At 31.1% G+C, this 115,343-nt stretch carries 118 protein-coding genes, 1 rRNA gene and 1 riboswitch (1 of these 120 running past the window's edge); of the genes, 100 read left to right on the top strand and 19 right to left on the bottom strand.

From position 1 onward, the window contains the following. Positions 1–399 carry the 5' end (the start) of an iron-containing alcohol dehydrogenase gene (locus JOC70_RS11220; protein WP_204598981.1) on the bottom strand. The gene continues 765 nt to the left of window position 1, outside the view, so 399 of the gene's 1,164 nt are visible here — the first part of the coding sequence; the start codon lies at positions 397–399; its stop codon lies beyond the left edge, outside the window. Between the two features lie 215 nt (positions 400–614). After that, positions 615–718, top strand: a riboswitch (guanidine-I (ykkC/yxkD leader). Positions 719–858: 140 nt separating this feature from the next. Between JOC70_RS11220 and sugE the strand changes: the two genes are divergently transcribed. The 16 genes from sugE (at position 859) to mreB (ending at position 17,502) form a co-directional block, all read left to right on the top strand. Beyond that, positions 859–1,179 (top strand): quaternary ammonium compound efflux SMR transporter SugE, encoded by a 321-nt coding sequence (gene sugE, locus JOC70_RS11215; RefSeq protein WP_204598980.1) that lies wholly within the window; start codon positions 859–861, stop codon positions 1,177–1,179. 123 nt (positions 1,180–1,302) lie between these two features. Further along, positions 1,303–1,956, top strand: a complete 654-nt coding sequence (locus JOC70_RS11210) for a hypothetical protein (protein ID WP_204598979.1) — start codon at positions 1,303–1,305, stop codon at positions 1,954–1,956. Between the two features lie 192 nt (positions 1,957–2,148). Further along, positions 2,149–2,853, top strand: a complete 705-nt coding sequence (locus JOC70_RS11205; RefSeq protein WP_204598978.1) for a response regulator transcription factor — start codon at positions 2,149–2,151, stop codon at positions 2,851–2,853. A 14-nt stretch (positions 2,854–2,867) separates the two neighbouring features. Beyond that, positions 2,868–4,400 carry a sensor histidine kinase gene (locus JOC70_RS11200; protein ID WP_204598977.1) on the top strand — a complete coding sequence of 511 codons (1,533 nt, stop codon included), beginning with the start codon at positions 2,868–2,870 and terminating at the stop codon, positions 4,398–4,400. A gap of 149 nt (positions 4,401–4,549) precedes the next feature. Continuing rightward, positions 4,550–6,310 carry a PAS domain-containing sensor histidine kinase gene (locus JOC70_RS11195; protein ID WP_204598976.1) on the top strand — a complete coding sequence of 587 codons (1,761 nt, stop codon included), beginning with the start codon at positions 4,550–4,552 and terminating at the stop codon, positions 6,308–6,310. 97 nt (positions 6,311–6,407) lie between these two features. Next, the gene (locus JOC70_RS11190; protein WP_204598975.1) at positions 6,408–7,760 is read left to right on the top strand and encodes an FAD-dependent oxidoreductase; all 1,353 of its coding nucleotides are present in this window, start codon (positions 6,408–6,410) and stop codon (positions 7,758–7,760) included. A gap of 330 nt (positions 7,761–8,090) precedes the next feature. Continuing rightward, positions 8,091–9,029 carry an ABC transporter substrate-binding protein gene (locus JOC70_RS11185; RefSeq protein ID WP_204598974.1) on the top strand — a complete coding sequence of 313 codons (939 nt, stop codon included), beginning with the start codon at positions 8,091–8,093 and terminating at the stop codon, positions 9,027–9,029. Between the two features lie 115 nt (positions 9,030–9,144). Beyond that, a complete protein-coding gene (locus tag JOC70_RS11180) occupies positions 9,145–10,140 on the top strand; it encodes a FecCD family ABC transporter permease (protein WP_204599220.1) in 996 nt (331 codons plus the stop codon). Then, positions 10,140–11,156: a FecCD family ABC transporter permease gene (locus JOC70_RS11175; protein WP_423880675.1), complete on the top strand. Its 1,017-nt coding sequence runs from the start codon at positions 10,140–10,142 to the stop codon at positions 11,154–11,156. Before JOC70_RS11180 ends, JOC70_RS11175 begins: the two co-directional genes overlap by 1 nt. A gap of 15 nt (positions 11,157–11,171) precedes the next feature. Further along, positions 11,172–11,954 (top strand): ABC transporter ATP-binding protein, encoded by a 783-nt coding sequence (locus JOC70_RS11170; RefSeq protein WP_204598973.1) that lies wholly within the window; start codon positions 11,172–11,174, stop codon positions 11,952–11,954. Positions 11,955–11,971: 17 nt separating this feature from the next. Further along, entirely contained in the window at positions 11,972–13,180 is a 1,209-nt protein-coding gene (locus JOC70_RS11165; protein WP_204598972.1) for an MFS transporter, read from the top strand. A 277-nt stretch (positions 13,181–13,457) separates the two neighbouring features. Further along, positions 13,458–14,516 carry a DUF5673 domain-containing protein gene (locus JOC70_RS11160; protein ID WP_204598971.1) on the top strand — a complete coding sequence of 353 codons (1,059 nt, stop codon included), beginning with the start codon at positions 13,458–13,460 and terminating at the stop codon, positions 14,514–14,516. A gap of 308 nt (positions 14,517–14,824) precedes the next feature. After that, a complete protein-coding gene (locus JOC70_RS11155; RefSeq protein ID WP_204598970.1) occupies positions 14,825–15,076 on the top strand; it encodes a DUF5673 domain-containing protein in 252 nt (83 codons plus the stop codon). 28 nt (positions 15,077–15,104) lie between these two features. Then, complete coding sequence (locus tag JOC70_RS11150) at positions 15,105–15,278, top strand: hypothetical protein (RefSeq protein WP_186429276.1); 174 nt, start codon at positions 15,105–15,107, stop codon at positions 15,276–15,278. A gap of 14 nt (positions 15,279–15,292) precedes the next feature. After that, the gene (locus tag JOC70_RS11145; protein WP_204598969.1) at positions 15,293–16,279 is read left to right on the top strand and encodes an anti sigma factor C-terminal domain-containing protein; all 987 of its coding nucleotides are present in this window, start codon (positions 15,293–15,295) and stop codon (positions 16,277–16,279) included. Between the two features lie 197 nt (positions 16,280–16,476). After that, positions 16,477–17,502, top strand: a complete 1,026-nt coding sequence (gene mreB, locus JOC70_RS11140) for a rod shape-determining protein (RefSeq protein ID WP_204598968.1) — start codon at positions 16,477–16,479, stop codon at positions 17,500–17,502. Positions 17,503–17,581: 79 nt separating this feature from the next. On the opposite strand, the gene JOC70_RS11135 is transcribed toward mreB, so the two are convergent. Continuing rightward, the gene (locus JOC70_RS11135; protein WP_204598967.1) at positions 17,582–17,962 is read right to left on the bottom strand and encodes a hypothetical protein; all 381 of its coding nucleotides are present in this window, start codon (positions 17,960–17,962) and stop codon (positions 17,582–17,584) included. 588 nt (positions 17,963–18,550) lie between these two features. Here JOC70_RS11135 and JOC70_RS11130 point away from each other — a divergent pair. The 6 genes from JOC70_RS11130 (at position 18,551) to JOC70_RS11105 (ending at position 22,521) form a co-directional block, all read left to right on the top strand. Next, positions 18,551–19,288 carry a hypothetical protein gene (locus tag JOC70_RS11130; protein ID WP_204598966.1) on the top strand — a complete coding sequence of 246 codons (738 nt, stop codon included), beginning with the start codon at positions 18,551–18,553 and terminating at the stop codon, positions 19,286–19,288. 122 nt (positions 19,289–19,410) lie between these two features. Further along, positions 19,411–20,013 carry a hypothetical protein gene (locus JOC70_RS11125; RefSeq protein ID WP_204598965.1) on the top strand — a complete coding sequence of 201 codons (603 nt, stop codon included), beginning with the start codon at positions 19,411–19,413 and terminating at the stop codon, positions 20,011–20,013. A 46-nt stretch (positions 20,014–20,059) separates the two neighbouring features. Further along, entirely contained in the window at positions 20,060–20,425 is a 366-nt protein-coding gene (locus tag JOC70_RS11120; RefSeq protein ID WP_204598964.1) for a GntR family transcriptional regulator, read from the top strand. Positions 20,426–20,442: 17 nt separating this feature from the next. Next, entirely contained in the window at positions 20,443–21,084 is a 642-nt protein-coding gene (locus tag JOC70_RS11115) for a hypothetical protein (protein WP_204598963.1), read from the top strand. Next, positions 21,084–21,962: an ATP-binding cassette domain-containing protein gene (locus tag JOC70_RS11110; protein WP_204598962.1), complete on the top strand. Its 879-nt coding sequence runs from the start codon at positions 21,084–21,086 to the stop codon at positions 21,960–21,962. Before JOC70_RS11115 ends, JOC70_RS11110 begins: the two co-directional genes overlap by 1 nt. Next, on the top strand, positions 21,955–22,521 hold the full coding sequence (locus JOC70_RS11105; RefSeq protein ID WP_204598961.1) for a hypothetical protein: 567 nt from the start codon (positions 21,955–21,957) through the stop codon (positions 22,519–22,521). Before JOC70_RS11110 ends, JOC70_RS11105 begins: the two co-directional genes overlap by 8 nt. Positions 22,522–22,632: 111 nt before the next feature. Here the strand turns inward: JOC70_RS11105 and JOC70_RS11100 are convergent, their stop codons facing one another. Beyond that, positions 22,633–22,878 carry an AbrB/MazE/SpoVT family DNA-binding domain-containing protein gene (locus JOC70_RS11100; protein WP_035309944.1) on the bottom strand — a complete coding sequence of 82 codons (246 nt, stop codon included), beginning with the start codon at positions 22,876–22,878 and terminating at the stop codon, positions 22,633–22,635. Between the two features lie 254 nt (positions 22,879–23,132). Between JOC70_RS11100 and JOC70_RS11095 the strand changes: the two genes are divergently transcribed. Continuing rightward, positions 23,133–26,060 (top strand): insulinase family protein, encoded by a 2,928-nt coding sequence (locus tag JOC70_RS11095; RefSeq protein WP_204598960.1) that lies wholly within the window; start codon positions 23,133–23,135, stop codon positions 26,058–26,060. Positions 26,061–26,192: 132 nt separating this feature from the next. Next, positions 26,193–27,116, top strand: a complete 924-nt coding sequence (locus JOC70_RS11090; protein WP_204598959.1) for an alpha/beta fold hydrolase — start codon at positions 26,193–26,195, stop codon at positions 27,114–27,116. A 272-nt stretch (positions 27,117–27,388) separates the two neighbouring features. Here the strand turns inward: JOC70_RS11090 and JOC70_RS11085 are convergent, their stop codons facing one another. Together JOC70_RS11085 and JOC70_RS11080 are read right to left on the bottom strand one after the other, a co-directional pair. Next, a complete protein-coding gene (locus tag JOC70_RS11085) occupies positions 27,389–28,273 on the bottom strand; it encodes a DUF2156 domain-containing protein (protein WP_204598958.1) in 885 nt (294 codons plus the stop codon). A gap of 264 nt (positions 28,274–28,537) precedes the next feature. Next, positions 28,538–29,419, bottom strand: coding sequence for a pentapeptide repeat-containing protein (locus JOC70_RS11080; RefSeq protein ID WP_204598957.1), 882 nt, complete (start codon positions 29,417–29,419; stop codon positions 28,538–28,540). A gap of 212 nt (positions 29,420–29,631) precedes the next feature. On the opposite strand from JOC70_RS11080, the gene JOC70_RS11075 reads away from it, so the two are divergent. From JOC70_RS11075 to JOC70_RS11045, 7 genes are all read left to right on the top strand, one after another. Then, entirely contained in the window at positions 29,632–29,934 is a 303-nt protein-coding gene (locus JOC70_RS11075) for a Dabb family protein (RefSeq protein ID WP_204598956.1), read from the top strand. 42 nt (positions 29,935–29,976) lie between these two features. Then, positions 29,977–30,708 carry an MBL fold metallo-hydrolase gene (locus JOC70_RS11070; RefSeq protein WP_204598955.1) on the top strand — a complete coding sequence of 244 codons (732 nt, stop codon included), beginning with the start codon at positions 29,977–29,979 and terminating at the stop codon, positions 30,706–30,708. A gap of 152 nt (positions 30,709–30,860) precedes the next feature. Continuing rightward, a complete protein-coding gene (locus JOC70_RS11065; protein WP_243429111.1) occupies positions 30,861–31,649 on the top strand; it encodes a GNAT family N-acetyltransferase in 789 nt (262 codons plus the stop codon). A gap of 70 nt (positions 31,650–31,719) precedes the next feature. Then, positions 31,720–32,322: a hypothetical protein gene (locus JOC70_RS11060; RefSeq protein ID WP_204598954.1), complete on the top strand. Its 603-nt coding sequence runs from the start codon at positions 31,720–31,722 to the stop codon at positions 32,320–32,322. A 307-nt stretch (positions 32,323–32,629) separates the two neighbouring features. Next, positions 32,630–33,805 carry an MFS transporter gene (locus JOC70_RS11055; protein ID WP_204598953.1) on the top strand — a complete coding sequence of 392 codons (1,176 nt, stop codon included), beginning with the start codon at positions 32,630–32,632 and terminating at the stop codon, positions 33,803–33,805. Beyond that, positions 33,805–34,446, top strand: a complete 642-nt coding sequence (locus tag JOC70_RS11050) for a lactate utilization protein (RefSeq protein WP_204598952.1) — start codon at positions 33,805–33,807, stop codon at positions 34,444–34,446. Before JOC70_RS11055 ends, JOC70_RS11050 begins: the two co-directional genes overlap by 1 nt. A gap of 110 nt (positions 34,447–34,556) precedes the next feature. After that, positions 34,557–35,432 carry an AraC family transcriptional regulator gene (locus tag JOC70_RS11045; RefSeq protein ID WP_204598951.1) on the top strand — a complete coding sequence of 292 codons (876 nt, stop codon included), beginning with the start codon at positions 34,557–34,559 and terminating at the stop codon, positions 35,430–35,432. A 143-nt stretch (positions 35,433–35,575) separates the two neighbouring features. Here JOC70_RS11045 and JOC70_RS11040 read toward each other — a convergent pair whose 3' ends face one another. Next, the gene (locus JOC70_RS11040; RefSeq protein WP_243429110.1) at positions 35,576–36,889 is read right to left on the bottom strand and encodes a M48 family metallopeptidase; all 1,314 of its coding nucleotides are present in this window, start codon (positions 36,887–36,889) and stop codon (positions 35,576–35,578) included. 130 nt (positions 36,890–37,019) lie between these two features. On the opposite strand from JOC70_RS11040, the gene JOC70_RS11035 reads away from it, so the two are divergent. Then, positions 37,020–38,864, top strand: coding sequence for an LTA synthase family protein (locus JOC70_RS11035; protein WP_243429109.1), 1,845 nt, complete (start codon positions 37,020–37,022; stop codon positions 38,862–38,864). A 12-nt stretch (positions 38,865–38,876) separates the two neighbouring features. Next, a complete protein-coding gene (locus JOC70_RS11030) occupies positions 38,877–39,311 on the top strand; it encodes a hypothetical protein (protein WP_204598950.1) in 435 nt (144 codons plus the stop codon). Positions 39,312–39,341: 30 nt separating this feature from the next. Here the strand turns inward: JOC70_RS11030 and JOC70_RS11025 are convergent, their stop codons facing one another. The 3 genes from JOC70_RS11025 to JOC70_RS11015 all read right to left on the bottom strand — a co-directional run bounded on the left by JOC70_RS11025 (position 39,342) and on the right by JOC70_RS11015 (position 42,136). Further along, on the bottom strand, positions 39,342–39,560 hold the full coding sequence (locus tag JOC70_RS11025) for a hypothetical protein (RefSeq protein ID WP_204598949.1): 219 nt from the start codon (positions 39,558–39,560) through the stop codon (positions 39,342–39,344). Between the two features lie 706 nt (positions 39,561–40,266). Further along, positions 40,267–40,950 (bottom strand): TraX family protein, encoded by a 684-nt coding sequence (locus tag JOC70_RS11020; RefSeq protein ID WP_204598948.1) that lies wholly within the window; start codon positions 40,948–40,950, stop codon positions 40,267–40,269. Positions 40,951–41,173: 223 nt separating this feature from the next. After that, positions 41,174–42,136 carry a DUF4349 domain-containing protein gene (locus JOC70_RS11015; RefSeq protein WP_204598947.1) on the bottom strand — a complete coding sequence of 321 codons (963 nt, stop codon included), beginning with the start codon at positions 42,134–42,136 and terminating at the stop codon, positions 41,174–41,176. A gap of 163 nt (positions 42,137–42,299) precedes the next feature. On the opposite strand from JOC70_RS11015, the gene JOC70_RS11010 reads away from it, so the two are divergent. From JOC70_RS11010 to JOC70_RS10995, 4 genes are all read left to right on the top strand, one after another. Then, on the top strand, positions 42,300–42,647 hold the full coding sequence (locus tag JOC70_RS11010) for a hypothetical protein (protein WP_204598946.1): 348 nt from the start codon (positions 42,300–42,302) through the stop codon (positions 42,645–42,647). Between the two features lie 133 nt (positions 42,648–42,780). Then, positions 42,781–44,022 (top strand): 4Fe-4S binding protein, encoded by a 1,242-nt coding sequence (locus JOC70_RS11005; RefSeq protein WP_204598945.1) that lies wholly within the window; start codon positions 42,781–42,783, stop codon positions 44,020–44,022. A gap of 21 nt (positions 44,023–44,043) precedes the next feature. Continuing rightward, positions 44,044–44,715, top strand: a complete 672-nt coding sequence (locus JOC70_RS11000; RefSeq protein WP_204598944.1) for a response regulator transcription factor — start codon at positions 44,044–44,046, stop codon at positions 44,713–44,715. Then, positions 44,712–46,058: a HAMP domain-containing sensor histidine kinase gene (locus JOC70_RS10995; RefSeq protein ID WP_204598943.1), complete on the top strand. Its 1,347-nt coding sequence runs from the start codon at positions 44,712–44,714 to the stop codon at positions 46,056–46,058. The genes JOC70_RS11000 and JOC70_RS10995 overlap by 4 nt, the downstream gene beginning before the upstream one ends. A 59-nt stretch (positions 46,059–46,117) precedes the next feature. On the opposite strand, the gene JOC70_RS10990 is transcribed toward JOC70_RS10995, so the two are convergent. Then, on the bottom strand, positions 46,118–47,101 hold the full coding sequence (locus JOC70_RS10990) for an MBL fold metallo-hydrolase (protein WP_204598942.1): 984 nt from the start codon (positions 47,099–47,101) through the stop codon (positions 46,118–46,120). A 300-nt stretch (positions 47,102–47,401) separates the two neighbouring features. Between JOC70_RS10990 and JOC70_RS10985 the strand changes: the two genes are divergently transcribed. The 13 genes from JOC70_RS10985 (at position 47,402) to JOC70_RS10925 (ending at position 60,487) form a co-directional block, all read left to right on the top strand. Then, positions 47,402–48,097, top strand: coding sequence for a FadR/GntR family transcriptional regulator (locus tag JOC70_RS10985; protein WP_204598941.1), 696 nt, complete (start codon positions 47,402–47,404; stop codon positions 48,095–48,097). A gap of 722 nt (positions 48,098–48,819) precedes the next feature. Further along, the gene (larA, locus tag JOC70_RS10980; RefSeq protein WP_204598940.1) at positions 48,820–50,094 is read left to right on the top strand and encodes a nickel-dependent lactate racemase; all 1,275 of its coding nucleotides are present in this window, start codon (positions 48,820–48,822) and stop codon (positions 50,092–50,094) included. A gap of 87 nt (positions 50,095–50,181) precedes the next feature. After that, on the top strand, positions 50,182–50,967 hold the full coding sequence (locus tag JOC70_RS10975; protein WP_204598939.1) for an electron transfer flavoprotein subunit beta/FixA family protein: 786 nt from the start codon (positions 50,182–50,184) through the stop codon (positions 50,965–50,967). A 103-nt stretch (positions 50,968–51,070) separates the two neighbouring features. Further along, a complete protein-coding gene (locus tag JOC70_RS10970) occupies positions 51,071–52,009 on the top strand; it encodes an electron transfer flavoprotein subunit alpha/FixB family protein (protein WP_204598938.1) in 939 nt (312 codons plus the stop codon). 157 nt (positions 52,010–52,166) lie between these two features. After that, on the top strand, positions 52,167–53,723 hold the full coding sequence (locus JOC70_RS10965) for an L-lactate permease (RefSeq protein WP_204598937.1): 1,557 nt from the start codon (positions 52,167–52,169) through the stop codon (positions 53,721–53,723). Between the two features lie 43 nt (positions 53,724–53,766). Beyond that, on the top strand, positions 53,767–55,200 hold the full coding sequence (locus JOC70_RS10960; RefSeq protein ID WP_204598936.1) for an FAD-binding oxidoreductase: 1,434 nt from the start codon (positions 53,767–53,769) through the stop codon (positions 55,198–55,200). Positions 55,201–55,254: 54 nt separating this feature from the next. Further along, positions 55,255–56,397 carry an acyl-CoA dehydrogenase gene (locus JOC70_RS10955; RefSeq protein WP_204598935.1) on the top strand — a complete coding sequence of 381 codons (1,143 nt, stop codon included), beginning with the start codon at positions 55,255–55,257 and terminating at the stop codon, positions 56,395–56,397. A 246-nt stretch (positions 56,398–56,643) separates the two neighbouring features. Further along, a complete protein-coding gene (locus JOC70_RS10950; RefSeq protein WP_207755292.1) occupies positions 56,644–57,282 on the top strand; it encodes a DUF3793 family protein in 639 nt (212 codons plus the stop codon). A 137-nt stretch (positions 57,283–57,419) separates the two neighbouring features. Next, a complete protein-coding gene (locus tag JOC70_RS10945) occupies positions 57,420–57,716 on the top strand; it encodes a DUF2325 domain-containing protein (RefSeq protein ID WP_204598934.1) in 297 nt (98 codons plus the stop codon). Next, positions 57,713–57,829, top strand: coding sequence for an iron dependent repressor, metal binding and dimerization domain protein (locus tag JOC70_RS10940; protein WP_204598933.1), 117 nt, complete (start codon positions 57,713–57,715; stop codon positions 57,827–57,829). The genes JOC70_RS10945 and JOC70_RS10940 overlap by 4 nt, the downstream gene beginning before the upstream one ends. Before the next feature lie 22 nt (positions 57,830–57,851). Then, positions 57,852–58,136: a FeoA family protein gene (locus JOC70_RS10935; RefSeq protein WP_341534885.1), complete on the top strand. Its 285-nt coding sequence runs from the start codon at positions 57,852–57,854 to the stop codon at positions 58,134–58,136. A 142-nt stretch (positions 58,137–58,278) separates the two neighbouring features. Further along, entirely contained in the window at positions 58,279–60,279 is a 2,001-nt protein-coding gene (gene feoB, locus JOC70_RS10930; protein WP_204598932.1) for a ferrous iron transporter B, read from the top strand. 55 nt (positions 60,280–60,334) lie between these two features. Continuing rightward, entirely contained in the window at positions 60,335–60,487 is a 153-nt protein-coding gene (locus JOC70_RS10925) for a FeoB-associated Cys-rich membrane protein (protein ID WP_204598931.1), read from the top strand. Between the two features lie 136 nt (positions 60,488–60,623). Here JOC70_RS10925 and JOC70_RS10920 read toward each other — a convergent pair whose 3' ends face one another. Continuing rightward, positions 60,624–61,511, bottom strand: a complete 888-nt coding sequence (locus JOC70_RS10920) for a LysR family transcriptional regulator (protein ID WP_204598930.1) — start codon at positions 61,509–61,511, stop codon at positions 60,624–60,626. Positions 61,512–61,762: 251 nt separating this feature from the next. On the opposite strand from JOC70_RS10920, the gene JOC70_RS10915 reads away from it, so the two are divergent. The 4 genes from JOC70_RS10915 (at position 61,763) to JOC70_RS10900 (ending at position 65,588) form a co-directional block, all read left to right on the top strand. After that, positions 61,763–62,722 (top strand): pyridoxal-phosphate dependent enzyme, encoded by a 960-nt coding sequence (locus JOC70_RS10915; RefSeq protein ID WP_204598929.1) that lies wholly within the window; start codon positions 61,763–61,765, stop codon positions 62,720–62,722. A gap of 25 nt (positions 62,723–62,747) precedes the next feature. Beyond that, positions 62,748–63,503 carry an aspartate dehydrogenase domain-containing protein gene (locus tag JOC70_RS10910; RefSeq protein ID WP_204598928.1) on the top strand — a complete coding sequence of 252 codons (756 nt, stop codon included), beginning with the start codon at positions 62,748–62,750 and terminating at the stop codon, positions 63,501–63,503. Positions 63,504–63,781: 278 nt separating this feature from the next. Then, entirely contained in the window at positions 63,782–64,039 is a 258-nt protein-coding gene (locus tag JOC70_RS10905; protein WP_204598927.1) for a (2Fe-2S) ferredoxin domain-containing protein, read from the top strand. Between the two features lie 43 nt (positions 64,040–64,082). Beyond that, the gene (locus JOC70_RS10900) at positions 64,083–65,588 is read left to right on the top strand and encodes a 4Fe-4S dicluster domain-containing protein (protein WP_204598926.1); all 1,506 of its coding nucleotides are present in this window, start codon (positions 64,083–64,085) and stop codon (positions 65,586–65,588) included. 119 nt (positions 65,589–65,707) lie between these two features. On the opposite strand, the gene JOC70_RS10895 is transcribed toward JOC70_RS10900, so the two are convergent. Further along, the gene (locus JOC70_RS10895) at positions 65,708–66,004 is read right to left on the bottom strand and encodes a L,D-transpeptidase (RefSeq protein ID WP_341534893.1); all 297 of its coding nucleotides are present in this window, start codon (positions 66,002–66,004) and stop codon (positions 65,708–65,710) included. Positions 66,005–66,160: 156 nt separating this feature from the next. On the opposite strand from JOC70_RS10895, the gene JOC70_RS10890 reads away from it, so the two are divergent. The 7 genes from JOC70_RS10890 to JOC70_RS10860 all read left to right on the top strand — a co-directional run bounded on the left by JOC70_RS10890 (position 66,161) and on the right by JOC70_RS10860 (position 69,503). Further along, entirely contained in the window at positions 66,161–66,661 is a 501-nt protein-coding gene (locus JOC70_RS10890; protein WP_204598925.1) for a DUF2947 family protein, read from the top strand. 152 nt (positions 66,662–66,813) lie between these two features. After that, on the top strand, positions 66,814–67,293 hold the full coding sequence (locus JOC70_RS10885; RefSeq protein ID WP_204598924.1) for a hypothetical protein: 480 nt from the start codon (positions 66,814–66,816) through the stop codon (positions 67,291–67,293). Positions 67,294–67,366: 73 nt separating this feature from the next. Then, complete coding sequence (locus tag JOC70_RS10880) at positions 67,367–67,612, top strand: hypothetical protein (RefSeq protein WP_204598923.1); 246 nt, start codon at positions 67,367–67,369, stop codon at positions 67,610–67,612. Positions 67,613–67,830: 218 nt separating this feature from the next. Further along, positions 67,831–68,232: a hypothetical protein gene (locus tag JOC70_RS10875; RefSeq protein WP_204598922.1), complete on the top strand. Its 402-nt coding sequence runs from the start codon at positions 67,831–67,833 to the stop codon at positions 68,230–68,232. 257 nt (positions 68,233–68,489) lie between these two features. Further along, positions 68,490–68,822 (top strand): hypothetical protein, encoded by a 333-nt coding sequence (locus JOC70_RS10870; RefSeq protein WP_204598921.1) that lies wholly within the window; start codon positions 68,490–68,492, stop codon positions 68,820–68,822. Positions 68,823–68,826: 4 nt separating this feature from the next. Further along, positions 68,827–69,126 (top strand): hypothetical protein, encoded by a 300-nt coding sequence (locus JOC70_RS10865; RefSeq protein WP_204598920.1) that lies wholly within the window; start codon positions 68,827–68,829, stop codon positions 69,124–69,126. A gap of 44 nt (positions 69,127–69,170) precedes the next feature. Further along, positions 69,171–69,503, top strand: a complete 333-nt coding sequence (locus JOC70_RS10860) for a hypothetical protein (RefSeq protein ID WP_204598919.1) — start codon at positions 69,171–69,173, stop codon at positions 69,501–69,503. 108 nt (positions 69,504–69,611) lie between these two features. On the opposite strand, the gene pdxR is transcribed toward JOC70_RS10860, so the two are convergent. Then, positions 69,612–71,015 (bottom strand): MocR-like pyridoxine biosynthesis transcription factor PdxR, encoded by a 1,404-nt coding sequence (gene pdxR / locus JOC70_RS10855; protein ID WP_204598918.1) that lies wholly within the window; start codon positions 71,013–71,015, stop codon positions 69,612–69,614. 170 nt (positions 71,016–71,185) lie between these two features. Here pdxR and JOC70_RS10850 point away from each other — a divergent pair, with 170 nt between their 5' ends. The 3 genes from JOC70_RS10850 (at position 71,186) to JOC70_RS10840 (ending at position 73,657) form a co-directional block, all read left to right on the top strand. Next, the gene (locus JOC70_RS10850) at positions 71,186–71,614 is read left to right on the top strand and encodes a DUF2000 domain-containing protein (RefSeq protein WP_204598917.1); all 429 of its coding nucleotides are present in this window, start codon (positions 71,186–71,188) and stop codon (positions 71,612–71,614) included. A 23-nt stretch (positions 71,615–71,637) separates the two neighbouring features. Beyond that, positions 71,638–72,951: an APC family permease gene (locus tag JOC70_RS10845; RefSeq protein WP_204598916.1), complete on the top strand. Its 1,314-nt coding sequence runs from the start codon at positions 71,638–71,640 to the stop codon at positions 72,949–72,951. 448 nt (positions 72,952–73,399) lie between these two features. Continuing rightward, on the top strand, positions 73,400–73,657 hold the full coding sequence (locus tag JOC70_RS10840) for a M48 family metalloprotease (RefSeq protein ID WP_204598915.1): 258 nt from the start codon (positions 73,400–73,402) through the stop codon (positions 73,655–73,657). Positions 73,658–73,679: 22 nt separating this feature from the next. Here JOC70_RS10840 and JOC70_RS10835 read toward each other — a convergent pair whose 3' ends face one another. Next, positions 73,680–74,078 carry a L,D-transpeptidase gene (locus JOC70_RS10835; RefSeq protein WP_204599212.1) on the bottom strand — a complete coding sequence of 133 codons (399 nt, stop codon included), beginning with the start codon at positions 74,076–74,078 and terminating at the stop codon, positions 73,680–73,682. 163 nt (positions 74,079–74,241) lie between these two features. On the opposite strand from JOC70_RS10835, the gene JOC70_RS10830 reads away from it, so the two are divergent. From JOC70_RS10830 to JOC70_RS10770, 13 genes are all read left to right on the top strand, one after another. Beyond that, complete coding sequence (locus tag JOC70_RS10830) at positions 74,242–74,559, top strand: hypothetical protein (RefSeq protein WP_204598914.1); 318 nt, start codon at positions 74,242–74,244, stop codon at positions 74,557–74,559. 150 nt (positions 74,560–74,709) lie between these two features. Further along, entirely contained in the window at positions 74,710–75,861 is a 1,152-nt protein-coding gene (locus tag JOC70_RS10825; protein WP_204598913.1) for an amidohydrolase, read from the top strand. A gap of 184 nt (positions 75,862–76,045) precedes the next feature. Further along, entirely contained in the window at positions 76,046–77,845 is a 1,800-nt protein-coding gene (locus JOC70_RS10820) for a MutS family DNA mismatch repair protein (protein WP_204598912.1), read from the top strand. A gap of 259 nt (positions 77,846–78,104) precedes the next feature. Continuing rightward, complete coding sequence (locus JOC70_RS10815; RefSeq protein ID WP_204598911.1) at positions 78,105–78,755, top strand: beta-eliminating lyase-related protein; 651 nt, start codon at positions 78,105–78,107, stop codon at positions 78,753–78,755. An 18-nt stretch (positions 78,756–78,773) separates the two neighbouring features. Further along, positions 78,774–80,372: an ATP-binding protein gene (locus JOC70_RS10810; RefSeq protein WP_204598910.1), complete on the top strand. Its 1,599-nt coding sequence runs from the start codon at positions 78,774–78,776 to the stop codon at positions 80,370–80,372. Then, the gene (locus JOC70_RS10805) at positions 80,365–81,060 is read left to right on the top strand and encodes a response regulator (protein ID WP_204598909.1); all 696 of its coding nucleotides are present in this window, start codon (positions 80,365–80,367) and stop codon (positions 81,058–81,060) included. The genes JOC70_RS10810 and JOC70_RS10805 overlap by 8 nt, the downstream gene beginning before the upstream one ends. 317 nt (positions 81,061–81,377) lie before the next feature. Continuing rightward, a complete protein-coding gene (locus tag JOC70_RS10800; RefSeq protein WP_204598908.1) occupies positions 81,378–82,553 on the top strand; it encodes an NAD(P)-dependent malic enzyme in 1,176 nt (391 codons plus the stop codon). A 23-nt stretch (positions 82,554–82,576) separates the two neighbouring features. After that, positions 82,577–83,836, top strand: coding sequence for a dicarboxylate/amino acid:cation symporter (locus JOC70_RS10795; RefSeq protein WP_243429108.1), 1,260 nt, complete (start codon positions 82,577–82,579; stop codon positions 83,834–83,836). A gap of 36 nt (positions 83,837–83,872) precedes the next feature. Beyond that, the gene (gene cuyB, locus JOC70_RS10790; RefSeq protein ID WP_204598907.1) at positions 83,873–84,574 is read left to right on the top strand and encodes a cysteate racemase; all 702 of its coding nucleotides are present in this window, start codon (positions 83,873–83,875) and stop codon (positions 84,572–84,574) included. Between the two features lie 26 nt (positions 84,575–84,600). Next, positions 84,601–86,013, top strand: a complete 1,413-nt coding sequence (locus JOC70_RS10785) for an aspartate ammonia-lyase (RefSeq protein ID WP_204598906.1) — start codon at positions 84,601–84,603, stop codon at positions 86,011–86,013. A 259-nt stretch (positions 86,014–86,272) separates the two neighbouring features. Next, complete coding sequence (locus JOC70_RS10780) at positions 86,273–87,511, top strand: dicarboxylate/amino acid:cation symporter (RefSeq protein ID WP_423880674.1); 1,239 nt, start codon at positions 86,273–86,275, stop codon at positions 87,509–87,511. Positions 87,512–87,560: 49 nt separating this feature from the next. After that, the gene (cuyB, locus tag JOC70_RS10775; protein WP_204598905.1) at positions 87,561–88,262 is read left to right on the top strand and encodes a cysteate racemase; all 702 of its coding nucleotides are present in this window, start codon (positions 87,561–87,563) and stop codon (positions 88,260–88,262) included. Between the two features lie 335 nt (positions 88,263–88,597). Beyond that, a complete protein-coding gene (locus tag JOC70_RS10770; protein ID WP_204598904.1) occupies positions 88,598–89,146 on the top strand; it encodes an NADH peroxidase in 549 nt (182 codons plus the stop codon). A gap of 98 nt (positions 89,147–89,244) precedes the next feature. Here the strand turns inward: JOC70_RS10770 and JOC70_RS10765 are convergent, their stop codons facing one another. The 3 genes from JOC70_RS10765 to JOC70_RS19525 form a co-directional block, all read right to left on the bottom strand. Further along, entirely contained in the window at positions 89,245–89,577 is a 333-nt protein-coding gene (locus JOC70_RS10765; protein WP_204598903.1) for a HesB-like protein, read from the bottom strand. A 28-nt stretch (positions 89,578–89,605) separates the two neighbouring features. Continuing rightward, positions 89,606–89,929, bottom strand: coding sequence for a DUF3784 domain-containing protein (locus JOC70_RS10760; RefSeq protein WP_204598902.1), 324 nt, complete (start codon positions 89,927–89,929; stop codon positions 89,606–89,608). Between the two features lie 186 nt (positions 89,930–90,115). After that, positions 90,116–90,448 carry a HesB-like protein gene (locus JOC70_RS19525; RefSeq protein WP_204598901.1) on the bottom strand — a complete coding sequence of 111 codons (333 nt, stop codon included), beginning with the start codon at positions 90,446–90,448 and terminating at the stop codon, positions 90,116–90,118. Between the two features lie 146 nt (positions 90,449–90,594). Here JOC70_RS19525 and JOC70_RS10750 point away from each other — a divergent pair, with 146 nt between their 5' ends. The 15 genes from JOC70_RS10750 (at position 90,595) to JOC70_RS10680 (ending at position 104,817) form a co-directional block, all read left to right on the top strand. Continuing rightward, positions 90,595–91,671, top strand: a complete 1,077-nt coding sequence (locus tag JOC70_RS10750; protein WP_204598900.1) for a hypothetical protein — start codon at positions 90,595–90,597, stop codon at positions 91,669–91,671. Between the two features lie 81 nt (positions 91,672–91,752). Next, entirely contained in the window at positions 91,753–92,556 is an 804-nt protein-coding gene (locus JOC70_RS10745; protein WP_204598899.1) for an inositol monophosphatase, read from the top strand. Between the two features lie 33 nt (positions 92,557–92,589). Then, positions 92,590–93,090 carry a GAF domain-containing protein gene (locus JOC70_RS10740; RefSeq protein ID WP_204598898.1) on the top strand — a complete coding sequence of 167 codons (501 nt, stop codon included), beginning with the start codon at positions 92,590–92,592 and terminating at the stop codon, positions 93,088–93,090. A 135-nt stretch (positions 93,091–93,225) separates the two neighbouring features. After that, positions 93,226–93,852, top strand: a complete 627-nt coding sequence (locus JOC70_RS10735; protein ID WP_204598897.1) for a hypothetical protein — start codon at positions 93,226–93,228, stop codon at positions 93,850–93,852. 380 nt (positions 93,853–94,232) lie between these two features. Continuing rightward, positions 94,233–95,972 carry a gamma-glutamyltransferase gene (gene ggt / locus JOC70_RS10730; RefSeq protein WP_243429107.1) on the top strand — a complete coding sequence of 580 codons (1,740 nt, stop codon included), beginning with the start codon at positions 94,233–94,235 and terminating at the stop codon, positions 95,970–95,972. Between the two features lie 39 nt (positions 95,973–96,011). After that, a complete protein-coding gene (locus tag JOC70_RS10725) occupies positions 96,012–96,641 on the top strand; it encodes a DUF6305 family protein (RefSeq protein WP_204598896.1) in 630 nt (209 codons plus the stop codon). Positions 96,642–96,690: 49 nt separating this feature from the next. Then, positions 96,691–97,965 (top strand): TRAP transporter large permease subunit, encoded by a 1,275-nt coding sequence (locus JOC70_RS10720; protein ID WP_204598895.1) that lies wholly within the window; start codon positions 96,691–96,693, stop codon positions 97,963–97,965. A 16-nt stretch (positions 97,966–97,981) separates the two neighbouring features. After that, on the top strand, positions 97,982–98,125 hold the full coding sequence (locus JOC70_RS10715) for a hypothetical protein (protein ID WP_204598894.1): 144 nt from the start codon (positions 97,982–97,984) through the stop codon (positions 98,123–98,125). 16 nt (positions 98,126–98,141) lie between these two features. Beyond that, positions 98,142–99,269 carry a succinylglutamate desuccinylase/aspartoacylase family protein gene (locus JOC70_RS10710; protein ID WP_204598893.1) on the top strand — a complete coding sequence of 376 codons (1,128 nt, stop codon included), beginning with the start codon at positions 98,142–98,144 and terminating at the stop codon, positions 99,267–99,269. 148 nt (positions 99,270–99,417) lie between these two features. After that, entirely contained in the window at positions 99,418–100,170 is a 753-nt protein-coding gene (locus JOC70_RS10705) for a M14 family metallopeptidase (RefSeq protein WP_204598892.1), read from the top strand. A 1-nt stretch (position 100,171) separates the two neighbouring features. After that, entirely contained in the window at positions 100,172–101,317 is a 1,146-nt protein-coding gene (gene pgsB / locus JOC70_RS10700; RefSeq protein WP_204598891.1) for a poly-gamma-glutamate synthase PgsB, read from the top strand. Continuing rightward, the gene (gene pgsC / locus JOC70_RS10695) at positions 101,298–101,744 is read left to right on the top strand and encodes a poly-gamma-glutamate biosynthesis protein PgsC (RefSeq protein WP_204598890.1); all 447 of its coding nucleotides are present in this window, start codon (positions 101,298–101,300) and stop codon (positions 101,742–101,744) included. The genes pgsB and pgsC overlap by 20 nt, the downstream gene beginning before the upstream one ends. Positions 101,745–101,746: 2 nt before the next feature. Beyond that, a complete protein-coding gene (gene pgsW / locus JOC70_RS10690; protein ID WP_204598889.1) occupies positions 101,747–102,820 on the top strand; it encodes a poly-gamma-glutamate system protein in 1,074 nt (357 codons plus the stop codon). Beyond that, positions 102,813–104,198: a sensor histidine kinase gene (locus tag JOC70_RS10685; RefSeq protein ID WP_204598888.1), complete on the top strand. Its 1,386-nt coding sequence runs from the start codon at positions 102,813–102,815 to the stop codon at positions 104,196–104,198. Before pgsW ends, JOC70_RS10685 begins: the two co-directional genes overlap by 8 nt. Then, positions 104,191–104,817: a response regulator gene (locus JOC70_RS10680; RefSeq protein ID WP_341534884.1), complete on the top strand. Its 627-nt coding sequence runs from the start codon at positions 104,191–104,193 to the stop codon at positions 104,815–104,817. The genes JOC70_RS10685 and JOC70_RS10680 overlap by 8 nt, the downstream gene beginning before the upstream one ends. Positions 104,818–104,923: 106 nt before the next feature. On the opposite strand, the gene JOC70_RS10675 is transcribed toward JOC70_RS10680, so the two are convergent. Next, positions 104,924–105,925, bottom strand: coding sequence for a YeiH family protein (locus JOC70_RS10675; protein ID WP_204598887.1), 1,002 nt, complete (start codon positions 105,923–105,925; stop codon positions 104,924–104,926). Positions 105,926–106,150: 225 nt separating this feature from the next. Between JOC70_RS10675 and JOC70_RS10670 the strand changes: the two genes are divergently transcribed. After that, positions 106,151–107,026, top strand: a complete 876-nt coding sequence (locus JOC70_RS10670; RefSeq protein ID WP_204598886.1) for a LysR family transcriptional regulator — start codon at positions 106,151–106,153, stop codon at positions 107,024–107,026. Positions 107,027–107,489: 463 nt separating this feature from the next. On the opposite strand, the gene JOC70_RS10665 is transcribed toward JOC70_RS10670, so the two are convergent. Continuing rightward, positions 107,490–108,422: a phosphate/phosphite/phosphonate ABC transporter substrate-binding protein gene (locus JOC70_RS10665; RefSeq protein WP_204598885.1), complete on the bottom strand. Its 933-nt coding sequence runs from the start codon at positions 108,420–108,422 to the stop codon at positions 107,490–107,492. A 271-nt stretch (positions 108,423–108,693) separates the two neighbouring features. Between JOC70_RS10665 and JOC70_RS10660 the strand changes: the two genes are divergently transcribed. The 7 genes from JOC70_RS10660 to JOC70_RS10630 all read left to right on the top strand — a co-directional run. Beyond that, complete coding sequence (locus JOC70_RS10660) at positions 108,694–109,857, top strand: iron-containing alcohol dehydrogenase (protein ID WP_204598884.1); 1,164 nt, start codon at positions 108,694–108,696, stop codon at positions 109,855–109,857. Positions 109,858–109,949: 92 nt separating this feature from the next. Then, positions 109,950–110,141 carry a 4-oxalocrotonate tautomerase DmpI gene (dmpI, locus tag JOC70_RS10655; RefSeq protein WP_204598883.1) on the top strand — a complete coding sequence of 64 codons (192 nt, stop codon included), beginning with the start codon at positions 109,950–109,952 and terminating at the stop codon, positions 110,139–110,141. Between the two features lie 120 nt (positions 110,142–110,261). Further along, positions 110,262–111,779, top strand: coding sequence for a hypothetical protein (locus JOC70_RS10650; RefSeq protein WP_204598882.1), 1,518 nt, complete (start codon positions 110,262–110,264; stop codon positions 111,777–111,779). A 245-nt stretch (positions 111,780–112,024) separates the two neighbouring features. Beyond that, complete coding sequence (locus tag JOC70_RS10645) at positions 112,025–112,195, top strand: zinc-ribbon domain-containing protein (protein ID WP_204598881.1); 171 nt, start codon at positions 112,025–112,027, stop codon at positions 112,193–112,195. A gap of 313 nt (positions 112,196–112,508) precedes the next feature. After that, on the top strand, positions 112,509–112,676 hold the full coding sequence (locus JOC70_RS10640; RefSeq protein ID WP_106063715.1) for a zinc-ribbon domain-containing protein: 168 nt from the start codon (positions 112,509–112,511) through the stop codon (positions 112,674–112,676). 236 nt (positions 112,677–112,912) lie between these two features. After that, on the top strand, positions 112,913–114,499 hold the full coding sequence (locus JOC70_RS10635) for a DEAD/DEAH box helicase (RefSeq protein ID WP_204598880.1): 1,587 nt from the start codon (positions 112,913–112,915) through the stop codon (positions 114,497–114,499). A 488-nt stretch (positions 114,500–114,987) separates the two neighbouring features. Then, positions 114,988–115,343 (top strand): 16S ribosomal RNA (locus JOC70_RS10630); the annotation flags it as partial.

Raw genomic sequence — 115,343 nt, 5'->3', positions numbered from 1 at the left:
AACAGAAATGGTAGATTTTACTGAGGCCTTTCCAGTATAAAAGTCCCATACATCTCCATCATAACATGCACCTATTCCAATAGCTTTGGCAGAATCAATTACACTTCCTCCGCCTACAGCTAAAATTAAGTCTATATTATTTTTATGACAAAGCTCTATGCCTGCACGTACTAAACTTAATCTGGGGTTAGGTTTAACTCCGCCAAGCTCAAATATTTCTACTCCAGCATCTTTCAAGGATTTAACTACTCTATCGTAAAGACCAGATTTTTTTATACTTCCACCACCATAGTGAAGTAAAATTCTGTTGCCATATTTTTTAGCTTCATTACCAACTTCATCTTCTGTATTTTTTCCAAAAATAATTTTTGTAGCATTTTGATAACTAAAATTAATCATATTATGCCTCCTTAACTATATTTTTTCATACATAGTTATTATATCACTTTTAGTGATACTCAAGTGACAAGTAGTAAGTAAAATTTAGATTGTTAAATAATCTATGTAAATCGTGTTTTTTCAATATTTAACTTGCCACTTGCCATGTGGGTGGCACTTAAATATTGACTATGTTAGGAAATTTTGTTATATTAAGATATATAAGTGCATACATTTTAAAAGTTTTATAGGGTTCCGCAGCTTTAAAGTAAAGTTGGTCTGGTCCGAGATAAAACGTACAGTCTAACTGTATACACGGAAGGATAAAAGCCTGGGAGGTATTTCAAATATCTACGTTGGCTTTTTTATTTTACTGATTTTTAAGAGTGCTAACAATGTATTTGAGAATAAAGATTTTATACTAACAAGCAAATTATTAAGTCACATTTAAGTATTAAGTATTAAAAAGGAGTGAAAGTTATGCAATGGATTTTATTGGTGATAGCAGGAGTTTTTGAAGTATGGTGGGCCATAGGATTAAAGTATTCACACGGATTTACAAAATTAGTACCAAGTTTATTTACAGCGGTTGGAATGGCAGCAAGCTTATATTTTTTATCATTAGCATTGAAAAACCTTCCATTAGGTACTGCATATGCAATTTGGACTGGAATTGGTACTGTTGGAACTGTAATTTTAGGAGTAATATTATTCAAAGAACCAATAGATATTACTAGATTAGTTTGTATTGGATTTATAGTAATTGGAATTGTTGGGCTAAAATTAGTATCACCTCATTAATTGAAATGCTTAAATACTTTTTTTATTTCATCAACTTCAGTGTTATAACAAAATACAATAAAGTTTATAATTATGATATACTTTTAAAGTAGTATAAAAGTTTACATGTGTAGGAGTGAAAAGATGAAGTTTAATAAAAAGTATTTTTTAGTTTTAGTTGTGGCAATTTTATTTTTTAGTGGCTGCAGCAAATTTTCTAATACTACTTTAAGAAAAGAAGTAGTTATAGATACTAAGCTTCAAGAAAGTTTGAATACATTTTTTACGTATTTTTCTGAAGCAAACATAAAGGATTTTAAGGAAAATGAATTGACAGAAGAAGAAATGATAAATTTCTCAGTGTATTATAACTTTATACATGCCTTTGATAAATTTACTGTTATTAAAGAAAGATGTTGTGCACTTATTGAATCAAAGTATGTAAAAGAAAGTGAAAGTTATTTCTTTGGTAAACAAGCTTCGAAGCATAAATCCACAAGCCAATATGAGCTTTTAGATAATAGGTACAAGGTGTTTTTAGCAAACAAAGGACAACTAACTATTTCAAAGACAGATAAACTATATGATTTAGGAAATGGAGAATATTTAGCTGAGTTAAGTATTTATAATGTTAATGGTTTTGAGGAAGACTTAAAGGGCATTTTTGAAGAACTTAAAAAAGGTGATAGTAAATTTATAAAAATTAAAGGTAAAAAAATAGCTAAGATAAAAAAGATAAATGAAAATGGAAATGAAAGATTCATTTTATTATCTTATGAAACTGAGCAGGCTAAATAAGCAGCATAATAAGAAAAACAAGAAGTGTCCTAAGATTCTTAGGATGCTTTTTATTTTTAAGAAACTGTTAAGATTTAAGAAGCTTTAATAATAAGATTTTTGTGTTAAGCTATAATTTGAGAATAATACTATATTAAATTAAATAAATGTATTAAAATAATATATGTTAAATTATTGAGGGAGAGATTAAATATGGAAAAGGAAGTTGTTCTGATAGTAGATGATGATATAGAAATAGCAAATCTTATAGCTATATATCTGCAAAATGAAGGATATGAAGTTATTAAAGCAGAAAATGGATTAAGAGCATTAGAAGTATTAAAAAGTACTAATGTTGATCTTATATTATTAGATATAATGATGCCTCAAATGGACGGAATACAAGCTTGTATGAAAATAAGAGAACAGAAGAATATGCCAATAATTATGCTATCTGCAAAAACTGAGGATATGGATAAGATATTGGGACTTACCGCAGGAGCAGATGATTATATAGGAAAGCCATTTAACCCATTAGAACTTATAGCTAGAGTAAAATCTCAGCTTAGAAGATATAAGAAGTTTAATGGTTCTATTTCTAGTGCAATTAGTGAAAATATTATAGAAATAGATGAACTTAGTATAAATACAGATACACATCAGGTTAAAGTTGGAGAAAGAGAAGTAAAGCTTACTCCAAGAGAATTTGGAATATTAGAGCTTTTGGCAAGAAATAAAGGAATAATCTTCAGTAATGAAAAAATATATGAAAGAGTATGGAAGGAAGAATTCTTTAAATCAGATAATACTGTTATGGTGCATATAAGAAAGCTTAGAGAAAAATTAGAGGATGATTCTAGAAATCCTAAATACATAAAAACTGTATGGGGTGTAGGATACAAAGTAGAAAATATATAATTTAGAGGTGAAATATGAAACGGTTATTTTATGGTTTAGTAAGACTTTTTACTGCACCCATTAGATTGATGTTAAGACCTTTAAAAAAACCTTATAGAAAAGTTGAAAGAAGAGTAAATCAAAACTTAAGATGGCAGCTTATAGTTGTATTTGCTATATGTTTTTTTGCTTCTGTGATGATGTTTTTCCTGGGAAATTCGTTTTTTCAAAAGCGAAGCTATTATACAGATATAGATTATTCAAGAAGTATACATGATATGCAAAATCAATCTTATTATATTGTGAGTGAGATTTATAATAAACAGATAAGCGCTAAGGATAAAGAAGATATAGAAAATATAATAAATAAGCATAATAGCAACAATACAAAAATACTTATATCTGACCTAAAAGGTAAAATACTTTATAAATCTTCCAATGCTGAAGAAAGTTACATAGACATATCTATGGCATTAAAAAATTCTATTAAGTTTAATCAATCTATGAATACTGAAGGCTATGAAAATTATAAAGGGGAGTTTATAGCTTTTTATCCACTGCAGTTTAAAGATGGAGAAGTATCTTATGTAATATTAAAAGGAGTACCTATTGGAGATATAACCCGTAAGGAAATAAATAGGCAAAATTCATTTATAGCCCTGCTTTGGGCAGTTATGTTTTTTATTGGATTATTTTTTATAATTACAGGAAAAAGAGTTCAGTATTTGCAAAGTATAGCCACAACTATAATGAGTATGTCTAAAGGAGATTTAAAGCAAAGGGTACCTTTAGTTGGAGAAGACGAATTAACGGTACTTGCACAAAATATAAATTTTATGGCTGAAGAGCTAAATAATAAAATTGAAGTAGAAAGAGAATTAGAGAAAACTAAAAGCGAACTTATTACTAATGTTTCTCATGATTTAAGAACACCTTTAACATCTATACTTGGATATTTAAATTTGATAAAGGATAAGAAATTTAGTGATGAAAATCAGCTAATGGAGTATTCGGGCATTGCGTATAATAAATCTGTTAAACTAAAAAAGTTAATAGATGAGCTCTTTGAATATACTAAATTATCTGGAGAAGGAGTAAAGTTAAATATATCTCTAATATCACTAAATGAATTATTAGAGCAGCTCTTAGAAGAATTTGTTCCAGTATTTGAAGAAAATAATTTAGTTATAATAAAAGATATAAAAAAAGAAAATATTGTTCTCTACGCGGATGGAGAAAAGATAGCAAGGGTTTTTGAAAATTTATTAGGCAATGCTATAAGATATAGCTATAAGCCAGGTGAAATAAAAGTAGGTTTATATGAAGAAGATGAGAAAGCAATTTTTTATATAAGTAATAGAGCAAACAATATTCCCAAAGATGAACTTAATAAGATTTTCGATAGATTCTATAGGGTGGAAAAGTCAAGATCGGAATCTACTGGAGGAAGTGGGCTAGGGCTTGCAATATGTAAAAATATTATAAGACTTCATAAAGGGTCTATATCTGCTAGCTCTGAAGGTGATAATATCACTTTTAAAGTATATTTAAATAATAAACCTGAATAATATAGCATAATAATCGGGAAATAAAGTAATAAACGTATATTTATGAAAAATAAGGTGAAATAGCCTTATTTTTTTGTTATAAAAATACACAATATTACGAACTTTTGGTATAATTTATTTGTAATACTTTTTAAGGGGGCAGAGAGGATATGAGAGATTATTTTGGGGAAAGTGATTTACAATGTAAAGGTATAGATAAAATAAATGAGCTGAAAAAGCAACTAATAGATAAGGAAAATGAAATTATATATTTAAGAGAAAAATTAAAAAATGAGATGCAAAAAAGAGAGCAGAGTGAAAATACTTTAAAAGAAATTAAAAATGCAGAGGAGATAATTTTAAGTTCCATTCCAGATTCAGTGTGCTACATAGATGCTTCAGGGAGATGGATATATGCTAATGATATAGCAGAAAAAAGTTTAGAATTAGGTAATAATTATAGGGGAAAGACAAATAAAGAACTTGGGGAAGTAAATAGCTTTTTAAAAGATACATACAATTATTTCGATCAGTGTCATAATCGAGCTTGGAAAAGTAGAAGTATTTTAAGAGAAGAAGACAGCATACCTCAAAGAGATGGTAGTGTTAAAATATTTGATACAGTAAAAGTACCTTTCTTTAATAAGGACAAAAGTGGAAATGGTATATTAATAATTGCCAGAGATATTACAACTCAAAAGGAAGCTGAGTTGAGGTTAAAACAAAGTGAAGAAAGATATAAAAGGCTTGTAGATGTTATGCCTGAAGCGATATATGTATTAGATGAAAATGGGAAGAATATATTTTCTAACAAGGCAGGGGCAAGACTTGCAGGGGTAGATAATCCAAAAGAGCTTATAGGCATGGATTATAGGAGATTTTTATCTAGGGATTATCATAAAATATCACAAGAGAAATTCAGTAAACTTATTAGTAATAAAATAAATAAAAGTATACGTCTTGAAAGAAAATTTGTGACAATAAATGGTGACTTAATAGATGTGGAGTGTAACTGTATTAAGTACAAGTTTGAAGATAAGGATGCTATTTTGATTGTAGTAAGAGATGTAACCGAAAAAAAGAAAAATGAAGAACTCAAAATAAGGGTAGAAGAAAAGACTAAACAATTAAATGAAATAGTAGAACATGATAAAGTTAAGACGGAGTTTTTCTCTAACATATCTCATGAATTGAAAACTCCTGTAAATGTTATATTTAGTGCCATTCAGATTGTTGAGATGATTTTAAGGGAGCATAAATGCAAGAATAAATGTATTACGGGAAAATATATTTATACTATGAAACAAAATTGTTATAGATTGACAAGATTAATAAATAATATATTGGATATAAGTAAGATAGATTCAGGATACTGTAAATTAACTATGGAAAATGTTGATATAGTAAACCTCATAGAAAGTATAACATTATCTGTAGTTGAATATGCAAAATCTAAAGAAATCTCAATAATATTTGATACTGATGTTGAGGAAAAAATAATGGCAGTGGATGTGGATAAAATTGAAAGAGTAATTCTTAATTTGCTTTCAAATGCAATTAAGTTTACAGGCAAAGAAGGAAATATATTAGTAAGTATAAAAAATGATGACAATCATATTATGGTTTCTGTAAAGGATGATGGTATAGGCATACCGGAGGAGAAGCAAAAAAGCATATTTGAAAGATTTATTCAAGTTGATAAATCACTTTCAAGAAATAATGAGGGAAGTGGTATAGGATTATCACTTGTAAAATCTTTAGTAGAAATGCATGGAGGAGATATTGGAGTTAAAAGTGACTTAGGAAAGGGCAGTGAGTTTAGCGTTAAAATTCCTGTAGTTGATATAGACAAAGAAGAATCAGAAATGAAATACAATGATGTTAATATTGAAAGGATTGGTATAGAGTTTTCAGATATATATTTTAACTAAGAATTTACATTTTTATTAATAAGAGTTTACAATTTTATTAAACTGCACATGATATATTATATATTATAGGGTTCACAATAGAAGGGAGAACGTTTATATGAGAATTTTAATAATAGGTGCAGTAGCAGGTGGAACCACAGCATCAACTCAAGCTAGGAGAAATGACAGCAAGGCAGAAATCATTATATATGAGAAGGATAAAGATATATCCTATTCAGGTTGTAGTTTACCTTACTATATAGGTGGTTTGGTAAAGGAAAGAAATCATATTGTTCCTAGGGATAGTGATCGATTTAAGCAGAAATATAATGTAGATGTAAAGACAAGACATGAAGTAACAGCTATAGATGCTGAAAGTAGAAATATAACAGTGAAGAATTTAGAAACTGGTGAAGAGTTTAAGGATAATTATGATGAGCTCGTTATAGCTACAGGGGCTAGCCCATTTGTTCCAGTAAAACAGTGGCTTCAGTATGAAAATGTGTTTACATTAAGAAATGTGATAAGTGCAGATGAAATTAAAGAATATATGTTAAAAAATAACACTAAAAAGGCACTGCTTGTGGGAGCTGGAGCTATAAATTTAGAGCTATGTGAGAACCTTCAGGAACAGGGAATAGAAGTAACAGTGCTAGAAGCTCAAAATCAAGTTATGGGACCATTAGATGAGGATATGGCTTTAAAACTTGAAGAGTATATAAAAGATAAGGGAGTTATTGTATACACAGGGGAAAGGCTTTCAAGTATAGAAGGAGAAAAAGTAGCTACTAAGGTAATAACGGATAGAAGAGAAATTGAAACTGATATAATTATACTAGGCATGGGAGTTAGACCAAATACGGATTTAGCACAAAAGGCTGGAGTAGAGATAGGAAAAACAAAAGCCATACATGTAAATGATAGAATGCAAACTAATATACCACACATATATGCAGCGGGGGATTGCATAGAAGTTTATTCACTTCCTCATGATGATTATGTATATAGATCATTAGGTTCGCTTGCGAATAAAACAGGTAGAATAGCAGGTAAAAATGCTACAGGAGAAGATATAGCCTTTAAAGGTATATTATCCACAGGTATATTTAAGGTATTTGATATGACCGTTGCATTAGTTGGAATGAATGAAAGAGAGGCTAAGGGATTAAATAAAAAGTTTAAATCCTACAGTTTTGAAATGCCAAGTAAACCTTTCTTTATGCCAGGAGCAGGAAAAATGCTTATAAAGGTGATAGTAGATGAAAATACAGATAAAATACTTGGAGTGCAAATTATTGGAGATGATGGAGTAGATAAAACCATAGACATATTTTCAACTTGCATGATGTTTGGTGCAAAATATAATAGAGATTTATCTAATTTGGACTTAGCCTATGCTCCTCCTTATTCTACGGCCCTAGGTAATGTTATTCAAGCAGGAATAATTATGGAAGGAAGCCTTGGAAAGTAACTAGTAATCAATGGACTAATGAATTTGAATCTAATCTCTAGAGGAATAAATTATACTCAATTTTTTAAAATATATAAGCTGAACTCTAAACTGCAATAAAGCAGTTTTTAGAGTTCAGTTTTTTTATTATAAAACTATAACCTAAAGTTAGCAAAAAAGTAGTTTGCTTTTCCATTATAAGGCTGTTGACATATTGATAAAGAGGATGTTACAATAAGTTTGCGAATATGAAAATCATTATCAATTGCGAAGAATAATTGATTTCAGTATATGTTTATTTGTTTTACATATTTAATTAAGCTAACAGATTTCAATAGGAGGCAACATACAATGAAAAAAAGAAGAATTTTAGGATTAATTGCAGCAACTATAGTTTCACTTAGTATTTTAGCAGGATGCGGAAATAAAAGTGAAGAGGTTAAAACACAAGATGGTGTAAAGAAAGTTAGTACGTTAAAGGGAGAAGTTAGTATACCAACTAATCCTAAACGTATAGTAGATATATCAGGAGCAAGTGAAGAATTATTGATTTTAGGACATACTCCAGTTGCTACTGCAAATTCCGATGCATATAAAACAAATGAATTTCCAAGTTATACAAAGGATAAAATGGGAGATGCAAAGATAGTTGGATATTATATGATGGATACAATGGATATTGAAGCTATATTAGAAGCAGATCCAGATTTAATAATAATGAGCCAAAGACAAGAAAAAATTTATGATCAATTAAAGGATGTAGCACCAGTTGTTATGATGAAAGACTATGTTAATGACTGGAGAACTAGGATGACGGACGTTGCTAAATTATTTGGTGAAGAAAGCGATGCTCAAAAGTGGTTTAATGAATATGACAAAAGGGCTCAAGAGATAGGAAAGGAAATTATTGAAAAGAACGGTAAGAAAAGCTACTTAACAGTACTTGCCAGCGGAGATCAATTTTTTATCTTTAAAGATTCGGGTATTGGTTCAATAATTTATGATGATATGAAGCTAGCAAAACCTTCTAATATACCGAATCAGGATGGAATAAGCTTACCAGTTGTCACTATGGAAGGATTATCAGGAATAGATGCTGACCACATAGTAGTTATAGCAACTGAGGCTGATAAAAAGAATTTAGAAAATAGTTCTGTATGGAAAAGTATGAGAGCAGTCAAAGAAGGAAATGTAACCATACTTGATAGTACTCCATATTTTGGTCAAGGATATTTACCAATGGGAAAAGAATTATTACTGGATTTAGTAAAAGAAGCAGTTATAAAGTAATTATTTAGGATGACTTGAGGCTTAAAAAGGCCTTTTGTCATCCTCTATTGTTTTGATAGATAGGAGGTTTAAAGTGCTAATGGATGAATTAAAATACACGGATGATAAAAAAAGTATGAGTAGGATTATTATAACTTCTGTAATAATTATTATTGGACTCATTATATTGTTTTTAGGCATAGGATTATCTATATCTTTAGGAGCTAAGGATATAAGTTTATATACAGTTTTTAATAGCATCTTTACAGGAAAAGAGGGAATAAACTCTCAAATTGTAAGAGATATAAGAATGCCTAGAGCAATTTCTGCAGCTTTTGTAGGAGCATTTTTAGCTATATCTGGTGCTATTATGCAGGGGATTACTAGAAATCCTATTGCAGAACCTTCAATAATGGGAATTACTCAAGGAGCTACATTTACTATATCTATAGCCTTTGCAATGCAAAAGGGAATAGATAGTGTAGGGTTAATGATTTTTGCCTTTATTGGGGCAAGTATTAGTGGACTGTTAGTATATTTTATAAGTTCTAGATCTATGAAAGGCGTAGATCCAGTAAAGCTTGTTTTAGCAGGGACAGCTCTAGGTACCTTATTAATATCTTTGGCAACAGCTATAGCAATGTATTTCAATTTATCACAACAATTAAGTTTTTGGATTTCTGGTGGATTAACTACTGCAAAGTGGCCAGGTGTGAAAATGTTGTTAATTGTAGGTATCCTCGGAGTAACTGCTGCGATGATTATGTCATCTAAGATAACTATTTTAAGTTTAGGAGAAGAGATAGCAATTGGACTTGGACAAAACACTAATGCAATAAGATTCATAAGCATTATAATTGTAATAATATTAAGTGGCAGCGCAGTATCGGTAGCAGGAAATATTGCCTTTGTAGGACTTATAGTGCCGCAAATAGTGAGAAGTTTAGTAGGGCCAGATTATAGATATATAATACCTTGTTCTCTTATAATAGGAGCTGTTTTACTAGTATATAGTGATATTGTAGCTAGAATGATAAATCAGCCTTATGAAACTCCTATTGGAGCGCTAACTGCATTAATTGGAGTACCATTCTTTATATATCTTGTTAGAAAGGAGGCTAGAGAACTGTAATGGAGATGATGAGTAAGAAGAAAAAGTTTATTTGGACAATAGGTATACTAGCCGCCTTAATATTTCTAACATTTATTATAAGCTTAAATCTGGGCTCCTTTTCTATAGAGCCCTTGGAAGTTGTGAAAACCTTATTTGGACAAGGAACTAAAAAACAAGAAATAGTACTTTTTAATATAAGACTTCCAAGAATAGTAATAGCAATTTTTGTAGCCACTGCTTTAGCTGTATCTGGTACCATTCTTCAAGGTATAACTAAAAATGACTTAGCTGACCCAGGAATACTTGGCATTAACTCTGGGGCAGCATTAGCTGTAGTTATATATATTTATTTTATGAACGGAAATGTTTATGACGGAGTTAGTAATTTCACTATATTTACCATGCCTATAGTAGCTTTATTTGGAGCAGCACTTGGAGCATTTTTAGTTTACTCTCTTGCTTGGAAAAAGGGTATAAATGCAACAAGATTGATTTTAATGGGCATAGGAATAAATGCAGCGTTTAACGCTTTGCTGATAGTATTTCAACTTAAATTTACTACCCAGGAATTTAATAGAGTAATGGTTTGGATTTCGGGAAGTATATGGGGAACTAACTGGGATTATGTTTTAGCAGTAATGCCCTGGATATTAATATTTATGAGTTTAACTATTTATAAGGCAAGATATTTAGATGTTTTAAACTTAGGAGATGAGCTATCTGTAGGACTAGGTGTACAAGTGGAAAAAGAAAGAAGATTATTGCTAATATTTACTGTAGCTTTAGCAGGGGTTGCTACTGCTGTTGCAGGAAGCATTTCCTTTTTAGGACTTGTTTCTCCTCATATAGCTAGAAAATTGGTTGGGCCTAAGCATAAAGTATTGATACCAACTGCAGCCTTGATTAGTACACTAATTTTAATGGTAGCGGATACTATTTCAAGGAATATGTTAGCACCTATAGAAATACCTGTTGGAATAGTGGTTTCAGTTATTGGAGTACCATATTTTATTTACTTAATGATAAAAGAGTAGTTAGGAGAGATTAAAATGAATAGTATAAGTACAAAAAACTTATCTATATCCTATGGAAATATAGACATTGTAAAAGATTTAAATCTAAATATACCTAAAGGAAAAATTACTACTATAATTGGTGCAAATGGATGTGGAAAATCCACCATATTAAAGACTATAGCGAGAATACTACAACCTAAAAGTGGAGCAATTTATGTGAATGGTAAGGATATACAAGGACAAAGCTCAAAGGAAATAGCAAAAGTAATGGCAGTTTTACCACAAACTCCACAGGCACCTAAGGGGTTAACTGTGGATGAATTAGTGGCCTATGGAAGATTTCCTCATCAAAGTGGTTTTGGAAAGCTACAAAAGGAAGATAGAGAAGTTATTGATTGGGCTTTAGAGGTTACAGGAATAAAGGAATATAAAAATAGACCCATAGAGGCTCTATCTGGAGGACAAAGACAAAGAGTTTGGATAGCAATGGCGCTGGCGCAAGAAACAGAAATACTTTTACTAGATGAACCTACAACATATTTAGATTTGGCTCATCAATTAGAAATATTAAAATTATTACAAGATTTGAATAAAAAGCAAAATAGAACAATTGTAATGGTTATTCATGAGCTAAATAATGCAGCAAGATTTGCAGATTACATGGTAGGTGTTAAAAAGGGAAGGATAGTTTGTCATGGAGCTGCAGAAGAAGTAATGACTAAAGAGAACTTAAAGGAAATATTTAATATAGATGCTGAAGTGGTGAAAGATCCTAGAGACAATAAGCCGGTATGCATTACCTATGATTTGATATAAATAGAGGAGTTGAATTAATGTTTTTTAAAAATAAATTTATACAGTCAATCATTTTATCAAGTGTTTTTTTGCAGCTAGGGGTATGGATTAGAAATTTTTCAGTTTTGCTATTTGTTATGGAACAAACTAATAGTAACTCCTCTTCAGTAGCTTTAGTTTCAACGGTAGAACTCCTTCCTATATTTTTGTTTTCTTTAGTTGGAGGTATTTATTCAGATAAGTGGTTGCCTAAAAAAACAATGATACGGGCTGATTTTTTGAGTGGGCTGTCAGTTTTTATTATTCTCATTGCTATTAGTCTTGGTGCATGGAAAGCGGTATATCTTATAGTATTTATATCTGCTAGTTTAGCACAGTTTTCACAGTCATCTAGAATGAGATTATTTAAGATGCATCTTAAGGAAGATCAAATGCAAATGGGAATGGCTGCATATCAAACCTTTATGGCAATACTTGCAATTATTGGCCCTGTAATAGGAACTTTTATTTATAATAAGTTTGGCATAAATATGGCAATTGCGGCAACAGGTATGTGCTTTGTTTTCTCTGCTGCTGTACTGACTTTAATTCCAAATGATAAAAAAATTCCTAGTGAGAAGGTTCAAGATAATTTTGGGATTCAACTTAAGGAAGGCTTGCAGTTTATAAGAAATGAGAAAGTTTTAACTTTACTTGGAGGGGTTTTCACGGCATTTGGATTTGCTGCAGGAGTAATTCAACCTCTTGGGGTTTTTATTGTTACAGAACGATTAGGATTGCCTAAGGAAAACTTCCAATGGCTTTTATCAATTAATGGAGCTGCAATGCTTCTTGGTGGTTCTTTTGTTATGATGTTAGCTAAAAAAGTTAGTCCTGAAAGACTATTATTTATGGGCCTTTTGATTAATGCTATAAATGTTATTGGTATTGCATTATCAACTAATTGGTACTTAACTTTAGCAATTCAGTTTATAAATGGGTTATTTACCCCTTGTATTCATATCGGTATAAATACTTTGATATTAAATACAGCAAAAGAAAAGTTTGTAGGTAGAGTTAATGGTGTTTTAACGCTTATGTCAATAGCAGCTATGGTTATTGCCACTAGTTTAGCTGGTTTGATAAAAGTTAAGCTTTCTCTAGTAACTATGTATGGTATATCTTCAGTATTTTTTGTTCTAGGGGTGTTAATAACTATACCTTTGTCACAGGTTATAATACTAAAGCAGCAAAAATTAGCAAGTTAAATCTTTGGTTTTACAGTGTAAAGAAGATATATATGTAAAAGAGCATCCTAGGGTTCTAGGATGCTCTTTTTGTGGTGCGTGCAGTATGGTCGACAGCTTGGTGGTGAAAGTCCGCTAAGTTTAATGAAAATAAATGTACTCAAATAATATAATTATGGTATATTTGTATAAATATTGGTAATAAGGTAGTAACTCATATATAATAATATGTGGATGTAGCTTACCTAGAATTATTAACAAAGTAACAAGTACTTTATACAAAAGGGGGAGAAACTTAATGGGTGTATATTTTTATATTATTCTAAATATAGCAATGAGTTATTGCTTATTACATAGATTGTATGAAAGGATTTATGCAGGGAAGTTTATTATTAAGACAAAGCGAAAAAAGATTCCGGTAATAAACACTATGACGGCGGTGGTAGTGGGGTATGCTGCAGCGAGGAGTTTTTTAGATTATTTTGCAGGTGGGGTCGGTGATATTTATGAAATCCTTCAGGGAGTTTTTTGGATACAGCTATGTATTTCCCAATTTTTAGGCAGATTATCATTGGGAATAGCTAAAGGCGGTATATATTCCGGTGATTCTACGGTTTCTTATTTCACTAAATGGAGCAAAGTTAAAAGCTATACATGGATATCTGATAATGTAATTGGATTTGAAACGCTCACAAGAAGAGGTAAAATTTTCAATACAGAATTAGAAGTAGACTCAGAACAAAAGAAAGAAGTAAATAGAGTATTAAAGCATAACTTAAATGAAATAGATAGAGAAGTCAATGAAAGAGGAAGTTTTAAGCTCAAAGTATTAATTACTTTAACTATTGCTGTGATGGTTGTAATGAATGCAAATTTAATTAAAATAAGTAAACCATATATGACTCAGAGAATAAAATTAAAAGAAGATGAAGCTATATCTATACTTAAAAAAACATGGAAACCTTTAGCGGAGCTTAATAAAGAAAAAATAAAGTCTAGAGGAGAGTTTGACAAGCTGTTTCAACAAACTATGACTAAACCAATGATAGATGAGTTATATGAAATACTTGTAGATGAAGATAAATCTAAGGATGGAGATATTAAATTTAAAGAAAAGTTACATATACCCAATGTATATGATACAAAGATGTCCATAGAAAAGTCATATATAAAGGCTCCAAGATATATAGAGGGAAATAATCAAGTTATTACAGAAGAACTTATAATTAAAGAATTGTTGGAGCCATATGAAGATGGCTCAACTAGTTTCACAAGAAAGAGTACTTTTATAAAGAATAATAATGATGAATGGATACTGGATAGCACAACTGGGGTGCAAAGTCTTGGATCACAATAAAGAAGAAAAATAAATAATAAATAAAAGCTTATGTTGAGTTACTAAATAGAAAGGAGTATTTGATTTTAATGTATTTTTGGAGTGTTTTAAATATAATGGCGAGCTATTTTTTATTAATTAGCTTATATCAAAGAATTTATGCAGGTAAATTTATTATTAAAACAAAACGAAAAAAGATTTCGTTATTTTATACTACAATGCTAGTATTAGCTAGTTGTTCGGTAATAATATCTTTTTTATATTATTTAGAAGGTAGATATAAAGATAATTATATTACATATAATTTGCAGGGGATTTTTTGGATACAGATGGGAATCACATATTTTTTAGGAAGATTATCCTTAGGGATAGCTAAAGGTGGTATATATTCAGATGTGAACTCTAAGTTTTCTCATTTTACTAAATGGGATAAAATTAAAAGTTATAAATGGATATCTGATAATGTAATTAGATTTGAAACCCTTATGGGAAAAGACAGCATTTCTAATATAGAATTAGAAGTAAATTCAGAGCAAAAGGAAGAAGTAGATAAGTTTTTAAAGGAGAAACTATTGAAATGATTAAAAACTAACCAAGGAGGTGCTTTGGGTGAATGTTATATTTTTCTACGGCTCTATGATTGCTGTGATTGTATTTGTTAACAGCATGGTATTTGTGTTAAAAAAGGTTAAAAATAATGAAGATACTTCTGGTGGCACAGTATTAATGTGTATTTCATTAATGTTTATTATGTATTCTATATTTTTATTTTGTGCAAAATAATAAGGAGAAATAAAATGAGATTTAAATATTCATCGAATAAGTACAAAAGTATTCATATTACTGTTATAGTGCTGATACTATTCTTTGCTTATTACACAGTTTCTTATGTAGTAAATAGTTTGTACTATAATCCATCTCAAAAATCGGTAGGTAAATATCATGAGGATTTATATTTTGATCTAAAGGTTTTTACTGAATTAAATTTACCCGGATATGCAGTGGTGGGTGTGGATTCAGAGAAGTTAGGATTTGGAAAATATAATATACATATTGAACAATTAAATTTGTTTAATCGTGAAAGAAAGTATATTGATTTTAAAATTAAAAGAGATGATAAATTTGGCAATTTTCAGGATATCCTTGGTAGTGATTATTTAGGATTTACAGAAATTAAGCAGCCCAATATTGACATATCAGTACGAAATAAGGAATTTATTAATCATATTAAGGAGTTAAATCCTGTTTCGTATGCTTCTGCATATATAGTATTAACAGAGGATTTAAATCTAAAAGAATTTGATGAATTAAGCAGAAAATATAATAACAAGGTAAGTTTTAAGTGGGTAGGAGTACGCACTGAGGATAAAGGTAAGCCAACTAATTATTTGTCTGGATTTAATCCTAATTTTAATGACGGATCTGTTAGTTCAGATAGTGCAGATAAAAATAAGTATCCATATTTACAACTGATAGATTGCATGACAGATGAAAAAAATATCAATAAATTTAATAATGGTTCAATGGTAGAAGCATACACTAAACATTTTACTTCACTGCTTAAATATATGAATGACAGAGAAAAGGCAGTTACTGCATTGGAGTTTAATAGTGTTAAGATAGACTACTATAAAAATGCTTTAAATTATGTTGAAAAGAATGGAATAAATATTTATGGATTTTTAGTTTATGGCGAAGCAAGAGAGTTATTAGAATTTATAAACTATGGGAAAATTAAAAGTATAGAAATTAATGGCGTTTTGCCTTCCAAATATAAAAAGTAATATTTTATTTATAATAAATAGTGGTGTACTAAAATAGAATTAGTACGCCTTGTTTTAGTGATGACTGTCTGAGCAGCCAGAATCCTAAATTTGTTTAAGTATATAAACTAGTAAAAGTAAAATACTAAAGAAGAATGTAAAATCAATTTTCCAGAACTAATTTTAAAATACATGTAATGGGCAGGAGTGGAAAATTAATGAGTTTTTTTAGTATAGAAAGAGATATGGCAATTGACATAGGTACAGCGACAAGTTTAGTATACATTAAAGACAAAGGCATTATTCTTAAAGAACCATCTATTGTTGCTATAGATAGAAGTAATAATAGTGTGGTAGCAGTAGGGGAAGAAGCTAGAAAGATGATAGGAAAAACACCTGGTAATATTGTAACTATCCATCCCCTTAGAGATGGAGTAATATCAGATTATGATATTACTGAAGTAATGCTGAAGAATTTTATAAAGAAGGTTTGGGGAATTAAAAAAAGGCCGGCCCCAAGGGTAGTGATTTCCGTTCCATGTAATGCAACTGGAGTTGAGAGAAGGGCAGTAAAGGATGCAGCGATAAATGGTGGTGCAAAAAAAGTTTATTTAATTGAAGAACCAATGGCAGCGGCTATAGGAGCTGGTTTGGATATCTCAAAGACAAGTGGAAATTTCATTATAGACATTGGTGCTGGAACAACCGACATTGCCGTCATTTCACTTGGAGGAATGGTATTAAGGGATTCTATAAAGGTTGCAGGAGATAAGTTTGATGAATTAATTATTGATTATATCCGGAAAAATCATAAGACAATAATCGGTGAAAAGACTGCAGAAGATATAAAAGTTAATATTGGTTCTGCATATAAGAAAGAAAAAGAAAGCAGTATAGAGATAAGTGGAGGAGATTTAATCAATGGAATTCCAAAGAAAATAATAGTATCTTCAGAAGAAATTAGAGAAGCACTAAAGGGAGCAGTGAATATCATAGTTGAGAGGATACATTCAGTCCTACAGGAAACCACACCAGAGCTTTTAGTAGATATATATGATAAAGGAATTATAATGACTGGCGGTGGAGCTTTACTGAATGGGCTAGATGTGGTTATTCAAGAGGCAACTAAGATACCTGTTTATATTGCAGAGAATGCAGTTTCATGTGTAGCTTTAGGTATGGGAAAAGTTTTAGATTATCTAGACAAGTTAGACATGACATATGGTGAGGATATTATACTATAATCGTGGGGAATAAAATTTATGGGTAACTTAATGATTCAATTCAAAAAGGTATGCTGATGAGATTAGCACACCTTAATTTTTAATGATGACATCCAGAGCACCCAGCACCCTTTGAACTGCAGCCTGAACATCCAGAGTCAGAGCCAGATTTACCAGAGCAGCCTGTGCTTTTTTTCAAAGGTATGGATTTAATCATAAAACCATTATTTCTATAAACTAATTGAACTTCTTTAACCTTTTCTGTTAAGGCCTTAGGATATATTATATTTAAATCTTCTATAGTGTCTTTCCTATCGTCATTAGATATGTTATTTAGGTCATCTAAATATATGCCTACCTTAGGATTACAGCAGCTAGATTCCATAGAAAATTTTACACAATCAAAGTTATCATCATTTTTTAATATATTTAAAATCTTATCATAAGCCTGTTCTGATATTTTTATCTTTAATTTATCCATAAAAATCACTCCTTTTAAGATAATGTTGAATTAGAAGTAGGGGATTTGTATTTAGGAAAGCTTCACTTTGCAAAAAACCTCTAATATTTCTTCCTTTTAAAACACCTAAGCCTTCTAAACTCGCTGTAGCTCAAACAGTAGAAGGCTCTATACGGTATTTTAAAGTCAGAAATAAAGAGGTTTTAGTGCTCGTTCAATGCTTTCTACAATACAAATCTTCTACTATATATTCAACATTAAAAATATCCGTTAAACCTGCTGAAGGAAGGAATTTCGCTTTGGCGAAAGTTCCACAAAAATTGTTATCTATTATTTGTTAACTATTATTTGCAATGTAACAAATACAATACTATTCTAACTCTTATACAATGTCAATTAGTATTAGCTAAAAATACTTAGCAATTAAGTGTTATCTATAGGAAAAGTAGGAAAATTGAGCAAGTAATCAAGAAAGCAATTCAGAATATTTTTGCAGGACAGAGCTATTAGAGTTATACTTAAGTTAGTTACATGAGTAACCAACCAACTAAGCGTAGACTTAAATTCGTAAAATTAGTGGAGAAGAATAAATTTTAGGAGGAAAGTTTTATGTATGGAGAAGTTTGGAATAACTATAAGAAGGGTTTCAAATTTTTATTGCCATTTATTTTAGTGAAGGTATTGTTTGAAAGTACTAGCCTTAATTTAGAATTTGACAAATATGACTTCTTTGGAAAAGGAGGAAACTTACTAAAAAATCTTTCAGTTTCCAAACAAATAATAATAAATGAGGCAATACCGATTTTATTTTATATATTTATAGGATCATTATTTTACTCATTTTCAATGGTGGTTATAAAAGCCTTAGTAAATAAAAAGGATATAAATTATAAGGAAAACTTTAAAGAAAGCCTGGGCTTTTATTTAAGATATTTGGGGTTAAATATAATTATTTCTGCTATATCAATAGGGCTAATTGTTTTAGGATTTTGGGGAATATTGATACCATTTATGGTTATTTTATTAATACTTTTTAACGTGTTATTAATTCCATGTGATGCGTATTTAATATATTACAATACAAGTGTAGGAGAAGCCTTAAAAAAAGGGACGGCATTGGGTAAAAAGCATTTTGGAGAATTATTATTATTAGGAATTACGGTAAGTATTATCCTAGCTATCATAGGAGGAGTAATGGCACTAGCAAATATAAGTCCTAAAATTAATCCAATAGGCTCTGTATTGATGAATTTTGCATCAGCAAGTATCGGGGGTTATTTATATATGTTCACCATGACTATTTGTAAAAAAGAAGAAAAAGTAGAAGAGAAAATAATAGAATGTTAATTGATTAAAGCTATGGGATGGGGAGTGAAGATTTGTAATTTCTATTATGAATTTTCACTCCCCATCCCGTTAAATATATATAGCAACAGTTTATTAGTAGATTATTGGGGGTAACTAAAATTATGAATAAGTTAATATACATGCTTAAAAGGGACTTAATACTGTATGTTATTATTTTTATTATGTTAAGTTCAAATGCATTAATAGCAGGATTAATGATAGCATTAATAGGAGTTTTATTGGGAAAAAGATATGACAAATTTAATATATTTTTATCATTTCAAACCTCTAGAAAAGAGTACTATGTAATTATAGTAATATATAATATTTTATCCTCAGCTATAGCATCAATAATATTATCTGTAATAAGAGTAAAGTCCAATAATTTATCACAAAATTATTTCAAATATGTATTTTTATTTTATTTTACACTAGTTTTAGTATTTTTAAGCACTAAATTATTTAATGAATTTTTTAAACATAGTGATTATGCGGCAGTAAGGTTTGGGGTCATAGTTATGTATTTAGCACTGTTTGTTTCTAGGTATTTTTTTCTTCTTTTCAATGATAATTTTATAAATTTTAATGAAGATTTATTTAGTTACCAAGAGTTTAAGCTAATGGATTATTATATAATGTCATTTTTAATAATAGGATTTAACTATATAACAAGTTATTTGGTTCATAAGAGTGTTGAAGTTAAAATTATAGGGGATGCAGAATAGTGAGTTATAAAATTGAAGTAACTAATTAACGAGGTGGTGAAAGGATTTGGTTATTAATCCCAATGATATAAAGCCTATATACATACAAATTGCAGAGGGAATAGAAGATGACATTTTAAGAGGAATTATAGAGGAAGAAACACAGGTAATGTCCACAACGGAGTTTGCTCAAGTTTATGGTATAAACCCAGCCACCACAAGAAAGGCAATGAACATATTAGTTAATAAAGATATTTTATATAAAAGGCGAGGGCTTGGAATGTTTGTAGCTCTTGGAGCAAGGAAGAAAATTAGATTGTGGAAAAGGCAGGAGTTTTTAGATAATAAATTAAAAAGTATTATAGAAGAGGGAAAAAGCATAGGTATTTCTATTGAAGATATAATAACTTGCTTAAATAAGTTTAAGACATAGGTTAAGGGGGAAGAAGGGTGATAAATAAGTTAGCATATATGGTTAAAAGAAACAGAGTATTTTATATGATATCATTTGTGGTAGTTATATTAGGAATTTTTCAAGGGAATTTAATCAAAAGGTTGCCAGGAATTTTTGACAGTATGTTGGTATTTATTTTTTTTCGTAAAATAGTAGAAAATAGAAGTGATAAAATAAATGTTTTTTTAGGATTTGGTATAACTAGAAAGGAATTTTATATTTTAACTATAATATATAACGTTGTAAATTCGATTTTATCATCAGTAGTAATAACTTTAACAAAGATGAAAATTGATAACATAGATAGAAGTTACTTTATTTATGTATTTTTATTATATTTAATGCTTGTCTTAGTGTTTTTTAGTATATTATCCTTTCATCAAATATTTCAGCATACTGACTATGAAGCAATAACTTGGATAACTGGGTTTATATATTTTGCTATATATTCTGGAATATATTCCGCAGGATTTAATACTAATAATTTTATAAGTTTTAATGAAAAATTAGTTTCTTATAATAATTTTACACTAAGGCAGTTTTATATAATGCTTATTATAACTATAGCCTTTAACTATATTACAAGTTATTTAGTCCATAAAGGCATTGAAATTAAAATTAAGGGGGAAGTAGAATAATGAACTATGCAGTTGAAATAACTAATTTAAAAAAGAGGTTTTGGAATAGAAATGTTTTTGAAGATTTAAACTTAAATATAGAGGAAAATAAAATATACTGTTTGGTAGGAAGAAATGGTGCTGGCAAAACTACTTTGTTAAGGTGTATTGCATCCCAATATGTAAAAACAGAGGGAAGCATAAAAGCCTTTAGAGAGGAGATATTTGAAAATAAGAATGCCTTAAGTAAAATATATCTTTGTCAAGAAAATGGATTTTCAGGGGACATGACAGGAAGAGAAATATTCAGTGCGGCTAAGACATTTTTAAAATATTGGGATGAAGAATTTAAGGAAAGGCTTTTAGGTAAATTTAATGTAGAACTAGGGAAAAAGTATGGAGATCTTTCTAAAGGTATGAAAGCTTGTTTGAATATAATAGTAGCACTGGCAAGCAGAGCACCTATAACTATATTTGATGAAGCCTATGCGGGGCTGGATCCTTTTAACAGAGAGATATTTTATGAAGAACTTTTAAGGGACTATGAAGAAAATCCAAGGACAATAATTTTTTCAACTCACTATATAGAGGAAATAGAAAGCCTATTTGAGGGAATTATATTTATGGACAAAGGAAAGATTATATTAAATGAAGATAGAGATACAATTGATGAAAGAGCATTTTATATTACTGGAAAAGAAGAAGAGTTAAATGATATTTTAATAAAGTTAAATGTGGTGTCCAAAGAAAAAATAGCCTCTTTTATAAGGGCAGGTATATATGATGATATAAGCTACGAAGAAAAAATACAGCTTCAAAGCAAAGGGCTTACCTTAGAAAAAATGCCTCTTCAAAAATTATTTGTAAATCTATTGAAGGAAGGTGTAAGGAGTGAATGACTTTAAGGAAAAGTTAGGGCTTGTAATAGACACCTCAATTGGCATCATCATGTTAGTAGGTTCAGTAATGAGTATTTTGTTTATTGCTTTGGACATAAAAAAAGCATCCGTAAACGTATATTTATATGTATTCTTACCAGTAATACTGTTTGAATTATATTATAAAAGATATAGATATGTAATGAACTTTTCAATAACAAGGGAGGAATATTTTCAAATTGGTCAAATTTTAAATTTGATTTTTTCGGTAATAATATGGATTATATACTTACTTGTAGCCTTTATGTTAAATGCAAATATAGAAGTTTTAACTAAGCTTTCCGTGCTCTTTAAAATTATATTTTTTGCAAGTTTAAGCAATATAGTAAGTCTCTTAATGGTGAATAGTCGTTTGGTTACATTTTTAGCCTATGGATGTGCATTTGCAACACCTTATATTTCTAAGTATATATATATTGATATATCATCTGTATATAAAAATACTGCTTTCATATTATTTCCAATTATATTTGGCATATTTGGTAAATATATAATTAGAAGTATAGATTTTAAGCTGTAAGAAGTGAAATAAAAGGCAAACTTAACTATAAATTACAAGTGGAATTTCGTCAGTTTTTTTCGACAATAAATATTAAATGGAAATAAAAAAATAAGCCATTTAGGCTTATTTTTATTTATCAGATTTTAATTCTTCAAGACAAGCTTGGCAGATGTTTTTACCTTTGTAGTTTATAACATCCTTAGCATTTCCACAGAATATACAAGATGGGCTATACTTCTTAAGTATTATCTGCTCTCCATCAACGAAGATTTCTAAAGAATCTTTGATTTCTATATCTAATGTTCTCCTAAGCTCTATAGGAATAACAATTCTTCCTAATTCATCAACTCTTCTAACTATACCAGTAGATTTCATAACACGGTTCCTCCTAAAACAATATTCGACTTTTATTAATTAAATAATAACAGTAATAACATAAATAGTCAATAGATTTTTACAAGTTTAAATAACATTAATAAAATTACTTATGCTTTTGTATAGAACTGAGAATAACGCAGTTGTTTTAATATTGTTAGTAAATTTCAATTTTTAATTTATAGAACATAATTTTTGTGGCATAATAATTAGTATGAAGTAATATTTGGTAATTTTTATTAAGGAGGAAAGTTATGAATTTAGAATTAAATAAAGAATACAATGGATTTAGACTTTTAGAAAAAAATCGTGTAAAAGAATTAAACTCAGATGCTTTTATATTTGAACACCTAAAAACTGGAGCAAAGCTTTTAAAACTTGTAAATGACGAAGATAATAGGGTGTTTTCAATATCCTTTAGAACTCCTCCAGAAAACAGTACTGGAGTTGCACATATACTTGAGCACTCTGTGCTTTGTGGTTCAAGAAAGTTTCCAGTTAAGGAACCTTTTGTAGAACTTATAAAGGGATCCTTAAATACATTTTTAAATGCAATGACCTTTGCAGATAAGACTATGTACCCTGTAGCTAGTAGAAATGAAAAAGATTTCTTCAATCTTATGGATGTATACCTAGATGCAGTACTTTATCCAAATATATATAAATACCCAGAAATATTTATGCAGGAAGGTTGGCATTACGAGCTTAAAGATAAAAATGATTCATTAACTTATAAAGGTGTAGTTTACAATGAGATGAAAGGTGCTTTCTCATCACCAGAATCAGTGCTTATGAGAAAGATATCTCAATCTCTTTTCCCAGATACTACTTATGGAGTGGAATCAGGAGGAGATCCTGAATTTATTCCAGATTTATCTTATGAAGAATTTATAGATTTTCATAAAAAATATTATCATCCTTCAAACAGCTATATATATTTATATGGTAATGGAGACACGTTAAAAGAGTTAGCTTTTATTAATGATAATTATTTAAAAGAATTTGATAAAATAGAAATTCGCTCTGAAATTAAAGAGCAAAAGCCTTTTAAATCCATGCAGGAAATGAAAGTGGAGTATCCTATATCCGTAAATGAAAAAGAAGAAGATAAATCTTATATGAGTCTGAATTTCGTGGTAGGAAAAGTGGTAGATAAGGAATTGTACTTAGCCTTTGATATTTTAGAGCATCTTTTATTAGATACTCCTGCAGCACCGCTCAAAAAGGCTCTTATAGATGCTAATTTAGGTAAGGATGTATTTGGAGTATTTGACAGCAGTATACTTCAGCCGAGCTTTAGCATTGTAGTCAAGAATTCTAGTGAAAGTCAAAAAGAAAGATTTAAAGAAGTGGTATTCAACACTTTAAGAGAGTTAGTTAACAATGGTATAAATAAAAAGCTTATAGAGTCTTCCATAAATATTAAAGAATTTAGACTTAGAGAAGCAGAGTATCATGGATATCCTAGGGGCCTTGTATATGGAATAAAGGCCATGGACAGTTGGCTTTATGATGAAGACCCATTAATGCATTTAGCTTATGAACCTCAATTAAATAAAGTAAAAGAAGCATTAACTACCAATTATTTTGAAAAGATTATAGAAAAATATATATTAAACAACTCTCATAGTTCTATTTTAATATTAAATCCTAAAAAGGGCATGGCAGAAAGTGTAGAAGAGGAAATAAAAAGAGAGCTTAAGGAATATAAAGAAAGACTAAGTGAAAGTGAATTAAATAAAATAATAGAGCAAACTAATAGATTAGAGAAAAGACAAACTTCAGAGGATAATCAAGAGGACTTAGAAAAGTTACCACTACTATCCATAAAAGATATAAATAAGAATTCGGAAAGGCTTCCATTATTAGAAGAAACTTACAAGGATATTAAAGTTCTGAAACATTCTTTATTTACTAATAGGATAGCATATATCAATTTTTATTTTAATAGTAAGGCAGTTAAACAAGAACTTATACCTTATATAGGAATTTTATGTGCAGTACTTGGAAAGGTAGGTACAGAAAATTATAGCTATGAAGACTTATCAAATGAAGTAAATATACACACTGGAGGAATAAGTTATGGTTCAATACCTTATTATGATAATAATAATATAGATAACTTTATTCCTATGCTTAAAGTTAGATCTAAGGCTCTTGTAAGTAAGCTTCCTGAATTATTTAATCTATTAAAGGAACAAATAGTAACTAGTAAATTTGATGACTATAAGAGACTTAAAGAAATTATACAGGAATATAAATCCAGGGTGGAAATGTCCTTATTTGATGCAGGACATATGGTAGCAGCAGGTAGAGTAGCTTCTTATTTTTCTCAAAGTGCAGCTTACTCAGAGTCTATTTCTGGACTTAATTTCTATCATTTTGTAGTTGACTTAGATAATAACTTTGAGAGCAAAAAAGAAGAAATAGTAAGCACTTTAAAGGAAATAAGTAAATTAGTATTTAATAAAAATAATCTTTTAATAAGTGTAACTCTAGAGGAAGAGGATTATGATAAGTTTACTGAAAGCTTACCAGTATTATATGATTCACTAAATGATGAAAAAGTTAATTACAATGAATATAAATTTGAAGTTGCTGCTAAAAATGAAGGGCTTATGACTTCAGGAAAAGTTCAATATAATTCTAAGGGATTTAACTTTAGAAAACTTGGATATGAGTATACAGGAGTACTTCAAGTGTTAAAGACTATAACAAGCTTTGATTATCTATGGAATAGAGTAAGAGTTCAAGGTGGAGCTTATGGATGCTTTGGAGGCTTCAATAGAAATGGAAATATGTACTTTACATCCTATAGAGATCCTAATCTTAAAAACACATTAGATGTTTATGATAATGTGGTAAATTACGTAAAGAATTTTGAAGCAGACGAAAGAGAAATGACAAAATATATAATAGGAACCATAAGTAACTTAGATAATCCACTTAGTGCATCCATGAAAGCTGATAAAGCTGTAGCTAATTACTTAAGCAAGGTCACTTTTGAAGATGTTCAAAAGGAAAGAGATGAAATATTAAGTGCATCTGTAGATAAAATAAAAGGTTTATCAAATTTACTTGGAGATTGCATGGAAAAGAACTATATATGTGTATTTGGAAGCGAAGAAAAAATAAAAGAAAATAAAGAAATGTTTAATAAAACAATAAATGTGTTTGAGTAAGCTAAAAAGGGAAGTTTGTATAAGCAAACTTCCCTATTATTATTCAGGGAAAAATTTCCTGAATATTCATAAATTTATTTTTTCAATTGTGGTAAAATTATAGTATAAGTCATAGTTATTAGAGGTGGGTAAATGAGGAGTATTGAATTTAATATTAAAGATGTTGATGGCGTAGAAATTCATGTATACAAATGGAAAACGGAAGGTACTCCAAAAGCTGTAGTGCAAATTGCCCATGGAATGGGAGAATACTCAGCGAGATATGAATACTTTGCACAAAAGCTCATAGAAAACGGTTATGCAGTTTATATAAATGATCACAGAGGCCATGGCAAAACAGCAAAAAATAAAGAAGACTTGGGATATGTGGGAGATACAGATGGCTTCAATTGGATGATAAAAGACATGTATGAGGTAACTTTAATTGCAAAAAAGGATTACAAGAATGTACCAATATTTCTTCTAGGACATAGCATGGGTTCCTTTTTAACGCAAAAATATATAGCCCTTTATGGAAAAGAACTTAATGGAGCTTTACTTTCAGGGACAAACGGAAAGCAAGGACAAAAATTAAAAATGGGTATGGCTCTTGCAAAACTTGAAGTATCTATGAAAGGGCCGCGAAATAAGGGAAAAAGCTTAAATAATTTAATATTTAAGGGATATAACTCAAAGTTTGAACCAGAAAGAACATTCTTTGATTGGCTCACTTCTGATAAAGGTGAAGTGGATAAATATATAAGGGATGAATACTGTGGGCATGCCTTTACATCATCATTTTTTTATTATTTCTTTAAAGGTCTTGATGAACTAAGCAAGCCCCATATCTTGAATAATATTACAAGGGAGCTTCCTATATATATTTTTTCAGGTTCTGAAGATCCTGTAGGAGAAGAAGGAAAGGGCGTAACAAATTTATATAATACCTATAAAAGAATAGGAATGAAAGATGTAACTTGCAAAATTTATCAAGGTGGAAGACATGAAATGTTAAATGAAGTAAATAAAAATGAAGTAATAAGTGATATAATAACATGGATGGATAATAGAATTTAGAATTAAGACACTAGAAGCTAAAATATATAGAAATTCAGTTTAGCTTGATTTTTCATAGCAGTAAGGTAATGAAATGTAAATAATGTTGGTTTATATTATGTGTCATTAGGGCAATTGTTAGAGTTTATTAATAAAATAAGTGGCAAAGACCTTAGAACTTATGAATTGTCTGAGCAACAACGCGGGTTTTCATAAGTTCTTAGTATTTGACACTTGTAAATTTAGAAACTCTTAACTTGTTTATTAGGAACAAATATAAAAATCAACATTATTTACTTCACAATGTATTTCATTACAAGTTCCACAGGATTATATGAAAGCTTAGCCTTTCTAAGACCTTCTATACCTAAATCCTGTTCTCTATTTACATAGGTTACACTTGGCAAGTATTCTTCAAGAAAGTGTCTATTTACAAAGGCATATAATCCACGCACATCAGCATCTGCTTTTTCTATATGAATTATTGCTGTATTTTCGTTAACTACTTCGCCTATGGTAAAGGCAGAAATTTTATCATCCACGTATACTGCCATTCCTACAAAATTTATTTTGGCTATGTTTTTAAGAAGATCTTTTATTCCAAAGAGTTCATAAAGAACATATCCTTTGCAGTCATTTTTATTACACCATTCTCTTCCAGCCATTAAACAGTCATCTACTATATCTTCTGTAATAGGTACTGCTTTATAGTTATATTTTTTTACAAAGGCATTGTAATGATTTTTTTTCGCATGATACTTTTTGCCAGATAATTTAACTAAATCTTCTCTTAAATATATATAATCTGCACCATCTCTATCTTCCAGGATTTCCAAAGAATCTCCATATACTTCTTTTAAATCATTTATAAAATTTAATTCAGCATCTTTAAATAGATAATCCATATTATTTTCTTTTTTATATTCTATAAGTGTATCAACTATTTCTTTGAGATCTTTCATCTTATAACCCAATGGTTGCATAAAGTGAGATGAATGGTTGAAGTCCACTTTTTTTATAATAAGAACATCATTTATTATACTGTAATGTATTTCGCACCCTTTTCTCCATAAAAACAAACTTAAAAATGAATATTCACAAGTAGAAAAATTATAAGGTTTTATATATTTTTCAAATAAATCTTTGTCGTCTAAAGTTAATGGTTTGAATTCTAGCATCATAACACTCCTTGTTAACAATTATGTACTATTTTTATATACTTTATATTTATTCATTATTATATGTTAGTGTTTCCATAATGAATACAAAAAATAATAAATGTTAATATGTAATTAATAATCATTATTTATACACATATTAAGTATAGTATAGCTTTAAGAAAAGATAAAGTCAAACTTTCTGAATTGTACAGAATAAAAAATACCGCATATCCATTTTAAACAATGCGGTATATAGAACTCTTTATTTTATTAGAGAGCAAATCATTTTGACCAGTGTGAAGGTCTACTAAGTGACATAGGTAGCTTTGTTTCAGAATCTCCCTTTGCTGCGTTAATTTGTCCCTGAGTTAGAAAGATACTATTAGTAAGGTTAGCTCCCCTAAGATCAGAATCTCTTAAATCAGCACCAATAAGATCAGTGCCGCTCAAATCCATTCCTCTAAGGTTAGCAGCAATAAGATATGTTCCACTTAAGTTTTCACCTCTCAGATTGATTTTAGTGAGATCTTTTCCAATAAAATCTCGTCCTCGGCTAAGAGTTTTTTGGTGCTTTGAAGAAGTCTTCTGACCACCATGGAATTTGTTTCGTACAAGTTCACTGGTTTGCTTAAGCAGAGCATTAACTTTAAAGCGGTGCGATGTAATATCAAGCTCTAAGAGAGAGTCAGCACTTAAAAGAGTAAGTTTTTCGGTCTCAATTAGCATGGAGTTAAGATTGTCTTGGATATTGCGGACTGGCTCTAGCCTAAGTGCTTCTGTCAGATACCAAAGCATTTCATGAATTTGGTGCATAATTAGGAAAACCTCATACATTTGCTGTGCAGTTTCGGGATCTTCTCTCCAATCATGTCCATTATATGTGACTTGAGCAACCTTTTGTCCCGCTCCAAAACAGTCATAGGCAATACAACCTTTAAGTCCTAATTTTCTGAGGTCTTTATGGACTTTACAGCGAAAGTCTGATTGCAGATTGATGCAAGGAGTACCAGCATCTTTATTCGCAGGGAATCCTTCTGAAGCTGAAAAGTACAGTGCAACACAGCAGAAACCAAAGCAGTTGTCACAATCAGCTCGAAGATTACTGTGACTTATATTAGAAAAAGATAACTTTTGATCTTTTTTATTTTCAAAGGGATAGTTCATAGTTATTTACCTCACATAAAATAATAGAAAAAATTTCAATTTGATTTTACCATAGATACTATGATTATTCAATTTTCAAGGGGGGGTATATTTCAGCTAATTACAATTACATTTTTATTACTTAGGATATTTAAACAAAGAAAGGATTTTTGAAACTTTTAGAGAAGAATAAAGTTAGTGACTAGTATATGAATTAAGAAGGAGAAGAAGTAATGATTAAACATATTGTAATGTGGAAACTAAGAGAGTTTGCTGAGGGTAAAGAAAAACAAGAAAATGCTAAGATAATTAAAACAGGTTTAGAAAATTTACAAGATAAAATTAATGAACTTAAATTTATAGAGGTCGGCATAAATGTTAATAGCTCATCTCAAGCATATGATGTTGTTTTATACTCACAGTTTGAAAATATGGAAGATTTAGATATATATCAAAATCATCCCGAGCATATAAAAGTTGCAGAATTTGTTAAGAAAGTTGTAAATGAAAGAGTAGTAGTAGATTACGAAGTTTAAGAAGTATTAGATAGATACTTATACTTCACAGAGGAGAAATTTATGGATAATATAGTTATTTTAAAGATTAATTTTAATTTTGGATATGGTGAAAATACAATTTATCCTGTGATACTTCAAGATGAAAATGAAATGATTTTAGTAGATTGTGGATATGCTGATTTTTTACCAATGTTAGAAGAGGCAGCTTGTAAAAGACATGTAGATTTTTCTAGATTAACAAAAGTAATTGTAACTCACCATGACCACGATCATATGGGGAGTTTAGCTGAAATAAAGCAAAAGTATCCTAATGTTCAAGTTGTTGCAAGTGAAAAGGATGCTCCTTATGTGTCTGGGAGATTAAAGTCATTACGACTTGAGCAGGCTGAACAAACTCAATCTATGTTGCCACCAGAGCAACAAGAAGCGGGAAAGGCATTTCAAAATATTTTAAGAACAGTTGAAAATGTAGAAGTAGATATGACTGTAAAAAATGGAGACTACTTTACTTGGTGTGGAGGAATTGAAATTCTTGAAACGCCAGGGCATATGCCAGGACATATTTCTATTTATTTAAAAAAGTTTAAGGTTTTAATTAGCGGAGATGCTTTAGCAATAGAAAATGGCAATCTTGAAATTGCAGCACCACAATTTACACTAGATATGACAGAAGCAAAGAAATCAGTTTCAAAACTGATTAAGTACGATATACAAAAGATAATCTGCTACCATGGTGGAGAGTATCAGGGGAACATATCAAATGCTTTGGGAAATATAGAAAATATATTTTAGATGATTATAAAAATAAAATCTAGCTAAGTAAATTAGTTGGATTTTATTTTTGACAAGTGATAACTAAAATTAGAATAGTTTAATATGACATACAGTTGGCATATTTGTAGTGTTATTATAAAGTTACTATAAAATGAAGGGAGTTTTTCTATATGAAGGATTTAAAGGATCCGATGGAGATTATAACTTTAAATGAGGAAAATATCGGTAACGAACATATTTGCTGTGCTATATCAGATAAAAAATGCCTCGAAGGATACCTCAAGAAGAAGGAATGGCTGAAGCAGCAATTTACAAAAGGGTATGTATTTAAGAAATTTAATGTTAAGCATAAGGTTTTTATTGAATACTGTCCTTCTGAAATCGCTTGGATACCAATTACTGCATCAAATTACATGATAATTAACTGCTTTTGGGTTGCGGGGCAATATGCAGGAAAAGGTTACGGAAGAAGGCTTTTAGAGGAATGCGTAAAAGACTCTGAGGGTAAGGATGGGATTGTAGTTCTTACCAGCAATAAAAAGAAACCATATATGTCAGATAAAAAGTTTTTTTTAAGTCATGGATTTGAAGTTTGTGATACAGCTCCACCATACTTTGAACTATTGGTTTATAAAAACAATCCTAATGCTGAAAATCCTATTTTTAATAAGTGTGCAAAAGAAAATATATGCAGCAATAAAAGTGGGTTAACAGTATATTATTCAAATCTTTGTCCTTTTACTGAGTACTACACCAATACAGTAATAAAGGAATTAGCAAAGAGAGAAGGTATTCCATTAGATATTATTAAAATTGATAATAGAGAACAGATAGAGCATCTTCCATCAGCCTTTAGTATTTACAGCGTATTTTATAATGGTAAGTTCATTACCCATGAAATTTTAAGTGAAACAAAACTTAATAAAATTATAGACAGCATAAAAAGGGGGATATATTAATTAATGGTAATTTGTTGTAAATTACTTACATCATGTGCAAAAAAGAGTGTGCAGAATGGGGCGGTATTTAGTGAATGTGGATACTTATATTATTGGAAATATAATAATCAGTTGTCTTTTAATATTAAACTTGTATCATGAAATTTATGAAGGTGGATTTATTATTAAAAGAAAGGAAAATTTTTTCTTAATAGTATATATTATAGGATTAGCATTATGGAGTTATACAGCAGTAACAAGTTTAATAGATTATCTGCGAGGTAAGAACATTGATGCTCAAGAGATTTTGCAAATCACTATGCAAATACAGACATGTATTTTATGGATTCTAATATTGCCAATACTGGGAAAAACTCAAAATGATATATATTCGGGTGATTCAGGACTTTCTTATTTCACTAAATCAAAAAGAATTAAAAATTATTCATGGATATCTGACAATATAGTTCAATTTGAAATTTTTACAAGAAAAAATAGCATTATTACCACAGAATTAGAAGTAAACCTAGAGAAAAGAGAAGAAGTAGATGAATTTTTAAAGAAAAATATAAAAAAGATAGATGAAATGACCAATAAAAAAAGGATTTTTAAGTTAAGAATAGTAATTCTAGTAATTGCTATTATAATGGCTATGGGACATATAAGTTTAATTAAGGCAATAAGCCATATATGACAAAAGAAATAAAGTTAGAAGAAGATGAAGCTATAGCTATACTTAAAAAAACATGGAAACCTTTAATAGAAATTCAAAAAGGAAATATAAAATCTCCAAAAGTATAAAGAGTTAAGTAAAGAAGGTAATGTAGTAGGAGAGCTTATAATTGAAGAATCAGGTAAGTTGGATGAATGTGGACCTTTATTTCATTTCAAAAGAACTAGTACTTTTATAAAAAAGGACGATGGCAATTGGATATTGGATAGAATAAGTGGTTTACAAGGTATTGGATGATAATAAGGTTGAATAAAAAAGGGGAATATTTATGGGTTACAATGTTAAAGTAAATGATAATTTGAAAAGGTCTGTTATGCTTGGTTCATTTGCATTTGGTATTATTTCATTTATTTTGCCTATATACAGTAAGAGGATTGGAGGAACTGCAATAACTATTGGAGGCTTATTTTCCATATTCAGTATTGTGACTTTAATATTAAGGCCATTGATAGGAAAAGGAATAGACAGATATGGAAGAAAGAATTTTTTTACTGCTTCATTTTTATTTTATGCAATTTCTATGGGTTTGTATTCTTACTCAACTAATATTATCATGCTATATGTTAGTAGATTTATTCAAGCTGTAGGCTCTTCATTTATGTGGATTTCTGCTTATTCCATAGCAGTGGATATTGCTGATAATGAAAAAAGAGGAAGTGCAATTGGTCAAATAGATGGTGCCCATGCAAAGGGAGCATTATATGGTAGTATAATAGGTTTTAGTGTAATAAGCAATTTTACTCTTATAAGCGGATGGAGCTTTTTATTTAAAGGATATGCAGTATTATCCATAATAGCAGGATATATTGTATACAAATACATTCCTGAAACGAGAACAGTAAACAATGAAAAAAATATAGGGCATAAAGTTACATTAAATAGTGACTTTTTTAAGCTGCTAATTATAACTTTTATAAGTTCGATGTCATCTTCTATGATAACTCCACTTCTTATGGTTTATCTTCAAGATAAATTTACCACAGACATCGGGATATTAGCAACTGCATTTATTCCAGCTGCTCTTATATATGCTTTTTTACCATCAAAACTAGGTGAGTTTAGTGACAAAGTCGGCAGAATAATTCCCATGATTATAGGATTAACTGGTGCAGGCATAGTTTCTTTTGGATTTACAAATCTTTCAAGTATTAAAGTATTAATTGTACTTTGGATGTTAGAATCAATAGGAATGGTTATGGCTTCACCAGCTCAAGAAGCTTTAGTTGCAGACATAGCTGGAGAAGATACTCTTGGATCTATTTATGGTATATACTTATTAGTAACAAGTTTGGGAGCAGCTATTGGCCCCTTATTTGGAGGATGGGTATATGAATCTTTTGGACATGCAACTCCATTTTATATAAATGGAAGTATATTATTAATTGATGCTGTTTTAGTAATGCTACTGTTTAAAAATTATAAAATAGGAGGAAATAAACTATAATGGATAACAATATTTCATGGTATGTAGAAAAACAAGTTGATAGGACAATAGATAATTTAAGAAAGCATAATATGGGGGGATACTTTGTTAAGAATCAAATAGAGCTGATAGAGCTTTTAAACGAACTTATAGCTGAAAACTCTGTGGTAGGTGTTGGTGATTCTATGACACTATTTGAAACAGGAGTTATAGATTTTCTTCGTAAAGGAAATTATAAATTTTTAGATAAATATAAAGAAAATATAACAAGTGAAGAAAAGAAGCAAATTTATATACAGAATTTCTCTTCGGATACTTTTATGTGTAGTACAAATGCTTTAACTGAAAATGGAGAACTTTACAATATTGATGGTAATGGAAGTAGAGTTGCGCCAATGATTTATGGTCCTAAACAGGTTGTTTTAGTAGCTGGAATAAATAAAATTGTTAAGGACTTAGAAGAAGCAGAAAAAAGAGTTAGAAATTATTCAGCTCCAATTGACGCAAAAAGATTAAATAAAAATACTCCATGTACTACTTTGGGATACTGTGTAGACTGCAAAAGTCCTAATAGAATATGTAACGATTTTTCAATTATCACAGGACAATTTGTTAAAGATAGGATAAAGGTAATTATTGTAGGAAAAGAGTTAGGTTATTAGTTGTTATTATATACAATTTAAAGTTAATCAACCCTACATAACTGTGCATGAAATGTCGGATAGATATATTTAATTTCTGATATTCTATTGATGAAAGGGAGGTCATGAAAATGGATTTGCTCAAACAAATGAATGAAGCATTAAACTATATTGAGGAGAATCTTACTGAAGAAATTGATTTTAAAGAAGTGGCAAGGCTGGCTGTGTGCTCAGAATATCATTTTAAAAGAATGTTTTCTTTCCTTGCAGGTATTACACTTTCGGAATATATTCGCCGCAGACGACTGACTCTTGCAGCATTTGAACTTAGTAATAATACCATGAGAGTAATCGATATTGCAGTTAAATATGGATACAGCTCAGCAGATTCTTTTACTAGAGCTTTTCAAGGTTTACATGGAATAACACCATCGGAAGCCAGAAATAATGGTCAATCATTAAAGGCTTATCCACGAATGACCTTTCAATTAACAATTAAGGGAGGAAATGAAATGAAGTATAGAATTGAAGAAAAAGAGGCATTTTCCATAGTTGGTATTACAAAAAGAGTTCCTATAATTTTTAATGGAGTTAATCCAGATATTGCAGCTATGTGGGAAAGTCTAAATGGTGAAATAATAAGTGAGCTTAAGAGCCTTTCTAATGTGGAGCCTTTTGGAATAATTAGTGCGTCAGTGAATTTTTCTGAAGATCGAATGGAGGAAAAAGGAGAGCTTGATCATTATATAGGTGTAGCAACAAATAAAGATTGCCCAGGCAATTTAGCTAAACTTGACGTTTCTGCATCAACATGGGCAGTATTTGAAGCAGTTGGACCATTCCCTGAGACTCTTCAAAATATATGGGGACGCATTTATTCCGAATGGTTTCCATCTTCAAACTATGAAATAGCAGAAGGGCCAGAAATCTTGTGGAATGAACAAAAGGATGTAACTTCACCAACTTTTAAAAGTGAAATATGGATACCCGTTAGAAAAGGAAAATAATTAATTTTACTTTTAGATACTAGATGAGAGGTGTTAGATATTAGGATTATATGAAACTTTCCCTCGTAAGGTTTCATATAATCATAGTACCTAGCACCTTTAGTCTACTATATTAAGAGAATTTATCGATTACAGATTAGTGACTACTCTTTATTAAAGTATTTATCATATTTTAGTGGTTCATCTTTTTTCCAAGGTGCATAGTCCTTAGCAAATTCCACCCTTTCTAGATAAGGTGGATGAGAATAGTACCATACTTCAAATAGCTTTCCAGGATAGGGGAGAGCTAGGCTTCCTTCATGAAGTTTTATGGTAGATGTTATAGTAGCTTCTGTATTTTGAGTAAGCTCCAATTCAAATCTATCAGCTTCAATTTCCATGCGTCTAGAAACGGTATTTATTACTGGGTTACTTAAAAACATATAAAAGTTTAAAACAAGTAATATTAAAGGCAGTGCAGCAATATCAGATATCATATTGAATCCAAATTTACCTTTAGAAAGTTTAATTATATAAAGCACACTTTTATTGGTTAAGTAAAGTACAAATACAATCAAAACTCCTCCAAGAATTATGGATTTCCACACATGCCCCATTACATAGTGGCCCATTTCATGAGCAAGCACTCCTAGGGTTTCTTCATCAGTTAAATTATTTATAGTAGTATCCCATAAGACTATTCTCTTAGATTTTGAAACACCGGTCATGTAAGCATTCATTTCTTTTGTATCTACACTTTTATTTACCTGATATACATTAGTTCCTTCTAAATTTGCCTTCTTTAATTGAACTTCTATTTTTTGTTTTAGATTTTTATCTTTAATATCTTCGTATTTATTAAATATAGGATCTATACAGAAAGGAGAGACAAAGGTCATAAAAAATATAATGGGAATAGATAAAAATCCCATGTAAAGCCACCAGAGCTTTTCTTTTTTTCGTATAACATAATAAGGGAACCATATAAACAATGCTCCAGTTATAGAAGACAATAAAACACTTTTTAGAGAATCTGTAAGCCATTTTACTAAAGTTTGATTTGATAGTCCAAAATTATGAGGTTGAATAAAACTGCTATAAAATTCCAAAGGCAGCGTTAAAAGAAAGTTTATAAGTGTAAATATAACAAAATATACTGCAGATATTATAAAAAATCTGCGGGTTCTTCTCTCTATAAAATTTCTTATACCCTTTGAAAGTCCAGTTACTAAGAAAAATATTGGAATTAAAAAGGTAAGTATAAAGCTTATAGTCCATATGTTTAAATTAGATTTTTTATATTCTATTGCTTTATCGCTTACTTCAGGAAGATTAATATCTTTACTATTTACAGAAACGCTATAGGTTACCCCTTTTAAGCTTTCTAAATTTCTATGCTCTGTATAGCGGGCTAATACTATAAATAGTAAAAGAAAGATCACTGCAAATATTATTGGTTTATATGAGCATTTTTTCAAAAAAACACCTTCTTTTGACAAATTTATATTTGAAAACAGGTACATGAAAAGGTTATAATTATAAAGGTTTAACATAAATATAACAAAATTTAAAGTAAAGATTAATATATTATTTAAGGAGTGATATCATTTGCTGTTAACTAAAGAAAAAACCCATCCCCGCATCATAAGTATCATAGAATATTTTAAATATGATTCGTTATTTTATTTAACAACCATATTTATTTTTATAAAGTCCATACTTTTTTTAGGTGTTATAGCTCATGATAATGTGTCTGGAATAAATATGTTTAAGGCATTTTTTGCACCACCTCCACTTGCAGCATACCTTGCTTTTATAATGATTTTTTTAAGTATTGCATATTTGTTTAGTGGAAGAATTCATGGCTGGGTACTTTTTTTAGTTAATGTGGCTATTACTATATTATTACTATCAGACCTGTGGTATTACAGAGGTTTTGGAAACTTTATTTCTCCATACATTTTTCAGCAAACATCTAACTTGGACAACTTAACGGATTCTATACTTTCTATGGCAAGACCCATAGATATAATATTTTGGATAGATATATTATATATGCCATATATGCTTACTAAAAATAAGATAGCATATAAATATTATAAAAGAAATATAATGTCATTTTTATGGATATTACTTATAAGTATAATATCAATATATTATATCCATTATAATATAGATGTAAAAAAGACAGGAAAAGATGGACAGTACTTTTTTTATACTTGCTGGGCTCCTAATCAAACTATGTCCAACTTATCACCTATAGGATATCATATATATGATGGATATAATTACTATAATGAAGTGAAAAAGCCTTTTACTCTAAGTGATAAAGAAAATGATAAAATAAAGGCTTGGTATAAAGATAATAAAGAAAACCTGCCTGATAATGAGTATAAGGGGATTTTTAAAGGTAAAAACGTTATATTTTTGCAAGTTGAGTCTTTAGAAAACTTTGTGATTGGTAAAAAAATTAATGGGCAGGAAGTAACTCCTAATTTAAATAAAATTTTAAATAGCAGTTATTATTTTTCAAATTTTCATGAGCAGGTATATAATGGTACAAGTGTAGATTCAGACCTTCTTTCCAATACTTCAATGCATCCCGTAAGAAAAGGAGCTACGTTTTTTAGATTTCCACAAAATACTTATAATTCCTTTCCAAAGCTTTTAAAAGAGGAAGGATATTATACTCAAGCGATACATCCAGATAAGGCTTCCTTTTGGAACTGGAAAAATGGATTAACTGCTGTTGGATTTGACAATTGTATAGATTCTTCGTATTTTAATGTAGATGAAACTATAGGACTAGGGATGAGCGATGGGAGCTTCCTAAAGCAAACTATACCACTTATAAAGAATGCTAAAAAGCCATTTTATACATTTATGGTAACACTCTCAAGCCATGCACCTTTTGATATTGAATCAAAGTATAGGGAGCTTAAAATTGATAAAGCCCTTGATGAAACAAAACTTGGAGGATACTTCCAAAGCATACACTATACAGATAAGCATATAGGAATTTTCATGGATAACTTAAAAAAAGAGGGGCTTTTAGAGGATACAGTTGTTGTTATATATGGAGATCACGGCGGAATTCATAAGTACTATGAAAGTGAACTTAAGGATATAAAACCTCAAGAAGACTGGTGGATGAAAAACAACTGGGAAATTCCTCTTATCATATACAATAAGGATATAAGTTATAAGGAATTTACAGTAAATGGCGGACAAATAGACACTATGCCAACTGTAGCTTATATGATGGGAATAGATAAGTCAAAATTTGAAAACACTGCAATGGGAAGAATACTTGTAAATACAAAGAAAGATTTTACAGTGCTTTCAGACAGAACATATATAGGAGATAAGAGTAATAAAAGTCAAGTAGAACATAGTATACTAAGTATAGATATTTCAGATATGATGATTAGAAGTAATTACTTTAATAAATAGGGGGATATGAATATGGAAGAAAAGTTATGGGAAAAGCTTGAGGCTTTAGAAAAGAGTGATAAAACTTTAAAAGAAGTACTTCCACAGGGCTCTGAGAACATGATAAAGGTTTATATTTTCAATAATCGTGAAAATATAATAAGATTTTTAAAGGGTATAGTAAATAACCCTAATTTCAAGAAAAAGATATCAGAGGAAATAGTAAAGTTTACATCAAATATGAATCCAATGATGGCAAAGTTTATAAATGTGGATAGTATGCAAACTAAAGTTGTTGAAGGAATAAATGGGTATCTTCAAGATGAGAACAATGTATATAAGATAGTGGAACTTATAAATGAAGGAATAGATAAGTTTAAAGATAAAAGAGCAGCGGAAGTACTTATGTATATTCCTTATGAAGGGAAGAAAGAACTTGTAAGATGGGTATGTAAAATAGTAAAATAAATAAAAAATAAAGCCTTGAAAATCAAGGCTTTATTTTTGTTTTGGCAGTCTTATATTTTCCAGTAAATTTTCCTCATGGTCATATACTTCAATAATGTTCTTTTCTTCATAAAACTTAGCTACCTTAAAGCTTCTATGAAATGCGTCATCCATAGATTGATAAAACACAATATTATTTTCATCTTCTTTTTCTACATGACCTATTGAATAACCAAAAGCACTTATCATCATTTTATGTTCTTGTTTCATTTTAAAGCTCCCCCTTAAATGGCATGTTTATTTAAAATATAAATTTAATTGTAAATTCTATAGAATTTTTAATAGATAAATTATATTAACTTTTTTATGCTTTTTCAAGACATATTACAACAGATTAATATGAAATTAGAACAAATATTTTATTTTATAATAATAATTTTAGTATTAAATAATAAGAAAATGAAGAAAATCAAAGAAAATGGACAGGCAATAGGGGATAACAGGGTATAAAGGTAATTGACAAAATAGTCAGAAAATTATAAAATATAATCAGACACCAAACAAAAACTAAAACATAAAAATCTAAAGATAGGAGATGATTCCACCAAAACAATTAACTTTATTTAGACCTATTATAAAAAGTTTCAAAGAAATCTTTAAGAGTGATAGGTAGGTGATGGTGGTATTAAAGGCTCCAATTCCTTTAAATGATTCTCTTAAACCAGTAAATGAAAACTAAATTAGGAGTTTAATAAAAGATTTAAATTTTAATAGATATAAGGGTTCAGCACAAATAGATGGTTCTAGCTGAACAACCTAATCTAAAGCAGTATTATTTAAGGAAAATCTTAAGAAAGGAATGATAAAATTTCAAATAGCTATTGATGGGTGTGGTCAGGAATTGGAAGCTGAAAAATAACCGGTTTGTATATAGTAAGAGAGTATACAAATCGGCTATTTTTTTATGCAAAAATAATTAGAAAAATGTTATCTTCATAAAATATATAACTAATAAATGTACTGGATAAAAAGCATAAAAGGCATATTTGTATTTTTTGAACCCTTGTTTTTCATTATAGTATTTTATTATTATTAGAGAAAATAATGAAAACGCTTGAATTATTCCGCCTAACTCAAAAGAAGCCCCTCTAAGTATTACTGAAATGATATAAAGTGATATTAAAGCTATATTTAAAATTGCTTGAGATTTAATGAGTTTTTTGAAATCTTGGCTATAATAATAAAATAAAAATATAGTGGCAATACCATAAGCAAAATAATCAGTATTAAGTATTGTAGCAATAATGCTTGGAAGTATTATACTTAATTGTTTACCACGTTCATTTTGTTCCTTTTCATATTTTGAATAGAAATAAATTGCCATTAATCCAAGAAGTAAGGTGAAAAATATATTTAAACTTTGAGCTTTAAGTGCAAGATTAAATGGAACTTGAGATATAAGAGCAAAAATACCAAGTCTTTTCATATACCTTATAGGGTCGCTAGTATGTTTATAGCCTAAAGCAATCATCCAAGCAAATAGAGGGAAGGCTAGTCTACCAATTATCCTTAAAAATATATACTGTGGAAATAAAGCAGCTCCTATGTGGTCTATCAGCATGCACAAGCACGCAAGTAATTTAATTGTAAAATTAGACATAGTAATTCTCCTCACATGATTTATAGAAATTTATAAAATAAAAAATAGTTTATTGATTCTTAATAATTTCATAACTACTAGTTAATAATTATTATCTATAATTAATTACATAAATATAACTAACAAAATAGTTCTAGCTTAAAGAACCTCCCCCTTTTAATATACACAAAGGTGCTTAAAAAAGCACCTTATTTTTTATCAAAATAAGATGCTGTACAGGCAGCTATTTGTCATCTTTATTCTTTTTGAATGGATTTTTAATTAAGAATTTATTAGTACTTTTTTTGGAAAGGTATTTTATTATGAGAACTATAGGAATTATAATTATAAGATATGGTATAAAAGCAATTACTCCTATAATTGAACTCTTTAGTATTTGAATTACATTATTTATAGAATTTATAAATTTATATTTAATTTTTTCGCCTAAAGCACTTCCGGCATTTCCAAGAGAAAGTACATCAACTTCCTGTAAGTTTACATCCACGGTTGAATAATCTATAAGGTTATCAAGTCTCTTTAGTGTTCCGGTGAGATTTTCAATTTCATAGCGAACGGTTGCAAGTTCTTTTTCTATTTCAAGTACATCCTTTAAAGTCCCTGATTTTTTTAATAGTTCCAAAAGTCGTTCCTCTTGAAGTTTAAGTGATTTTAATCTAGCCTCTGTATCAAAATACTGAGAGGTTACATCTTCACCGCTTATGCTGGTGGTTACAACATTTCCTATAACAGAGGAGCCATCCATAAAGGAGTTAAAGTGCTTAGTTGGGATTCTTAAAGAAAAATTAGCATGTCGCATTTGAGAGTTATTTATAGTTTCTACTCTATTTCCAGATATAGTTAAATTTTCAATATATCCACCTAAAATCTTTACCTTTTCATTAAGAGCAGCTATAGATTTTTGAAATTCCTTTGTTTGAATTTCTAAATATCCTCTTTGTATTAATTTTCTTTGAGATAACTTAGATGCATCAATATTTTCTGGAGTGGTGGCAGCTTTAGACTCCTGTTTTATTTTTGAATTCTGACCGCTGGCTATATCAGCCTTAACATTCATTTGGCTATGATTCTGAGCTATTTGGGTTCCGGATGTGGATGCCTCTTTTTTTGATCCGCAGGCATTAAAGGAAAGCATGGAAAAAATTATAGTTAACAAAACTAAAAAGAAGGATATTTTCTTTTTCAATAATATTCACTCCCTATAATATTAGTTAAGAATAGGTTTATTTACTAATATATACGAGTAAACTAAAAATATAGTCCAGGGAAATTTTAATGCTGAATTAGAAGTATGGAATTCGCATCTTAGGAAGGTGTTCAGTTCACTAAAATATTGGGGGTGTTTAAAGTTGGCTGCTTATTCAAATAGAAGACGGGACCATATTCATTTTATAAAGCAATACAATATGGAAACTTGTGAGTATACTGGTACTCGTATAGTTATATTTATAAAACCTAAGTATAAATCTATACATGATATAGGTGATTTCCAAAAGCATCCTTATAAAAGTCCTAAATCTAAAAATCATAATAAATCTTTATGGAAAGTAATCCATTGTGATATAGGAGAATTAATAAAAAAGGAAATGATAAATGTCAGTGAAGATAATAAGTATATTATGAGACACGTATTATATGAAAACCCTAAAGGAAATATAAAAGAGTATATAAGAGATTTAATAAGTGAAGAAACTTAATTAGCTATGGGAATTTATTTCACACTATTTTCACATGATTTTCCCACCACTATGATGTATATTGATTTTCAACAAAGTAGGATAATAATCTTAAATTTAAAATATACATTTGAAAGGGATGAACAAGATAAATATGAAAAAGAAAATGGTGGGAAAAATGCGATATGTTGTGCAAGCTTTTGCTATTGTCCTTACAGCTATTGGCGTTTTCAGAGGATATCCCGTAGCTAAAGCACTTTTGTTAGGCGTTACTTTTATTATGGGTCCTGTCTTTTGCGGCTGGATCTGCCCTTTTGGTACATTACAAGACTTCTTTGGAATGCTAGGAGATAAACTAGGAATAAAAAAATGTACAGTTTCTGAAAGTCTAAATAAAGTTTTAGTATGCTCACGATATGTGTTGTTGATTATTACTATATTTATTAGTGCTGATTTTATTTTTAACTTATTAAGTATAGATCCTCGCAGTAACCTGTCAGTGGTTCTTACAGGAAATAGTTTGACGGTAATAGGATGGATTGTCATTGGAATATTTATTGGAATATCCTTGTTTTTTAAGAGACCATTTTGTAATTATCTATGTATTGAAGGTGCAAAATATGGTGTTTTTAGCATGTTGAGGCCTGTGGCTATAATTAGGGATAAAAATTTATGTATTAATTGTAATAAATGCAACAAAGTATGTCCTATGAACATAAATGTATCTTCGTATGGACAAGTAAGATCTTTGCAGTGTGTTAACTGCATGGAATGTGTTACAGAATGTCCTGTTAGTAACGCATTAACTGTAAGTATAATACCGGTTAAGGGCAAAAAGAGGAAAATAGTCCTTCCCTTAATTATTGCTAGTGCCTTGTCAGTATTTGCATTTATTGTATATAATAATATTAATTATGACAGTTTAAACATAGGTGTATTATCTAGTAATTTAAGTGATAGATCAACGGTTATTACTGGAGAGAGTACAGTGGAATATGGGGATGCTGTTGGCATAGCTGACGGAATTTATACAGGAACTGGGAAAGGGTTTAGGGGAGAGATGACTACCGAAGTCACTGTACAAAGTGAACAAATTACCAAGATTGAAGTTACTGAAACAGTAGATGATGCCAAATGGTTTGATAGGGCATATAGTACTGTAGCTTCTGAGATTATTTCTTCCCAGACGGCAGATGTGGATTCAGTATCTGGAGCGACTTACTCTTCAATGGGAATAAAAGAAGCTGTTGCCAATGCTTTAATAAATGCAGGTGGAAAGAATGTAGAAGCTATTGTCAATGACTTGCCAGAAGGTGGCCGTTCCCGTGGCGAAAGGCCTGAAGGTGGTCGTTATCATGATAAAAGACCTGACGGAGACCAGTTTAATAGATACTAATATTATTAAGGACGTGAAGGTATGAAAAGGATTTATTTAGTGGAAGATGAAAAGTCACTGAGTCAATTGCTAAGTGCATATTTAATAGAAGCTGGTTATTCAGTGGTTGTTTTCGACAATGGTTTAAAAGCTAAATCTAGAATCAATGAGGAACCAGATCTTTGGATATTAGATATAATGCTTCCAGGTATGGACGGTTACAGTTTAATAAAGGAAATAAAAAGATCTACACCAGATGTACCCGTTATTTTTACATCTGCTAGAAATGCAGAACTTGACAGGGTAGTTGGTCTGGAAATGGGCAGTGATGATTATCTACCTAAACCTTTTCTACCGAGAGAATTAGTTATTCGCGTCAATAGAATTTTAGAACGAAAAAATTCAGCAGTTGCTGAAAATAACTGCTATATTTTAGGACCATATATCTTTGAGCCTTCAAAACGTTCAATTTCTGTAGAAGATGGAATGGTTACACTATCTAACAAAGAATACGATCTTCTTGAGTTTCTTATTAAGTATATTAATCAAGCTGTTAGTCGTAATGATATGATTGATGCAGTTTGGGGGATGGATTATTTCGGTTCAGATAGAGTAGTTGATGATACTATTCGAAGGCTGCGAAAGAAGATGCCTAAACTTTCAATTGAACCAATTTATGGATACGGATATATGTTGAAAGGAGAAGATTTATGATTACATCAAAGAGAAAAATTCATTCTATGAATTCACGAATTTGGCGTATGGTCATAGGAATTCTTCTTCTTTTCCTCACTTCAATTACTATCATAAATTCTGTTATTCTTAAGAAATCAAAGGAAGATTTTCTTTTTAATCAATTGAAAGAAGCCGCACAAGATAAAAAGAGATTTCAAAGAAGTGATAAAGAAATCACCTATATAAATCATTTTTTAATTACAAAATCCAGAGATGATTATGGTATTTTAGCAGATCCTAAGACAGCGAGTCGTTATATGGATAAGGGCAATCGAAGTCATATATTAGAAGCCATTAGTAAAAAAGTCATTGAAGAAAAGATAAACGGATCTTATAGCCTTGGTAAGATTACTTTGGGGAACCAACGGCACTATTATTATGCAGAGTATGGTGATGATTCAGAGGGTATCATGGTATTCATTGCTTCAACTGAAGTTGAGCCGTTAATATCTTTATCATTTATCATTGCTTTTATGATTACTTTAATCATAAGTTTTATAGTGACAAAAATTATATCTAATAAGATTGTAAAACCGATTTATGATTTAGAAACTTTTGCTGACGATATTGCAAATCATAAATGGGATGTAACTCCTCCTATCTCGGACACAGCTGAAATACAGGAATTATCAGATTCCTTAGATCATATGAGAGAAGTACTGAAAACAAGAGATGATAGGGAACGAGAGTTTCTTCAATCAAGTTCGCATAGTTTGAAAACACCTGTTATGGTGATTAAAGGGTATTCACAAGCGATGATTGATGGTCTTTTAGTAGACTCACCTGAATCTCCTGCTGAGGTTATACGAAGAGAAGCTGAGAATCTTGAACGCCGTGTCAGTCAATTGCTTAAACTTTATACATATGCTCATGCATTAGAAAATGAAGGTAAACAAGATTCTATTCGTATTGACCGACTACTGAATAGCCTTATTCGTAGATTTCAAATAATTAAACCTAATCTCCGATGGGATGTGAATATAACCCCTGTGGAGGTTGCGGGAAATTCAGAAGCTCTATTAACAGCATTTGAAAATATTATAGAAAACCAGATTCGTTATGCAAAATCTGTTATAAGTATTAGCATAAAAAAGGAGACTATGTATTCTATATCATCAATTGTCATTAAGATTGCAAACGATGGACCACATTTTAATCAAGAAGATCCTATGTGCCTTTTCCATAGATATAAAAAAGATGAATCCGGCCAGTGGGGACTGGGACTTGCAATTGTAAAGCAAATCATAGAAGCCCATAATGGCAATGTAATTGCAGATAATACTGAGGAAGGTGTGGAATTTGTAGTGACGTTACAGGAGTAACCCAGCAGTTTTAAGGAACTGCCGGGTTATTTAAATTTCAAGTTAAATCCCCTTAATTTTTATTCTTTTATTGAGTAGTAAAGAACACCATCTTCTTCTTCCATAGTTACTTCTCCTAAAGCTCTAAGATGTTCCAAATGGGCATGGGCCTCTCCAGCTGCAAACCATTTTTGTGACTTTGGAAAGTCATCCCAGTTTTTACTCTTAATATCCCAATGTAGTTGCTTAGTTACTGTTCTCACGGTAGATCTTCCAGATTTTCTTAAGGCTTCTCTTGCTTCGTCTAGTCTTCTAGCATGATGGGCATAAAGCTCTTCGATTCGTCTGCGGTGATCGTCTACTAAAAAACGGTGGGAAGAAAACAAATAATCAATATCCATATTACAAACATGATCTAAACTTTTTAAATAAGTTCCTAGTATATCGCCATATTGGAAACCCCAAAACGTAATATTTGGAGTTATTTTTCCTAGTATATGATCCCCACAAAATAGTATCTTGTGTTCTTTTTCATAAAGACCTACTATACCTGGTGTATGACCTTTTAAATCTATAATTTCAAAATTATATTCTCCAATTTGAATATATTCACCTGGAATTGCAGAAATGAAATTTATATAAGAAGTTGGGCGAAATTTAAATCCCGGATGATCTTCGATATCTAGCGTGTCTTCTTGTAATCCTTGCCAAACTCCCTGTTGAATTGTATCCTGCCACATTGAGTCTGATTTTTCTACACTATTATTTAATAAATCACCATCCATCTTACTTGCATATATAGTTAAACCCATTTCTTCTAAATAAGTAGCTAACCCTGTATGATCTGAATGTAGGTGAGTCAGAAAAAGAATAGTGTTTTCTGGTTTCAAATTTAATTCTTTAAAAATTTTCATTATATCTTCTTTTGTATCCTCACGGTTAAAGCCTGTATCAATAATCATAGATTTTTCTTGACCTTTAATAATATAAAAATTTAAGTGTTTTAAGGGATTATTTGGCAATGGGAGTTCTTCCAAATAAATATTTTTGTATACTTCTCTCATAGGCTAGATCACCCCTCCTGAAATTCCATATTTTAGCAATATGATAGTATATTATTTATACAAAGTCAACTATTTCATCTACTGATAAAACAGGAAAAAGAAGATTTAGGAAGGGTTTTTCGAAGGATTGGTACAAAATATGTATATTGTTATAATTTTTGGAATTATCTGGCTAACATTCCGGAAGGCTCTAAGAAAAGATGATAAGACTTGCAGAACCAAATAATTATTGCCCTCTTGAATTCTATAATGTATCATTATGATTGTGAGTTAAATACAATACTTAAGGAGTTTGATTGAATGTCTTCATCAATAAAAAATACAAAAGTTTATGAGCAAGTAATAGATCAAATTAAAGATATGATAATAAATGGTACTCTTAAAGCTGGAGATAAATTACTTTCAGAAAGAGAGCTTGCAGAGCAACTGCAGGTAAGTAGAACATCTATTAGAGAAGCTTTGAAAGCACTTCAAATTATAGGATTAGTTCAATGTAAACAGGGTGGGGGAAATTATATCAGTGAAGACCTTGAAAATGGTTTATTTGAACCTCTATCAATAATGTTCATGCTTAAAGATAGTAATCCTGAGGAAATTATTGAGGTAAGAAGAGTTATAGAGGTGCAGACTGCAGCTATAGCTGCACAAAAGATAACGGATAAGGAACTTGAAGACCTTGAAATACTTATAAAAGCCTTTAAAAATTCAAAAGATGAAAATGATAACGTAAAAATTGATAAAAGGTTCCATTATGAAATAGCTAAGGCCTCCAAGAATTTTATAATAGTAAATATATTAAATGCAATATCCTCATTAATAGATTCCTTTATTAAGGATGCTAGAAAAAAGATAATAGTAGATGAAGGAAATATGGAAGTTCTTGCAGACCAGCATGAGGATATTTATATAGCACTAAAAAATCGTAATCCTAAAAAGGCGTCTGAGGCTATGAAAAAACATTTAGAATTTGCCAATAAATATATTATGATGAAGTGATTTAGTTAAAATACTAGTTAGTTTAAAAGAATAAACTAACTAGTATTTTTGTTTCTAGATATAAATATATTAATAAACATTAGATGAAACTTCATATGAAATAGAACATAATATACAAAATATTGTTAATTAAATAACAATATTATAGAGTTGAGGTTAATAAAGATAAAAATTTTAATTTTTTTATTTTTATGGAAATTATTGAAAAGGTTACAACATAGAGGTTTATTAATAATTCGTATTTTTCGAAATATTGTTAATTGAATAACTATACTAGGAATAATAGTAAAAAAGTGGTATGATTTAATTAATGCAGATTGGTCTTACCAGTTTGCCTAACAGAGAGATAGAATGAATAATTATAAGCTATTTTCACTGCCTTAATATCAGTAATTTGGCAGATCTTTTCTATATACGTGTTAAAGATGTCTGGACATAAGACAACGCCAATTATCTTTGTGATAACGTTTTTATTGCATGGAAATGCTAGTTTCAGATGTCTTTAAGTCAAGTCCTGAGTGTGTACCAAATACATTAAGGACTATAGTTCTTGTTATAATGGCAACAGTATTTACCTATAATTTATCCCTACATACAAAGAATATAAATGTAATTAAAGCATGATGACTGGTATTACCAAAGATAAAAGAATATTGGTTCTTATTCTAGCTTGGAGATTCGGCGGATTTCTTAAAAAATTATATGTTATGGAGGAAATTTAAATGGGAAAAATTAAAATACCATATCATAAACAAATGCTTGAAATTGAAATAGAAGATAAAAATTTACTTGGAATATTAGAGTCAAAAGCAGAAAATTATAAAACAAAAGAAACTCAAGAAGAACTTGTTGAAATGGCTTTAGACAACCCTATAGGGAGTGAAAAATTAGAAGATTTAGTTAAAGATAAAAAGAATATGATTATTATAAGCAGTGATCATACTAGACCAGTGCCAAGCAAAGTTACGATGCCAATATTACTTAGAAGAATAAGAAAAGCAAATCCTGATATAGACATAACTATACTTATTGCTACAGGATTTCATAGAGCAACTACTCACGAAGAACTTGTAAACAAGTTTGGAGAAGAAATAGTAAAAAATGAAAAGATCATAGTTCACGATGCTTTTGATGACAGTGCTATGGTTAAGCTTGGAATTCTTCCATCAGGTGGAGAACTTATAATAAATAAGCTAGCTTGCGAAACAGAATTATTAATTGCAGAAGGATTTATAGAAGCTCACTTCTTTGCTGGCTTCTCTGGGGGAAGAAAGAGTATACTTCCAGGTATTGCATCAGCAACAACAGTTATGGCCAATCACTGCAGCGAGTTCATAGGAAGTTCTAGTGCAAGAACTGGAATACTTGAAGGTAATCCTATACACAGAGACATGCTTTATGCATCTGAAAAAGCAAATCTTGCTTTTATATTAAATGTTGTTATAGATAGTGAAAAAAAAGTACTAAAAGCATTTGCAGGGCATAGGGAAAAAGCTCATGAAAAAGGCTGTGAATTTGTAACAGAACTTTCAAAGGTTGATAAAATTCCGGCAGATATAGCAATTTCAACAAATGGTGGATATCCACTTGACCAAAATATTTATCAGTCAGTTAAAGGAATGACAGCAGCAGAGGCAACTTGTAAGGAAGGCGGAGTTATCATCATGGTTTCAGCTTGCAATGATGGACATGGTGGACAATCTTTTTATGATAATTTAGCACAGGCTAAATCTCCAAGAGAACTTTTAGATAGAGTAGCTAAGGTTCCAAGAAACGAAACTGTTCCAGATCAGTGGGAATTCCAAATACTTGCTAGAATGTTAGATAAATATACAGTAATAATGGTTACTGATATGTGCGATCCAGATATGATAAAAAGTATGCACATGCAGCATGCATCTACATTTGAAGAAGCTCTTAAGAAAGCTTATGAAATTAAAGGAAAGGATGCTAAAGTAGTGGTAATTCCTGATGGAGTATCAGTTATAGTTAGATAAATATAGTTAACGATAAAAATAAAATTTTTTAAAATAGTTCTATCAAAAAAAGTTTAATAATGCAAAAGTGTAAAGGAGAGGTAAGGTATGAATATTCTGATATGTGTAAAACAAGTTCCAGATGATTCTGTTGAAATCCGTTTGGATAATAAGACAGAAAAGCCAAATTTAAATGGAGTTAGTTTGGTAGCAAATGCATTTGATACCTATGCATTAGAGTTAGCAGTTCGCTTTATGGAAGCTCATAGAGGAAATGTTAGTGTATTAACTGTTGGAGCAGAGGATTCTTTAAATACATTAAAAAATTGTCTTTCTGTAGGAGCTAAAGAAGCATTCTTTGTAAAAGATGATTTATATAAAGACTTAGATGCCCTTGGAACAGCTGAAGTTCTAGCGGATGCTATTCATAAAATTCAAAAAGATAAAGATAAAGAGTTTGATTTAATTCTTTGTGGAAAGGAATCTACAGATGAAATTACTGGCCAAGTAGGGCCAATGCTTGCTGAGAAATTGGGAACAGGCTTTGTCAGCAGTGCAATTGAAGTTAATTTAAAAGATAATGGCGTGGAAGTTCATCAGGAAACTGATGAAGGATATAATGTAGTTTCTATACAATCTCCTGCTGTAGTAACAGTAAGTAAACCAGATTATGATCCGCGTTATCCTACTATTAAAACTAAGATGGCAAGCCGTAAGGCAGTAATTCCAACTTATTCAGCATCAGAAATTGGAGAGGTAAAACAAGGAAAAGTACGCTTAATTGAATATGCTGCACCTCCTAAAAAAGAGGCTGGTATCAAGATTCAAGAGAAAGATGCTGTTTTGGCAGTAAGTGCTGCTATAGAGCAAATGAAAAAAGATAAGGCAATTTAAGCAGAGAGCCCAAATCTGTGATTCGGTGACAGTCGCTTACTCAGCGAGTACTCCTCAGACAAGAGGAAGAGGAGTTTCATTATTAAAGGAGGGAAACGAAATTATGAAAACGTTATTGTATATTGAAACAGATGGAGAAAAAGTATTAGGCGGAAGTCTTGAATTGATTAGTGCAGTACAAGCATTAGATTCAGAAGGAGTAGCTCTTGTAGTAGGTAATAGAACTGCAGCAGATACAGTAGCTGATTTAGGGATTCCAGTTATTTTTGCAGATAATGCTACAGACTATGATAGTTTAACAGAAGTATTATCACAAGTTGTTAAGGAAGAAAATCCAGATACTGTTTTACTTGCAAATACAGCACTATCTAAAGATATTGCACCACGTATTGCAGGACGTATGTCCTTAGGGTGTGTAAGTGACGTAATAGGAATGAATAAAACTGATGATAAGGTTATATATACTAGACCAGCTTATGGTGGTACAGTTTTAGAACATATTGAAGTAGAAGGTACAGCTGTAGTGACAGTTAGAAATGGAAGTTTTTCAAAGCCAGAAGCTAGTTCAAATGCAGGTGTTACAGAGAAAAAAATAGAAATTCCAGAGAGCAGCATTAAGGCGAAAATTATAGACACAGTAAAAGAAATTTCTGAATCTGTTAATTTAGAGGAAGCACAAGTTATTGTTTCTGGTGGACGTGGAATGGGAAATGCAGAAAACTTCAAACTTGTTAAAGAATTAGCATCTATACTTGATGGTGTAGTAGGTGCAACAAGACCAGTAATTGAAGAAGGATGGGTTTCTCGTGCACACCAAGTTGGACAATCAGGAAAGATTGTAGCACCAAAACTTTATATTGCATGTGGTATTTCTGGAGCAACACAACATACATCTGGAATGACAGGCTCTAATTATATTATAGCAATTAATAAAGATGAAGACGCTCCAATTTTTGAAATAGCTGATGTAGCTATTGTTGGAAATGTAACTGAAGTTCTTCCGGTTATGATTGAAGAAATGAAGAAAGTAAAAGAAAAATAAATCAATAGAAGCGGCATAGGACAAAAGAGCATTGAAAACAACATATGTAAAAAGTGACATTTAAGTGACAACCCAAAAATTATATAGACAGAATATGGTGCTAGAGTCAATTAATAAAAAGGCATTACTATATAAAAATTGAATGAGGGGATAAAAAATGTTGTTTTTAAATTTTTTAATAGCCATAATACCAATTGTTTGGCTGATAGTTGCATTAAGTAAATTGAAAATGCCAGGTTATAAAGCTTGCCTTATTACACTTGCCATTACAGTAGTTTTAGCTGTTGGCTTTTGGAAATTCAATGCAGTTTATGCTGCATCAGCTATATTGGAGGGAACACTAAACGCCTTGTGGCCAATTTGTTTAGTTATTGTTGCAGCTTTGTTTGCGTATAATTTGACTTTACGTACAGGTGCAATGGAATCTATAAAACAAATGTTGGCTGGAGTCTCTACTGACAAAAGAGTTTTAGTATTAATTATTGGATGGGGATTTGGAAATTTTATGGAAGGAATGGCTGGGTTTGGTACAGCCGTTGCTATTCCAGCATCAATGCTTGCTGGTATTGGATTAAATCCAATTTCAGCAGTTCTAGCATGTTTGGTTGCTAATAGTACACCAACTGCATTTGGATCAGTAGGAATACCTTTGGTAACGCTTTCAGCAATAACCGGAATTGAATCCGGTACATTAGCAGCAAATACAGCAATAATTCAAGCAATTCTCTGTTTTATCAGCCCATTTATTATGGTATACATTGTAGGTGGTGGAATAAAGGCATTAAAGGGAGCATTTCTTATTACATTAATTTCTGCAATATCATTTGTACTACCTTGGTACATTACAGCAACAGTAGTTGGAGCAGAACTTCCAAATATAGTAGGTTCTATTTGTTGTATGGTATGTACAGTTATTGCAGCAAAAGTCCTTAATAAAAATCCTCAAGTTGAAGCAGAGTGTTGTGCTGCGGCAATTGAAGTTAATGGTAAAAAGGAAGAAACAGCTTTATCACTTGGCAAGGGGTTACAGGCATGGTGTTCGTTTATTCTAATATTCATAATGCTACTTGCTACATCAACTCTATGTCCACCAATTAACCATTTTATTGCAAAATACAAAACTGTTATGGTTGTATATGCTGGACAGGGTGGAAATAAATTAAGCTTTAGTTGGATCAATACACCAGGTGTTATTATTTTTGTTGCTGCAATTATTGGAGGCTTTGTTCAAGGTGCAAAAATATCAACCATGTTAGAAGTATTGAGGGATACATTAAAGGGAAACTGGAAAACAATAGTTACAATTTGTGCGGTTATGTCAGTAGCAAAGATAATGGGCTATAGCGGAATGATTTCAGATATGGCAAGTTTTCTAGTTGTAGCTACTGGAGGAGCATATCCATTGATTTCCCCATTAATTGGATCCATTGGAGGATTTGTTACAGGCTCAGGTACATCAACAAGTGTTTTATTTGGAGGCTTACAAGTAGAAACAGCAAAAAATCTTGGACTTCCTGCGGCATGGATGGCATCAGCCAATGCTCTTGGAGGGGGTATTGGAAAGATGATTTGTCCTCAAAGTATTGCAATTGGTGCAAGTGCAATTAATAAGTCAGGTTCAGAAAGTAAAATACTCGGAAGTATGTTTAAATACTATATATTTTACGTAGTTGTTGGTGGCATCATATGTTTTTTAGGAACATTATTTTTATAAGAATATTATAGGGTAAGAATAAAATTGGAAAGGAATGATTATTATGGTTAAGTATAACGAGTTGACAGAAGAAATAATCTCAAAATTACAGGAGGCAGCTCCAGGACATATTTTAACAGGTGATGATATCAATGAAGATTATTCTCATGATGAAATGCCTATTTACGGAAAAATGGCTCCACAAGTTGTATTAATGGCCAACTCTACAGAGGAAGTTGCTGCAGTAGTAAAAATATGTAATGAAAATAAGATACCAGTAACCCCAAGAGGAGCAGGAACAGGACTTGCAGGAGGAGCAGTTCCACTACTCGGAGGAGTTTTAATTGATCTTACAAAGATGAATAAAATAATCTCTTATGATTTGGAAAATTTTGTAGTTCATGTTCAATCTGGTGTTTTGTTAAATGATCTTGCAGAGGATTGTTTAAAACAAGGATTATTATACGCCCCAGATCCAGGTGAAAAGTTTGCATGCCTCGGGGGAAATGTTTCAACAAATGCAGGAGGAATGAGGGCTGTTAAATATGGGGCAACACGTGATTATGTACGTGCAATGACAGTTGTTCTTCCAACAGGAGAAATTACTAAGTTTGGAGCTACAGTATCAAAAACAAGTTCAGGTTATAGTCTTTTAAATTTAATGATCGGTTCTGAAGGTACTCTTGGAATTATTACAGAACTTACTTTGAAGGTTATGCCAGCACCAAAGGTAGTTACTAGTTTAATTATTCCTTTTGAAAATTTACATGATTGTGTTTCTACTGTTCCTAAATTTAAAATGGAACAAATGAATCCACAAGCAATTGAATTTATGGAAAGAGAGATTGTTCTTTCTAGTGAAAGATATGTTGGAAAGAGTGTATTTCCACAAGTAATTGATGGAGTAACTGCAAATGCTTATTTACTTGTTACTTTAGATGCAGACAACGAAGATGAATTAAATAATCTTATTGAGCAGGCTAGTGAAATAGTATTAGAGGCAGGAGCAATAGATGTTCTTGTAGCTGATACACCTGCAAAGATAAAAGATGCATGGGCAGCTCGTTCTAGCTTCTTAGAAGCAATTATGGCAGAAACAAAATTATTAGATGAATGTGATGTTGTAGTTCCAGTAAATAAAATTGCTTCTTATGTTGAATTTGTAAATAAAACTGGTGACGAATGTGGACTTACTATTAAGAGTTTTGGACATGCAGGAGATGGAAACCTTCACATATATCAATGCAGTAATGATTTAGAAGAAGAGGAGTTTAAGTCAAGAGTTCATAAATTCTTCAAGATTATTTACGAAGAGGCAACAAAATATGGTGGCCTTGTTTCAGGTGAACATGGAATTGGCAGTGGAAAGATGAGCTATTTAGCAGATAGTGTTGGAGAAGTAAATATGGAATTAATGAAAGGTATTAAAAAAGTCTTTGACCCGAACTGTATTATGAATCCAGGTAAAGTATGCTGTCCATTGGATGTTAACAATTAATAAAATACAATTGAAATTTATATACACATATAAAAAGAAAGGTAGGAAATTAATATGAATTTTAAACTAGATGAAAATCATGAACAATTACAAGAAATGTATCGCGAATTTGCTGAAAATGAGGTAAAACCACTTGCAAAGGAAATTGATGAAAACATGCGTTTTCCAGAAGAAACTATACCCAAAATGGCTGAGATGGGCTTGCTTGGAATTCCATTTCCTGAAGAATACGGCGGAGCTGGAATGGATACATTAAGTTATATACAATGTGTGGAAGAATTATCTAAGTGTTGTGCAACAACTGGGGTTATTGTTTCAGCACATACAAGTCTTTGTGCAACACCAATTTACACATATGGTACAGAAGAACAAAAGGAGAAATATTTAAAGCCACTTGCTTCTGGTGAAAAATTAGGTGCATTTGGATTAACAGAACCTTCTGCTGGAACTGATGCTTCTATGCAAAAGACAACAGCAGTACTAGAAGGAGACCACTATGTATTAAATGGTAGCAAGATCTTTATTACTAATGCAGGATATGCAGACACATATATTATTTTAGCTATGACAGACAAGAGTAAGGGAACAAAGGGTATTTCAGCATTTATCGTTGAAAAGGACTATCCAGGATTCTCTGTCGGAAGTCATGAAATAAAGATGGGAATCAGAGGATCTTCTACATGTGAATTATTCTTTGATAATTGCATAGTTCCAAAGGAAAATCTTTTAGGAGAAGAAGGCAAAGGATTTAAAATTGCAATGGCAACTCTTGATGGAGGTCGTATTGGTATTGCTGCACAAGCTCTTGGTATTGCAGAAGGTGCAATAGAAGAAACTATAAAATATGTTAATGAACGTGTTCAATTTGGACGTTCTATTGGAAAATTTCAAAATACACAATTTGAACTTGCTCAAATGCGTGCAAATACAGAAGCCGCAAAGCTTTTAGTATATCAAGCGGCATGTGCAAAGGATGATCATGAAAATTATACACATTTAGCTGCTATGGCAAAGTTAGTTGCCTCTAGAAATGCCAGCGATGTAACAAGACGTTGTTTACAGTTATTTGGTGGCTATGGATTCTCAAGTGATTATCCAATTGAAAGAATGATGCGTGATGCAAAAATAACAGAAATTTATGAAGGAACATCAGAAGTTCAAATGATGGTTATTTCAGGATGGATGGGCGTTAAATAATTAAAAGGTTCATGGCAATATATGCATACTATATTGCCATGAACCTTTTTTTATGATTTTCATGGATTGGGTTTAAGGTTAAGCTAAATTAGCGAATAATCTTATTAAATTTCTTGATTTATAAAAAGAATGGATAAAAACACTTGTAAATTTAAAAAAAACGGCTATAATAAATATAAGATGAAAATGATAATCGTTATCAACTGATGTGGGATATAATAAAGATTTTTACAAGGAGACATTAACATGGAGAAAATTATAAGTAAGAATGAATTAAATAGCTATATAAGCATTGTAAATAAATACAGCAATATAGAGTACTTGTTATCAAAAATACTCTTTAGTGCTGCCCCAACACTAGCAGGAGAAAAAGTATCATCTTTGATTACTTTCAGTAATGATAATCGTAATATATATAACCTTTGGCAGAAAAATAAGGAACAAATAAAAGATATGCTAAATGTTAAGTTTTTTGAATTGAAAAAGAGTGAGGACCACATTGTTGTGTTATTTTACAATGAAGAGAAATTAGAAAATGCTATAAGAGAAAAAAGAAACATTGAGTTTTTAAATAGATTTGGATATAGCAAAGAAATGAACTTGAAAGAATGTTTGGTTATTTTAAGCAAGCGATTTGAAAATATATGTCCTCATGAAATAGGAATTTTTTTAGGATATCCTGTAGATGATGTAATTGTTTTTACTGATTGTCCAAATGAAAAGTGTAAAATGATTGGGTATTGGAAAGTTTATCATGATATTGAGGTAGCAAAGAAGATTTTTACAAAATATGATCAAATAAAATATAGTATTATTAAAATGATTATAGATGGAGTTAAGCCAAGGAAAGTATTAGATAATATTAGCTTTAATCCTGTGTGCTAAAATTAAATAAATTTAAAATGATATTATATCTAATCAATCTAAAGGTATAAAGATAGGTTTACATATTCGTTGATAATGATAATTAATATCAATGAATATGCAAATTTTATATTAATTAAAGAGGAGACAGGGATTGTATGAGTATTTTGGTTGTAGGAGGAGACAAATTAGGAAGCATTACGCATAAGTTATCTGAAAATGGATTTTCAGATATACAACATATAAGTGGAAGAAAATATGGAGATAGAAAATTAAAAATAAGCTGTAAAACAGACTTAGTATTGGTTTTAATTGATTTTGTAGATCATGCAATGATGAATATTATAAAAAAAGAGTCTAAGAAATATGGAATAAAAATAACATTTTCAAAACGTTCATGGATTCATATGGAAAGTAATATCAAGAATAGTATTAAAGAGATATCAGTGAGTTGACAGCAGGGGAAGTAGATGAAAATGCATGTAGAATGGAGCATATAATAACTGATGGTATGCTAAAAGCTATTAAAGCCTATCTACATAAAAACAATATAAATATTGATAGGTAATACAAACTTTGGAGGTATATGTATGGAAAATATTATAGGTAACAAATCTATGTCTAGAACTTTAAACAAAACAGAAAGATTGGGTGGTCCAGTGATGAATCTAGCACAGGGAAGGATTAATACAGAATATACTATAAAAAATATTGATACTAATGATGAAGAAATTAAAGACTTTTTATTTACATTAGGCTGTTACGAAGGAGAATCAATAACTCTTATATCTATACTTGCAGACAATTATGTTATTACAGTAAAGGATGCAAGATATAGTATTGATAAAGATTTGGCTGAAGCTATTATTATATAGCCTTTTATTTGGCCGAAAGTTAACCTTGGTTAACTTTTACATATGATTGAATTTATTGTAGGAGTTTTTTGCTCGCAAAAAGTTAGCTGAGGCTAACAAATATAAAATGAGGAGGTAAATATACATGAATATGGAGGGAAACATGAAAGTAGCACTAACGGGAAATCCTAATAGTGGAAAAACAACACTATTTAATGCAATAACAGGAGGAATTGAACATGTAGGTAACTGGGCAGGTGTAACCGTTGAGAAAAAAGAAGGGGATATTAAGAAAAATCTTAATAAGACAAATGTCCAAATTACAGCTGTAGATCTTCCAGGGGCATATTCAATGTCTCCGTTCACATCTGAGGAAAGTATTACAAGTAGTTTTGTTAGAAATGAAAATCCAGATGTTATTATTAATATCGTTGATGCAACTAACTTAAGTAGAAGCTTATTTTTCACAACTCAACTTCTTGAATTAGGGATACCAGTTGTTGTTGCCTTAAATAAAAGTGATTTGAATAAGAAGAAAAAGACAACTATAGATGTGGATATGTTATCTAAAGCATTAGGTTGCCCTGTTGTTGAAACGGTATCAACAAAAGGAAGCAACAATGGTTTAGAAAAGCTTATAGCTACAGTAGTAGGGGTAAAGGGTAAGGTTCAAACTACACCATTTGATGGTAAAGGTATAAATATGGCGGATAGAAGCTCAGTTGAAGCTTCTGATAAAAAACGATATGAGTTTGTTAAAGGAATTGTTTCAAAGGTGGAGGCTAAGCAAACAAGTAGTAATAGTCAAACCAAACAGGATGCTGCCGATAGAATTTTAGCACATAAATGGTTGGGGATTCCTATTTTTGCAGTGATTATGTGGGCGGTTTTTTCAATATCACAAACCCATGTAGGACCATTTTTAGCAGATGCTTTAGTTGGCTGGATTGATTTATTCTATGTTTGGGCAGAAGGGGCACTTGGCGAAGGTGTATCACCTGTACTTTCTTCAATTTTATTAGATGGCATTATTGGTGGAGTTGGAGCCGTTGTTGGTTTCTTACCTCTTATCATGGTATTATTTTTCTTATTAGCATTACTTGAAGATTGTGGTTATATGGCTCGTGTTGCTGTTGTTATGGATCGTTTCTTCAAGAAAGTGGGTTTATCAGGGAAGTCAATTATACCTATGATTATTGGTACAGGATGCGGTATTCCAGGTGTTATGGCAACAAGAACAATTAAAAATGAAAGACAAAGAAGAACAACTGCAATGTTAACAACATTTATGCCATGTGGAGCCAAGCTACCTGTTATCGCATTATTTGCCGGTGTGTTCTTTAATGATGCAGCATGGGTAGGAACTACTATGTACTTCACAGGTATTGCAATCATCATTGTGGGAGCCCTAATAGTAGTAAGAATAACCGGTGAGAAACATGCAAGATCATTCTTTATTATGGAATTACCGGAATATAAATTCCCAAGTATTAAAAGAGCTGCTTTAGAGATGTTTTCAAGAGGTAAAGCTTATATTGTTAAGGCTAGTACAATCATACTTCTTTCTAATGTAGTAGTACAAATCATGCAAACATTCGACTGGCAATTCCAAGTTGTTGCTGAAGGTGCAGAAAATACAAGTATTTTAGCAAGTATCGCATCACCATTTGCTGTTTTATTAATACCTTTAGGTTTTGGTGCGTGGCAATTGGCAGCTGCGGCAATCAGTGGCTTTATCGCCAAGGAGAATGTGGTTGGTACATTAGCAGTTGTATACGGAATAACAAACTTTATTGATGCTGAAGAATTTGCTCTAATAGGTGATGGAGCAAGTGTTGCAAGTGTTATGGGATTAAGCTCTGTAGTAGCGTTAGCCTACTTAATGTTTAACTTGTTCACACCACCATGTTTTGCTGCCATTGGCGCCATGAATTCTGAGTTGGAGAGTAAAAAGTGGTTATGGGGTGCTATTGGGTTCCAATTTGGTATGGGTTACGTTGTGGCATTTATTACTTATCAAGTAGGTATGGTGATCACAACAGGTTCAGTGGGTACTGGATTCATACCAGGCTTAATTGTTGTAACCGCATTAATTAGTTGTGTTGTATATCTTGTGAGAAAAGGCGATAAAAGAGCTGAACAAAAGCTAGCTTTAAGTGCTTAGGATGCGTAACAATTGATACTTGTTACGTGTAAAGAAAGGAATACAGGAGGGAATTATGGCAAATATAATTGTAATTCTAGTTATATTAGCAATAGTATGTGCTTCAATCTCAAAGATTGTTAGTGAAAAGAAAAAAGGAGTCAAATGTATTGGCTGTCCACATAGTGGAACAAGTAAAAGTAATTGTGGTTGTAACACTCACAAGTAGCATAACAATTGAACACAATAAATGAAAAATCCGAGTTTACTCGGATTTTTTACGCACATAGGTATTTGGATTGGAAATATGCTTAATCCCATCCATCTAACCCCAAAAGGTCCACCAGGATTTACATCTTTATTTATTATTTATTATTTATTTGTTCTTTTATATAAACTTGTAAACTCCGGTTAAATTTTTGTATTGTTAAATCCCTATCAGAACGTGGCTTTTTATGTATTATAGAATAACAACAACGCTCTGGAGGTGGCTCTGATAAGCGTGATAAATAACAACCGTCTGGAAGTAATGCGCATGCCACAGACTCTGGTAGAATTGTCCAATCTTCCTCTTCATTTAGAAACTCTACTGTAAGCTGTGCTAAATTTACTCGTAACTTTGCAAATCCAGGCTTCCACCAATAATCATGCCAATGATTATAATCTTGGCCGAAAAATTGAAATATTTCATTATTTGATTTCAATTCAGAAGGATGCACTATTTCAGAAAAAGAATTTTTGCTTCCTTTTCTCATTACGACAAAATCTTCTTTAAATACTAAATTAGAATTTAATTCTGGATAAGGTGCTTTTCCATTAGTTAATCCTATATCTACTTCTCTATTAACTACCATCTCATAAGTAGGTATGGAGTCAAGTAGAATGATTTCTAACTTCAAATTAGGATTTTTTCGTGATAATTGCCTAAAAAAATCTCTTAATATATAGGAAGCTAAACTATCAGGAACGGCTATAGATAAATGTTCAATTAAATTATTTTCTTCTAGTGAATTTACTTCAATAGAAAGAGCTAACATTTGTTCAGCTATTGTTAAAAAGCGTTCACCAGATGGTGTCAATTGAACAGTATCATGTCCTTTTCCTCGGAAAAGTAATTTGACGTTTAATTCTTTTTCCAACATAGAAAGTCTTCTACTAACTGTAGATTGAGTTAAAAACAAAGCACGTGCGGCTGTACTAATATTACGATAATTGTTTATTTCCAAAAATATTTTAATATCTTTAATATCCATAGTAATAACTCCGTTTTTGCTGTTTTATTCAATTTAAATGCAACTATTATAATATGCATTTATTGCATATTATAATGTAAAAATCGTCATTTTACAAATATTTATTGTAATGATAGTATTTAACTATAGCTTATCCGATGTCTACCCACCCTAAGACTCCCATCCTTTTAAGGTAGGAGTAAGGGCGGCGGCGACCCTGGATAACGGTTTCTAAGTTATATAAAATATTTTAATTTTAGGAGGTTAAAATCGTGGTTACAATCGAATCAATTTATGAGGCTCAAAAACGTATTGCTCGATATATTAATAAGACGCCTCTTCTTCGTTTGAATAATTTAGATGAATATTTAGGGTGTCAAGTATATGCTAAAATGGAATCGTTTCAAAAGACCAATTCTTTTAAAGTCAGAGGTGCCCTTAATGCTTCAATGACCTTGTCAGAAGAAGCATTGAAAAAAGGAATTATAACAGCTTCATCAGGAAATCATGGAAAAGCTATAGCGTATGCGGCTAAACAATTAGGTACTAAGGCTTATGTTGTAGTTCCAGAAACTGCACCTAAAATCAAAGTTGAGGGAATTCAATCCTATGGAGCGGAAGTTATTTTTAGTGTTCCTTCAGAAAGATTTAATGTAGCTAAAAAATTAAGTGAAGAAAATAATTTGAGCTTTATTTCACCATTTGATAATAATGAGGTCATTGCGGGACAAGGTACTGCAGGTTTAGAAATATTGGAACAACTGCCAGATGTAGATTGTATAATTTCTCCAATTGGTGGAGGTGGATTAATTGGTGGATTATCTACAGCAGTTAAAGAAACTAATTCGCAAGTAAAAATCATTGGAGCTGAACCTACATTAGTTGCTCGGTATACTAACAGTTTCGTAGTAGGCCATCCAACTGCTTTGCCTCCAGAATCAAAGTCAGTAGCTGATGGATTACAAACATTAAAACCTGGTGAACTTAATTATCCCATTGTAGACAAATATGTTGATAAAATTGTTACAGTAGATGAAGAAAATATTCTTAAAGCAACTAAGTTATTTTTAACTAAGGGGAAATTATTAGCTGAAATTTCTTCATGTATCACCTTAGGTGCCATCTTACAAGGAGCTGTTAAATTTAATTCAAATGACAAAGTAGTTTTGTTTATTTCAGGTGGTAATATTGGAATGGATCAATTTAGTAAATTTGAAGGTATGAGCATATAAACAATAAAAAGGAGATGGATGAACTATGAAAAAAGTAGGATTTATTGGTTACGGAACTATTGGTAAGCAAATAGTAAAACAAGTGCAGGAGGAAGGAAATTACAGTATAGAATTTGTTGTTATAGGTGATGATAAAGAAAAAGATGGACAAGAATTGCCTTATGTGAAAGAAATTACTTCAGATTTATTTGAAAAAGTAGATTTGGTAGTAGAAGTTGCTCATGCAGATATTATTGAAAAATATGGAGAGGAAATTTTAAGCAGTGCTGATTTACTTGCATTTTCAACTACAGCATTTTCAAACGAAGAGTTATATCAAAGGATTTTAGAAAGTTCTAAAAAATACAGAACAAAAGTTTATATCCCTCATGGTGCAATCTTGGGATTAGATGGATTGTTTGATGGAAGAATGGTTATAGATAGTGTTACTATTACTACTACTAAAAGTCCTAAAAGCCTTGGAAGACAGGATGCAGAAAGAACTGTTGTTTATGAAGGTTCCACAAAAGAAATATGTAAATTATATCCACGAAATGTTAACGTACATGCTGCAATTGCTATGGCAGGACTTGGGTTTGATAAGACAAAATCAGTTTTGATTTCAGATCCATCAGTATCCACTAATGCTCATGTTATTTTGATTAAAGGACAAGGAATTGAATTTGAATTAAAAATAACAAGTATATCTCTAGGTGGTGTAACTGGCGCATATACTCCTATTTCAGCTTTTGGTAGTTTACAAAGAGCTGCAAGTAATCAGAAAGATTTTATATTCGTATAGATACTATATGCAGATAATATCAGTATTCTTGATGCCATATTTAGGAAGATTTAATGATAAATAATTAATTTAAAATCGCAGGCTGCAGGTGAATTATGTTCATTTGCAGCCTTTTTATATCCTATGATGGGACCAGATAAGAAAAAACTATATACATTTATTAAACAAACTTTTTAAATTAAATCTTCTTTTTTTATTCCCTTGGTAGAAAGTAGTAGAAAAATATGCTTTAATATTAAATATAAATGATAAAATACGAATGAATTTGGAGGGATATTATGAATGTGAAAGTTTGTGTAGGTTCAAACTGTACGCTGCTTGGAGCGATGGGTATTTTAGATCAAATTGAAGACTTAAAGGACATTATTAATGAAGATTTAGATAACTATAATGTTGAAGAATTGGAAGTTGAAGTAGTCAAGTGTTTAGGATTTTGCAAAGGAACTAATAAAAAAATATCACCCGTAGTAGTTATAGATGATGAGCCAATATTTAATGCTACCAGTCAGATTGTAATGGAAAAAAATTATCAATAAGGTAAGACGGAAATAAAAGAAAACTACGGAGGAAAAATTTATTATGAAAGAAAGCTATGTTAATCTGATTAATATTAGGAGAAAGGTATTTTCCACCATTGCGAAAATGGCATACGATGGTTCTGATTTAAGCGAATTAGAGAAAGCATCTTTTGAAATTTTACCTAATGAGGTAGGTATATATAGAGATAGTATATTTAGAGAAAGAGCAATAGTGGACGAGCGACTAAGACTAACAATGGGTTTAGATGCAAGAAAACCAACTGAATATCACCGTGTTACTGATGGGATTTCTGAAGTAGATGTGGATAAAACTCAATTTATTGAGCCTTTGGTAAATGTTATTACCCATGCATGTGAAGCATGTCCGACTAAAGCCTTTTATGTAACAGACAATTGTCGAAAGTGCTTGGCTCATCCATGTACTAATGTATGTCCGACAAATGCAGTTTCTATAGGAAAGAACAGAGCAATTATTGATCAGGACAAATGTATTAAATGTGGTAGATGTAAGGAAACTTGCCCATATAGTGCAATTGTAAAATATGAAAGGCCTTGTGCCGCTGCATGTGGTGTTAATGCAATAGATAGTGATTATTTAGGAAGAGCTCAGATAAACAGAGACCGATGCGTATCCTGTGGAAGATGCATTACTCATTGTCCTTATGGAGCCATTGCAGATAAGTCTCAAATATATCAGCTAATCAAATCACTAAAGACTAATACTCATATGTATGCCATAATAGCTCCCTCATTTTTGGGACAGTTTGGACCATTAGCTTCTCCGGTTCAAATATTTGAGGGTATAAAACAGCTTGGCTTTAGAGATGTGGTAGAGGTAAGCTTGGGAGCTGATATTACTACTCTTCACGAAGCAAAAGAATTTCTTGAAAAAGTACCGAATGATATTCCTTATATGGGAACAAGTTGTTGCAATTCTTGGACTTTAATGGTTAAAAAGCTATTTCCCGATCAATACGAATATATATCTGACTCTGCTTCTCCGATGGTTGAGACTGCAAAGTATATTAAGAAAATTGACCCAGATGCAAACATAACATTTATAGGACCTTGTATTTCCAAGAAGTTAGAAGCATTAAGAGAAGATGTTAAGGACTACGTACATTTTGTAATAACCTTTGAGGAACTTATGGGTATGTTTGTTGCTAAGGGAATAGAATTATCAGAAATAGAAGTGTCTAAAGAAATACAAGATGCTTCAACATTAGGTCGAGGATATGCTATAGCAGGGGGAGTAGCTGAAGCAGTAAAAAACACTGCTTTGATTATTGATCCTTCAAGGGAAATTAATATAGAAGGTGTATCAACTTTACATGAATGTGTAAAGCTTATGAAGATAGCAAAATCTGGGAAAAAGAATGGATATTTGCTTGAAGGTATGGCATGTCCTGGTGGTTGTATTGCTGGACCGGGAACAATAGCATCAATGAATAGAGTTAAAAAGGCAGTAATAAATTTTAAAAATGAGTCTGAATATAAAACTCCATTTGATAATGATATTATTGATAAAAAATTAAGAAATAAATAAAATGTCATAGTTTAAGAACTTGCCTATAAATATATAAATAAAATATAAGGTTCATATTAATGTAGCTTAGTATACATTAATATGAACCTTATATTTTATTATAACATCAGATTAAAAGACTACTGATTAATAATTTGTACAGGTGTTCCAATAGGAACTGTATTAGCAAGTTCCCAAACATCTTTATTGTGCATTCTTATACATCCATTAGATACTCTTGTTCCAATAGATGCTGGATTATTTGTTCCATGTATTCCGTATCCTGGTTTATTTAAACCTAGCCATCTAACTCCAAAAGGTCCGCCAGAATTAACAGCTCTATTTATTATCTTAAAGCTTCCTAATGGAGTGGACGTAGACGGTTTACCGAGTGACTCGATACCTGGGTAAATATAACTTTGGAATAAAATGCTTATAGTATTTAAAAGAAGTCCTTTGTATAATTGTAATATATTACATAATGATATTTGGGAGTTTCAAGGTGTAAATATGAATATCATAATTTTATAAATTGCATTGTTAAACTGCAAACAAGAAATACATAAGAAATTTTTATTTTATGAGGTAACAACATGAAAAAGAATAAGTGTGATATATATGGTAGTAAATATGAACGTATGGATAGTTTTAGATATAATTGGTGGTTTTATGATGAGAGTATCAGAGTTCGTGATGAGGAAATAACAATGATAAAGCCACTAACCGAAATATATAGTAAATTATTATGGGAAAAATACATTAATACAGAAAAACGTCATGTAATGTTACTTGGAAAGAATGAATTACATCCACTACAAAGAATAGAATATAACTGGCAGGATGATTGGAATATAAATGAGTATAAAAATATGAGAAAGTGTTTGAGATATGTTTTGTCTTATAAAGATGAGGATGTAATATTTATACTCTATATGAAGGAAATATCGATAGAAACCACTTGGAGTATTTTCTTAAAGCATTGGATAAACTTTCTCTTTGAAGATGAGGGAGTAATTGTTGTCAATGAAAGAAATGAAAATATCATAGTATTTAGAAATGGAGCTTTATTTGTAGGAAAAAGGGATGAAATATAAATTACATTAAATTCCTTTGATTATATTTACAAGAAATGGACTATAGTATTCTTATATTAAGTCTGAATAGTATTATATTTGACACAACCGAAATTTATTTTGTATATAGATTTAAGTTGTGTGTATAAATTTCTTGAAGGAGATATTTAAAGATGGGAGTATATAATCTTGAGAAATGGGCATGGACTACAGATGACTTTGAGCAAATGATTTGGCATGATTGTAAAATCCATGCAATTGCATTTGATGAATTTAATTTCAAACTTTTATTTGATATTGATTATATATTTAAATGGGTTGGTCCAGATGAAAATGGTTATTATAGATTTTGGATTTCACCAGCGACACTAATTTTTGAAAATGTATATGATATAGATATTAATTTAAGTTATGGATTAGGAACAATTATAGAAGATATTGTAAGAACTAATCCAAGTAAGCCTCGTAACAACAATTATATAAAGAAGAACATCGAATGGGAATGGATTATTGAAACTACAAACGGTCAAATTAGCTTTAAGTCTATTGGATACACTCAGCATATAAGAAAAGCTCCAGAATATAAAAAAAATCAAGAGATTCAGTTTGAGGAGCGTGGTGGCTATTCATTTAAAGTTGAAAACACTAAATAATTTTGGTCAAAATTTTCTTATACCATGAACAATTGTAAGGTATTGTCAAATAATAATTTAGGGGATGAGATACATGGATAATGAAAAATTCATTGGATATATTGGAGACTATAGAATACATGATAGTAAAATAAAAGCAATTGAGTCAGACAAAGCTAATATTCAAGTATCTTTAATAAGTGAGGATAGAGAGAGTATTATAATAAAGTTTGTAGAAGTAAAATCAGTCAAGTCTAATAGTCCAGAAGGTATGATAATCTATTCAATAAGTGAGATGAAAGAGCAACTACCATTCCGTAAATTTGTATTCGTAAATTGAAATGAGGAAGATGATTCTTCGCTTGAAATAGTTGCACAGGATTATATAATCCAATAAATAGATTCAGTGTTAAGACGTAATATTCTTATATTGTATCACAACAGTATATTTAGATGAACTAAAGAAACTGGTTTAAGTTTTCATTAATAAGATGTAAAATTACTAACTTAACTTGGTATCCACATAATTTTATCAGTAATTTTGAAAGGAATTTTGCTATGAAAGACAATTTTGCTGTAAATAAGAAGATAAGGCTATCGATATATTCATTACCCCAAATTATTTATGTGAAATACAGCATTTTAGCATGGTTTTTAATTGTTTTAATTAATGGACTTTCCATCTCTTTTATCTATTTATTATGGAATGCAAGAGATATAATTCCCGAAGAATTGCTGAGTTTTCTAATATTTCTAGTCTTTATTATATTGACTATCTATGTAGATACGGATGTTCTACATGCAATAATGAAGAAACAGTTTATTGAGATTTCAGATAAATCTATTAGAGTTAAAAAGCTTACGAGCGATAGGTCATTTGATTGGTCTGAAATAAAGTCAATAGAAGAAATGTATAGTATAAAATTTCACATCTTAATTGGTGTTAAACTCAAGAAATGAGATAATGATAAGACATCCTTACTAAAAAGAAATATTACTATAAATTTCAACAAATTTGCTAATATCGAAATTGAAGAGTTTTTTGAAGTTATTTACAGAAAGAAAAGCAGTAATTTTAGAATAAGATTTTAAATAGCAATCTGGCTATGTGTACTAATTGAGTGTAAGGTAGCAATGAATAATATTTTTAAGTGGTGATATAACGGTAAATTATTATGAACCAACTATAAGATTTTATAAATTTGGAGAGTGTTAAAATGAAATTTAAAGTTAATCCATATATAGGAGCAGAACCAATTCTACTTGGTATGACAAGTGAGGAGATTGAAAATGTAATGGGGATTAAAGCAATAAAATTCAAGAAGTCCCCATTTAGTGAAATGCTCACTGATGATTTTCAGTGTTTTCACGTATACTATAAATCTAATGGAGAGTGTGAAGCAATAGAGTTTTTTCAACCTGCTGATTTAGTTTTTAATGAAAATTACTTAATTGGAGAACCATATCAAGAGGTTGAAAATTTGTTTAAGTCAATCGACAATACAATTGAAATAAACGATTGTGGTTTTATATCATATAAATTTGGATAAGGAAATGGTGATTATAGCCTGTATTAAATGCGGTTATTTAAAGGAACGAATACTTCTATATAATAAAGAACACTTGGATCTATGGCTACAAGTTTCATGTTGCGGACATATTTTATGGGCTTTAAATGAAGAGCATTTAGATTACTTGGATGGTTTTGTAAAGGCGACATTAAGAGAAAAAGTTAAGGATGATTTAGGATGGCATAATCAAAGTATTGTAAGTAGGCTTCCTAAATGGATTCAGGACTCAAAAAATAGTGAGGAAGTTTTAAATGGTATTTCAAAATTAAGAAAAATGTTATGATGAATAATATTTGCACATTATAAATTAAATAGGGAGATAATTCTATGCAATGCTTTTGTAAAGAACAAAGTTATGATTTAGTGGTTGAGGCAGATTTTGTTGTAGATCCAATTTGGTGCGGAAAATGTGGCTGTAATCTTAATTTAGAGGAAATTCCTCTGACTGAAAAATTAAAAGACGAATTGATGAGTTGGGTACAAGCGTATTCTAAATCAGTGATTGATGAACCAGGGTATATTTATGAAGTAACACATCAGCATAATAAAAATGGTATAAAATTGGCAGAGAAGGTACAAAGCGAACTTGGTGCTAAATATACAATCTCTTTTCTATTGCTAAAACATATGCTGTCTTATGTGTTGAAACGCCTCTATTAACCTCAAAAACGAACCCATTAGTACTTTTTTTAAAGCATTTATGCTTTAAAGATTAATAAACTAATGCAATACACTTTATCTAAGAAGGTAGTATTGTAAGTGAACATACTATTTCTTATTTAGAGCCATACTTAGCCTTTTAATTCCTTCCTTAATTTCTTCATGTGTCAAATTTCCGTATCCCATAATAATTTTATTTAGATGTATACTTTTTTTAATTGTATGAAGCTCAACTGGATAAACTCGGACTCCGTGCTTTAGTATTTTATTCATCACTTCATCAGAAAACTTAATAGCTATAAACTCTCCAATCAAATGCAGACCAGTGGCATCGCCAAGGATATTGATACTATCTTTAAAATAGAGTTCCAGACATTTTATAAGAGTTTCTCTACGTTTTTGATATATCTTTTTCATTTTTCTGATATGTCGTTCTAAGTGTCCTTCCTCAATAAAACGAGCAAGAGTAAGTTGCTCAAGTGATGGAGTATGCAAATCAGTAAACCACTTAAGATTTCTGCAGCGTTCTATAAGTTGGAAAGGAAGTATTAAATATCCAAGGCGAAGTGCAGGTGATAAATTCTTGCTAAATGTGCCAATATAAATAGCTTTACTTGGATCTAAACCCTGTAGGGAACTAATTGGAGTTCCATTATAGCGGAATTCGCTATCATAGTCATCCTCAACAATATAACATCCTGAGGTTCGTGCAAGCTGAATCAGTTGGAGACGTCGTTGTACAGGTAATATACCTCCAAGTGGAAACTGATGGGATGGAGTTACGAAAACAAAACTTGGTTTCTTGTACTTTGAAATTAACTCTGTCTTCATTCCGTATGCATCTACTGGTATAGGACATAAAGAAGCACCTGCTGAAGAAAATATTGTTTGAATTTCATGGGTCACTGGATCCTCAATAATGACTTCATCACCTGGTGAAATTAGAAGTTTAGCTACAAGAGATAAAGCCTGCGTTGCTCCAGATGTAATAACTAACTGCTCCGGCTTACAGCGAACCCCTCTTGTTTTCAATAAATAATTACATAAAGCCTGTCTTAATTCCAAACGCCCCTCAGGATTGCCATATCCAAATGCAGAGGAAGTGCTTTCGTTATAAACAGATTGAGATAATTTTCCCCATATTTTCTTAGGGAACAAATGTAAATCTGGTATACCTGAACGGAAATCAATTATATCACTTTCAGTGTTCTTAGATTCTGCATCATCAATAAGAGATAGTGGAGGCTCAATTGATGCTTGCTCCCACAAAAGTCCCTCGGTAACGAAAGTGCCGGATCCTTGACGGCTTTCTATATATCCTTCAGCATATAACTGCTCATACGCCTCTAAGATAACATTTCTTGAAACCTTTAATTCTGAAGCTAATTCACGAGTGGCGGGAAGACGCTCTCCTGCTTTTATCTCACCGCTTAATATTCCTGTGCGAACTTGTTCATAAATTTGTCTTATTAAAGGTATATCAGATGATTTGTCGATATTTATCCATAGCATAAAATAAGTTCCTCCTTAGAATTGGTACCATGAAAATAAGCTGTCATTGGCACTACATCAAACCACTTTATGGTGATATTATACAATAAACGAGTTCAGTATAACAACTCATAAATAGTGAACATTGTTTTACTACAAATTGTTTTAAAAGATGGAGGATGTAAAGTGCTATGGAAAACAAAGAACAAGTAACAAAATGTGTAATGGTTATAAATTCAGAGCTGCCACTTGGATTAATTGCTAATACTGCAGCGGTATTAGCCCTTACCTTAGGCAAAAGAATAGAAGGTATTATTGGTCCGGATGTGCTTGATGGTTCAGGTAATTACCATATTGGAATTACGACCACCCCTATTCCAATTTTAAAAAGCGATAGTGAAGGCATTAATGTGCTGAGGGATAAAGTAGCTACAAAAGATTTTTTCGATCTATTGGTGGTAGATTTTTCAAATGCTGCTCAAACTACAACAACATATGAAGTATATACAGAGAAAATATCAAAATTAACAACTAATGACTTAGAATACTTGGGAGTAGCTATTTATGGTGATAGAAAAAAAGTCAATAAATTAACTGGAAGTATGCCGCTATTAAGATAATATTCTAGAAGGGATTGATAGAGATGAATTTAAATAGAAATCTTGGTTTTAAGGAAGCAACAGCTCTGGGCATAGGTGCTATGGTAGGTGCTGGTATTTTTGTCCTCAGTGGTGTAGCAGCAGGGAAGGCAGGGCCAGCTGTGATAATTTCATTTATTTTAGCCGCCATACTTGAGATTCTTTTGGGTTTATGCTATGCGGAACTAGCATCAAAATATCCCAAAGCAGGCGGATCCTATGAATATGTAAGAGAAACAATGGGACCCTTAATAGGTACATTAATAGGATGGGCTTATTGGGGTGCATGGCTAGCGGCAAGTAGTTTTGTTTCTAAAGGATTTGGAAGCTATTTGAACTTGCTAACTGGTGCACCACCAACCCTGAGTGCCATAATACTTCTACTTATATTGGGTATTATTAATGTATTAGGAGTTAAGTTCAGTGGGGTTATTCAAGTAGCTATAGTAATTGTTGAAATTGCTCTATTATTAAGCTTCTTTGCTTTAGGTTGGTCGCATGTAGATTCTACATTATACACTCCTTTTGCACCTAACGGAATAAAAGGGATATTATCAGCAGCACTAGTTGGCTTCTTATCAATGGTTGGTTGGGACGGCATTGTAGCAGCAGGTGAGGAGATTAAAGATCCTAAACGTACAATCCCTTTAGCTATTTTTTCCTCAATAGGAATTGTTTTATTACTTTATTTAGGTATGCTTTATATATCTACTGGAGTGGTTTCGTGGAAAGAACTTGGAGCTTCACCAGTACCTGTAGCTCTATCTAGTAAACAATTTTTAGGGGATTTTGGACCTGCTTTAGTTAATATTGTTATTGTAATTACTTTACCTGCAACAGCAAATGCGTTTATACTCTCAATTTCAAGAACTGCTTTTGCCATGGGACGTAATAGATTGCTACCTGAAAAAGTTGCTTTTATCCATCCGCGTTTTCAAACTCCTATATGGGCAATTGCATTAGGTGTAGGTATACAGATCTTGTTTACATTATTTAGCTCTATTAATATAGCAGTATCTGCAACTGGATTTTTGTACCTGATTACTTTTATATTCACAATGATTGCCTTTTTTATATCTAGGCGTAAAGCATCTATGATGGAAATAAAAGAGCATTTCCAGGCTCCGTTCTATCCATTAACTCCAATTTTAGCTTTAGGAATCTGCATCGCTTTATTAATACCAATAGGAAGCTCGGGCTTAATTACAGGAACCATATGGTTACTGATAGGAATTGCATTATACTTTATTCGGTATAATGCAATTAAACAACCTAAGCAGCTATCTAAAATTACCAACTGGAATACTAAAAAATTATAGAAGTATATGTAGAGTGTTATAATGGCATATAAATATTCACCTGTATAGTTTTATTCATAATTTACCGCTTCTTCCTTCAACTTAATATAGAATTTAATTTAATATGTTGATATTCTTACTTTGATATAATGTAAATATGTTGATATTCTTACTTTGATATAATGTAAATTTTTTAGAAGGGAGTATTTTATGCCTATCACTTTAGTAATGAGATAGTTGATTCATAAAGATGAAAAGAAATATTTTACTCTAGCTTTAATAGGCAGTATCATTGGTTATGGATTTTTATTATTTTCTATTGTAGGATTTATTTTTATCTTATTTTTTGCAGGACTCTCATGGTTTCTTCATGGGTTAATGATGGCTCAACTCAGGAGTAAAGGGGGGGCGATTAAGCTGCAATCAATTTCCAGAGGTTTTTGAAAAAGTAAGAGAACTATGTAAGGCTATGAAAATACAAAAGATTTACGATGTTCATGTTGTTGAATCTGGTGGAATATTAAATATCATTGCCCATGAATTGGCCCATATTAAGCGTAATCATATAATTAAGCAAACGTTGATTTTACCAGCTATGTGGATTCCTTTTCTTGGAGAAACTTATTCTAAATCCTGCGAATATACTTGTGACAGAATGGCTGCTAATTATAGCCTTGACGATTTAATAATCAAAGAAACAGGAATTAGGAATAAGGTACTAGGGTAAACACCTAGCACCTAATAAAAGACTACTGATTAATAATTTGTACTGGTGTTCCAATAGGAACTGTATTGGCAAGTTCCAAAACGTCTTTATTGTGCATTCTTATACATCCATTAGATACTCTTGTTCCAATAGATGCTGGATTATTTGTTCCATGTATTCCATACCCTGGTTTATTTAAACCTAGCCATCTAACTCCAAAAGGTCCACCGGGATTAACAGCTCTATTTATTATCTTAAAGTTTCCTAAAGGAGTAGGGGTAGAGGGTTTACCAACCGCTACAGGATATGTCTTAACTACATTATTACCAGAGTATAAAGTTAAGGTGAGGTTTTTAGTATTAATTACAATTCTATAGTTTCCTTGCCTATAGTTTGATTGAGTTCTAAAATTATAACTTTCCTTTGAAAATTGACTACCCATAATGTAAGGGCAAATAAACATAAAGTAACCTCCAATAAATACTACATAAGTATTATATTCATGATCATAGAAATAAGTTAATAAATATTAACATACAATATATGGAAATAATGTAAATAATATTATATAATATTTATAAAAGTTAAAGTTGTGGGGTGATATTATGAAAAACATTGTTAAGGATATAGGTATTGGAAGTATATCTATATTTTTATTTATATTGTCTATAGGTTTTTCTATAAGTTTTAAGGGGGCTCCCGCAGTTGGTGACTTGGTTTTACAGTCAATAGGATTAAAAGCTTGGTCCCATGAAAATGGAGGACTTCATTATACTATACTTTATTCACTAGGCATGCTTTATTTATCTTGGCTTATAGGAAACAGCTTTCCCAATCATTTATGGGCTTCCATAGGCAGAAAACTATCTATAGCTTTAAGTCTATGTATAACTGCATTAATACTTGTATCCACCTCAATATGATATACTAACTAAAGTACCTTTGTTTGAAATAAGCTGATTCAGTGATGTATAATAGCCATATGATACTTTACTATTTAGTTTAAAGTTTGCTTACATAATGCATTTGCAACTCATTTAATATTATTATTGTAGGAAATTAGGGGGGTAAAAATGTTAATTAAAAATGGAAAGATAATTACTATGACAGGAAAAGTCTATGAAAGTGGATGTATACTAATAAAAGATGGTAAGATAATAGAGATATTAGAACATATAGAAGAAAAGGACGAAAAGGTTATAGATGCAAAAGGAGGATGGGTCATTCCTGGTATAATTGATGCTCACTGTCATGTTGGAATATTTGAGGAAGGAATTGCGTTTGAGGGAGCAGATGGTAATGAAATGACAGATCCAATAACTCCACATCTTAGAGCAGTAGATGCAATAAACCCTATGGATAGTGCTTTTGAGGATGCGAGAAGCTCTGGAATAACTACAGTTATGACAGGGCCTGGAAGTGCAAATGTAATAGGTGGACAGTTTGTAGTTATGAAAACTTATGGAGTTTGTATCGATGATATGGTTATAAAAGATTCAGCAGCTATGAAAATAGCCTTTGGTGAAAATCCTAAAAGAGTATATCATGGCAAAGGAAAGACTCCTTCCACAAGAATGGCTACAGCGGGACTTTTAAGAGAAACTTTGGTTAAGACTAAAAATTATATGGAAAAAAAGAACTCTGCAAAGATTAAAGGAGACAGCTTTGAGGTAGATCTTAAGATGGAAGCATTAATACCTGTACTTCAAAAGAAGATACCTCTTAAAGCACATGCTCATAGAGCAGATGACATATTAACTGCAATAAGAATAGCAAAGGAATTTGATGTAAATTTAACTTTAGAACACTGCACTGAGGGAGAATTTATAGCTAAATATATAAATAAAGCTAATGTACCTGCAGTAGTAGGGCCAACTTTGACCTCTAAAACAAAGGTAGAAACTAGAAATAAGTCCTTTAAAACTCCAGGAGTTTTACATAAGGAAGGGGTAAAAATAGCTATAATGACGGATCATCCTGTAATACCTATTCAATATTTACCTTTATGTGCGGGACTTGCAGCTAAAGAAGGACTTGGAATAGATGAAGCACTAAAAGCTATCACAATAAATGCAGCTGAAATAGCAGGAGTAGATGATAAAGTTGGAAGTATAGAGATAGGAAAAGATGCGGATATAGCTATCTTTGATGGCAATCCTTTGGAAGTATTTACAAACACGCTTTATACTATAATAAATGGAGAAGTTGTGTTTCAAAAATACTGATAAGCTTTTGTTAGATACTCATCAATAATTAATTGTTTAACTTGGGACGTATTTGATATTAAAATCCAGGTGCATTTTTCTAGTCCATAGTCACTAATCCTTAGCTAGACGTTAGTGACTATCACTTTAAATAAAATCAAAGTAAACCTAAAGCTTGATGGTAAATAGAAAAGGAGACTTAGTAATGGCTTCCTATGAAAAAAGAAAATCAAAGTATGAAACTTTACTTATAAAGCAAAGGCAACTTGCAAACTTTATAAGTACTTTAAGAATTATTATATTTGTAGCGGGATTATTTTTTACAATGTATCTTTACTACAAACTTAGAAGTGAATACATATCTACTATTGTATTTTTAGCTTCAGTTGTAGCGTTTGGAATATTAGTATACTGGCATGATAAGGTTATAACTTACAAGAATACTTTAGAGAATATATACATATTAAATGACAAGGGAACGAAAAGAATAAGTGATAAATGGAGAGATTTTGAGGATAAGGGAGATGAATTTATAGATACAGAGCATCCTTATACCTATGATCTAGACATATTTGGTAAGAGTTCATTGTTTCAAAAGATAAACGAGACTAATACTTTTTTAGGAAGAAAGAGATTAGCAGCGGTGCTTTCTGGACTTAACTTTTCAACGAAGGAATTATATAAAAGGCAGGAAGCTATTAAGGAATTAAGTAAGAAAATTGGATTTAGAGAAAGATTTATAAGTGAAGCTATGATAAATAAAGGAGAATATAAAGACCCAGAAGGACTCTTTAAATGGGGAAAGGAAAAAATGCCAATATATGAAAGTATGGCTATGTTCCTAGGTACAAGGATAATCTCACTAATTTCAATAGCTCTTATAATAATATTTTTTATGGGAATAGTTCCTTATAGAGTGCCGCTTACAGCATTATTAATTGAAGGAATATTACTCTTACCTGGCGGAGGTAAAAGAGGTGGGGCATTAGGTACTGTATTTAAATATAAAAAAAATATAAGAAATTATTACAATTTAATAGCTCTTTTAGAAAAACAAAGTTTTAAATCGTCATATTTAAAAGAACTGCAAGAAAAATTAAAAAGTGGTAGCAATACAGCAATAAAAGGAATAGACGAATTTTATAAAATTTCTAGCCTTACAGGGGATAGAGCTAACATGATGTATATGCCTATAAATATAATCTTCCTATTAGATTATTATATAATATTCCGTCTTGAAAGGTGGAAATCTAAATCAGGAGAAAAGCTTCAGGATTGGCTTGAAGCAATTGCAGAGTTTGAGGCTTTAATGAGTTTAGCTGTACTTTGCTATGAAAATGAAACTTGGACTATGCCAGAGTTTAAGGAGGAAGGACTTTTATTTGAAGGCAAAAATATAGCACACCCTCTTTTAAGTAATAACAGGATTTCAAATGATGTGAAAATAAATGATAAAAATAAAATTCTCTTAATAACGGGATCTAATATGTCAGGAAAAAGTACTTTCTTAAGAACTGTAGGTATAAATACGGTACTGGCTTATACAGGAGCACCCATTTGTGGTGAAAGGCTTACATTAAGCCCAATGAAAATATATACTTGTATGAGAATAAGTGATAATTTAGAAAAGAATATATCATCCTTTTATGGAGAATTGCTAAGAATAAATACTATAGTAAAGGCAGTAGAGAAAAGGGAACCTATACTCTTTTTGTTAGATGAAATATTTAAAGGTACCAACTCATTAGATAGGCATACTGGGGCTAAAATTCTTATAAATAAAATGAGTAAAGAAAATGTAATAGGTCTTGTATCAACTCATGATTTAGAGTTAGGAGATTTAGAAAAGAGCAATAGAGTTGTGAAGAACTATAATTTCAGAGAGTACTATAGTGAAGGTAAAATACATTTTGACTATAAACTAAGAGAAGGAATATCCAAAACAAGAAATGCAATCTATCTTATGAAACTTGCAGGTATAGATTCAGAAGAAGAGACATTATAGCACATATTTTTAGTATGTGCTTATTTTTATTGATAAAATTAAGAGGAGCTGGTTTATATAAAATCAAGGATAGAATATGCATGATTTTCGCTACATATAATTAATACATAAAAGTTTTAAATGGCTAAAATATTCTTTTGTAATAAGTTATATAAGGCAGTAAATTTTGAAGGAATTTTGAGGGGAATATTGAATTAGTACTATGGAATAATATTTCAATGATTTAAAATATACTGATTATAAATTGGGGGAATAATTTATGAAAAGTGCTGTATCAGATTGCTATGAGCCTAAATATGGTGAACCGTTAAGAATAATTCCTAAAGCACAGAGGGAGCAAGCTATAAAAAGAGCAGGATATAATACATTTCTTTTAAAGCCAAAAGAAGTATATATAGATTTATTGATACATAATAAGATAAATAATAACAAATTAAAAAAGGATATAACAAATAGTCAAAGTTCAAATTGTAACTATGATAAATATAGATTAGAACAAGTAGAATATCTTGCAGAAAGACTTGAAAAGGCTTCAATACCAATAATAAGTTCTGGAGGAGGCCATGCGGTTTTTTTAGATGCCAAAAGGTTTTTACCCAATATTCCACAGTCGCAGTTCCCGGCACAAGCACTTGCAGCAGCATTATATGTAGATTCAGGAGTAAGAGGCATGGAAAGAGGAACAGTTTTTGCAGGAAGAGATAGTACAACAGGAAAAGAACGCACACCAAAGTTAGAGCTTGTAAAGCTTACCATCCCCCAAGGGATTTATACCTATGCCCATTTGGATTATGTAGCTGAAGCTATAATGTCTTTATATAAAAAGAGAAATGAAATCAAAGGGTTCAAATGGGAATATGAGCCTAAAATTTTAAGGTTTTTTACAGGTAGATTTAGTGTAATAGAATAAACTTTAGAAGGTACACATATGAAAAAAGAAGGATTAAAGCTTAGAACAAAAATTAGTGCATTAAATATAAGTGTGGTAGTTATTTCTCTAGTAGTTACCATAGTTTTAATATATCAAATGAGGATGTCTTGGATAACAAAAGAGGCAGAAATTAATTTGATGAATATAAGTAAAATCATATCTAAATCACCATTTATAGTTAATGGATTGAAAAATAAAAAAGATTCAGATGAAATGCAAAGTTATGTAAAAGAAATAGTAAGGTCTGGTAAACACGTAGATTCGATAAGTATAGTAGATTTAAATGGAAATACTTATGCAAATTCTGATTTTGAAAAAATGTATGAGACGAATGTTCAGGGAATATCGGAATTAGCTTCCATACAAAATAAAGAAATTTTAGAGGATAAAATAGAAAGCTTTGGAAAGCTTATAATATCATTTGTTGTAATAAGGGATGAAAAGGAAGACCCCATAGGTTTTGTAATGGCAAAAGTATTAACTAAAAATATAGGAATAGCTGGATATGAAGTAGTTATAACATTAATTCTTGTAATACTTTCAGGACTACTTATAGGAAGCGTTGGATCACTTATAATATCAGAGAGTGTAAAGGAATCACTTTTAGGATATGAAGCAGAGCAAATTTCCAAGCTGTTTATACAAAAGCAGGAGGTATTAGACTCATTAGATGATGGTATAATTGCAGTGGATGATAGTTTAAAGGTAACCTTTTATAATAAGGGTGCTTTAAATATTCTAAAAATAGATGAAGATAAAATGGGAGAAAATATTATAAATATCATATCGAATTTCAATCTATCTCAGGTATTTAAAGATGGGGAACCTCAATATAATAAGGAAATAGTTATAAATAATACAATAGTTGTTATAAATAGGATTCCAATAAAAAATAAAGATAAAGTTATAGGAGTAGTGTCAATATTTAGAGATAAAACTGAAATCACAAAGCTTGCTGAGGAGGTAACAGGAGTAAGACAAGTAGTAGAAGCACTAAGAGCTAATAATCATGAATTTATGAATAAACTTCATGTGATTTTAGGACTTATTCAAATAGGTGAAACTGATGAGGCAAAAAAATATATAGTTAGTCAAACCAAGGAGCAGCAGCAAAAGGTAACTCTTGTTATGAATAAAATAGAAGACTCAACCATTGCAGCTCTTATGCTTGGCAAAATAAGCAGAGCAAAGGAAATGGGAGTAGAGCTTTATATTGACTCAAATAGTAATCTTAAAAGAACAAAGGGAAGAGTTAATAGCCATGCATTAGTCACCATAATTGGGAACTTGCTTGAAAATGCTATAGAAGCAGTGAGTATAAGTGATAAGGAAAAGAAAGAAATAAATATACTTATAGAGGAAGACTCATATGCTATTTTAATAGATGTAAAAGATACAGGTATAGGAATATCTAAGGAAAATTTATCAAAGGTGTTTCATAATGGGTTTTCAACCAAGGGTGAAAATAGGGGAAAGGGACTTATGCTTTTAAAACAAATTGTTGAAAATTTAAATGGTAAGGTAGAAGTTTTTTCTAATGTAGACGAAGGATGTCAATTTAAAGTATACATTACAAAGGAGGCAAAGAATGATTAACGTACTTATAGTAGAGGATGATCCAATGGTAGCGCAAATAAATAAAAGATACACGGAAAGCATAGAAGGATTTAAAGTAATTGGGGTTTGCAGTAATGGAAATGAAGCATTAAATACAATAAAGACCAAACAAATGCAATTAGTTATACTAGACTTATATATGCCAAAATTGGATGGAATAGAATTCTTAAAAGAAATTAGAAAACAGCATATAATGACAGATGTAATAATGGTAACAGCTGCACACGAAACAAATAAATTAAATGAAGTATTAAAGCTCGGTGCTATAGATTATCTTGTAAAACCCTTTGAATATGATAGGTTTAAGGAGGCATTAAATAAATTTAAATTAAGATATGAGCTTTTAAAAGAAAAGTCTACTCTAAATCAAGAAGATATAGATAAGATAACAAGCCAAAATTCCTTAAGTTTAGGCGAAGAATTTCAAAAGGGCATAAATGAGAGAACTTTATATAGAATAAAAAAGTTTATAAAGGATTATAAAGAGGAATATTTTACTTCAGAAGAAATAGCTGAAGGAATGAAATTATCTAGAGTTACCATAAGAAGATATCTAGAATATATGTCATCATTTGGTGAACTAATAAGAGACATAGAATATGGAGAAGTGGGAAGACCAAAAACTAAATATAAAATTTCGATAGATAATAAATTCACAATCAAATAATATATAAAAAAAATTAGTGAAATTAGGTATGTGTGAAAGTTGCAAAGAACTAATAAAAGTGCTTTGTAACTTTTAATTTTTGCAAAAATATATATATTTAAAATTCACAACTGCTTTAAATTGATAAAGTTCATGTGTAAACGTTAACGATAATAACATAAGTTACAAAACAATTGCAATACTTATGTAATATAGAAACTGTTAGAAAATTAGGATAATATATATTTAAGCAATAAATATACAAAAAATATCAATTGGCCAATTGATTTATATTAGGAATGATTATGTACTTAAGTTTAGAATTAAAGGGGGATATTATGGATTATAAAGAAATGAGCCTAAAGCTTCACGAAGAAAAGTGTGGTAAGGTAGAAGTTATATCTAAAGTTACAGTGAAAAATAGAGAAGATTTAAGTATTGCTTATACTCCTGGGGTAGCAGAACCCTGTAGAAGGATATATGAAGATGTAGAGAATGTATATAAGTATACAGCTAAAAAGAACTTAGTTGCAGTAGTTACAGATGGAACAGCAGTACTCGGACTTGGAGATATAGGACCAGAAGCTGCTATGCCAGTTATGGAGGGAAAGGCGATATTATTCAAGGAATTTGCAGATGTAGATGCATTTCCTATATGCTTAGATACAAAGGATGTAGAAGAAATAATAAAGACAGTTAAGTACTTATCCCCAACCTTTGGAGGAATAAACTTAGAGGATATTTCAGCGCCAAGATGTTTTGAAATAGAAAAAAGGCTTAAAGAAGAGCTTGATATACCTGTATTTCATGATGATCAGCATGGTACAGCTATAGTGGTTTTGGCAGGCCTTCTAAACGCATTAAAACTTGTAGATAAAAAGATAGAAAATGCAAAGATAGTTATAAATGGAGCAGGCTCTGCTGGAATATCTATATGTAAGCTTTTAATGGCAAGAGGAGCAAGAGATATTATTATGTGTGACTTAAAGGGAGCTTTGGTAGAAGGAGAAGAGTGGATGAACAAAGCTCAAGTAGAAATTGCAAAGGTTACAAATAGAAGTTTTGAAAAAGGCACATTAAAAGATATTATAAAAGAAAAAGACGTATTTATCGGAGTTTCAGGACCCAATGTATTAAATGCAGAGATGGTTTCTACAATGAATAAAGATTCTATAATTTTTGCTATGGCAAATCCTGCACCTGAAATCCTTCCAGAGGAGGCTAAAAAGGGTGGAGCAAGGGTTGTAGCTACAGGAAGATCTGATTATCCAAATCAAATAAATAATGTACTTGTTTTTCCTGGAATATTTAGAGGGGCGTTAGATGTACGAGCAAGAGAAATAACAGAAGAAATGAAACTTGCAGCAGCAGAAGCAATTTCAAGTATTGTTAAGGATGAAGAATTAACTGAAACATATATAATTCCAGACCCATTTAATAAAGAGGTAGTAAAAGCTGTTTCTAGAAAAGTAGGAGAAATAGCCATAAAAACTGGTATTGCTAGAATAAAATAATAAATATTATAGGGGGCGATCAAATGGGTAAAAAGAAAATTAGTCTTGTAACCAAAATAATGCTAGGTTTAATACTTGGAGTAATAATAGGATTATTTTTTACATCCTCACCTAAAATTGCTACAAACTATATAAAGCCCATAGGGACATTATTTTTGAACCTTATTAAAATGACTATAGTTCCATTGGTATTTTCATCCTTGGTGGTTGGGGCAGCAAGTGTTGGAGACGTTAAAAAACTTGGTAGAATTGGCGGAAAGACTATGATTTATTTCTTTGGAACTACTGCCATAGCGATAATCATAGGATTAGTTCTTGCCAACATATTTAAGCCTGGAGTTGGTGTGACATTGATAGCGGGAGCTCAGCAAAAGGCTACTGAAGCACCATCTTTAATTCAAACATTACTTGATATTGTTCCAACAAATCCAATAGATGCACTTGCTAAAGGAAATATGCTTCAAATTATATTCTTTGCAGTATTTACAGGAGTAGGAGCAACTTATATTGGGGAAAAAGGAGAAGCTTACTTAAAGTTTTGTGATAGTTTAGCTGAAATAATGTATAAGTTAACTGAAGTAATAATGAATGTAGCACCTTATGGAGTGTTTGCACTTATAGTTCCTGTCATTGCAACTAATGGACCAGCGGTACTGATCCCACTAATCAAAGTAATATTAGTTTGTTATGCTGGTTATATATTACATGCAATAATAGCGTACTCATTTTCTGTTAGTATGTTTTCAAAAATATCACCACTGGAATTTTTAAGGGGAACTTCAGCGCCAACAGCTATAGCATTTAGCACAAGCAGTGGAGCAGGAACTTTACCTGTAGCTCTTAAAACAGTAAGAGAAAAATTTGGGGTATCAGAAGGAATAGCAAGTTTTGTACTTCCGCTAGGTACTACAATAAATATGGATGGAACAGCAATATATCAAGCAGTTTGTGCAATATTTATTGCGCAGGCTTATGGAATTTCATTATCGGTTTCACAGCAAATAACTATACTCCTTACAGCACTACTCGCTTCAATTGGAACAGCAGGAGTTCCAGGAGCAGGATTTATGATGCTAATGATGGTTTTATCTTCTGTAGGTCTTCCGCTTGAAGGAGCTGCATTAATTGCTGGTATAGATAGAATACTTGATATGGGAAGAACTGCTGTAAATGTTACAGGAAATGTAGGAGCGTGTATTGTAATTGCAGGAACTGAAAGTGAAATAGACTATAGTAAGGCTTCGATAAAAAATAAGAATAGCTTTAAAAATGCAGAAGTTTAAAATATATAAAATCATGTTCTTAATTGGGGGATTAATATGAGTAAAACTGTTGGCATTTTAGGAGGAATGGGACCTCAAGCAACTTGTGATTTGTTTAATAAGATTATAAGTTATACAAAGGCTAAAAGTGATCAGGAAAATATTCACTTACTTATAGATAATAATGTGGAGATTCCTGATAGAACGAACTACATTCTGGGTAAAGGAGAAAATCCAATAACACCTATGGTAGAAACAGTAGTAAAACTTAGAAATGCTGGAGCAGAGGTGATTATAATTCCTTGCAACACAGCACATTATTTCTATAATAAGCTTACAGAAGCTGTTGAGATACCTTTTATAAATATGATTGAAGAAGTTGGAAGGTATATTTATGAAAGTTATGGTAAGTGTAAAGCGGGGCTTCTTGCTACAACAGGAACTTATGAGGGTAAAGTGTATGAAAATTATTGTGCAAAGTATAATATAGAAATTATTTCGCCAAAGGATGAGGATAAAAACTTTATTTTAGATTTAATTTATAAGGTTAAAGCAGGAGATATAAATTTTAATATAGACAAAATAATAGAAGTATTAAATGGATTTAAACATAATGGAGTTAATACGATAATACTTGGATGCACAGAGCTTCCATTGGTGTTCGATAGTTTAGATAAAGAGCTATTTAAAGACTTTAATTTTATATCATCCACAGATGTTTTGGCAAAGAGGACAGTAGAACTCGCTAAAGCTAATTAATAATTAATATTTAGGGGGATTTTAAAATGAGATATAGAATAGAAAGTGACTCAATAGGAGAAAAAGAAGTTCCGATAAATGCTTATTATGGAGTACAAACTTTAAGGGCCTATGAAAATTTTAATATAACAGGACGTAAAATTCATCCGCAGCTTATAAAAGCATTAGCTGAAATAAAAAAAGCAGCAGCTATAACAAATATGGATATTGAACTCTTAAATAGAAAAGTTGGAAATGCTATTGTGAAAGCTTGTGATGAAATTATAAAGGGTAATTATCATGAAGAGTTTATAACAGATGCTGTACAGGGCGGCGCAGGCACATCAATGAACATGAATGCAAATGAGGTTGTAGCAAATATAGCTATAGAAATCCTTGGAGGGGAAAAAGGAGATTACAGCGTAGTTCATCCTAATGATCATGTCAACATGGGACAATCTACAAATGATGTTATACCAACAGGCGGCAAAATCGCAGCTATAAGATTATTAAATGAATCTTTAATACAGTTAAATGCCTTAGTAGACGCCTTACTAAACAAATCACAAGAGTTTGATCATGTAATTAAGATGGGAAGAACTCAACTTCAAGATGCAGTTCCAATAAGACTTGGACAGGAATTTAAGGCATATGCAGATGCAGTAAAAAGAGATATAACTAGAATTAAGAGATCTATGGAAGATTTAAGACATGTAAGCATAGGGGCAACTGCTATAGGAACTGGAATAAATGCTGATGAAGAATATGTAAAAAATGTAACTCCTAATTTAAGCATAGTTACAGAATTAGAGCTTGCACAATGTGATGATTTAATAGATGGTACTCAAAACCTAGATACCTTTGCAGCGGTATCTGGAGCTTTAAAAGTTTGTGCAATAAATTTATCTAAAATATCAAATGATTTAAGATTATTATCTTCGGGGCCAAGAACAGGCATAGGAGAAATTAATCTTCCGGCAAAACAAAATGGATCATCTATAATGCCTGGTAAGGTTAACCCGGTAATACCTGAAGTAGTTAGCCAAGTAGCATTTAATATAATAGGAAATGATATGACAATTACTATGGCAGCAGAAGCAGGACAGTTAGAGTTAAATGCCTTTGAACCAGTGCTTTATTATAACCTATTTGAATCCATAGAAACTCTTACAAATGGAGTTAAAACCTTTATAGAAAACTGTGTAAATGGCATCACAGCAAATGAAAAGCGTTGTAAGGACTTAGTTGAAAATAGTGTAGGTATAATAACTGCCATATGCCCACATGTAGGGTATAAAAATTCAGCTAAAATAGCTAAAACTGCTATAAAAACTGGAGAATCTGTAAGAGAACTTATATTAAAGGAAGGTTTATTAAAGGAAGCGGAACTAGATGTGATATTTGATGCATATGGTATGACTGAACCAGGGATATCGGGGAAGGAACTCTTAAGGAAATAGAAATAAGCATACAAAAAAGAAGTTTGCGATAAGCAAACTTCTTTTTTATATGCCTTACTAAGAAGTGTATACATATACAAGGTTTATTTGCAGGAAAAATTAAAATTACATGCAAAAATACAAGATGTATTAAGTTTTTGATGGACAAGACAACGGTGAAACGCAAGTTTTTCGAAATAAATTTTCAAAATTTAGGAATTAATGTAATGCTGAAATAATATATATTTAATTGAAAATCTAATACAGGGGGCGCGTTCAAATGAAAGAAAGGAAGATGAGTCTTGTAACAAAAATAATGATAGGCTTAATACTTGGAGTAATAGTAGGATTATTTTTCACTTCATCACCTAAATTTGCTTCAGATTATATAAAGCCTATAGGAACACTATTTTTAAATCTTATTAAGATGACTATAGTTCCATTGGTGTTTGCATCTTTAGTAATTGGTGCAGCAAGCGTTGGAGATATTAAAAAGCTTGGCAGAATTGGAGGAAAGACCATACTTTATTTCTTCTTAACTACGGGAGTAGCTATAGCTATAGGATTAGTTCTTGCAAATGTATTTAAACCTGGAGTAGGAGTTAAGCTTATAGCGGGAGCTCAGCCAAAAGTAAATCAGGCACCATCATTAATTCAAACATTAATTGATATTATTCCAACAAATCCAATAGATGCACTTGTAAAGGGAAATATGCTTCAAATTATATTCTTCGCAATTTTTACAGGAGTATCGGCAACTTATATTGGAGAAAAGGGAGAAGTGTATCTAAAGTTCTGCAATAGTTTAGCTGAAATTATGTATAAAATAACTGAAATGATAATGAATTTAGCACCTTATGGAGTGTTTGCACTTATAGTTCCTGTTATTGCAGCTAACGGTCCCAAGGTATTACTTCCATTAATTAAATTAATACTTGTTTGTTATGCAGGCTTCATATTACATTCAATATTAGTTTACTCACTTTCTATTAAAGCATTTTCAAAAATATCACCAGCTGAGTTTTTTAAAGGAGTTTCAGGTCCAGCAGCCTTAGCGTTTAGCACAAGCAGTAGTTCTGGAACATTACCTTTAACTATCAAAACTGTTATGGAGAAGTTTGGTGTATCCGAAGGAATAGCAAGTTTTGTGCTTCCTTTAGGTGCAACAATAAATATGGATGGAACAGCTATATATCAAGGAGTAAGTGCAATATTTATTGCTCAAGTGTATGGAATAGCATTGACACCAGGGCAGCAAATTACTGTACTTTTAACAGCACTCCTAGCCTCTATTGGTACAGCAGGGGTTCCAGGGGCAGGATTTATGATGCTCATGATGGTTTTATCTTCTGTAGGGCTGCCACTTGAAGGTGCTGCCTTAATTGCAGGTATAGATAGAATACTTGATATGGGAAGAACATCCGTAAATGTTATAGGAGATGTAGCAGGGTCCATAGTAGTTGGTGCTACTGAAAATGAGATTGATTATGACAAAGCTTATATAAAGAATAATTCTTAAGTGTAAGAGAGTGAGATATACGAAATAATTTTTATGTTGAGGGAGGAAAATGAGCAAAATTGTAGGGATTTTAGGAGGAATGGGGCCTCAAGCAACCTGTGACTTGTTTAGTAAAATTATAAGTTATACAAATGCTAAAAATGATCAAGAAAATATTCATTTACTTATAGATAATAACGTAGAAATTCCCGATAGAACTAGCTATATTTTAGGGAAAGGAGAAAATCCATTAGTATACATGATAGAAACTGCAGTAAAATTGAAAAATGCTGGAGCACAGATTATTATAATGCCCTGTAATACAGCACATTACTTTTATGATAAGTTAACAGAAGCAGTAGAAGTGCCTTTTATAAATATGATTGAAGAAGTAGGAAAATATATTTATGAAAGCTATGGTAAGTGCAAAGTTGGACTTTTAGCAACTACGGGAACTTATAAAGGAAAAGTATATGAAACCTATTGTGGCAAGTATAATATAGAAATTATTTCGCCTGATAATGATGATAAGAACTATATATTAGATTTAATATATAGGGTTAAAGCAGGAGATATGAATTTTGATGTGCACAAGATAATTGAAATATTAAATAAGTTTAAAAATGATGCTGTTAATACAATAATACTTGGATGTACAGAACTCCCGATAGTATTTGATAGTTTAGATAAGAGTCAGTTTAAGGATTTTAATTTTATATCATCTACAGATATCTTGGCTGAAAGAACGGTGGATATAGCAAAAGGCAATTAAAATATAATATTTTATATTAAGGGAGGTTTTCTAAAGCACCTCCTTTATATTTTAAATATTAACAAATTATTTTCTAAAATGTTATGGTAAACTAAACCAAATTAAACTAAAATAAGTATTAGACATTCCTGTTAAATAGAAAATTTATACTAGGAAATGAAAAGTAATCATAAAAAATTTTAAAAAAGGTATTGATAATTAATAATAATTATTATATAATAATAAATGTAAACAACAGAACGCAAAATTAAAATAATAATTGAAAATGATAATAACCCCATAAGATGGGATTAGAAATAAAAAATAAATAGATGATTTTAGGGAGGATTTTTATTATGAAAAAATTTGTATGTACAGTATGTGGATATATTCATGAAGGAGATGCAGCACCAGAAAAGTGCCCACAGTGTGGAGTGCCATCAGATAAGTTTATAGAAAAAGTTGAAGGAGAGTTTGCTTGGGCAGATGAGCATAAAATAGGAGTAGCAGAAGGTGTTGATCCAGAGGTTATAGAAGGATTAAGAGCAAACTTCACAGGAGAATGTACAGAAGTTGGAATGTATCTTGCAATGTCAAGACAAGCTGATAGAGAAGGATATCCAGAAATTGCTGAAGCTTATAAGAGAATAGCTTTTGAAGAAGCAGAACACGCAGCAAAATTTGCTGAGTTACTAGGAGAAGTATTAACAACTAGTACAGAAAAGAACTTACAGTTAAGACTTGAAGCAGAGCATGGAGCTTGCCAAGGTAAAAAAGATTTAGCAACACTTGCTAAAAAGTTAAACTTAGATGCAATTCATGACACAGTACATGAAATGTGTAAAGATGAAGCTAGACATGGCTCAGCATTTAAAGGACTTTTAAACAGATACTTTGGAAAATAATCCAAGATAATAAAAAAGCAGTTGTAAAAGATTATAATCTTTTACAACTGCTTTTTTATTAATAACCAAGCCCCTAGCACCTTTGTCCTAATTTTTGATTAGTGGCAGCCGGAACAAGTGGAGCATCCATCGCCATAATCACCCTTAAAAAGTGGTTCGAGTGAAAAACTATCTAGTCCAGTTTCTTCAGCGGATTTCAAAACAAAGCCGCCAAACTCAGCAACTAAGTCCTTATCAACAAGGAAAATCATATTTCCAATTTTAACAGCTTCATCATTGTTTTTTGGTTCATCTATAACAAGATTAAAAGAGGGACCTCCACAACCAATACCTGCTAAATTTATTCTAATTGTATCAGCAGCTACGTTGTTGTGAAGTAAAAATAATTTAAATTCTTTATAAGCTAAATCGCTCATGGAAAATACAGCCATTTAAGTTACCTCCAATATTTCTATAATATTATTGTTTTTTGAATCTATCTCCAGTATTTATATAAATAACTGATATAATTATTATAAGGGCAAATAATATAGAACCAATAATTACTATATAACTAAAGTAAGCAAATTCTAATATCTGTGCAATTCCAATGAAAAGAGAAATACCTGCAAGAGTAAATAATAAGTTGCCTACAAATTTACACAAAGCCTTTTCATCATATTTTTCTTTTTCATATTTTGAAGAAGTGTTGTAACCAGAAATTAAAAAGCTTGCTTTGTCAAATTTTATAATTACACCTAAGATAGCTAAGATTAAAGGAGTAATAAAAACAGACATTTCCATAGTAAACCCCCATTAAAATTATTTTATTTTAAATAATAGGCTGTCCCTATATTAATTATAACACTGATGCAATTATATAAATATGCCTGGAACTATATATATACTACTAAAATGGTGGAGAAAAGTAAAGAAGCCAAAAATAAATAATTAAAGGGAGTTGAGAAATTAATCTCAACTCCTTCTAAATTAATGGCAGCCAGAGCAAGTGGAACAGCCATCACCGTCATCCTCTTTAAATACTGGGTCAAGTGAAAAGCCATTTAAGCCATTTTCCTGACTAGATTTCATAACAAAACCACCGTATTGATTAACTAAACCCTTATCAACAAGGAAATTTATATCTCCAATTTTAACAACTTCATCATTTGCCTTTTGTTCATCCAGAACAAGGTTAAAAGATGGGCCTCCTCAGCCAACGCCTGCTAAATGTATTCTGATTGTATCAGAGTTTACATTGTTTTCTTGTAAAAATAACTTGAATTCTTTATAAGCTAAATCGCTCATGGAAAATGCAGCCATGTAAGTCACCTCCATTATTTTTTAATGTAACTATTGAAAGATTTTACATTATGAGTATAATTGTAGTACATGGAATATATATTTTCAATAGAACAATAATTCTGATTATACTTTAAATATAGTATAAGGGATAGGGGGATTGGAAAATGTATGCTTGGCAGGAAGAAAGAACTTTAGTTTTGAAACAATATACCCCAGAGATGTTTTTTAAATACGTGTGCATGCTTATAGGAAAGGAATTTAATAATGAATTTTATTACATAATGGAAAAGAATTCATGCATACTTAAGATACTTAAATATGTTGTACAAATAGAAAAGGGAGAAGTGGAGAGACTTCAATATAAGCAACCCTATGCTTTAGATAAATATCTGCTTGAAGAGCTAAAAAAACAAGGACTTGCCTTTGATATAAACAAAAGCACATATATAAAATGCTGCTACTATGAAGATGAAATAAAAGAAGCTTATGATAAAAACAATACGGATTTAAAATTTAGTGAAAAGTTTAATATATCTATTCCAGAAGGAGGGCTGTTTTATCCCTGCTGTGGAGAAGATAGCTATGAGCCTCTTTATTTGTTTATGGATATTATAAGTGAATTCCACTTTGCAGATAGCAATAAGATTATCCTTCCTCATTTAGAATGTGGAGTGAGAAGAACTAGTGAAGAAAGGAATAGTATAGAAAATAATATAGGAACATTTAATTCAAAGGATGTTCCATTTGCAGTGGCTATGTTTAATAATAAAAATTTTGAAACTATGAAAGTTTTAGAAGATAGCCTTTTAATGAACTTGGAATTTATTAAGTTTTCAGATATAAGTAATAAAGAAATATGGAAGACAAAATATGAAAATAATAAGAAAATAGAAGTGTATTCTCATAAATATGATGGTTTTTTAGGGATAATGAGCATAGAAAAAATATCTGTATTTTATTATAGAGGAAGAAATAACAGAAATAAGAATGCAGCGTTTAATTGGTTTGAGGAGATAGCTTTTAATACTGTGCTTGATAAACTCCAGGATGGAGGAATTATAGTTACAGATGGTATAAATCCTAATGAAAAGGATAAAGATAAAAGCGTTATTTGGAATGTTTTATGGAAGGATGAGAATATTAGCTTTAATTATAAAAATAGAAAGTTTAGCTTCATTGGAGAGATAGGCAGCTTGCTAAAGGTTTGGAAGGTAGAAAAAATAGTGATGAAAATGGACTGATATGGTATTATATTTATAATAAAAAAATATTTAAAGCTTAAAAAATTAAATTAACTTTATAGTAAGAAAGAGGGAGTTTTTGTGAATCTTTATGAGGTACTAGAAAATGTTAAGTTGTGGACAAGAGAAGTTGGAAAGCTTCAACTAGAAAAATATAATTCTAAAATAAAATATACAAGTAAGTCCACTGTTGTAGATATGGTGACTGAAGTAGATATATTGTCTGAAAAGATTATTATAGACAAGATAAAAAGTACTTATCCGAATCATGCCATATTGTCTGAGGAGGAAGGGGAAATTAAAACTGAAAGTGAATATCTATGGGTAATTGATCCTTTAGATGGCACAAATAATTATTTGCATGCGTTCCCAATATTTTGTGTATCAATTGCCCTTAAAAAGGGAGAGGAAACTATACTTGGAGTTATTTATGTTCCAAGGCTTGATGAAATGTTTTATGCTATAAAAGGAGAAGGTGCATTTTTAAACGATGAGAAAATTGAAGTAGCTCAAAAGGAGAATTTAGAACAATGCATACTTGCTACGGGATTTCCTTATGATAAAAAGGTATCAAAGCATAATAATGTGAATTTATTTACTAATATAATAACAGAACTTCAAGGAATAAGAAGAACGGGCAGTGCAGCTTTTGATTTATGCTGCGTAGCATGCGGAAGAATTGATGGATACTGGGAGCTAAAATTAGGACTTTGGGATTTAGCGGCAGGAGCACTTATAGTCGAAGAAGCAGGTGGAAAAGTAATGACTTCTTATCTAAACAAAGAAAATGGGGAAATAGGAGTTAATATAATAGCAGGAAATAAAAGCGTAGTAGAAAAGGTTCTAGGAAAGTTAAATGAAGTAAGTAATTATTTTAATAAATAGTTTATAGATAAGACTTAAGGGGGATGAGTAGTAATGTTTGATTTAAGTGTTTTTGATAATCTTACTCAAAAGCAAAAGTATGAAAGTTTGCTTTCAATGATGGGCTCTTTATTAAAGGATGAGACAGATTCAATTACCAATTTAAGTAATGCTTCTGCACTTATAAAGGCATTAGTTAGTGATGTAAATTGGGCTGGTTTTTATGTTGTTAAAAATAATGAATTAGTTTTAGGACCATTTCAGGGGCTTCCGGCATGTAATAGAATTCAAATAGGTAAAGGTGTATGTGGAACTTCAGCATTAAAAGGCGAAACAATGCTTGTGAAAGATGTACATAGTTTCCCGGGACATATTGCTTGTGATTCTCAATCTAATTCTGAAATTGTAATACCTTTAAAACAAAATAATAAGGTATATGGAGTTCTTGATTTGGATAGTCCAACAGTAGGAAGATTTAATGAGGAAGACAAGACGTATTTAGAAAAAGTCGTTGAAATTATAAATAAACATGTAAACTTTGAAGAATTAAATTAATACATCTCAATTTAATCATGGAGCTATTCTCAATATGTTTGAATAATTTTAATATTGACACAAAGGCGAAATTCCGTATTTTTTGTTATATAATAGTGGATATTACTTAAAAAATATATAAAAGGAGTCGTTGTCGTGAAGATAAGCAATTTTGTTTTATCAAGAAATACAATAGACAACAGGTTTAAATACGGAATAAAATTTGTCCCAGAGAAGGTTTTAAATAAATATCTAGACTATATGCTAGTAGTTCTAAAAAAATTAAACGAAAAAGAAGATGGATTTAACTTAACATTTAAAAAAGACAAGCTTTTTAATAATATACAGCTTTCAACTAATGAATTTAAAACATATATAAATATGTTATATGACTTTTATAATTCGTTAGGACAAGAAAAAAATGTAGAAGTAGAATTTATTGCTAAGAATTTAAAGGATAAAATAATACTTACTTCTTTAAATGATGATCATATAAAGGTGTGTTCTATAAAACAAAATTTTGATGAAGAAAAAAGAGTATTTTTTATACTTATGAAGGAAGAGTTGATAGATTATATAACTTCATTAAATGCTGTATATAGGGAAAATGAAATTCAAAGAAATCTAAATGGTGTTTCTAAAGGATTTATAAGAAAGTCTGAGAGAGATGCACTATATTTACAAACCTTATATATATGGGCCAATCAGGCTTTGGACAATAAGGATATTAAGGCTTTTGAGTTAATATCATCGGAAATAAAAAAAATAAAAGAAAATTTATAAAAAAGTATAAAGAATGTGAATATTTTCTGAAGATAAGGGAAGATTAATTAATGGATAGAGGTAAAAACAATCTATCCATTTACTGAACAAGCAACACACTAAAATCATCATTAAACAATTTCATAATAAGCTCCCCTTATCCAATATTTTATAAACACAGCACTGCATGTTAGGCGGTTGCTGTGTTATTTTTATATCATTAATTAAGAAATTAAAGGTATAGTAGTGATTATAAGAGGTGGTTCGAATCCAAATAGGAAAATAAGAGAAATAAGAGAAAAAATAGAAAAGGATTTATATTTATTGTATTATAAGGTTGATGAAAAATTTTTTAAATAATATGAAAATTCATGTTTTATTTAATTTAAGGGGGGGACCGTATGCATAAACAAAAGGTAACTAAACTTATGGCTCTTGTTACTACTACAGTATTAACCATTACTACATTATTTGGTTGCGGACAGCAACAAACTCAAAAAGCAAAGGAAGAGCTAACGAAGCAGCAAGAGGAAAAATCTAAGGTAGATATGAACAGAGATGCAAAGGGAGCCAATGGTGTGGTAGCCACTGCAAAACCTGAAGCATCACAGGTTGGTGTAGAAATAATGAAGCAAGGTGGAAATGCTATAGATGCAGCTGTAGCTACAGCATTTGCTCTTGGAGTTGCAGAACCCAATGCTTCTGGTATAGGTGGCGGTGGCTTTATGCTTGTAAGATTTGCAAAAACAGGAGAGGAAGTTTTTATAGATTTTAGAGAAACTGCCCCTAAAGCTGCAAAACCAGATATGTACAAGCTTAATGAAAAAGGGTTAGCAGCAAATAATGAGTCAATTGAAGGTGGAAAAGCTGTTGCGGTTCCGGGAGAAGTTGCAGGACTTCTAACTGCTCTTGAGAAATACGGAACAATGAAAAGAAATGAAGTTTTAAGGCCTGCTATAGATTTAGCTGAAAATGGATACAAAGTTACTGAGAATTTCTCAGGTATAATAAAGGACAACTTCGAGAAATTAAATAAATCCGAAGCTGGAAAGAAGATATACTTAAAGAATGGACTACCATATGAAGCAGGAGATACTTTAATAAATAAGGATTTAGCTAAAACTTTAAAGCTTATAGCTGAAAAAGGAAAAGATGCTATTTACAAAGGTGAAGTTGCTAAAGCTATAGCTGCTGAAGTACAAAAAAATGGCGGGATATTGACAGAAGAGGATTTAGCTAATTATCAAGTTAAAATGAGAACTCCTGTAAAGGGAACTTATAGAGGATATGAAGTAATTTCAGCACCTCCATCAAGTTCAGGCGGTACTCATGTAATAGAAATGCTGAATATGCTAGAAAACTATGACTTAAAAGCAATGGGGCACAATACTACTAAGTCATTGCATGTATGGTCGGAGGTTACTAAGCAGATGTTTGAAGATAGAGGAAAATACATGGGAGACACCGATTTCTTAAAGGTACCTCTAACTGGATTAACTTCTAAAGAATATGCTAAAGAATTAGTTAAGAAAATAGACTTAAATAAGTCAGCAGAAAAAGTTCAATATGGTAATCCAAGTAAATATGAGAGTGGAAGCACAACTCATTTCTCAATTATGGACAAGGAAGGAAATATGGTTGCAATAACTAAAACAATAAATTATTTCTTTGGCTCTGGTGTAGTAGTGCCGGGAACAGGTATTATTATGAATGATGAAATGGATGATTTCGATGCAGCACCAGGACGTTCAAATTCTATAGCTCCAGGAAAGAGACCTTTAAGTAGTATGACTCCAACACTTGTATTAAAAGATGGAAAACCATTTATGAGCGTAGGTTCACCAGGAGCAACAAGAATAATACCTACAGTAGCTCAGGTTATAAGTAATGTTATAGATCACGGTATGAACATTCAGGAAGCTACCAATCAGCCAAGAATGTATGATAAGGGAACGTTAATGTTAGAAGGTGGCATTGATTCTAAGGTTGTAGAAGAATTAAAGGCAATGGGACATAAGGTAGAAGTTAAAAAAGAGTTGGATCCATACTTCGGAGGAGTTCAGGGTATAGTTCTTGAGAGTGATGGACAGTTACACGGCGGCGGAGATCCAAGAAGAGATGGTAAAGCAGCTGCATATTAATAAACAATAACTAAAATATATTTTGCGGAGGACATTGACATGAAAAGTAAAAGAATAATGAGTTTATTATGTATAGGATTATTAGCAATATCTTTAACAGCCTGTGGAAGTAGTAAGGAAACTTCACAAAAACAGGATGCTGCAAAACAAACTGAACAAGGAACTGCAAGTCAGGTGAAGGGACTTGAGAAAGCTATTGCAGAGCAGCCGGCACTATTAACATCTATAGGACAAAGTGCAGACTTTGAAATGGTAAAGGCATTAATGGATAATAGTCAAATAAAATACACCATAAACAAAGTAGCAGCACCTGCAGATATCAAAGCTGAGAAGGTACTTGTTATGGCTGTAGGAGGAAGTTCTAAAGGGCTTGGAGCTGCTGGTATAAAGGCAGAAGATGAGATAAAGAGAACTGAAGAGCTTATAAAGGCTGCCAAAGAAAAGAAAATTCCTATAATATGCGTTCATGTAGGAGGAGAAAACAGAAGAGGTGAGCTTTCAGACAAGTTTGTAAAGCCAGTAGCAGAAAATGCAGACTATATTATAGTGGTAGAGAGTGGTAATAAGGATAACTTATTTACTAATATAGCTGCACAAAAGAATATTCCTATGGATTCTGTTAAGAGTATAGCAGACGTTGCAGTACCGCTTAAGAAGGCATTTAAATAATTTAAGCAGAGGGAGATAAAATCTCCCTTAAACTTTAGGAGGGATTAACTTGCAAATAGAGCTTATTATATTTGGTGCAATGCTTGCTGTTTTTATAGTAGGATGTTTCTTATTCAAGCTGCCTGTAAGTGTTGCTATGGTACTCGCTTCAGTAACTGGAACACTAGTTGGTGGACGAGGCATACCTATAAGGCATCTGGTGGAAGGTACCTTTGGATATATAGATACTATCCTTGTAATAGCAACTGCCATGATATTTATGAAGGTAATACAAGAATCGGGAGCATTAAATGCTTTAAGTGCATCCATTATTGAAAGATTTCATAAAAGACCAGCAATTTCACTTATATTTTTAATGATTATAGTAATGTTTCCTGGAATGATTACAGGCTCATCTACAGCATCTGTTTTAAGTGCAGGAAGTATTATAGCACCAATATTTATATTAATGGGAATACCAAAACTTGAAGCCGGAGCCATAATTGCAATTGGCGGAATACTTGGAATGATTGCTCCACCGGTAAATATACCTGCCATGATAATTGGAGGCGGAATAGATATTCCCTATGTAGGATTTACAATTCCATTACTACTACTTACAATTCCTGTGGCAATATTCACAGTTTTATTTCTTGGATACAAATATGTAAAAGAATTGAATTATGAAGAAGTAAAGAAAAATATAAGTTTAGTGGAAAAGGAAAAATATGGATTTAAGTTATATATACCTATATTTGTAGTTTTGATACTAATGGTGGGAACAAAAGCTTTACCAAGGGTCTTTCCAGATCTAGGTATGCCTCTTATATTCATTATTGGAGCTGTATCAGGACTCTTTACAGGAAATAAAATAAATCCTTTAAAGGTTGGAAAAGATGCTGTAAAAACTTCCCTTCCAGTACTTGGAATACTTATGGGCGTTGGAATGTTCATTCAAGTTATGACGCTCACAGGGGTAAGAGGATTTATAGTTATTAACTGTTTAAGCCTACCATCAGTTTTATTATACCTAGCAATAGCTGTGGCAATTCCACTATTTGGAGCAGTTTCATCCTTTGGAGCAGCTTCGGTACTTGGAGTACCATTCTTACTTGCACTACTTGGGAAGAATGAAATTGTTACTGCATCAGCATTATCATTCATAGCAAGTCTTGGAGATTTAATGCCTCCAACAGCGCTGGCAGGAATATTTGCAGCACAAGTTGTGGGTGAAGAAAATTATACAAAGGTTCTTAAAAAATGTGCAGTACCAGCTTTAGTTATAATTGTTTATGGTTTACTATTTATAGTGTTTGCAAAACAAATTGCAGGTTTTATCTATTAAAAGTGAGGTGGATTAAATGACTTTAATATATAGATTGCTTATAGCAATAGTACTTGTATTTACCCTATGGAATTTATTTGAGGAAGACAGTATAAAAAATCAGGCCACTGCAGCTTTAGTAGTTATACCTTTAGTACTAAGATTATTAATGATTAAATAAGGGGAGGAAATAAGATATGAAGGGAAATAAATTAACTGCAGCTATATTTTTGTGCCTTGCCCTTGCCTGTGATACAGTAGCTGGAAAATCATTTTTAAGTATGCGTACACCAGAACCTATAGTAAAGGGTCCTGGTATAACAGAAGTAAAAATGCTTAGTGAATATTTTCCTAAATTGAAGGGAACAAATGGCGATACAGAAATATATGTTATAAAAGGTAAAAATCCAGGAGGAAGTATGCTGGTACTTGGAGGCACTCATGGAAATGAACCTTCAGGACTTTTGAGTGCAGTAACTTTAATTGAAAATGCAGAGCTTAATAAAGGAACGCTTTATGTAATACCAAGAGCAAATAATAGTGGTCTTACACATAATGATCCTCAAGAAGGTTCACCGCAAAGATTCACTATAAAAACTCCAAATGGAGAAAGATGGTTTAGATATGGTTCAAGAGCTACAAATCCTCTAGACCAATGGCCAGATCCTGATGTGTATATACATGCATCGTCAGGTCAACAGCTTTCTGGAAGTGAAACAAGAAACTTAAATAGGGGATATCCAGGAAGACAGGATGGAACATTAACAGAACAGGTATGCTATGGAATAACACAGCTTATAAAAACAGAAAAGGTTGATGTAAGTATAGATTTACATGAAGCATCACCAGAATATCCTGTTATAAATGCTATGGTTTCTCATGAAAAGGCAATGGGAGTAGCTTCTGTGGCTACAATAAATCTTCAACTTCAAGGAATACAAATGGCTCTAGAGCCTTCACCTACAAATCTTCATGGATTAACTCATAGAGAGCTAGGAGATTATACAGATACATTAGCTCTTCTTATGGAGACATCAAATGGAGCCCAGGGAAGACTTAGAGGAAAAACAGATGAAAATTTAGTTGTTACAGGAAAGGATAAAATGTATATAAAGGCTGCAAAGCTTGGAAGACTATATGTTCCCTATGATGAAAATGGACATCCGTTGGAAGAAAGAGTAGGAAGACATTTGACAGGAATAATGGAGATATCTAAAGCTTTTTCAAAGGAAAAGACAGATAAAGCAATAGAAATAATAAATGTGCCAACTTACAGTGATTTAACAAGTAAAGGCTTAGGTAATTATTTGCTAGAAGCTAAATAAAATAAAATTGAGAAGTAAGATTAGAGTAAAAGATTTCCCCCTTTATATATTTATAAAGCTCTTTTAGTCCCAGGTCTTACTTCTTAATTTTTTGCAAATAAAATGATTCAATGCTAATTCATCAATAAGCGAAGGAAAATTTATATTTATGAAGAAGTTAATGAGTATGGAAAAAGATAAATTAATAAAAACAAAAATTATAATTATTTTTATTATAATATTAGGACTTTATATAAATCCAACAAGGAATAAGTCTGTAGCTATTATGAAGGATACAAAATTAGAAACAAACTGTGAGATTATAAATTCAGGAAAGAGGGGACCTACTTTATTCATAATTTCGGGAATACATGGAAATGAAGTAGCTGGTGTGCATGCTTTAGAAAATTATAATTTCAATTTAAATAAAGGAAGGGTAATATTTATACAAAAGGGGAGTATAGAGGCATTTACTCAAAGAGTAAGATATCCTTATTACTTACAGGATCTAAATAGATGCTTTCCTGGAGTAAAGGGGGGAAGGGAAACTGAAAGGTTAGCTTATGATATATTTAATGTTATAAGGAAATATAGACCTAACTTAGTTCTCGATTTGCATGAGGCGGAGGAGTATGGGGAATATAGTATAAATGTAGCAAATTCACTGATTATGAATAATATAAGCTCTGACTATAGTTTATTAATTAAAGTATTAGAGGAACTAAATAACAGTAGTTTGGAAGCTGAATTTACTTTTGAAAATAGTTCTCCAACAGGATCTATCAATAAAGAGGTTTCAGAAAGATTAGGTATACCAGTTATAACAGTGGAAACGGATATGAAAAGGCCTTTACAAGAAAGAATAAATATTCATAATGAAGTGATAAAAATATTATTAAATTATTATGGGATGGAAAAGTGATATGGGAGAAGGAATTGTAGTATTAATTATCGTAGTTTATATAATTTATTTGATTTTAGAGTATAGACAGACTAAAAAATTAAGAGAGGTTTTTAAACACATAGTACACGTAAATGGTACTAGAGGAAAGTCATCTACTACAAGGCTTATAGCATCTGCATTAGCTCAAGGGGGATATAAGGTCTTTTGTAAAACTACAGGCACTAGTGCTATGACTATAGACATAAATGGCAAAGAGGAAGAGATAAATAGGAGGGGGAAACCCAATATAAAAGAACAAATAAGCATTATGAAAAGAGCGAAAAATCAGGGAGCAGAGATTCTTGTAATAGAATGTATGGCAGTAAAGCCAGAACTTCAATATATATCTCAGCATAAAATTTTAAATGCAGATATTTCTGTAATAACTAATGCAAGGCGAGATCATTTAGAGGAAATGGGGCCAAGTCTCGAAGAAATTGCAAAATCTTTGGGAAATGTAATACCTAAAGATGGATATTTAGTTACTGCAGAAGATAAATTTTATGACTATTATAAGGATCAGGGAGAAAAGCTTAATACTAAGGTAATACTTTCTGATAAACATAGTGAAGATTATGAAATAGATTTTGCGGAAAATGTAAATATAGTTCTTGATATATGTGAAATATTAAATGTGGATAAGGCAAAAGCATTGGAGGGCATGAAAAACTATAAAAGAGATCCTGGAGTTTTGAAAATATATAGATTAAAGGATACTGAAAAAGAAGTGTTTTTTATAAATGGATTTGCCGTAAATGATCCGGATTCCACTATGCAGGTCTATGAGTACTTAAAGAAAAAGAATGTTTTTAAGGACAAAGAAATTATAGTTATGGTTAATAACAGAAGAGACAGGCCCTATAGAATGAAGCAGCATGTAGAAGTTATAAATTATATAAATCCTAGTAAAATATGGATTTCAGGAAAGTATTTAAATCTTATGAAAAAATATCTTTTGAAAGAAGGTATCAATGAAGAAAAGATTTTTCTAATAAAAGATGCAGGAAAAGTTAATTTCAAAGATATAAATAAGTCCACTGCTATTTATGGAATTGGAAATATAGTAGGGAATGGAGAAAAAATAGTAGAAGTAGTAGAAAGGACAAGTGATATCATTGTTAAGTAATATAATAATTTTAGGAATAATAGTAAGCATTATATATTATGAATTTACAGAGATATCCCCAGGGGGAATGATAGTACCTGGCTACATAGCATTATTTTTAGATGAGCCCTTAAGAGTACTTATTACATTGACTTTAAGTGTAGTTGTTATGTACATAGTTAATTTTCTAGGAGAGTATGCGATAATCTATGGAAAAAGAAAATTTGCACTTATGATACTTGTAAGCTTTCTCCTAAGATATGTATTTAAAGAAGGTTTAATTAGCATGGATTTTTCCATAGCAGGAGCAGCGGCAATAGGTTATATTGTGCCAGGCATAGCTGCACAAGAAATGGATAGACAAGGTATAATAAAAACTACATCATCAATTTTAATAGCAGCATGTATTATAAAGGTCTTAGTTTTCTTAATAGAAAGGATATCATAATTATGAGGAAAAGGTTTATAAAAGAAGATGTTATACTTATTGGTTTAGCAATCTTTCTAATGATATCTATGAAGAGTATACTAGCTTCACAAGTAAAAGTTAAGGATAAGTGGTACTATGAAAAATTAGATGCATCTAAGAGGTTAGAAGATTCTTTTAAAGCAATAAAGGAAGAGAAAATGAGAAGAAATATTAAGATAAATCCTAGTATAGATATAAATCTCACAGGACTTATAGGTGGAGAACTTACACCTATTACTACAACTTCTGGTGCACTTGAAGCTAAAAGAACTACCACAAACCCTAATTTTGCAGCAGTGATGATAGAATATATGAAAAAGGCTGGGCTTAAGGAGGGGGATAAAATAGCTGTGAATTTTTCAGGATCCTTTCCGGCAGCAAACTTATCTGTAATATGTGCGGCAGAAGCGTTAAATCTTAAACCAATTATAATATCTTCAGTAGGAGCATCTACTTATGGGGCAAATATACCGGAATTTACATATCAGGATATGGAATATGTCCTGTTTAAAGAAGGTCTTATAAGTAATAAATCTATTGCATTTTCTATGGGGGGAGCAAAGGATGTAGGAAAGGATATGGAAACTAAGGTAGCAAGTGAAATAGTGAAAAGGATAAAAGGATATGGAGCAGACTTTATACAGGAGGAACAAATTCAAGACAATGTTAGAAAAAGATATAAAATTTATAAAGATCATGGGGAAAATATAAAAGCATTTATAAATGTAGGTGGAAATATAGTATCCACTGGAGAAAACATAGAAACAGATATAAAACCAGGACTTTTAATTAATAAAAATTTTAATTTGAATTCTAAATCAGGATTAGTTCAGATGTTTGCAAATGAGAATATTCCAGTTATTTATATATTAAATATAAAGGAAATAGCTATGAAAAATGGGATTCCCGTGGACCCAGTTACAATTCCCAAAGTTGGAAGTGGAGATATTTATTATAAGAAAAATTATCCTGTAGTTGTCATGATAATAGTAATCTGTATATCTGTCATAGTCTTATATATCTATGGAAAAAGGACGAGGGAAAAATATGATTAGTATGGCAAATAGAAGAATACAAATACAAATAAAGTATAAGGAAGCTATTTTAGGACTTATTTTGGTGATTATAGGTATATGGGCTCCGGATTTTATAAATATAGAAAACTTCAAAATATATGATTTAATAAGAAATAGTATAACTGAGAGAGATAAAAGTTTACTTATAATGGCCTCCTTTAGATTAATCATCTTAAATAGTATAAGGGGTCTTCCTCACTACTTAGGAACATTTATAATAGCAGAGTCCATTGAACTTATATTAAATGAAAAAAGAACAAATGTAATAAAAACTATATTTGTAATAATAATAATTCCTGCAGTATATGCGATTATAAATGTTGTTCACCATATAAGATATGATTTTGGCATACCAGCTCTAATAGTAATACTGGTTATATTATTTCTTGAAAAGTTGGATTTTTCTACTATATCAATACCTAGGAAATCAGTTATAGTAACGCTGCTTCTTATGGGAATGCAGTGGCTGGACATAATTCCAAGTTTATCAAGGTTTGGGTTTGGAAGAGGCGAAACTTCTCAAGATATAAAACAAGTAGCAAATTTCATACATAGTGAAGAAATATTAACACTAACTGCTTTAATGTTTTTAATTATATTTACTGTAAATGCAATACTTATTACAAAGCTTATACATGACCAGCACCAGCTTATTGTAGCTACAGAGCTAAATAAACAGGTAGAAAAAGAATTGGCAGAAGCAAAGTTTAAAGCTTTAGAAGCAAGAAACTTTATGGAACTTAGAAATTTAGTTCATGATCTTAAAACCCCATTGACTTCTATGCAAGCTTTAGTGAGCATGGTAGGGCTTATGGAAGAAAATAAAAAATGCAAGGAGTATTTAAAACGTATTGAAACATCTGTAGACAGGCTAAGTGAAATGATTTCAGAGATATTATATGAAGATAAAAGAAATATAATAAGTACAGATAAACTCTTTAATTTTATATTTGCACAAACTTCACCACTTCCCTATGTATCCATGATAAACTATGAAAACCTTGCAAAGGAATCCTTAATAAGAGTAAACAAGATAAGAATGTCACGTGCTATAATAAATGCAATAGAAAATGGTTATAATGCAGTAGATGAAAAGGCAGGAAATATACACGTTAATGTAGAGAGTAAACAAGGCAATGTGTATATAAAAGTGAAAGATAATGGATACGGCATAAAACAAGAACTTATAGAAAAGATATGGCATAAAGGCTTTAGTACGCGTAATTCAACAGGATTAGGGTTGGATTTTATAAAAAGGGTAATAGAAAGCCATGAGGGAAGAAGTTATATAAGCAGCATTCCAGGCGAAGGGACATGTATTACTATTATACTTAAGGAGGTTGAGGATAGTGGCTAAGGAAAAAATACTTGTAGTAGATGATGATGATGAAATACTATTTGCAATGTCTGCTATATGTGAATTCAAAAATTGGACTCCAATTACAGCAGAAAGTATTGAGGAGGCCTTAGAAAAATTTAAATCAAACAATCCGGATATAATACTTATGGATTATCATTTACCCAAAATAAATGGAATAGAGGGTGTAAGGCTTTTAAGAGGAATTTCAGCTGATGTTCCTATAATTGTCTTAACTATAGAAGAAAATCAAGAAGTAGCAAATAAATTTTTTAAGGCAGGAGCTAGTGATTTTGCATTAAAGCCAATAAAGGCTCCAGATATAATTTCAAGAATTGATGTACATTTAAGATTTAAACAAAGTGTAAAAAACTTACACAAGAATTTTATAACAGATTATTCAAAGGGTATAAAGGCTGAAACCTTGGAAATAATAGAAAACTATTTTATGAATGAAAATAGATACTTAACTATAGACATTGTTTCGAAGGGTACTGGTCTTGCATATCAAACTGTGCATAGATATATACAATATTTATTAGAAAACAATAGGATAGATACAAAGTGTAATTATGGAAAAAAGGGCAGACCAAAACAAGAATATATATGGATATTATAATTGTATGAAAAAGAATCTTAGGGTAAGGTTAAGAAATAAAACCATACAGTAAGATTCTTTTTACTATAGCTCATCATAATTTCAAATTTTCGCCAGTGTGATTATTTTAAATAACTAAGTTAATTAAAATAAGAGCGGATATTATTTGAACAGTCGCAATTAAAATACCATACATTGATGCTTTAGGACCCTGAATTACTAGATCCTTAAATTTTACTCTCATGCCAATACCGGCTAAAGCTATAATTTCAAAGTTACTACTTACAATTTTAAATAATTTAGATAGCGTTTGAGGTATAACGCCAACACTATAAAGTGTGCAAGCTATAAAAAAGCCCATAACATACCAAGGAATTTTAGCCTTAGCACTCCCTTGAGTTTCGCCTTGAGACTTTTTCTTCATATTTGCAAAGATGAGTACTACCACTATTAAAAATATAATTCTAACAATTTTAAATATAGTTGCTAAATCCTTAACATCTTCATTAACAAGACTTCCGCTGGCAATAACTTGTCCCACGGATTGAAGTACTCCACCTATCATAGCAGAAGTTTTTAAAGTATCTAAAGAAAATGCTAAATTAGCAATTGCAGGTAAAAGAAGCATAAGTATAGTTCCTACTACGTTAACAATAGTAATTGCAATCCCTTTGTCTTTATCATCAGCTCCAATAACAGGTGCAGTTGAAGCGATTGCAGAAGAACCACATACAGCATTACCACTTGCCATTAGTAGTCTAAAGTTTTCAGAAAAACCAAGTTTTTTACCAATGAGTATGGCAGCTGTTATTGTAATAGTCATTTGAATGACTATAAATCCTACCCCGGAAATTCCTAGTTTAAGTATAGTGTTAAAATTTAATGTGCCTCCTAAAAGTACTATTGAATATGCAAGTAAATCACTTTCGGAAAATTTAGAGCCCTTAGCATATATATTTTTATTTCCAAAGGTATTTCCCACAATCATACCCAAAAATATAGCTAAAGATGCACCGCCTACGGTAGGCATATATATTCCTATAAATTTACCCGTATAGGCAATAACTATACACATAAGTACTCCGGGAAAGATATCTAATATTTTACTTTTTATTTTAGATAAGTTCATTGTATGTCCCCCTTATATTAGTTGATAGTTTATATTTAATAATTAGTGAAACTGCATCAAGGTAAATTTTATTTAATAAGCATTAAGATTAACTATGAAAAGCTGCCATTCAACTTTTAAGAACTTCCATTATAGATTATAATACCTTTATAACCATAATAAAAATAAATCTTTTTAATTGTAATGATTAAAAAAAATTATGGTTTTATTGGGAGGAGATTATTGATGCTTGATGAATTTAGATATTTTATAGCTGTAGTGGAGTATAAGAATTTCACTAAAGCCGCAGAACACTTGAATATTTCTCAACCAAGTGTGAGCTTACATATAAAGCACCTAGAAGAGGAGTTTAAAGTTACCTTAATAGAAAGATCAAGTAAACAAAAGAAGATAGTAATAACTCCTGCGGGAAAGCTTTTCTACGAAAGAGCTAAAGAAATGATAGATTTAATAGAAAAGACCAAATCAGAGCTCTTAGATTATAACAAAGTTATTAAAGGTAAATTAAAGATTGGAGCAAGTTTTACTGTAGGAGAATATTTTTTGCCACAGTTTCTGAAAGGTTTTACCAGCGAATTTTCAAAATTAGATATAGAGGTATTGATAAAAAATACTATGGATATATGTGATTTAGTAAAAAACAAGGAAGTAGACGTAGGATTGGTGGAAGGAAGTGTACCAAGTTCCCATTTTAAGTATGATGCATTTTACCAAGATGAAATGGTGCTGGCTGTCCCATATAACCATAAGCTTTCGAAGAGGAGTTTCTCCTTAAAGGAATTACAAAGTCAAACATGGATAAGTCGTGAAGTAGGTTCGGGTACTAGAGATTATTTAAACTTTTTTCTTTCATCTAATAATATAGATCCGGAAAATATAATGATATTTGGAAGTAATCATGCTGTAAAGGAGGCAGTTAAAAATGGACTCGGAGTAACCCTTATATCTTCATACGTAACTAAACGCGCTGTGGAAAGTAAAGAGGTTACAGTGATAAGTCTTCCTAAACATTATATAAGGCATTTTAATTATATAATACCTAAGGATGGAAATCCTTCTAAGGCAGTTGAAATACTTATAGAAAAATTGAGGCATATTTAACATTAAAATATATTCATCTTCTTAATTAAGAGTCTCTTATCATGCTCTTATATGTTTAATTTATAAATTGGATTTTTTTCATTTATTGCATACAATTTCTTGTAACCTCCAGGAATGCCATCCTAAAAGATTTTTATGTGCTAGGGTCTAAAATGTTTTAGAAACTCAGTTGACTGAATTTCTTCGTTTAGCAGTTCACGTGAAGAACTTTTTAATGCTCTGGAAGTATAGAATTTTCATCGTAGAAGGCATTGAATGAGCCTTAGAACGGCTTTATTCATAAATTTAAAATACCGTTAAGAGCTGCCTACTGTTTGAGTAACAGCGAGTTTAGGCTGCTTAGGGATTTTAAATTTATGAATATTAGCCATTCTCGGCGAAATGAACGTCTTCCTAGATGAAAATTCTATACAACTCAGAGCATTAAAAGCGTCGCAATTTCTTTTTTAAGTGTTTATGAAGCTTAAGGAGTGTTGTTTTCAACCAATCTTTTATATTCTCTTACTATATCAAATTTATTATCAGTAGATTTAATATAGCCTGCATGGGAGTATACATCATTAAGTATTTTTCTTCCAACAGGATCCTTGGATATATTTATGAAGGCGTCGTTGATATTTGTTTTCCATTCGGGAGACATATCTGACCTTACAGATATAGTATCGTTTGGGATGGGTTTAGAAAAATAAATAGGTACAACTTTATCAAACACATCTTTAATATCCTCTTTAACTGTATTTCGTGCATCTTCAAATACTGCAGCAGCATCAACTTCATCGTTTAATACTGCAAGTACAGCAGTATCATGTCCATTTAACGTTACTTGTTCAATGTCTGTTTGTATATTTATGCCGGCCTTTTTCATTTCAGCCACAGGCCATATATATCCCCCTGCGGAAGTAGTACCTTGAAATGCAACTCTTTTTCCTTTAAGATCTTCAAGTTTTTTTATATCAGAATTCTTTTTTACAACTATCATTGAACGATAATAATCTACTAAGTCTTTAGTAGTCTTACCACTTGGCTCTTGTATTGAATATCTTTGAGCTTGTAATAAAATATCCGCTATACCTCTATCTTTTGCTAAAACATAAGCTAATGGAGGCAAAAATCCAACATCTATTTCTTTTGAAGACATCGCCTCTATTGTACTAGTGTAATTAGTTGCAACACTAGCTTTAACTGGAATACCAAGCTGTTTTGATAGTAGTGATTCAAGAGGTTTAATTTTTTCTTCTAAAGTATCTTTATGGTGAGAAGGGACAAATTGAACAGTGAGCTCTTTAGGAATATAAGCCTTTGGAGTAGGGGTATCTTTAGTTTTATCTGCACAACTGACAATCAATAATACTACTAATATTAATGTTAGTATAGTTACTAAAATCCTTTTATTCATGATACAGCCCTCCGATGTATGATTTATAGCAATCTATGATTTTAGTTTCAAATCACTACATCTCAATTTGTTGAGATGCTTTCCTTATGTATATTATGTATGAATACTCAAAATAATATGCATAAAAAAGGAAAATAATCCTTGATTTGTATGAACAAAATGTAAAATTAATCAAATTATTTTGAAGTGTAATTTGTTATATGAGATACTAATTATAGTAAATATAAACTAGAAAATTTAATTGAGAATTAAAAGAAGAGGTGAAAATTAGATGCTAAATTTTACGTATTATAATCCTACTACCGTATATTTTGGTGAAGGTCAAATAAGGGCTTTACTAAAGGAAATTAAAAAGTATGGAAATAAGGTTCTATTGGTATATGGTGGTGGAAGCATAAAGAAAAATGGAATTTATGATGAAGTAGCAAAAATATTTAAGGTAAATAATATAAAATTTTGGGAGTTATCTGGAGTGCAGCCTAATCCAAGAATACAAAGTGTGAGAGATGGAGTAAAGATTTGTAAGGAGAACAATATAGAAGTTATATTAGCAGTTGGAGCAGGAAGTGTTCTTGATTGTTCTAAGGTAATTGCCGCAGGATATTATTATGAAGGAGATGCTTGGGATTTAGTCATCAGAAAGGCAAGAGTTACAAATACATTGCCACTTGGAACTATAATAACTTTAGCTGCTACAGGGTCAGAAGTAGATGCAGGGGCAGTTATAACTAATCCTGATACAAATGATAAACTTGCATTAGCACATCCAGCTATGACGCCTAAATTTTCTATATTAGATCCAACCTTTACATTTACAGTACCAAGAAATCAAACAGCGGCAGGTACTGCAGATATTATGAGTCATATTATGGAGACATATTTTAGCAGCCCAAGACAAGCATCTATTCAGAATAGAATATCAGAAGCTCTATTAAAAACTTGTATAAAGTATGCACCTATAGCATTGGAAGAACCTGAAAATTATGAAGCGCGTGCAAATTTAATGTGGGCTTCAAGCAATGCTATGAATGGGAATATAGGAGCTGGAAAGGAAAGAAAGTGGGTAGTACATCCAATGGAACATGAGTTAAGCGCCTACTACGATATTACTCATGGAGTAGGTCTTGCAATACTTACACCTTATTGGATGGAATACAGCTTAAATGATGAAACTATAGATTATTTTGTAGAGTACGGTGTTAATGTTTGGGATTTAGAATCTTCAGAAAACAAATATGAAATAGCTAAAAAATCCATAGAATTAACTAAAGACTTTTTCGTATCTATGGGAATTCCAACTAAATTAAGCGAAGTTGGAATAGAAAAAGAGAAATTTCAAGCTATGGCAAAGGGTGCTGTAAGATATGGTAACATAGGTTCTATAAAACCACTGACTGAGCAAGATGTATTAAATATATTTAATATGGCATTCTAATAACTAGTGATTAATATCTAATATAGTGTAGGCCATGAAACAATTGATTGGATGGAAACTAAAATGTTAGGTTACACAAAGGAGGAAGATTTATGCCATTTATACAAATTGATATGGGTCCAAGTACAAAGGAAAAGAAAAAAGAAGTTATTGAAAAGATGACAAATATATTAAGTGAAACAATCTCTGTACCAAAGCAAGCCATTACAGTTATAATTCGTGAAAGTAATGCAGATAATATAGGAGTATCGGGAGAACAGCTTTCAGAAAGAATTAATAAATAGGGAGTAGGAATTAGGTACTAGGTTTTAGGGTATGAAAAGAAAGTTAACAAATGTGAAAGTCTATATATCATTATGCCTAGTATCTTATGCCTTAGCCCTGGATACAGGGGAGAATTATATATGAAAAAAGTTGCATTATTCTTTGGAGCTGGAGCAGAACAAGATTATGGACTTCCTTCTGGGGGAGAATTTGCACTGGATATATTTAGAATGGATGTAGCAGAAGATAAGGAAATATTTAAAAAGACACTTGAAAAAATAGACTTGAATTCAGATTATGCTAAATGGTTTCCAGATAATTTTTTGAAAAAAAATAGGAGTGCTTTTATAAGATCGCAGTATGAAGAACTTGTAAAGGGAAGTCTTGAAAGTAAAAGAGATACCATTATTAAATATATGGATAATTTTGATGAGAACGTATCACGGATAGCGAAAAAAATACAAAAAGGAAATGTATACATAGATCAGATATTTGAAAAGACACTTTCCTGTTCTTTAGAAAAATTAACTTATGAAAAGAATGTGAAGCTAAATACTTTGCTTGATGGGAATCATAATGCGTTGTTTGCATCAAAGTACTTTTCGGCATTTCTTATTGCTATGGAAACTAATAATACAAACATAGCTTTTAAAAATAGCATGAAGGACATGGTAAGAACATTGCTTGAACTCTTAATTGGATCTTTAGGAGAAAATTTAATACATAAATTAAATGATGGAATATTTGAAAGAAGCCCAGATACCTTAGATGTTTTTGATGACTTGGGGAGTATATTTTCCTTGAACTATGAAGCTGCGGGCATGAGGGGATTAGAATGGATAATAGAAAAGAGTGAGAAGAACATATTTAAGCTAAGATCTAACGAGGAAATCATAGTGGAGTTTAGCAGGATGATACTTGAAGATTTATTTTGCAGAGCATTAGACTACAAATCTCTTTTAGATTCCAACTGGAGTTATTTATACAATCCCAAAACAGATTGGACTAAGTTTACAAAAGTTGCAATATTTCTGCATACTGTTAGGAGATATATACTAAATATTGCAAAAAGAAATTATGACAATATAAAAAATGGAGATGGATATTATCATGATTTAATAAAAATTAAAAGAGATTATGAAATAGTTGCAATCGGAACTGCCAATTATAATACCTTTATAGAAGATATAACTAATGAAGAAGTGTGTTTTTTAAATGGTTCTGTAAGAGATTTTTATGATCCGTATTTAAATACAATAATAGATGAAGAAAAAGCAAAAAATAGCAAGCATTTAACGGTTCCATTTCTTTTTACTCAAAATGGGATAAAGCCTCTAACATCTGTAAGAATGGCTGAAAGATACGTTGATATATATAATAGATTTAAAATGGCAGATATAGTATGCATTTGTGGATTTGGATTTAATGATTATGATAGTCATATAAATGGAATGTTTAGAGCTTTAATAGAGGATGAGAAAAAAAATATAATTATAATAAGTCATGCCCCATTAGGAAATACAGATATAAATAAATTGATGGAAACCTATAAAAAAAAATTAAGAATAGAAAATACAAATCATATTAAAATTCTACAAGTTAATAAAGAGAGAAGAGTTAATAATGAGGGTATCATGTGGTATGAAAGTTTAGAGTAAACAATAGATGAACTTTATATAACAGTAAGTATGAACTAAGTCACATAGCAAGTGTTTTTATAATAAATTATTTTTAAAATATGTATTGCATATTGGCTTTAATCATGCTATACTGAGCAAGTCGTAGTGATTAAGAATAGAACGCTATGGCCAAGATTTAGTATGATTAATAACTATTCCTCTTTTTAGGAACGTTATGTATCAATTTTAGATCTTAGTTTTAAAATAAAAGGAGGAATATTAAAATGGCAGATAAGACATTAGTATGTAAAGATTGCGGAAAAGAATTCGTATTCACAGAAGGCGAGCAGGCTTTCTACAAAGAAAAAGGATTCGAAAACGAACCACAGAGATGTGCTGATTGCAGAAGAGCTAAGAAGCAACAGAACAACAACAACAGAGGATTCAGAAGATAATAATTTTTGAATACTTACCCTATAGAAGGTAACTTCTATAGGGTTTTATATATTGTATAAATAAATGTTAAAACTTTACGTAAAGTATGATTGTTTGGGTGAGTTTGAATTTTATGATAATTGTGTAAATAATAAATATTTAAAAATAAGTGTTGCATATTATTTACAATCATGGTATAATAATTGAGTCGTAGTAATTGAATGTATATTGCTACACCAAGATTTAATACGATTAATAACCATTCCTCTTTTTATAAGGAAAGTTATGTCAATCCGTTTTAGATCTTAATATAATAAAAGGAGGAATGTTGAAATGGCAGATAAAACATTAGTATGTAAAGATTGCGGAAAAGAATTCGTATTCACAGAAGGCGAGCAGGCTTTCTACAAAGAAAAGGGATTCGAAAATGAACCACAGAGATGTGCTGATTGCAGAAGAGCAAGAAAGCAACAGAACAACAACAGAGGATTCAGAAGATAATAGGTTTTGAGCACTTAGTCCTATAGGAATCAGTTCTTATAGGACTTTTTAGTTTGTTCGGCATGGCTGTGTTATGAATGATTATTAAATCTTAGTAATTATTCACAACATAGCCTGAAAAAAAGTTATATATAATTTAAAAGTGGGAAATTATATATAGTGAGTGATGTCGTAAGTGCTTATTCTGAATTAGAAGTGAAAGCTTGGAAAAATTAAACAAAAAGGATGGAATGTTAATGAAAGAAATAAAATTTAAAGATTTAGGATTAAATGAAGATATATTAAAAGCAATAGATGATATGGGATTTGAAGAGCCTTCAAGCATACAGGCTGAAGTAATACCAGTATTATTAGAAGGAAATGACGTAATAGGTCAGGCGCAAACAGGTACAGGAAAAACTTTAGCATTTGGAGCTCCAGTGCTTAACAATATAAGCAAAGGTGGTAACAAGCCAAAATGTCTTATATTAGCACCTACAAGAGAGCTTGCTATACAGGTAAATGACGAACTTGCACGTATAGCAAAGCATAGTAGAGCAAGTGTTCTTCCAGTATATGGTGGTAATCCTATAGATAGACAAATTAAATCTATCAAAAGAGGTATTGATGTAATAGTAGGAACCCCTGGGAGAGTGCTTGATTTAATAAGAAGGGGAGTACTTAATTTAAGTGATATTGAATTTCTTGTATTAGATGAAGCAGATGAAATGTTAAATATGGGATTTATAGATGACATTGAAGAAATTATAAAAAACTCAAATGAGTCAAGACAAACATTACTATTCTCTGCAACAATGCCAAATGAAATTAAAAAACTTGCTAAAAGATATATGAAGCCTGATGCTAAACATGTAGCTATTGTAAAAAATGCTATGACTGTATCTACAGTAAGTCAGTATTATTATGAAATAAAGCACAAAGATAGATTTGAAACTTTATGTAGAGTATTAGATGTAGATGAACCAACTGCAGCTATAATATTTTGCAAAACTAAAAAGGGTGTAGATGAGCTTGTAGAATCCATGCAAGCAAGAGGATATAGTGTAGAAGGTATGCATGGAGATATGACTCAAGTGCATAGAATGAACACTTTAAGAAAGTTTAAAGAAGGAAACTTAGAGTTTTTAATTGCAACAGATGTAGCAGCAAGAGGAATAGATGTAGAAAATGTAACTCATGTAATTAACTATGATCTTCCTCAAGACACAGAATCCTATGTTCATAGAATAGGAAGAACAGGAAGAGCTAATAGAGAAGGTGTAGCATATACTTTAGTTAGTCCAAGAGAGTACATGGTTCTTAAGCAAATTGAAAGAGCTACTAAAGGCAAAATAAAAAGAAAAGAAGTTCCTACTGTAGATGATATATTTAACGCAAAATATAAAAACATGGTATCAAGAGTTAAAGGTGTTTTAGAGAGCGAAGAATATAAGAGATTCATACCTATGGCTACAGAATTAGATGAAGAATTTAATCTTGTAGATGTGGCGGCCGCACTTATGAATATTATATATAGTACAGAAATATCTTATGATTATACAGAAAATGCTATAGAGTCAACATCTTCAACATCTTCTTCAAGTTACGTAAGATTATTCTTAAGTCTTGGAAAGAAGGATAAAATGAATCCGAAGGCTCTTCTTCAATTCTTAATAGATAAGGCTAAGGTTAGAAAAGATGAGATTGGAGAAATTCGTATATTAGAAAACTTCTCATTTATAGATGCGGCACAAGATGCTGTAGACCCAATTATGAACAATTGTAGCGGTAAAAGTTTTGGTGGCAAAAGATTAAATATTGAAGTAGCAAAGAAAAAAAGATAATATTAATTATTAATTAATAGTTAAAAGGAAGCTTGTGTTTACAAGCTTCCTTTTTAGCTTATGGTTACAATTTTGAAGAAGGCTATGACATGAGTTTAGATAGTTGAGGAGGAAAAACGCATTTTATTTTGTTAAAATTAAATAAACGAACTCAGGTGTATCTGTATGTAAAATATTAAGCATATGAAATAATGATTAAGAATAATATAGATAATTTAGTTTAATAACGATTAATAATGTTAATCTATAAATTGAATCATGATAAGATAGCATTCGTTGCTGAAATGAGCGACGGACAAATCAGATGATTGATAACAACCTGAAAAAATATTTTTAAAAGGTTGTTGACAACAAGAAACAAAAATGTTAATATATAAAAAGTCGCTTGGAGCGACAGGGTCTTTGAAAATTGAACAGAGAATAGAAACCAGTCAATTACTTAACAGTTAAATGTTAAGAAACGCGATGAGCGAAACAGATTAAACTTTTAAATTGAGAGTTTGATCCTGGCTCAGGACGAACGCTGGCGGCGTGCCTAACACATGCAAGTCGAGCGAGATGAACCCTTCGGGGGGACTCTAGCGGCGGACGGGTGAGTAACACGTGGGTAACCTGCCTCAAAGAGGGGGATAGCCTCCCGAAAGGGAGATTAATACCGCATAACATTATTTCTTCGCATGAAGAGATAATCAAAGGAGTAATCCGCTTTGAGATGGACCCGCGGCGCATTAGCTAGTTGGTGAGGTAATGGCTCACCAAGGCAACGATGCGTAGCCGACCTGAGAGGGTGATCGGCCACATTGGAACTGAGATACGGTCCAGACTCCTACGGGAGGCAGCAGTG

This window comes from Clostridium pascui (genome assembly GCF_016908015.1).
In the GTDB taxonomy this organism is placed as follows: Bacteria; Bacillota; Clostridia; order Clostridiales; family Clostridiaceae; genus Clostridium_AK; species Clostridium_AK pascui.
This window is presented reverse-complemented; position numbering and strand designations above follow the sequence as displayed.

Bases quoted from the DNA above. Each gene is read 5' to 3' on its own strand.
- larA (WP_204598940.1), top strand. From the start codon at position 48,820: ATGGGAAAAATTAAAATACCATATCATAAACAAATGCTTGAAATTGAA.
- mreB (WP_204598968.1), top strand. From the start codon at position 16,477: ATGAGTTTTTTTAGTATAGAAAGAGATATGGCAATTGACATAGGTACA.
- JOC70_RS10770 (WP_204598904.1), top strand. From the start codon at position 88,598: ATGAAAAAATTTGTATGTACAGTATGTGGATATATTCATGAAGGAGAT.
- ggt (WP_243429107.1), top strand. From the start codon at position 94,233: ATGCATAAACAAAAGGTAACTAAACTTATGGCTCTTGTTACTACTACA.
- JOC70_RS10785 (WP_204598906.1), top strand. From the start codon at position 84,601: ATGAGATATAGAATAGAAAGTGACTCAATAGGAGAAAAAGAAGTTCCG.
- sugE (WP_204598980.1), top strand. From the start codon at position 859: ATGCAATGGATTTTATTGGTGATAGCAGGAGTTTTTGAAGTATGGTGG.
- JOC70_RS10865 (WP_204598920.1), top strand. From the start codon at position 68,827: ATGGTGATTATAGCCTGTATTAAATGCGGTTATTTAAAGGAACGAATA.
- JOC70_RS10715 (WP_204598894.1), top strand. From the start codon at position 97,982: ATGACTTTAATATATAGATTGCTTATAGCAATAGTACTTGTATTTACC.
- JOC70_RS10955 (WP_204598935.1), top strand. From the start codon at position 55,255: ATGAATTTTAAACTAGATGAAAATCATGAACAATTACAAGAAATGTAT.
- JOC70_RS10945 (WP_204598934.1), top strand. From the start codon at position 57,420: ATGAGTATTTTGGTTGTAGGAGGAGACAAATTAGGAAGCATTACGCAT.
- JOC70_RS11145 (WP_204598969.1), top strand. From the start codon at position 15,293: ATGAGATTTAAATATTCATCGAATAAGTACAAAAGTATTCATATTACT.
- JOC70_RS11055 (WP_204598953.1), top strand. From the start codon at position 32,630: ATGGGTTACAATGTTAAAGTAAATGATAATTTGAAAAGGTCTGTTATG.
- JOC70_RS10665 (WP_204598885.1), bottom strand. From the start codon at position 108,422: ATGAATAAAAGGATTTTAGTAACTATACTAACATTAATATTAGTAGTA.
- cuyB (WP_204598905.1), top strand. From the start codon at position 87,561: ATGAGCAAAATTGTAGGGATTTTAGGAGGAATGGGGCCTCAAGCAACC.
- JOC70_RS10760 (WP_204598902.1), bottom strand. From the start codon at position 89,929: ATGGAAATGTCTGTTTTTATTACTCCTTTAATCTTAGCTATCTTAGGT.
- JOC70_RS11045 (WP_204598951.1), top strand. From the start codon at position 34,557: ATGGATTTGCTCAAACAAATGAATGAAGCATTAAACTATATTGAGGAG.
- JOC70_RS10970 (WP_204598938.1), top strand. From the start codon at position 51,071: ATGAAAACGTTATTGTATATTGAAACAGATGGAGAAAAAGTATTAGGC.
- JOC70_RS10830 (WP_204598914.1), top strand. From the start codon at position 74,242: ATGAAAAACATTGTTAAGGATATAGGTATTGGAAGTATATCTATATTT.
- JOC70_RS10850 (WP_204598917.1), top strand. From the start codon at position 71,186: ATGGAAAACAAAGAACAAGTAACAAAATGTGTAATGGTTATAAATTCA.
- JOC70_RS10840 (WP_204598915.1), top strand. From the start codon at position 73,400: ATGAAAATACAAAAGATTTACGATGTTCATGTTGTTGAATCTGGTGGA.
- dmpI (WP_204598883.1), top strand. From the start codon at position 109,950: ATGCCATTTATACAAATTGATATGGGTCCAAGTACAAAGGAAAAGAAA.
- JOC70_RS10650 (WP_204598882.1), top strand. From the start codon at position 110,262: ATGAAAAAAGTTGCATTATTCTTTGGAGCTGGAGCAGAACAAGATTAT.
- JOC70_RS10925 (WP_204598931.1), top strand. From the start codon at position 60,335: ATGGCAAATATAATTGTAATTCTAGTTATATTAGCAATAGTATGTGCT.
- JOC70_RS11160 (WP_204598971.1), top strand. From the start codon at position 13,458: ATGGGTGTATATTTTTATATTATTCTAAATATAGCAATGAGTTATTGC.
- JOC70_RS11125 (WP_204598965.1), top strand. From the start codon at position 19,411: ATGAATAAGTTAATATACATGCTTAAAAGGGACTTAATACTGTATGTT.
- JOC70_RS10905 (WP_204598927.1), top strand. From the start codon at position 63,782: ATGAATGTGAAAGTTTGTGTAGGTTCAAACTGTACGCTGCTTGGAGCG.
- JOC70_RS10815 (WP_204598911.1), top strand. From the start codon at position 78,105: ATGAAAAGTGCTGTATCAGATTGCTATGAGCCTAAATATGGTGAACCG.
- JOC70_RS10885 (WP_204598924.1), top strand. From the start codon at position 66,814: ATGGGAGTATATAATCTTGAGAAATGGGCATGGACTACAGATGACTTT.
- JOC70_RS10795 (WP_243429108.1), top strand. From the start codon at position 82,577: ATGGGTAAAAAGAAAATTAGTCTTGTAACCAAAATAATGCTAGGTTTA.
- JOC70_RS11165 (WP_204598972.1), top strand. From the start codon at position 11,972: ATGTTTTTTAAAAATAAATTTATACAGTCAATCATTTTATCAAGTGTT.
- JOC70_RS11195 (WP_204598976.1), top strand. From the start codon at position 4,550: ATGAGAGATTATTTTGGGGAAAGTGATTTACAATGTAAAGGTATAGAT.
- JOC70_RS10820 (WP_204598912.1), top strand. From the start codon at position 76,046: ATGGCTTCCTATGAAAAAAGAAAATCAAAGTATGAAACTTTACTTATA.
- JOC70_RS11025 (WP_204598949.1), bottom strand. From the start codon at position 39,560: ATGAAACAAGAACATAAAATGATGATAAGTGCTTTTGGTTATTCAATA.
- JOC70_RS11085 (WP_204598958.1), bottom strand. From the start codon at position 28,273: ATGCTAGAATTCAAACCATTAACTTTAGACGACAAAGATTTATTTGAA.
- JOC70_RS10875 (WP_204598922.1), top strand. From the start codon at position 67,831: ATGAAAGACAATTTTGCTGTAAATAAGAAGATAAGGCTATCGATATAT.
- JOC70_RS10670 (WP_204598886.1), top strand. From the start codon at position 106,151: ATGCTTGATGAATTTAGATATTTTATAGCTGTAGTGGAGTATAAGAAT.
- JOC70_RS10950 (WP_207755292.1), top strand. From the start codon at position 56,644: ATGGAGAAAATTATAAGTAAGAATGAATTAAATAGCTATATAAGCATT.
- JOC70_RS11050 (WP_204598952.1), top strand. From the start codon at position 33,805: ATGGATAACAATATTTCATGGTATGTAGAAAAACAAGTTGATAGGACA.
- JOC70_RS11200 (WP_204598977.1), top strand. From the start codon at position 2,868: ATGAAACGGTTATTTTATGGTTTAGTAAGACTTTTTACTGCACCCATT.
- JOC70_RS11175 (WP_423880675.1), top strand. From the start codon at position 10,140: ATGGAGATGATGAGTAAGAAGAAAAAGTTTATTTGGACAATAGGTATA.
- JOC70_RS10870 (WP_204598921.1), top strand. From the start codon at position 68,490: ATGAAATTTAAAGTTAATCCATATATAGGAGCAGAACCAATTCTACTT.
- JOC70_RS11210 (WP_204598979.1), top strand. From the start codon at position 1,303: ATGAAGTTTAATAAAAAGTATTTTTTAGTTTTAGTTGTGGCAATTTTA.
- JOC70_RS10800 (WP_204598908.1), top strand. From the start codon at position 81,378: ATGGATTATAAAGAAATGAGCCTAAAGCTTCACGAAGAAAAGTGTGGT.
- JOC70_RS11180 (WP_204599220.1), top strand. From the start codon at position 9,145: ATGAGTAGGATTATTATAACTTCTGTAATAATTATTATTGGACTCATT.
- JOC70_RS11205 (WP_204598978.1), top strand. From the start codon at position 2,149: ATGGAAAAGGAAGTTGTTCTGATAGTAGATGATGATATAGAAATAGCA.
- JOC70_RS11075 (WP_204598956.1), top strand. From the start codon at position 29,632: ATGATTAAACATATTGTAATGTGGAAACTAAGAGAGTTTGCTGAGGGT.
- JOC70_RS11070 (WP_204598955.1), top strand. From the start codon at position 29,977: ATGGATAATATAGTTATTTTAAAGATTAATTTTAATTTTGGATATGGT.
- JOC70_RS10995 (WP_204598943.1), top strand. From the start codon at position 44,712: ATGATTACATCAAAGAGAAAAATTCATTCTATGAATTCACGAATTTGG.
- JOC70_RS11030 (WP_204598950.1), top strand. From the start codon at position 38,877: ATGGAAGAAAAGTTATGGGAAAAGCTTGAGGCTTTAGAAAAGAGTGAT.
- JOC70_RS10705 (WP_204598892.1), top strand. From the start codon at position 99,418: ATGAAGAAGTTAATGAGTATGGAAAAAGATAAATTAATAAAAACAAAA.
- JOC70_RS11020 (WP_204598948.1), bottom strand. From the start codon at position 40,950: ATGTCTAATTTTACAATTAAATTACTTGCGTGCTTGTGCATGCTGATA.
- JOC70_RS10880 (WP_204598923.1), top strand. From the start codon at position 67,367: ATGGATAATGAAAAATTCATTGGATATATTGGAGACTATAGAATACAT.
- JOC70_RS11090 (WP_204598959.1), top strand. From the start codon at position 26,193: ATGAGGAGTATTGAATTTAATATTAAAGATGTTGATGGCGTAGAAATT.
- feoB (WP_204598932.1), top strand. From the start codon at position 58,279: ATGAAAGTAGCACTAACGGGAAATCCTAATAGTGGAAAAACAACACTA.
- JOC70_RS10935 (WP_341534885.1), top strand. From the start codon at position 57,852: ATGGAAAATATTATAGGTAACAAATCTATGTCTAGAACTTTAAACAAA.
- JOC70_RS10920 (WP_204598930.1), bottom strand. From the start codon at position 61,511: ATGGATATTAAAGATATTAAAATATTTTTGGAAATAAACAATTATCGT.
- JOC70_RS10960 (WP_204598936.1), top strand. From the start codon at position 53,767: ATGGTTAAGTATAACGAGTTGACAGAAGAAATAATCTCAAAATTACAG.
- JOC70_RS10805 (WP_204598909.1), top strand. From the start codon at position 80,365: ATGATTAACGTACTTATAGTAGAGGATGATCCAATGGTAGCGCAAATA.
- JOC70_RS10635 (WP_204598880.1), top strand. From the start codon at position 112,913: ATGAAAGAAATAAAATTTAAAGATTTAGGATTAAATGAAGATATATTA.
- cuyB (WP_204598907.1), top strand. From the start codon at position 83,873: ATGAGTAAAACTGTTGGCATTTTAGGAGGAATGGGACCTCAAGCAACT.
- JOC70_RS11130 (WP_204598966.1), top strand. From the start codon at position 18,551: ATGTATGGAGAAGTTTGGAATAACTATAAGAAGGGTTTCAAATTTTTA.
- JOC70_RS10810 (WP_204598910.1), top strand. From the start codon at position 78,774: ATGAAAAAAGAAGGATTAAAGCTTAGAACAAAAATTAGTGCATTAAAT.
- JOC70_RS10965 (WP_204598937.1), top strand. From the start codon at position 52,167: ATGTTGTTTTTAAATTTTTTAATAGCCATAATACCAATTGTTTGGCTG.
- JOC70_RS11000 (WP_204598944.1), top strand. From the start codon at position 44,044: ATGAAAAGGATTTATTTAGTGGAAGATGAAAAGTCACTGAGTCAATTG.
- JOC70_RS10780 (WP_423880674.1), top strand. From the start codon at position 86,273: ATGAAAGAAAGGAAGATGAGTCTTGTAACAAAAATAATGATAGGCTTA.
- JOC70_RS10900 (WP_204598926.1), top strand. From the start codon at position 64,083: ATGAAAGAAAGCTATGTTAATCTGATTAATATTAGGAGAAAGGTATTT.
- JOC70_RS11155 (WP_204598970.1), top strand. From the start codon at position 14,825: ATGGGAATCACATATTTTTTAGGAAGATTATCCTTAGGGATAGCTAAA.
- JOC70_RS11065 (WP_243429111.1), top strand. From the start codon at position 30,861: ATGAAGGATTTAAAGGATCCGATGGAGATTATAACTTTAAATGAGGAA.
- JOC70_RS10740 (WP_204598898.1), top strand. From the start codon at position 92,590: ATGTTTGATTTAAGTGTTTTTGATAATCTTACTCAAAAGCAAAAGTAT.
- JOC70_RS10860 (WP_204598919.1), top strand. From the start codon at position 69,171: ATGCAATGCTTTTGTAAAGAACAAAGTTATGATTTAGTGGTTGAGGCA.
- JOC70_RS11100 (WP_035309944.1), bottom strand. From the start codon at position 22,878: ATGAAATCTACTGGTATAGTTAGAAGAGTTGATGAATTAGGAAGAATT.
- JOC70_RS10910 (WP_204598928.1), top strand. From the start codon at position 62,748: ATGAAAAAAGTAGGATTTATTGGTTACGGAACTATTGGTAAGCAAATA.
- JOC70_RS11185 (WP_204598974.1), top strand. From the start codon at position 8,091: ATGAAAAAAAGAAGAATTTTAGGATTAATTGCAGCAACTATAGTTTCA.
- JOC70_RS10725 (WP_204598896.1), top strand. From the start codon at position 96,012: ATGAAAAGTAAAAGAATAATGAGTTTATTATGTATAGGATTATTAGCA.
- JOC70_RS11095 (WP_204598960.1), top strand. From the start codon at position 23,133: ATGAATTTAGAATTAAATAAAGAATACAATGGATTTAGACTTTTAGAA.
- JOC70_RS11080 (WP_204598957.1), bottom strand. From the start codon at position 29,419: ATGAACTATCCCTTTGAAAATAAAAAAGATCAAAAGTTATCTTTTTCT.
- JOC70_RS10675 (WP_204598887.1), bottom strand. From the start codon at position 105,925: ATGAACTTATCTAAAATAAAAAGTAAAATATTAGATATCTTTCCCGGA.
- JOC70_RS11190 (WP_204598975.1), top strand. From the start codon at position 6,408: ATGAGAATTTTAATAATAGGTGCAGTAGCAGGTGGAACCACAGCATCA.
- JOC70_RS10975 (WP_204598939.1), top strand. From the start codon at position 50,182: ATGAATATTCTGATATGTGTAAAACAAGTTCCAGATGATTCTGTTGAA.
- JOC70_RS11005 (WP_204598945.1), top strand. From the start codon at position 42,781: ATGAAAAAGAAAATGGTGGGAAAAATGCGATATGTTGTGCAAGCTTTT.
- JOC70_RS10765 (WP_204598903.1), bottom strand. From the start codon at position 89,577: ATGGCTGTATTTTCCATGAGCGATTTAGCTTATAAAGAATTTAAATTA.
- JOC70_RS10835 (WP_204599212.1), bottom strand. From the start codon at position 74,078: ATGGGTAGTCAATTTTCAAAGGAAAGTTATAATTTTAGAACTCAATCA.
- JOC70_RS10825 (WP_204598913.1), top strand. From the start codon at position 74,710: ATGTTAATTAAAAATGGAAAGATAATTACTATGACAGGAAAAGTCTAT.
- JOC70_RS10890 (WP_204598925.1), top strand. From the start codon at position 66,161: ATGAAAAAGAATAAGTGTGATATATATGGTAGTAAATATGAACGTATG.
- JOC70_RS10710 (WP_204598893.1), top strand. From the start codon at position 98,142: ATGAAGGGAAATAAATTAACTGCAGCTATATTTTTGTGCCTTGCCCTT.
- JOC70_RS10640 (WP_106063715.1), top strand. From the start codon at position 112,509: ATGGCAGATAAAACATTAGTATGTAAAGATTGCGGAAAAGAATTCGTA.
- JOC70_RS11110 (WP_204598962.1), top strand. From the start codon at position 21,084: ATGAACTATGCAGTTGAAATAACTAATTTAAAAAAGAGGTTTTGGAAT.
- JOC70_RS10985 (WP_204598941.1), top strand. From the start codon at position 47,402: ATGTCTTCATCAATAAAAAATACAAAAGTTTATGAGCAAGTAATAGAT.
- JOC70_RS10660 (WP_204598884.1), top strand. From the start codon at position 108,694: ATGCTAAATTTTACGTATTATAATCCTACTACCGTATATTTTGGTGAA.
- JOC70_RS11170 (WP_204598973.1), top strand. From the start codon at position 11,172: ATGAATAGTATAAGTACAAAAAACTTATCTATATCCTATGGAAATATA.
- JOC70_RS11135 (WP_204598967.1), bottom strand. From the start codon at position 17,962: ATGGATAAATTAAAGATAAAAATATCAGAACAGGCTTATGATAAGATT.
- JOC70_RS10750 (WP_204598900.1), top strand. From the start codon at position 90,595: ATGTATGCTTGGCAGGAAGAAAGAACTTTAGTTTTGAAACAATATACC.
- JOC70_RS10685 (WP_204598888.1), top strand. From the start codon at position 102,813: ATGATTAGTATGGCAAATAGAAGAATACAAATACAAATAAAGTATAAG.
- pgsW (WP_204598889.1), top strand. From the start codon at position 101,747: ATGAGGAAAAGGTTTATAAAAGAAGATGTTATACTTATTGGTTTAGCA.
- JOC70_RS10990 (WP_204598942.1), bottom strand. From the start codon at position 47,101: ATGAGAGAAGTATACAAAAATATTTATTTGGAAGAACTCCCATTGCCA.
- JOC70_RS10645 (WP_204598881.1), top strand. From the start codon at position 112,025: ATGGCAGATAAGACATTAGTATGTAAAGATTGCGGAAAAGAATTCGTA.
- pgsB (WP_204598891.1), top strand. From the start codon at position 100,172: ATGGGAGAAGGAATTGTAGTATTAATTATCGTAGTTTATATAATTTAT.
- pdxR (WP_204598918.1), bottom strand. From the start codon at position 71,015: ATGCTATGGATAAATATCGACAAATCATCTGATATACCTTTAATAAGA.
- JOC70_RS10845 (WP_204598916.1), top strand. From the start codon at position 71,638: ATGAATTTAAATAGAAATCTTGGTTTTAAGGAAGCAACAGCTCTGGGC.